103 protein-coding genes and 1 riboswitch (2 of these 104 only partly in view) are annotated in these 115,343 nt (G+C 53.0%); of the genes, 18 read left to right on the forward strand and 85 right to left on the reverse strand.

Translation table 11 applies throughout. The annotated features are described in order from the left end of the window. A protein-coding gene (locus BN3277_RS11670; protein ID WP_059042865.1) for a dihydroorotate dehydrogenase crosses the window boundary here: on the reverse strand, window positions 1-863 show its 5' portion. The gene continues 70 nt to the left of window position 1, outside the view; only the first 863 of its 933 coding nucleotides appear in the window; the start codon lies at window positions 861-863; its stop codon lies off the left edge, out of view. Next, a complete protein-coding gene (locus BN3277_RS11675; protein WP_059042867.1) occupies window positions 860-1,555 on the reverse strand; it encodes a dihydroorotate dehydrogenase electron transfer subunit in 696 nt (231 codons plus the stop codon). The genes BN3277_RS11670 and BN3277_RS11675 overlap by 4 nt, the downstream gene beginning before the upstream one ends. A 203-nt stretch (window positions 1,556-1,758) precedes the next feature. On the opposite strand from BN3277_RS11675, the gene BN3277_RS11680 reads away from it, so the two are divergent. Continuing rightward, window positions 1,759-2,580, forward strand: coding sequence for a polysaccharide deacetylase family protein (locus tag BN3277_RS11680; RefSeq protein WP_059044743.1), 822 nt, complete (start codon window positions 1,759-1,761; stop codon window positions 2,578-2,580). Between the two features lie 40 nt (window positions 2,581-2,620). On the opposite strand, the gene BN3277_RS11685 is transcribed toward BN3277_RS11680, so the two are convergent. The 4 genes from BN3277_RS11685 to BN3277_RS11700 form a co-directional block, all read right to left on the reverse strand. Beyond that, window positions 2,621-3,304 carry a 3D domain-containing protein gene (locus BN3277_RS11685; protein WP_059042868.1) on the reverse strand — a complete coding sequence of 228 codons (684 nt, stop codon included), beginning with the start codon at window positions 3,302-3,304 and terminating at the stop codon, window positions 2,621-2,623. 7 nt (window positions 3,305-3,311) lie between these two features. Further along, window positions 3,312-3,481, reverse strand: a riboswitch (cyclic di-AMP (ydaO/yuaA leader). Between the two features lie 186 nt (window positions 3,482-3,667). Continuing rightward, window positions 3,668-4,390 carry an amino acid ABC transporter ATP-binding protein gene (locus BN3277_RS11690; protein WP_059042873.1) on the reverse strand — a complete coding sequence of 241 codons (723 nt, stop codon included), beginning with the start codon at window positions 4,388-4,390 and terminating at the stop codon, window positions 3,668-3,670. Continuing rightward, entirely contained in the window at window positions 4,377-5,039 is a 663-nt protein-coding gene (locus BN3277_RS11695; protein WP_059042875.1) for an amino acid ABC transporter permease, read from the reverse strand. Before BN3277_RS11695 ends, BN3277_RS11690 begins: the two co-directional genes overlap by 14 nt. A gap of 98 nt (window positions 5,040-5,137) precedes the next feature. Beyond that, window positions 5,138-5,989, reverse strand: a complete 852-nt coding sequence (locus tag BN3277_RS11700; protein WP_059042877.1) for a transporter substrate-binding domain-containing protein — start codon at window positions 5,987-5,989, stop codon at window positions 5,138-5,140. Between the two features lie 264 nt (window positions 5,990-6,253). Here BN3277_RS11700 and BN3277_RS11705 point away from each other — a divergent pair, with 264 nt between their 5' ends. After that, window positions 6,254-8,002: an alpha-glycosidase gene (locus BN3277_RS11705; RefSeq protein WP_059042879.1), complete on the forward strand. Its 1,749-nt coding sequence runs from the start codon at window positions 6,254-6,256 to the stop codon at window positions 8,000-8,002. Between the two features lie 28 nt (window positions 8,003-8,030). Here the strand turns inward: BN3277_RS11705 and glgA are convergent, their stop codons facing one another. Together glgA and glgB are read right to left on the reverse strand one after the other, a co-directional pair. Then, window positions 8,031-9,461, reverse strand: coding sequence for a glycogen synthase GlgA (gene glgA, locus BN3277_RS11710; RefSeq protein WP_059042881.1), 1,431 nt, complete (start codon window positions 9,459-9,461; stop codon window positions 8,031-8,033). Next, complete coding sequence (gene glgB / locus BN3277_RS11715; RefSeq protein WP_059042882.1) at window positions 9,458-11,389, reverse strand: 1,4-alpha-glucan branching protein GlgB; 1,932 nt, start codon at window positions 11,387-11,389, stop codon at window positions 9,458-9,460. Before glgB ends, glgA begins: the two co-directional genes overlap by 4 nt. A gap of 183 nt (window positions 11,390-11,572) precedes the next feature. On the opposite strand from glgB, the gene BN3277_RS11720 reads away from it, so the two are divergent. Beyond that, on the forward strand, window positions 11,573-12,793 hold the full coding sequence (locus tag BN3277_RS11720) for a glucose-1-phosphate adenylyltransferase (RefSeq protein ID WP_059042885.1): 1,221 nt from the start codon (window positions 11,573-11,575) through the stop codon (window positions 12,791-12,793). A gap of 69 nt (window positions 12,794-12,862) precedes the next feature. Here BN3277_RS11720 and BN3277_RS11725 read toward each other — a convergent pair whose 3' ends face one another. The 6 genes from BN3277_RS11725 to BN3277_RS11750 form a co-directional block, all read right to left on the reverse strand. Next, window positions 12,863-13,405, reverse strand: coding sequence for a GNAT family N-acetyltransferase (locus BN3277_RS11725; RefSeq protein WP_059042887.1), 543 nt, complete (start codon window positions 13,403-13,405; stop codon window positions 12,863-12,865). Window positions 13,406-13,449: 44 nt separating this feature from the next. After that, window positions 13,450-14,889 (reverse strand): sensor histidine kinase, encoded by a 1,440-nt coding sequence (locus BN3277_RS11730; protein ID WP_059042889.1) that lies wholly within the window; start codon window positions 14,887-14,889, stop codon window positions 13,450-13,452. Further along, window positions 14,886-15,584: a response regulator transcription factor gene (locus tag BN3277_RS11735; protein WP_059042890.1), complete on the reverse strand. Its 699-nt coding sequence runs from the start codon at window positions 15,582-15,584 to the stop codon at window positions 14,886-14,888. Before BN3277_RS11735 ends, BN3277_RS11730 begins: the two co-directional genes overlap by 4 nt. Before the next feature lie 30 nt (window positions 15,585-15,614). Beyond that, window positions 15,615-16,871, reverse strand: a complete 1,257-nt coding sequence (locus BN3277_RS11740; protein ID WP_232436406.1) for a hypothetical protein — start codon at window positions 16,869-16,871, stop codon at window positions 15,615-15,617. Between the two features lie 14 nt (window positions 16,872-16,885). Further along, a complete protein-coding gene (locus BN3277_RS11745; protein WP_059042894.1) occupies window positions 16,886-17,620 on the reverse strand; it encodes a phosphonate ABC transporter ATP-binding protein in 735 nt (244 codons plus the stop codon). A 116-nt stretch (window positions 17,621-17,736) separates the two neighbouring features. After that, window positions 17,737-18,933 (reverse strand): MFS transporter, encoded by a 1,197-nt coding sequence (locus tag BN3277_RS11750; RefSeq protein ID WP_392396636.1) that lies wholly within the window; start codon window positions 18,931-18,933, stop codon window positions 17,737-17,739. 169 nt (window positions 18,934-19,102) lie between these two features. Between BN3277_RS11750 and BN3277_RS11755 the strand changes: the two genes are divergently transcribed. Together BN3277_RS11755 and BN3277_RS11760 are read left to right on the forward strand one after the other, a co-directional pair. Further along, window positions 19,103-20,020: a winged helix-turn-helix domain-containing protein gene (locus tag BN3277_RS11755; RefSeq protein WP_059042898.1), complete on the forward strand. Its 918-nt coding sequence runs from the start codon at window positions 19,103-19,105 to the stop codon at window positions 20,018-20,020. Between the two features lie 107 nt (window positions 20,021-20,127). Continuing rightward, window positions 20,128-20,895: an HAD family hydrolase gene (locus tag BN3277_RS11760; RefSeq protein WP_059042899.1), complete on the forward strand. Its 768-nt coding sequence runs from the start codon at window positions 20,128-20,130 to the stop codon at window positions 20,893-20,895. Window positions 20,896-20,916: 21 nt separating this feature from the next. On the opposite strand, the gene BN3277_RS11765 is transcribed toward BN3277_RS11760, so the two are convergent. From BN3277_RS11765 to BN3277_RS11785, 5 genes are all read right to left on the reverse strand, one after another. Next, window positions 20,917-23,184 carry a type IA DNA topoisomerase gene (locus BN3277_RS11765; protein WP_059042901.1) on the reverse strand — a complete coding sequence of 756 codons (2,268 nt, stop codon included), beginning with the start codon at window positions 23,182-23,184 and terminating at the stop codon, window positions 20,917-20,919. Between the two features lie 135 nt (window positions 23,185-23,319). Beyond that, window positions 23,320-24,807: a glutamate synthase subunit beta gene (locus tag BN3277_RS11770; RefSeq protein WP_059042903.1), complete on the reverse strand. Its 1,488-nt coding sequence runs from the start codon at window positions 24,805-24,807 to the stop codon at window positions 23,320-23,322. Window positions 24,808-24,979: 172 nt separating this feature from the next. Continuing rightward, window positions 24,980-25,471, reverse strand: coding sequence for a dihydrofolate reductase (locus BN3277_RS11775; protein ID WP_059042905.1), 492 nt, complete (start codon window positions 25,469-25,471; stop codon window positions 24,980-24,982). Between the two features lie 24 nt (window positions 25,472-25,495). Then, on the reverse strand, window positions 25,496-26,290 hold the full coding sequence (thyA, locus tag BN3277_RS11780) for a thymidylate synthase (RefSeq protein ID WP_059042907.1): 795 nt from the start codon (window positions 26,288-26,290) through the stop codon (window positions 25,496-25,498). 82 nt (window positions 26,291-26,372) lie between these two features. After that, on the reverse strand, window positions 26,373-28,016 hold the full coding sequence (locus tag BN3277_RS11785) for an alkaline phosphatase family protein (protein WP_059042909.1): 1,644 nt from the start codon (window positions 28,014-28,016) through the stop codon (window positions 26,373-26,375). A 258-nt stretch (window positions 28,017-28,274) separates the two neighbouring features. Between BN3277_RS11785 and BN3277_RS11790 the strand changes: the two genes are divergently transcribed. Then, window positions 28,275-29,045 carry a hypothetical protein gene (locus BN3277_RS11790; RefSeq protein WP_059042911.1) on the forward strand — a complete coding sequence of 257 codons (771 nt, stop codon included), beginning with the start codon at window positions 28,275-28,277 and terminating at the stop codon, window positions 29,043-29,045. A 144-nt stretch (window positions 29,046-29,189) separates the two neighbouring features. On the opposite strand, the gene BN3277_RS11795 is transcribed toward BN3277_RS11790, so the two are convergent. Next, the gene (locus BN3277_RS11795) at window positions 29,190-30,116 is read right to left on the reverse strand and encodes a hypothetical protein (protein ID WP_059042913.1); all 927 of its coding nucleotides are present in this window, start codon (window positions 30,114-30,116) and stop codon (window positions 29,190-29,192) included. Window positions 30,117-30,254: 138 nt separating this feature from the next. Between BN3277_RS11795 and BN3277_RS11800 the strand changes: the two genes are divergently transcribed. From BN3277_RS11800 to BN3277_RS11815, 4 genes are all read left to right on the forward strand, one after another. Continuing rightward, on the forward strand, window positions 30,255-30,542 hold the full coding sequence (locus tag BN3277_RS11800) for an ArsR/SmtB family transcription factor (protein WP_059042914.1): 288 nt from the start codon (window positions 30,255-30,257) through the stop codon (window positions 30,540-30,542). Window positions 30,543-30,545: 3 nt separating this feature from the next. After that, the gene (locus tag BN3277_RS11805) at window positions 30,546-33,065 is read left to right on the forward strand and encodes an FAD-dependent oxidoreductase (protein ID WP_059042915.1); all 2,520 of its coding nucleotides are present in this window, start codon (window positions 30,546-30,548) and stop codon (window positions 33,063-33,065) included. Between the two features lie 452 nt (window positions 33,066-33,517). Continuing rightward, entirely contained in the window at window positions 33,518-34,930 is a 1,413-nt protein-coding gene (ltrA, locus tag BN3277_RS11810; protein WP_059040563.1) for a group II intron reverse transcriptase/maturase, read from the forward strand. A 154-nt stretch (window positions 34,931-35,084) separates the two neighbouring features. Next, window positions 35,085-35,903, forward strand: coding sequence for a class I SAM-dependent methyltransferase (locus BN3277_RS11815; protein WP_059042916.1), 819 nt, complete (start codon window positions 35,085-35,087; stop codon window positions 35,901-35,903). An 11-nt stretch (window positions 35,904-35,914) separates the two neighbouring features. On the opposite strand, the gene BN3277_RS11820 is transcribed toward BN3277_RS11815, so the two are convergent. From BN3277_RS11820 to pdhA, 5 genes are all read right to left on the reverse strand, one after another. Then, window positions 35,915-36,670, reverse strand: a complete 756-nt coding sequence (locus BN3277_RS11820; protein WP_198342958.1) for a carbonic anhydrase — start codon at window positions 36,668-36,670, stop codon at window positions 35,915-35,917. Window positions 36,671-36,852: 182 nt separating this feature from the next. Beyond that, window positions 36,853-38,268: a dihydrolipoyl dehydrogenase gene (gene lpdA, locus BN3277_RS11825; protein ID WP_059042917.1), complete on the reverse strand. Its 1,416-nt coding sequence runs from the start codon at window positions 38,266-38,268 to the stop codon at window positions 36,853-36,855. Between the two features lie 3 nt (window positions 38,269-38,271). Continuing rightward, complete coding sequence (locus BN3277_RS11830; RefSeq protein WP_059042918.1) at window positions 38,272-39,894, reverse strand: 2-oxo acid dehydrogenase subunit E2; 1,623 nt, start codon at window positions 39,892-39,894, stop codon at window positions 38,272-38,274. Window positions 39,895-39,922: 28 nt separating this feature from the next. Continuing rightward, window positions 39,923-40,903, reverse strand: a complete 981-nt coding sequence (locus BN3277_RS11835) for an alpha-ketoacid dehydrogenase subunit beta (protein ID WP_059042919.1) — start codon at window positions 40,901-40,903, stop codon at window positions 39,923-39,925. 49 nt (window positions 40,904-40,952) lie between these two features. Then, window positions 40,953-42,020 (reverse strand): pyruvate dehydrogenase (acetyl-transferring) E1 component subunit alpha, encoded by a 1,068-nt coding sequence (gene pdhA / locus BN3277_RS11840; RefSeq protein ID WP_059042920.1) that lies wholly within the window; start codon window positions 42,018-42,020, stop codon window positions 40,953-40,955. 253 nt (window positions 42,021-42,273) lie between these two features. Between pdhA and BN3277_RS11845 the strand changes: the two genes are divergently transcribed. Further along, window positions 42,274-43,002 carry an alpha/beta hydrolase gene (locus tag BN3277_RS11845; protein ID WP_059042921.1) on the forward strand — a complete coding sequence of 243 codons (729 nt, stop codon included), beginning with the start codon at window positions 42,274-42,276 and terminating at the stop codon, window positions 43,000-43,002. A gap of 100 nt (window positions 43,003-43,102) precedes the next feature. On the opposite strand, the gene BN3277_RS11850 is transcribed toward BN3277_RS11845, so the two are convergent. Further along, window positions 43,103-43,795: a trimeric intracellular cation channel family protein gene (locus tag BN3277_RS11850; protein WP_059042922.1), complete on the reverse strand. Its 693-nt coding sequence runs from the start codon at window positions 43,793-43,795 to the stop codon at window positions 43,103-43,105. Between the two features lie 144 nt (window positions 43,796-43,939). On the opposite strand from BN3277_RS11850, the gene BN3277_RS11855 reads away from it, so the two are divergent. Both BN3277_RS11855 and BN3277_RS11860 read left to right on the forward strand, forming a co-directional pair. Next, window positions 43,940-44,581, forward strand: a complete 642-nt coding sequence (locus BN3277_RS11855) for a thiamine diphosphokinase (RefSeq protein ID WP_059042923.1) — start codon at window positions 43,940-43,942, stop codon at window positions 44,579-44,581. Window positions 44,582-44,863: 282 nt separating this feature from the next. After that, the gene (locus BN3277_RS11860; RefSeq protein ID WP_059042924.1) at window positions 44,864-45,373 is read left to right on the forward strand and encodes a C40 family peptidase; all 510 of its coding nucleotides are present in this window, start codon (window positions 44,864-44,866) and stop codon (window positions 45,371-45,373) included. 110 nt (window positions 45,374-45,483) lie between these two features. Here the strand turns inward: BN3277_RS11860 and BN3277_RS11865 are convergent, their stop codons facing one another. The 23 genes from BN3277_RS11865 to BN3277_RS11970 form a co-directional block, all read right to left on the reverse strand. Further along, window positions 45,484-46,161 (reverse strand): response regulator transcription factor, encoded by a 678-nt coding sequence (locus tag BN3277_RS11865; RefSeq protein ID WP_059042925.1) that lies wholly within the window; start codon window positions 46,159-46,161, stop codon window positions 45,484-45,486. A gap of 102 nt (window positions 46,162-46,263) precedes the next feature. After that, entirely contained in the window at window positions 46,264-47,328 is a 1,065-nt protein-coding gene (locus BN3277_RS11870; protein ID WP_059042926.1) for a MoeB/ThiF family adenylyltransferase, read from the reverse strand. A 114-nt stretch (window positions 47,329-47,442) separates the two neighbouring features. After that, a complete protein-coding gene (locus BN3277_RS11875) occupies window positions 47,443-48,435 on the reverse strand; it encodes a hypothetical protein (RefSeq protein ID WP_059042927.1) in 993 nt (330 codons plus the stop codon). Beyond that, window positions 48,422-48,964 (reverse strand): hypothetical protein, encoded by a 543-nt coding sequence (locus tag BN3277_RS11880; RefSeq protein ID WP_059042928.1) that lies wholly within the window; start codon window positions 48,962-48,964, stop codon window positions 48,422-48,424. Before BN3277_RS11880 ends, BN3277_RS11875 begins: the two co-directional genes overlap by 14 nt. A 10-nt stretch (window positions 48,965-48,974) precedes the next feature. Further along, a complete protein-coding gene (locus tag BN3277_RS11885; RefSeq protein WP_059042929.1) occupies window positions 48,975-49,439 on the reverse strand; it encodes a hypothetical protein in 465 nt (154 codons plus the stop codon). A 29-nt stretch (window positions 49,440-49,468) separates the two neighbouring features. Further along, complete coding sequence (locus BN3277_RS11890) at window positions 49,469-49,960, reverse strand: hypothetical protein (protein WP_059042930.1); 492 nt, start codon at window positions 49,958-49,960, stop codon at window positions 49,469-49,471. Between the two features lie 22 nt (window positions 49,961-49,982). Continuing rightward, window positions 49,983-52,073, reverse strand: a complete 2,091-nt coding sequence (locus tag BN3277_RS11895; RefSeq protein ID WP_059042932.1) for a hypothetical protein — start codon at window positions 52,071-52,073, stop codon at window positions 49,983-49,985. Then, window positions 52,063-53,955 (reverse strand): P-loop NTPase family protein, encoded by a 1,893-nt coding sequence (locus tag BN3277_RS11900; RefSeq protein ID WP_059042934.1) that lies wholly within the window; start codon window positions 53,953-53,955, stop codon window positions 52,063-52,065. Before BN3277_RS11900 ends, BN3277_RS11895 begins: the two co-directional genes overlap by 11 nt. Before the next feature lie 3 nt (window positions 53,956-53,958). After that, a complete protein-coding gene (locus BN3277_RS11905) occupies window positions 53,959-54,801 on the reverse strand; it encodes a hypothetical protein (RefSeq protein WP_059042936.1) in 843 nt (280 codons plus the stop codon). Then, complete coding sequence (locus tag BN3277_RS11910; RefSeq protein WP_059042938.1) at window positions 54,798-55,511, reverse strand: hypothetical protein; 714 nt, start codon at window positions 55,509-55,511, stop codon at window positions 54,798-54,800. Before BN3277_RS11910 ends, BN3277_RS11905 begins: the two co-directional genes overlap by 4 nt. A gap of 14 nt (window positions 55,512-55,525) precedes the next feature. After that, window positions 55,526-56,482: an SAF domain-containing protein gene (locus BN3277_RS11915; RefSeq protein WP_059042939.1), complete on the reverse strand. Its 957-nt coding sequence runs from the start codon at window positions 56,480-56,482 to the stop codon at window positions 55,526-55,528. Between the two features lie 19 nt (window positions 56,483-56,501). Beyond that, the gene (locus BN3277_RS11920; protein WP_059042941.1) at window positions 56,502-58,034 is read right to left on the reverse strand and encodes a serine/threonine-protein kinase; all 1,533 of its coding nucleotides are present in this window, start codon (window positions 58,032-58,034) and stop codon (window positions 56,502-56,504) included. Between the two features lie 181 nt (window positions 58,035-58,215). After that, window positions 58,216-59,595, reverse strand: a complete 1,380-nt coding sequence (locus tag BN3277_RS11925; RefSeq protein WP_082691437.1) for a cyclic-phosphate processing receiver domain-containing protein — start codon at window positions 59,593-59,595, stop codon at window positions 58,216-58,218. 54 nt (window positions 59,596-59,649) lie between these two features. Continuing rightward, complete coding sequence (locus BN3277_RS11930) at window positions 59,650-60,504, reverse strand: deoxyribonuclease IV (protein ID WP_059042943.1); 855 nt, start codon at window positions 60,502-60,504, stop codon at window positions 59,650-59,652. After that, entirely contained in the window at window positions 60,494-61,312 is an 819-nt protein-coding gene (locus BN3277_RS11935) for an Fpg/Nei family DNA glycosylase (protein WP_059042945.1), read from the reverse strand. Before BN3277_RS11935 ends, BN3277_RS11930 begins: the two co-directional genes overlap by 11 nt. A 59-nt stretch (window positions 61,313-61,371) precedes the next feature. After that, window positions 61,372-62,181, reverse strand: coding sequence for a TIGR01457 family HAD-type hydrolase (locus BN3277_RS11940; RefSeq protein WP_059042947.1), 810 nt, complete (start codon window positions 62,179-62,181; stop codon window positions 61,372-61,374). Window positions 62,182-62,388: 207 nt separating this feature from the next. After that, the gene (gene rnz / locus BN3277_RS11945) at window positions 62,389-63,327 is read right to left on the reverse strand and encodes a ribonuclease Z (protein WP_059042949.1); all 939 of its coding nucleotides are present in this window, start codon (window positions 63,325-63,327) and stop codon (window positions 62,389-62,391) included. A 97-nt stretch (window positions 63,328-63,424) separates the two neighbouring features. Then, window positions 63,425-66,868 carry a methionine synthase gene (gene metH, locus BN3277_RS11950; protein WP_059042951.1) on the reverse strand — a complete coding sequence of 1,148 codons (3,444 nt, stop codon included), beginning with the start codon at window positions 66,866-66,868 and terminating at the stop codon, window positions 63,425-63,427. Between the two features lie 253 nt (window positions 66,869-67,121). Next, the gene (locus BN3277_RS11955; protein WP_059042952.1) at window positions 67,122-67,535 is read right to left on the reverse strand and encodes a FixH family protein; all 414 of its coding nucleotides are present in this window, start codon (window positions 67,533-67,535) and stop codon (window positions 67,122-67,124) included. A gap of 66 nt (window positions 67,536-67,601) precedes the next feature. Further along, window positions 67,602-68,399, reverse strand: a complete 798-nt coding sequence (locus BN3277_RS11960; protein ID WP_082691438.1) for an HAD family hydrolase — start codon at window positions 68,397-68,399, stop codon at window positions 67,602-67,604. A gap of 43 nt (window positions 68,400-68,442) precedes the next feature. Then, window positions 68,443-68,973: a hypothetical protein gene (locus BN3277_RS11965; RefSeq protein ID WP_059042957.1), complete on the reverse strand. Its 531-nt coding sequence runs from the start codon at window positions 68,971-68,973 to the stop codon at window positions 68,443-68,445. 12 nt (window positions 68,974-68,985) lie between these two features. Continuing rightward, window positions 68,986-69,159, reverse strand: a complete 174-nt coding sequence (locus tag BN3277_RS25075) for a DUF896 domain-containing protein (RefSeq protein WP_082691439.1) — start codon at window positions 69,157-69,159, stop codon at window positions 68,986-68,988. A gap of 167 nt (window positions 69,160-69,326) precedes the next feature. Then, the gene (locus tag BN3277_RS11970) at window positions 69,327-69,620 is read right to left on the reverse strand and encodes a LysM peptidoglycan-binding domain-containing protein (protein WP_232436407.1); all 294 of its coding nucleotides are present in this window, start codon (window positions 69,618-69,620) and stop codon (window positions 69,327-69,329) included. A gap of 280 nt (window positions 69,621-69,900) precedes the next feature. Between BN3277_RS11970 and lexA the strand changes: the two genes are divergently transcribed. Then, the gene (gene lexA, locus BN3277_RS11975; protein ID WP_059042961.1) at window positions 69,901-70,527 is read left to right on the forward strand and encodes a transcriptional repressor LexA; all 627 of its coding nucleotides are present in this window, start codon (window positions 69,901-69,903) and stop codon (window positions 70,525-70,527) included. A gap of 109 nt (window positions 70,528-70,636) precedes the next feature. Here the strand turns inward: lexA and BN3277_RS25775 are convergent, their stop codons facing one another. The 22 genes from BN3277_RS25775 to BN3277_RS12080 form a co-directional block, all read right to left on the reverse strand. Then, a complete protein-coding gene (locus BN3277_RS25775; RefSeq protein ID WP_187380071.1) occupies window positions 70,637-70,792 on the reverse strand; it encodes a hypothetical protein in 156 nt (51 codons plus the stop codon). A 166-nt stretch (window positions 70,793-70,958) separates the two neighbouring features. Then, window positions 70,959-71,420 carry a cupin domain-containing protein gene (locus BN3277_RS11980; RefSeq protein ID WP_059042962.1) on the reverse strand — a complete coding sequence of 154 codons (462 nt, stop codon included), beginning with the start codon at window positions 71,418-71,420 and terminating at the stop codon, window positions 70,959-70,961. Window positions 71,421-71,552: 132 nt separating this feature from the next. Continuing rightward, entirely contained in the window at window positions 71,553-72,881 is a 1,329-nt protein-coding gene (gene glnA, locus BN3277_RS11985; protein WP_059042964.1) for a type I glutamate--ammonia ligase, read from the reverse strand. 23 nt (window positions 72,882-72,904) lie between these two features. After that, window positions 72,905-73,315, reverse strand: a complete 411-nt coding sequence (locus BN3277_RS11990) for a MerR family transcriptional regulator (RefSeq protein WP_059042966.1) — start codon at window positions 73,313-73,315, stop codon at window positions 72,905-72,907. An 82-nt stretch (window positions 73,316-73,397) separates the two neighbouring features. Beyond that, window positions 73,398-74,651, reverse strand: a complete 1,254-nt coding sequence (locus BN3277_RS11995) for a methionine gamma-lyase family protein (protein ID WP_059042968.1) — start codon at window positions 74,649-74,651, stop codon at window positions 73,398-73,400. An 18-nt stretch (window positions 74,652-74,669) separates the two neighbouring features. Further along, window positions 74,670-76,001, reverse strand: a complete 1,332-nt coding sequence (gene hflX / locus BN3277_RS12000; protein WP_059042970.1) for a GTPase HflX — start codon at window positions 75,999-76,001, stop codon at window positions 74,670-74,672. A 469-nt stretch (window positions 76,002-76,470) separates the two neighbouring features. After that, on the reverse strand, window positions 76,471-77,454 hold the full coding sequence (locus tag BN3277_RS12005; protein ID WP_059042972.1) for an AAA family ATPase: 984 nt from the start codon (window positions 77,452-77,454) through the stop codon (window positions 76,471-76,473). Window positions 77,455-77,564: 110 nt separating this feature from the next. Beyond that, window positions 77,565-78,251: a YdcF family protein gene (locus tag BN3277_RS12010; RefSeq protein ID WP_059042975.1), complete on the reverse strand. Its 687-nt coding sequence runs from the start codon at window positions 78,249-78,251 to the stop codon at window positions 77,565-77,567. 3 nt (window positions 78,252-78,254) lie between these two features. Continuing rightward, on the reverse strand, window positions 78,255-78,815 hold the full coding sequence (locus tag BN3277_RS12015; protein WP_059042976.1) for a ribonuclease FAU-1 family protein: 561 nt from the start codon (window positions 78,813-78,815) through the stop codon (window positions 78,255-78,257). 157 nt (window positions 78,816-78,972) lie between these two features. Beyond that, complete coding sequence (locus BN3277_RS12020; protein WP_059042978.1) at window positions 78,973-81,570, reverse strand: transglycosylase domain-containing protein; 2,598 nt, start codon at window positions 81,568-81,570, stop codon at window positions 78,973-78,975. A gap of 314 nt (window positions 81,571-81,884) precedes the next feature. Then, entirely contained in the window at window positions 81,885-82,124 is a 240-nt protein-coding gene (gene hfq, locus BN3277_RS12025) for an RNA chaperone Hfq (protein WP_016312028.1), read from the reverse strand. A 24-nt stretch (window positions 82,125-82,148) separates the two neighbouring features. Then, entirely contained in the window at window positions 82,149-83,123 is a 975-nt protein-coding gene (gene miaA / locus BN3277_RS12030; RefSeq protein WP_059042980.1) for a tRNA (adenosine(37)-N6)-dimethylallyltransferase MiaA, read from the reverse strand. After that, a complete protein-coding gene (locus BN3277_RS12035; protein ID WP_059042982.1) occupies window positions 83,107-83,892 on the reverse strand; it encodes a class I SAM-dependent methyltransferase in 786 nt (261 codons plus the stop codon). The genes miaA and BN3277_RS12035 overlap by 17 nt, the downstream gene beginning before the upstream one ends. A 24-nt stretch (window positions 83,893-83,916) precedes the next feature. Then, entirely contained in the window at window positions 83,917-85,743 is a 1,827-nt protein-coding gene (gene mutL / locus BN3277_RS12040; RefSeq protein ID WP_059042984.1) for a DNA mismatch repair endonuclease MutL, read from the reverse strand. A gap of 507 nt (window positions 85,744-86,250) precedes the next feature. Further along, complete coding sequence (gene mutS, locus BN3277_RS12045; protein WP_059042986.1) at window positions 86,251-89,037, reverse strand: DNA mismatch repair protein MutS; 2,787 nt, start codon at window positions 89,035-89,037, stop codon at window positions 86,251-86,253. Between the two features lie 73 nt (window positions 89,038-89,110). Further along, a complete protein-coding gene (locus BN3277_RS12050) occupies window positions 89,111-90,595 on the reverse strand; it encodes a putative amidoligase domain-containing protein (protein WP_232436408.1) in 1,485 nt (494 codons plus the stop codon). Window positions 90,596-90,737: 142 nt separating this feature from the next. Continuing rightward, window positions 90,738-91,283, reverse strand: a complete 546-nt coding sequence (gene cotE / locus BN3277_RS12055; RefSeq protein ID WP_059042990.1) for an outer spore coat protein CotE — start codon at window positions 91,281-91,283, stop codon at window positions 90,738-90,740. A gap of 64 nt (window positions 91,284-91,347) precedes the next feature. Continuing rightward, entirely contained in the window at window positions 91,348-92,343 is a 996-nt protein-coding gene (locus BN3277_RS12060) for an aromatic acid exporter family protein (protein ID WP_059042991.1), read from the reverse strand. A 131-nt stretch (window positions 92,344-92,474) separates the two neighbouring features. Next, window positions 92,475-93,221 (reverse strand): ABC transporter permease, encoded by a 747-nt coding sequence (locus BN3277_RS12065; protein WP_232436449.1) that lies wholly within the window; start codon window positions 93,219-93,221, stop codon window positions 92,475-92,477. Between the two features lie 90 nt (window positions 93,222-93,311). Then, the gene (locus BN3277_RS12070) at window positions 93,312-94,091 is read right to left on the reverse strand and encodes an ABC transporter ATP-binding protein (RefSeq protein ID WP_059042996.1); all 780 of its coding nucleotides are present in this window, start codon (window positions 94,089-94,091) and stop codon (window positions 93,312-93,314) included. Window positions 94,092-94,125: 34 nt separating this feature from the next. Next, on the reverse strand, window positions 94,126-95,127 hold the full coding sequence (locus BN3277_RS12075) for an ABC transporter substrate-binding protein (RefSeq protein ID WP_059042997.1): 1,002 nt from the start codon (window positions 95,125-95,127) through the stop codon (window positions 94,126-94,128). Window positions 95,128-95,359: 232 nt separating this feature from the next. Further along, window positions 95,360-96,877: a carboxypeptidase M32 gene (locus BN3277_RS12080; RefSeq protein WP_059042999.1), complete on the reverse strand. Its 1,518-nt coding sequence runs from the start codon at window positions 96,875-96,877 to the stop codon at window positions 95,360-95,362. Window positions 96,878-97,015: 138 nt separating this feature from the next. Here BN3277_RS12080 and BN3277_RS12085 point away from each other — a divergent pair, with 138 nt between their 5' ends. The 3 genes from BN3277_RS12085 to BN3277_RS12095 are packed head-to-tail and all read left to right on the forward strand — an operon-like array spanning window position 97,016 to window position 99,196. After that, window positions 97,016-97,339 carry an iron-sulfur cluster biosynthesis family protein gene (locus BN3277_RS12085; protein WP_059043001.1) on the forward strand — a complete coding sequence of 108 codons (324 nt, stop codon included), beginning with the start codon at window positions 97,016-97,018 and terminating at the stop codon, window positions 97,337-97,339. A gap of 42 nt (window positions 97,340-97,381) precedes the next feature. Continuing rightward, window positions 97,382-97,951, forward strand: coding sequence for a beta-class carbonic anhydrase (locus BN3277_RS12090; protein WP_059043003.1), 570 nt, complete (start codon window positions 97,382-97,384; stop codon window positions 97,949-97,951). A 60-nt stretch (window positions 97,952-98,011) separates the two neighbouring features. Then, entirely contained in the window at window positions 98,012-99,196 is a 1,185-nt protein-coding gene (locus tag BN3277_RS12095; protein WP_059043005.1) for a MalY/PatB family protein, read from the forward strand. A 68-nt stretch (window positions 99,197-99,264) separates the two neighbouring features. On the opposite strand, the gene BN3277_RS12100 is transcribed toward BN3277_RS12095, so the two are convergent. The 4 genes from BN3277_RS12100 to BN3277_RS12115 all read right to left on the reverse strand — a co-directional run bounded on the left by BN3277_RS12100 (window position 99,265) and on the right by BN3277_RS12115 (window position 102,696). Then, window positions 99,265-100,080: an ABC transporter permease gene (locus BN3277_RS12100; protein ID WP_059043007.1), complete on the reverse strand. Its 816-nt coding sequence runs from the start codon at window positions 100,078-100,080 to the stop codon at window positions 99,265-99,267. Next, entirely contained in the window at window positions 100,077-101,105 is a 1,029-nt protein-coding gene (locus BN3277_RS12105; protein ID WP_059043008.1) for an ATP-binding cassette domain-containing protein, read from the reverse strand. Before BN3277_RS12105 ends, BN3277_RS12100 begins: the two co-directional genes overlap by 4 nt. Window positions 101,106-101,229: 124 nt before the next feature. Continuing rightward, on the reverse strand, window positions 101,230-101,970 hold the full coding sequence (locus BN3277_RS12110) for a class I SAM-dependent methyltransferase (protein ID WP_059043010.1): 741 nt from the start codon (window positions 101,968-101,970) through the stop codon (window positions 101,230-101,232). Between the two features lie 36 nt (window positions 101,971-102,006). After that, on the reverse strand, window positions 102,007-102,696 hold the full coding sequence (locus tag BN3277_RS12115) for a glycosyltransferase (protein WP_059043012.1): 690 nt from the start codon (window positions 102,694-102,696) through the stop codon (window positions 102,007-102,009). 221 nt (window positions 102,697-102,917) lie between these two features. Here BN3277_RS12115 and BN3277_RS12120 point away from each other — a divergent pair, with 221 nt between their 5' ends. After that, window positions 102,918-103,640, forward strand: a complete 723-nt coding sequence (locus tag BN3277_RS12120) for a GT-D fold domain-containing glycosyltransferase (RefSeq protein ID WP_232436409.1) — start codon at window positions 102,918-102,920, stop codon at window positions 103,638-103,640. 38 nt (window positions 103,641-103,678) lie between these two features. Here BN3277_RS12120 and BN3277_RS12125 read toward each other — a convergent pair whose 3' ends face one another. From BN3277_RS12125 to BN3277_RS12170, 10 genes are all read right to left on the reverse strand, one after another. Beyond that, entirely contained in the window at window positions 103,679-105,208 is a 1,530-nt protein-coding gene (locus BN3277_RS12125) for an ABC-F family ATP-binding cassette domain-containing protein (RefSeq protein WP_059043017.1), read from the reverse strand. Between the two features lie 410 nt (window positions 105,209-105,618). Further along, window positions 105,619-107,166 carry a UDP-N-acetylmuramoyl-L-alanyl-D-glutamate--2,6-diaminopimelate ligase gene (locus BN3277_RS12130; RefSeq protein WP_059043019.1) on the reverse strand — a complete coding sequence of 516 codons (1,548 nt, stop codon included), beginning with the start codon at window positions 107,164-107,166 and terminating at the stop codon, window positions 105,619-105,621. A 135-nt stretch (window positions 107,167-107,301) separates the two neighbouring features. Further along, on the reverse strand, window positions 107,302-108,570 hold the full coding sequence (locus tag BN3277_RS12135; RefSeq protein ID WP_059043021.1) for an MFS transporter: 1,269 nt from the start codon (window positions 108,568-108,570) through the stop codon (window positions 107,302-107,304). A gap of 121 nt (window positions 108,571-108,691) precedes the next feature. Beyond that, window positions 108,692-109,531: an ABC transporter permease gene (locus tag BN3277_RS12140; protein ID WP_059043022.1), complete on the reverse strand. Its 840-nt coding sequence runs from the start codon at window positions 109,529-109,531 to the stop codon at window positions 108,692-108,694. Continuing rightward, window positions 109,528-110,712 (reverse strand): extracellular solute-binding protein, encoded by a 1,185-nt coding sequence (locus BN3277_RS12145; RefSeq protein WP_059043024.1) that lies wholly within the window; start codon window positions 110,710-110,712, stop codon window positions 109,528-109,530. Before BN3277_RS12145 ends, BN3277_RS12140 begins: the two co-directional genes overlap by 4 nt. Window positions 110,713-110,728: 16 nt before the next feature. Continuing rightward, window positions 110,729-111,769 (reverse strand): ABC transporter ATP-binding protein, encoded by a 1,041-nt coding sequence (locus BN3277_RS12150; protein ID WP_059043026.1) that lies wholly within the window; start codon window positions 111,767-111,769, stop codon window positions 110,729-110,731. A 28-nt stretch (window positions 111,770-111,797) separates the two neighbouring features. After that, window positions 111,798-112,622 (reverse strand): ABC transporter permease, encoded by an 825-nt coding sequence (locus BN3277_RS12155; protein ID WP_059043027.1) that lies wholly within the window; start codon window positions 112,620-112,622, stop codon window positions 111,798-111,800. Between the two features lie 5 nt (window positions 112,623-112,627). Next, the gene (locus tag BN3277_RS12160) at window positions 112,628-113,662 is read right to left on the reverse strand and encodes a LacI family DNA-binding transcriptional regulator (RefSeq protein ID WP_059043029.1); all 1,035 of its coding nucleotides are present in this window, start codon (window positions 113,660-113,662) and stop codon (window positions 112,628-112,630) included. Beyond that, entirely contained in the window at window positions 113,659-114,402 is a 744-nt protein-coding gene (locus BN3277_RS12165) for a glycerophosphodiester phosphodiesterase (protein ID WP_059043032.1), read from the reverse strand. Before BN3277_RS12165 ends, BN3277_RS12160 begins: the two co-directional genes overlap by 4 nt. Before the next feature lie 16 nt (window positions 114,403-114,418). Continuing rightward, window positions 114,419-115,343, reverse strand: the 3' portion of a protein-coding gene (locus BN3277_RS12170; protein ID WP_059043033.1) for a CehA/McbA family metallohydrolase. The gene runs 104 nt beyond the window's last position; the window shows 925 of its 1,029 coding nt (coding positions 105-1,029); the start codon falls outside the window, past its right edge; its stop codon occupies window positions 114,419-114,421.

A 115,343-nucleotide genomic window follows, 5' to 3' on the forward strand; every position in this document is an offset into this window, starting at 1 on the left:
ACTAGCTGCTCTCCTGCCCGGAGGTGGACGAAGTTATAGGTTCCCACTTGAACAACGGCAGCCCCTGCCATAATAAACTCGACGATGTCCTCGGCGCTGCTGATCCCGCCCATCCCCATTACCGGAATGGTGACGGCTTGACAGACTTGATGCACCATCCGCAAGGCGATCGGCTTGATCGCCGGACCGGAGAGGCCTGCGTACATATTGTCAAAGACGCTCCGTCGCTTGGTAATATCGATTTTCATCGCCGAGAACGTGTTGATCAACGAGACGCCTTCCGCTTGTTCTTCCTGGCACATCACGGCCATCCCGACGATATCTTCGGCGTTAGGCGACAGCTTCACCACCAGCGGCAGCGAGGTTGCCGCGCGAACCTCGCGAACGACCTGCCGGGCAATATCCGTCTTGATCCCGTACGCCACCCCCCCTGCCTTCACGTTCGGGCAGGAGATATTCAGCTCGATCATGTCGACGGCGGTTCGGCCTTCCCGCTTCCGCCAGGCTGCATCCTCGTCAATCAACCTTGCGCCTTCCACATATTCATCGATCGTATTCCCGCCCAAATTCACGATTCGCGCCAAATGAAGCGTCTCCCATCGCGGACACTCCTCACGCAGGAAAGCCGCTATGCCCGGATTTTCTAATCCAACGCTGTTTAACATGCCGGAAGCCGTTTCCGCAACCCGAATCCCATCGTTCCCCGCCTTCGGATGAAGCGTCAACCCTTTGCCGGATAGGCCGCCAAGCTTGTTGATATCGTAAAGAGCACCGTACTCCTTGCCGAAGCCAAACGTCCCGGAGGCCATGACGATGGGATTCTTCAAAGAAACCCCTGCGAAGCTGCACGAGATATCCGTCATTCAAACACCACCTCCTCCGCCAAAAACACCGGCCCGTCGGCGCAGGCTTTCTTCCGGCCGTCTTTGCATTTCACACTGCATACAAGGCAGGCGCCAATTCCGCAGGCCATGCGATTCTCCAGGGAGACGTATACTTTGGCTCTTCCGTTGCTTTGCCCCTGCTTGCGTTGAACGGCATGCAGCATCGGATGCGGCCCGCAGGCGATCACCGTATCATAAGCGTTAAAATCCACTTTGTCCAAAATCACTCCGCCCACATCCACCGTCACGTTTCCCCGGGATGCAGAACGGAACTTCTCCACCATGTAAGCCTCCCGGCTATATCCGAGATAGACGTCGGCCTCCGGGACTTGTCTCAGTGCGTAATAGAACGGGGCGATCCCGATGCCGCCGCCCACAAACGCCGTCTTTCCTATCTGCTGCGGGAACCCGTTGCCAAATGGCCCGTCCAGCGTCAGCGTATCGCCTGTCTTTAGTCCCGCTAACAACGCGGTTCCTTCCCCTGCAACCAGGACAAGGAAATCGATTTGATTCTCGGTGATATCGAAAATACTGATCGGCCGAGACAATAGCGGGTAGCGATCCCCGGCGCGCAGCATGTAGAATTGCCCCATTTTTCCCGTAAACCGTCCTTGCACCGTAAGCTTAAACACCCCTTGTGCGACTTCTTGGTTGGCCACTACCGTTGCCATGAATCCACCTCATCCCTTCGTTTCTGCTTCATCAAAGGATGCAATTTTTCGCCGGGATCGTCTGTGATAATCCTCACAACATTAGACGTTAGGTAAAACGAAGGTCTTATTTCTCGTTTTCAATCATTTTCTGCAAAAGATTAGGGAATACTTAAACACAGCAGCTACTGTATTCGGATTAAGGAGGTCTTACATTGCTTTTCATGGTTAAGAAAGCAGGGGTTTTGTTTATGGCCGCATCGTTGTTGATGTGCAGCGCCAGCTTCGGAGCTTCCCACGTTGATGCCTCCACCGCCGATCACGAAACCCAGAGCGCGGGTTCTCAGGGAGACCTGAAGCAGCACCAAGCGGCACCCGTTGGCGCCAAACCTGTAGATCTGGGGGAACTGCGGCGCAAATATTCGGAGACCTTCAAATTCCGAGGACCGGAGGTGAAGCAGATTGCATTGACCTTCGATGATGGACCCGATCCGCGATTTACACCGCAAATTCTGGATGTGCTTCATCGTAAAGGGGTCAAAGCGACCTTCTTTGTGATGGGAGTTAGAGCAAAGAAATTCCCCTCCCTGATGAAACGGATTCATCATGAAGGTCATCTGATCGGAAATCACTCCTTTAGTCATCCGAATTTCCATAAACGCTCGGTCAAACAGTTCCAAAACGAAATTCTGCGTACGGAGAAAATCATTCAAAACACGGTGGGCTACCGTCCCAAGCTGATCCGTCCGCCCTATGGGGAGATTACGGAAGCCCAGGTGCAGTGGGCCAAGAAAAACGGGTATACCCTGGTGAACTGGAATGTGGACTCCCAGGATTGGAAAGGCTTAGGCAAGGATAAAATCAAAGCGAATGTCATCGGTACAGCGGGACCGGGCTCCATCATCCTTCAGCATTCGGGCGGCGGTGTCGGCTCCAACTTAGAGGGTACTATTCAAGCCTTGCCCGAGATTATTGACACCCTGCAGGCGCAAGGGTATCATTTTGTCGATCTGGCCGAGATGCTGCAAACCACCAAATACCGCTAATGAAAAAGAGCTCCCTCAACGAGGGAGCTCTGCTTGTGCCCTATTTCAATACGTATAGGGTCACGTCTTGATAACCAAAGGTTTTGGCAGCAGCCGCGCTGCCGGGAATAAAGATGTCAATACGGTTGCCTTTGATCGCACCGCCCTGATCCGTGGCCGTCGCCACAAAAGCTTGATCCGGCAATCCGTCATGGCTGTGCCCGGTCACCAGCACTTTCGTGCCCATCGGAATCACCTTCGGATCCACGGCGATGGTGCCCAGCTTCAGCGGGTTGCCGAAGTAGTCCACCGCGCCCCATTTCCCGTTTTCGCTGGCCGATGCGGTATAGGCAGATGCCTTAACATCGATGGTTTGCGAGTAAGTAAAGGTTTTGCCCCAAGCCTCAACGACATTATCGCTGGACATCACCTTCAGCTTGGAAGCGGTAGCCGTTGTTGTCGGGGTTGCGACCGGCTCGGCCGAAGCCATTGCCATGGCGCGGGTTTCAGCTCCCGGAATGGTAATTTTCAGGCCTTCATATATATTTTGTGGATTTACGGATGGGTTAGCGGCCATAAGCTTCTTCAAATCCACGCCATATTGCTTAGAGAGGAGATAGAATGTGTCCCCCTCCGCGGCTTTATGTACCGCGTCTGCATGGACGGCAGCCGTCTGCAGGGAAATCGTTAAACTTGCGGCGATCAACACCGATGCTGCAATTTTAGACCAAATGCGACTTTTCAATGAATTGCCCTCCTTTTTGCTGCGCCTGCGGAGTTAGTTGTCGGATTCGGGAAAAAGGAACGTTCCCGGCGCATCCTTTGATGCGCTTCACCCCAAGAATACGAATTACGTTTAACACGGTTCGTTTTCAACTTTCGTCCCCCGCACCTCAAGATCAGGTTTCGGCCTATTGAATATATCACAATTTTGTAACCAGTTGTTCAGGTAATTCCCACCAAGTAGCGAAAAACCTTGATGGGACGGGTTACATTTTTGTGTTCAATCGTAAAGAGAAGGTTAAAATCGATCATTTGTTCGGTCGCGAAATGAGCATGAAAAAACCGTCCAAAACGAAAATTCCGGACGGTCTAACAGGTCTATGAATTATAATACCTTGCTCAAAAAATCTTGTGTCCGCTGATGCTTCGGCGCGCCAAACACCTCTTGCGGCGTGCCCTGCTCCAGGATGACGCCTTGATCCATAAACAGAATACGATCACCTACTTCACGGGCAAACCCCATCTCATGCGTTACGATGACCATCGTCATCCCCCGCTCCGCCAAGCTCTTCATCACATCCAGCACTTCCCCAACCATCTCCGGGTCAAGCGCAGACGTGGGTTCATCGAACAGCATGACATGCGGCTCCATGGCCAGTGCGCGGGCAATGGCGATCCGCTGCTTCTGTCCGCCGGAGAGCTGGGCCGGATAGGCATCCCGCTTATCTTCCAGTCCGACCGTGTGAAGCAGGTCCATCGCAATCGCTTCCGCTTTGCTTTTGTCGAGCTTTCTAACTCGAATCGGCGCGAGCGTAATGTTGTCGATCACCGTCTTGTGCGGGAACAGGTTGAAGTGCTGGAACACCATCCCCATTTTCTCGCGGGTTTTATTGATGTCATGTCCCTTGCCGGTAATTGAAGCCCCTTCAAACGTAATCTCGCCATCGGTCGGGACCTCCAACAGGTTCAGGCAGCGGAGAAACGTACTTTTCCCCGATCCACTTGGCCCGATGACAACAACGACTTCGCCTTTTTGGATTTCCAGGTCGATGCCGCGCAGAATATGAAGTTGGCCGAATTTTTTATGCAAACCTTTAACGGTGATCACTGGTCTTCAACTTCCTTTCGAACACGCCCAAAATGCGGGACAGCGTGAATGTCAGAATAAAGTACATGATTGCGATGATCAAGTATGGCGTCATTCCGTCGTATGTGATCGTTACAACCGATTGCGCTTGATAGATCAGCTCGGCCGTACCGATGATCGAGACGATTGAGGATTCTTTGATGATGGTGATAAACTCGTTGCCGATGGCGGGAAGTACTGACTTGATCGCTTGCGGGATGATGATATGGCGCATGGTCATCCCTTTCGTCATCCCCAAGGAACGGGCCGCTTCTCCCTGTCCTCGATCCACGCCTTGAATACCGGCACGAAATATTTCCGCTAAATAAGCGGAGCTGTTGATCGACAACGTAATTGCCCCCGATTGAATCGGCGAGAAGTTAATGTCAAACATAAACGCAAACCCGTAGTGAATAATCAACAATTGGACCATCATTGGCGTGCCGCGCAGAAATTCCACCCAAGCATGGCCGAGAAAACGCAGAATCCCCCAAGGCGACATGCGCACCAACGCGATCAACAACCCCAGGACAAAGCCGCAGAACACACTGATTGCCGCCAAGAGCAGCGTATACTGTACACCGGCCAAGAAGTAACTGCGGTATTCCATAAACATTGAAATTAAGTCCATAACGTCCTTCCTTCCTCCTCCTTTACCTCAAACCCTTACGCAAAAAAACAGAAAATAGCGAAATGGGCTTCGCTATTTTCTGTGAATGGATACCGTGATTATTTCTCGGCCAGCTCGCTAGCTTCGGCAACGAATTGATCGATGCTGCCCGCGCTAATCAGGCGATCGAGCGTTTGATTCACTTGATCCAGCAGCTCTTGGTTGCCCTTCTTAATACCAATCACGTAACCTTCATCCTCGGTCACCGGTTTGGCATCGGTGATGACCAAGCCTTTTACGTTCTTGACGAACGATTCTGCGACCGGACCTTCCAAAATAGCTGCATCTACGCGGTTCGTGTTTAATTGCATAATGATATCGTTGATTTTGCCCAGCGAAGTTAATTGGGCATTCGGGATTTCCTTCGCCATATCTTCTTGAATGGAACCTTGCTGAACGCCGATTTTTGCCCCTTCCAGCGATTCCATTGTGCTGAATTTGTCTTTGTCTGCCTCGCGCGTCACGACGGCTTGCTCGGCTTTGTAGTAAATTTGCGACATATCGATTTGTTCGGCACGTTCCGGCGTTGGGCTCAGTCCAGAGATGACGAGATCAACGCGTCCGCTCGACAGCTCGTTCAGCAGCGTATCGAATTTCAAGTCCTTAATCTCCAGCTCAGCGCCCATATCCTTGGCGATCTCTTTGGCGATCTCCACATCGAAACCAACGATTTCGTCTTCGCCTTTGTCGTTTTTGATGTGGAACTCATACGGCGGGAAGTCCGCGCTCATGCCAACGATCAGTTTTTGGGCCGGTTTGGTTTGTTCTCCGCCCGCTTGGGTTTCGTTTTGATTCGCGGCTTGCCCGGCGTTGTTCGCTGCATTACCGCTGTTATTTTTTTCCTGGCCGCAGGCAGCCAGCACCAACGTGACCATCATGACCGTTATGAATAACATACCCCATTTTTTCATGGATCTCTCTCCTGTTCTGCTTTGCTTATTTTCATTCTAAGATGATTACTGGGCTAATTATAAATCAGAATGCATATATATGCAAAACAATTTTCATAGCATTCCTGATATTTTCACAGTTCAGACTTGAACCTGCCCCGCGAATCCGCCTTTATCATACTTTGGTCAATTCAATGAATAATTATGTTCATTATTCGGTTCATGCTCTGCCCTGTCTTGGGGAATAATGAGCACAATCATCTCAGCGAGAGGAGGCGCCAATCGGTGCTGCTTGAAGCGCTCTACCATGTGCCCCGGGACAAATGGGCTTATGCATACGATCCAACCACGATCCACCTCCGCATCCGAACCAAGCGGGACGATGTGGAACAGGTCTACGCGATGACCGGGGACAAATACGACTGGGCGGGGACCTACCAGGAGCTCCCGATGGAAAAAGCGGCCCATGACCGCATGTTCGACTATTGGGAGGTAGCCGTGCGTCCCAAGTTCAAGCGCCTCTCCTATGCGTTTAAACTCACCGCGGGAACGGAATCGGTCTACCTGCTGGATACAGGCACGCAGTCGGAGGCCCCTCACCCCCCCGGCGAATGCTTCGAATTTCCGTACATTCACGAAATCGAGGTGGTCCGAGTACCGGAATGGGCTAAGCAAGCCGTATTTTATCAGATTATGCCGGAGCGATTCGCTAACGGGGACCCTTCCAATGACCCGAAACCGGTGGAGCCTTGGGGCGGCAAGCCAACGCGTGAGAACTACTTTGGCGGCGATTTGCAAGGGATCATCAATCATTTGGACGACTTGACCGATTTAGGGATCACCGCGCTTTATCTGACACCTTTATTTACGGCTCCGTCCAACCATAAATACGATATCGTGGATTACAAGCGGGTAGATCCTCAATTCGGCGATAACGAGCTGCTGAAAACCTTGGTTGAACGCTGCCATGAGCGAGGAATCCGGGTTGTGCTGGATGCCGTTTTTAACCACTGCGGCGAGCACTTCCCCCCGTTCCAGGACGTGTTGAAAAATGGAGAAGCCTCCCCCTACGCCGGCTGGTTTCACGTAAACTCCTTTCCCGCGAAAGTGGAAAACGGGGTTCCTACTTATGATACGTTTGGTTTTTTTCCAAATATGCCTAAATTTAATACGGCCAACCTGGATCTGCGTAATTATTTGCTGGGCGTGGCCGAATATTGGATTAAAGAAATCAAATTGGACGGCTGGCGGCTGGATGTAGCCAATGAGATCGATCATCCGTTTTGGCGCGAATTTCGGCAGGTTGTGAAGCAGGCTAATCCGGAAGCTTATTTGATCGGGGAAGTATGGAGCGATTCGCTAAACTGGCTGCTGGGAGATCAATTTGACTCGGTCATGAATTATCCGTTTGCCGATAAAGTGCTGGAATTCTTCACCGGTGGCGTGGACGGAGCGGCCTTCTCCGACGAAATGGGTTCGCTGATCATGCGATATCCACATCAAACGAATGAAGTGGTCTTTAACATGTTGGGCAGCCACGACACCCCGCGCCTGTTGACCCGTGTCGGCGGTGATAAACGGAAGCTCAAGCTATGCGTCGTTTTTCTGTTCACCTATATTGGGACGCCTTGTGTGTTCTACGGTGATGAAGTTGGACTGACCGGGGACGGCGACCCGGACTGCCGCAAATGCATGGAGTGGGACCGCAGCAAACAGGATCGGGAGCTTTACGACTTCTATAAGCTGATGATCGCGCTGCGCAAGAAACATCCGGCGCTCCGGCACGGGCGCTTCCGCTTTTTGCATGCTGAACCGGGCGATCCGTGTATCGTCTATGAACGAATGGACGAGCAAATGCATTTTACCGTATGGATGAACAACACTCCTAAGGCTGTAACATTAACGCATCCGATGCAAACCAGCGATTGGCGGGATGCCTTGACGGAAGAAGCGGTCGCCCCGGCGAACGGGATTATGAGCATCTCCCTCGAAGCCTATGGTTTTCGGATTTTGTACCGGCACATTCAAAATTAACAAAGGAAAAGCGGACGACCGGCGTCCGCTATTTCTTTAGGCTTTCGTAGATCTCGATGTATTGCCTTGCCGAAGCCTCCCATCCGTAATCGCCGGCGAAGGCACTTGCCGTTATCCGGCTCCAATGCTCAGGCTGACGGTAATAGGACACCGCCCGGCGCAGCGTATGCAGCATATCATGAGCATTGTAGTTGCGAAAGGAAAAGCCGTTACCTTCCCCCGTAAACTCGTTATAGGAACGCACCGTGTCGTTTAAACCCCCGGTTTCCCGCACGACAGGGATCGTGCCGTATCGCAGAGCCAGAAGTTGGCTGATGCCACATGGCTCAAACCGCGAAGGCATCAGGAAGATGTCGCTGCCGGCGTAGATTCGCCGGGACAAGGCGTCGCTGAATCTGATTTGGACCGACAATTTTCTCGGATGGCGTGATGCCGCTTCCCGGAACCAGTTTTCATAAGCCGTGTCCCCTGTCCCCAACAGTACGAATTGCACCTCGTCTTCTCCAAGCCATTCATCCAGCACCCGAGTCACCAGATCCAGCCCCTTTGGTTCGGCCAAACGGGTTACCATCGAGACAAGCGGCGTATCCGGCGCCTCCGGCAAACCGAGCTCCCGCTGAAGCACCGGTTTATTGGCGCGTTTTTGCTCCAAGCTACGGCCGTATCGGGCAAACAGCTCCAGGTCGGTCTCCGGGTCGTAGGCCCGGGTATCGATTCCGTTGACGATTCCTGACAACCGCCCGCCCAGCGAACGAAGCAAGCCGTCCAACCCGTAACCGTAATGCTCCGTTTTGATCTCCTCGGCATAAGTTGGGCTAACGGTTGTCACACGATCGGAGTAAACCAAGCCGGCTTTCATAAAGCTAACATTGCCGTAATACTCCACACCCTCCGGCGTGAAGTAATCCCAAGGCAGACCCAACAAATCGCCTAGCACCTCCTCCGGAAAAATCCCCTGATACAACAGATTATGGATCGTATAAACGGTTCGTATATTCCGGTAGTCCGGCCGATCGCGGTAATGCTCCTGAAGCAGCAGCGGTATCATCGCGGTATGCCAATCATGGCAATGGATAATGTCCGGCACGAACCCGGTAAGGGGCAGCAATTCAAGCACAGCTCGGTCCAAAAAGGCAAATCGCTCGCCATCATCCCAATGCCCGTAAACCCCGGATCTGCCAAAATAGTCCTCGTTATCGATCATATACACGGGAAGGCCTTCCCAGTTTAGCATGGAGATCCCGCCGTACTTGGTCCGCCATCCAACCGGCACATTGGCGGTGCCCAGATGCTCCAGACGATCCCGATACACGGACGGCAGTTCTCGGTATCTCGGCATTACGATCCTCACGTCATGGCCGGCTTCGATCAACGCCTTAGGCAGCGCACCGATCACATCGGCCAGCCCTCCGGTTTTCATAAACGGCGCGACTTCCGCCGCGGCAAATAAAATATTCATCCTTTCGCCCTCCTTCTTGGCGCTTGACGCTTCCATACCGTCATGCTCAGCGGAGGAAGCGTAACGATGAGGCTTTGAGTTTGCCCGTTCCAGCCTGCTTTTTCACTTGGAAGCACCTTGGACTGCGGGGTCCCTAAGCCGCCGAAACGAACGTCATCACTGGTAAACACGAGTTCATACCGCCCAGGCAATGGAACCCCAACGCGATAATCACTTCTCTCTTCAGGCAGAAAATTCAACATGACTAGCAAAAGCTCCTCCGGCTGCTTTCCTTTTCGCACATACGCAATAACGCTTTGCTTGTCATCATCCGGGATCATCCATTGGTAACCCTCGGACACATGGTCTTGCTCCCACAATGCCGGCTCTTGGAGGTAAAAGCGGTTGAGCGCCTGGCAGTAGCCGTGAATTTGCCGATGCGACTCATATTCCAGCAGAAACCAATCCAGCTCGCCCTGATCCCGCCATTCGATAAACTGGCCGAATTCCCCGCCCATAAATATCAGTTTTTTCCCGGGAGTCGTCAACTGATACCCCAGCAGCAGGCGAAGTCCGGCGAATTTTTGTTCGTACGTGCCCGGCATTTTGTCCAGCAGCGATTTTTTACCGTGCACCACCTCGTCATGGGAAAGCGGGAGCGTAAAATTCTCCGAATAGGCGTACCAGATCGGAAAGGTTAGCAAGTGATGGCGCTGAGGGCGTTCCCCGAACGGAGTCTCAAAATAATCTAACGTATCGTTCATCCAGCCCATGTTCCACTTGTAATTAAAGCCAAGCCCGCCATGATGCGCGGGAGCGGTAACCATCGGCCATGCACTGGACTCTTCCGCCATCATCAACGCGTGCGGGAAGTAGCGAAACACCGCCGTATTTAACTGCCGCAGGAAATCAATGGCTTCCAAATTTTCGCTGCCGCCTTGTTCATTGCGGGCCGCCGCCCAGGAAGGTTTCTCGAAATCGTATCGTATCATGCTGGTGACCGCGTCCACTCGCAGGCCGTCAAAATGATACTGTTCAAGCCAATATATCGCACTGGAGATCAAAAAAGAACGAACCTCGGGTTTGCTGAAATCAAAGCTGAGCGTCCCCCAACCGGGTTTCTCCGCTTTAGCTGGATCGGCGTATTCGTATTGGGGTGTCCCGTCAAATAGGCGTAATCCGTGATCATCTTTCGTAAAATGGCCCGGCACCCAGTCCAGTAAGACGCCGATTCCGGCCTGATGACAGCAATCCACAAAGTACATCAAGTCCTGCGGCTCCCCGTAACGGCTGGTCGGCGCAAAATAACCGGTCGCCTGATATCCCCAGGATAAATCATACGGGTGCTCGCATAACGGCAGAATCTCGATATGGGTATAACCCATCTCTTTGATGTAAGGGACAACTAAATCCGCCATCTCCCGGTAGGTGTAAAACGTTCCGTCGGGTCGCTGCCGCCAGGTACCAAAATGCAGCTCATAGATATTCACCGGCTGTTCGTACGGAGCGCTGCGCCCCTGAATCCACTCCTCGTCACGCCAGACGTAATCGTCCAGCTTAGCGACAATCGAAGCTGTTTTGGGCCTCACCTCCGCGTAAAAGGCATACGGATCCGCTTTAAACCGCGTTTCCCCATCCGATCCCGTCAGGGCATACTTGTAAAAACTTCCAACCTGAACATCCGGAAAAAAACGAGTCCAAATTCCCGAATCGGGTATCTTATATAGTACATCACGCGTCCCCTTCCAACCGTTCCAATCGGCGACAACGGCGACTTGGCATGCTTTCGGGGCCCATACGGTAAAGCGGACACCGCTTTTTCCCCCTTCGGTTACGGGATGAGCGCCAAACGTGCGGTAGCTTTGGTACAACGTCCCTTCGCGGAACAGGTAGAGATCCGCCGGGGATACGGAGGAACCCCAAGAGGATTCGGAGCTGGAATCGAACAATTAGGCCACCACCCTTACATGATCTGAAATGAAATTCAAGAAAATTTAGCATAAATAAAAAAATTTCAGCATTTACAATAAAATGATGTAATATTTTCGTTTGATTTCCATAATTTATTCCAACTACATTATATCCTTTAATGTATGTGCTACACAGACAAAAACATACGGGAGGGAAATGAAATGAGGAAAAAGGACTGTATTGCGATGCTTCTTGCCGGCGGGGAAGGTCGAAGATTATCTCCGCTGACGACCAAGCAGGCGAAACCGGCCGTGCATTTTGGCGGACAATACCGGATCATCGATTTTCCTCTCAGCAACTGCGTCAATTCCGGGATCGACACGATTGGCGTACTTACGCAATACGAAGCGGCTTCGCTCCATGAGCATATCGGCGAAGGCGATCCCTGGAAGCTGACGCACTCGGAGGACGGCGGGATCACGCTGTTGCCCGCGTTCCGGGAAGGCGTTGAGGAATATGCGGGAACGGCAGACGCCATCTACAAAAATATGGCCTTCGTCGACGCCCATTCGCCCAAATACGTCCTTATCCTTTCGGGAGACCATATTTACCATATGGACTACCGTCACATGCTGGATTTCCACCTCAGTCACCAAGCCAAGGCGACGATTTCGGTGATGCCGGTACCCTGGGAGGAAGCACATCGATTTGGAGTCATGTCCAGGGACGAACAGAACCGCATTACCGAGTTCGCGGAGAAGCCGCCGCAGCCCGCCAGCAATCTCGCTTCGATGGGCATTTATTTGTTCGAGTGGGAGTTCCTGAAGCGGCAGCTGGAGGAGGATGCGGTGAACCCTAACTCCAGCCATGACTTCGGCAAGGATCTGATTCCGAAGATGCTAGCTGGAAGCGAACCGTTACACGCCTATGAGTTCAAGGGCTATTGGCGGGATGTGGGAACAGTGCAAAGTCTGTGGGAAGCGCATATGGATTTGCTCGCCGAATCCTCCGAATGGAAGTTGCATCGCGAAGATTGGCCGATGTTTACCCGGGAACGTCCAATCCTCCAAGGATGGGTCAAAAAACGGAACCTGCACGCCCCATCCTCCCTCGTCCATGATTATTGCGCGCTTGAAGGATTTGCTGAACGATCTGTAATTTTTAGCGGCACGGAAATCGGCCGGTATTCTCGAATCAAGGACAGTGTGATCATGCCGGGCGCTAAAATCGGCCGCAACGTCCACATTGAACGGGCCATTATCGGCGAAGGCGCCGTAATCAAGGACGGGGCTGTCATCAAAGCGGGGCCTGCAGACATCCACGTCGTTGCTCCCTACGAAACCGTGTTTGCCAAACCGTTGAACCGACCGCAGCCCGCTCGTCTGCTTCAAGAGGTTTACGACAACGCTCCCCGGCTGCGCGCCGAAGGTTTGCTCTCGTAACAGAGCAAAAGGGGCCGCTTCGAAAGAATCCATGGATGATCTTTCGAGACGGCCCCTTTTGGGTTTTGATTAGCTCTGATGATACAATTGAGGGTCCAGCTGATATAGATTAAATTCACGGCCGTTTAAGCGGCCCGTGCCTTGAAGCTGAAACCCTAAGCTCTGATACAACCGATTTAGCTTCAGGTTCTGATTCCAGCAATCCAGCCGCAAGCCAGTACGCTGAAGCGCCCGGGATCGTTTGGCCGCATAGCGTAAAATCTCAGCACTCAGCCCGCGGCCGCGATAAGGCAAGCGAATCGTCAAACGATGCAGATAACTGTAGCCGGCGATATTCCGTTCCCCCCAGTAATCCGGGTCAGAATCCTGCAGCGTAAACATTGCCGCCGTTTCACCGGAGAACCTCAGCAAATAGATTTCCCGTTCCTCGTAATACGCCCGGACCAAATCTGACGTGAATTGCTGCGGGTTCCACTGCTTCACACCGTTCTCCTGCATCCAGCTTGCGGCTTCAATCAATAGTTGCCGCACCTCATCTAAATCGTTCTCGCCCGCTAGTGAAACGGTAAATGTCCCTTGTTCCGTTTCCAGTGTATCCGTCAGCTGTTTCATCCCCAGCTCCCTCCTTCCTTGACTTTCTTCTCTCTACGTTACAGTTAAGGTTGTGACTCGTCCGTGCCGCTTGCATCTTGGGTCTCACGAAGCAGCGGCAGCGTCACGGAAACGGTCGTCCCAACGCCAAGCTCGCTTTGAATGTCCATTTCACCGCGATGCAGTTCAACCAGTTGCTGGCTGATTGCCAGGCCCAATCCGGTTCCGCCGCCCTGGTGATTTACCTGGAAGAAACGATCCTTGACTTTGTTCAAATACTCCTCGCTGATGCCGATCCCGGTATCGATGACTTCAACCCGAACCCGCTCCTTCTCTAAAGGGTTGATCACCAGATGAATCCAGCTTTGTTCATGGGAGAACTTGATCGCATTATCCACCACATTCAGGAACACCTGCTTGAGGCGATTACCGTCCCCGCTGACGATGGCAGACCCTTCGGTCTTGTCTTCCAGCTTCAGTTGAATTTGCTTCTGTTCCGCCTTGGCCCAGACGTTTAACATCGTCTCCTGAAGCAGCTCTTTAAGGTTCACCTGGCCGATCACCAGCTTCATTTCGTTGGATTGCAGCTTCGAGAAATCCAGGATCTCCTCGACGAGACCGATCAAACGATCGGTTTCCTTCGCGATGATCCCCATCCCGATCTTCGTCTCCTCAGGATCAAAGCCGCCGGAAGTTAACGTCTCGCTCCAGCCCTTGATTCCGGTCAGCGGTGTGCGCAGCTCGTGCGAAATCGAGGAGATGAAATCATCCTTGATTTGGTTGCTTCGGACGATCTCCTCGGCCATATAATTCAAGGTTGAAGCCAGCTCGCCGAGCTCGTATCGGTAGTTCCCTTTGATTCGTGCATCAAATTTCCCGCGGGCCATTTGCGCCGATACGGCGCGAATATTATTAATGGGCTTAACGATCGAATTCGCTAAGCCAATACTAAACAACGTAACCAGCGCCAAGACGGCCACCGAGACGGCGATCGACATAAATGTCAGGTTTAACAGCTTGGAGTTCACCGACTCCATCGAGGTGACGTAACGGACGATATATTGCGTCTGGCCTTGGATCTGCAGCGGCCTGGATACGGACATGACCAGCTCACCGGTCGCCGGCTGCCGTCCGATCCATTTGCCTACACTGCCGGCTAACGCTTGCGGTACATCGCTGGTTTGAATCGCTTTGTCCGCCTGGAAGGCGTTTGTACTCGCTTTAACCTCGCCGCTGCGGTCCAGGATCATCAACTCCGTGTTATCTAGCTCAAAGGTGCGAAGCATCTCCGTAAAATAGTCCGGATCCCCTTCCGCATTCAACCGGACGAACTTCTGGAAATAATCCGAAGCCCACATGGAGTGATTGGACATATGGTTATAGATCGTATCGTAGTAATACATGCGAATGGCCAACGTAAAAATGACCTCGACCATAAACAAAGTTACGAATACAACGATGAAATAGTGTAAGACGATTTGCCGTCCAATCCCTTTCTTGATCATTGTCCCTCGCCTTTCCACTTATAACCGTGCCCCCACACGGTTTGCAGGAAAGCCGGTTCGGACGGATTGGTTTCGATTTTCTGCCGCAAACGGCGAATGTTCACATCCACAATCTTCGGATCGCCCATATATTCCTTGCCCCAAACATGATCTAGGAGTAAATCGCGGCTCAGCGGCGTGTTCTCCTTCTCCAAGAAGAACTGGATCAATGAAAACTCCGTAGGGGTCAGCTCGATTAGCTGCCCGTTCTTCTTGAACTGCTTGGAGATCAAATCCAGGGTAAAGGGTCCGGACGTAAACGTCACTTTCGCGCTGCTCTCACGGTAAACGTTCACCCGGCGCAGCAGCGACTGGATCCGAGCGATCAGCTCGGTTGGGCTAAACGGCTTGCTGACGTGATCGTCTGCCCCAACAGACAAGGCGTATACCTTATCTTGCTCCTGAACCTTAGCAGTAAGGAAAATAATCCCGATCCGTTCGTTCGTTTCGCGGATGCGTCGGCACACTTCAAAACCGTCGATGCCCGGAACCATCACATCGAGGAGCGCAATGTCGATGTCCGGAACGCTCTGCAGCTTACTTAACGCTTCGTTGCCGTCCGCAGCTTCGAGGACATCGAAGCCGTTACGTTTCAAGTTAATAACGATAAAACTGCGGATGGACTCTTCGTCCTCCAAAATCAGCACTTTACTCAATTTGGTTGCCCCCTCTTCAAAGAAAACGACTTAACGCTTGATTTCCGTCTCGCCTTTGTTCACCTTCAGATCCGTATGGCTAAGGAACCCGATCACCTTATCCGCATCCCGTGCGAGCAAATCCCAATCCGATTTGTTCCGTTCCCATTCCGACAGCGTAAAGAATCGGATCTCGGCCACCGGTTCATTCGTATCGATCTTAACGAAAATCAGGTGCTCGTTCTTATCCGATTTCGTATCGATCGTCACATTTCCTTGCCATTCCTTCGGAAAGTTGAAGTAGAAACGTCCGGCCATATCCATGTACTGCTGCATCACGAATTTGAGCCCTTCCTTCTCATCCCACTGATAATACGAAAACAACCACGGGATTTCATCGAATGAAATATATTCCCAGCCCTTCGGCTTCTCCAACATGCCGATTTCAAGCAAGCCGTCGTTATTCACATCGCCGCTGAGGATCGGATAACCTTTTAATGTCATATCCTGCGAAGGCAGCAGGTTGACGAGTTCCCCGTCTTTCATCACGACCACGGTCGAAAACGCTGAGTGGGTTCCTACCGTTGCGTCGAGAATAATGCCCTTGAGATTCGGCGTAATGTTACCGCTGACCGCATTATAATACTCGCTGATCGGGTCGTCGAGTTCCAGATGGCTTAATTCTTTAAAAGATCCGTCATATTGGTACGTTGTAACCGTCGCATGTTGCTCACGCTTCAAGTTCACAACCGTAATGTCCGGAATATCGTCCTTGTTCAGATCGTCCACCATAAAATAATGATAAGGCAACGCGATCGCCTTCTCGACCTCTTTGCCATCGTAAGTATATACGGTTAACCCTTTTTGAAGTTCATCGGATCCGCTGGAGAAGCCGGCGATAATCTCCAAATTCCCGTCACCGTTCAAATCCAGAAGGTCGAACGTCTCGAGCACCTGGCCTTCGCCGTCAAAACGGACCTTCAGTACCCAGGAGTTCCCCTGACGCTCCAAAATCATCCCGTGGATCCGCACCGCTTCATCCGGCGTCTCATAGAACACTACGGCTTCCTTGATTCCGTCGTTGTTTAGATCGGGCGTGCGGATCGAGCTGATATTTCGGACGTCCCGCGGCGAGACGATTTCCCCGCCCTTCAGCTCGGCCTTGATCACGCTGATCAGCGAGGCGCGATCGGTGGAGAGCTGTGGCGTTTGCATCAAGGACTTTGGATCGCTGATAAAACTGCAGCCGCTCAAGATCAGGAGCAAGCAAGCTCCGGCCCAAGCGGTCAACCTCCTTTTGGTAAACATCCTCATCACTCGTTTCATACCAGATCAATCAGGCGTTTATCTTCCATCGTTAAACGTCGTCCAGACACATCAAGCTTAAGCTCGCCTTCATGGAGCCCCCAAATCCGCGTGCAGTACCGCTCCGCTAATTCCAGCGGCAGCGCCGCAATCACGATCTTATTCTGCTGCGTGCAGAGCTCTTTCAGCGTTTCCAATACGCGTTCTGCGGATTTCGGATCCAGACCGATCACCGGTTCGTCTGCGGCCAGGAAGTTCGCTCCGTGCACCAACGCCCGGCAGATCGCCACGCGCTGGCGCTCACCGCCGCTCAGTTTGCCCGCGTTGACATGGGCTTTTTCAAGCAGGCCGTATTTCTCCAGCTCGTCCATCGCTCCCATATAATCGTCCGAGCGGACCATCCCGGTTAGACGGCGCAGCAGCGGCGTTTGTCCGGCTTGTCCGATCAGGACGTTTTTCAGCGCGGTTTTTTCGGGATACATGGACGGGTTCTGTTCCAGATAAGCGCATTGGGAGCGGTATTTCTGCGAACCGCGTCCTCCGCCCTCGATCACTTTATCCCCATTCCACGTATAGTCTCCCCGGTTCCAGCGCTCGCGCAGCGCCAGGCAGCGCAGCAACATGCTTTTTCCGCTGCCGCTGGCCCCAACGACGCCGATCATTTCCCCGGCTCCAAACTGTACGGTCACGTCGCGGAGGACCTTCTTCTTATTCCCCTCCACGGATTTCTGCAAGTGACTGACTCTGATCATGTCCGATTTCTCCTTTACCTATTAAGAGGTTGCTCACCTAGCTGAGGGAGCAAACACTTGATTCACATCCCAAATCCTTTATCTTTTAGTGTATTGGAAAAGCCGGCGAAAATCCATTACAGCCTGTTCATATTTACGCTTTTTTTGCTGGATTGCGCTCGGAAGGCTAGCCCCGACGCGGAAAACAGCAGATACGCCGAGCCCAGGAGAATGAACAACAACGGCGCAGCTCCCAGCTGCATTGCGGCTCCGCCAAGATTTGGACCAACGATACTCCCGAAATTAAAATGGAAGGAAGCGATCACGTTAGCCACCGGCAGCAAATGGCGCGGAAGCAAGTCCGCAGCATAGGCCAGGCCTAACGAGAAGAACGAACCGACCAGCCCGCCTGCGCCCATAAACAAGAGCAACAACGCTATAAAATGATTGCCGGCCAGCGGCACGGCCAAAAATAGGAGACCGCCGGACAAGCCTGCGGCCATCAGCACCTTTTTGCGGCCATACCGATCGCTGAGCATGCCAAGTGGAAGCTGAAGTATCAGGCCGCCGATACCGAAGAACGGCAGCAATGCTGCGATATCCGCAGCGCTGAGGCCCGACCGTAAGCCGTAAATGGGGAAGTTGCTGTTCATAGAGGATTCCATATAGCCGTAAAGCAGCGATGGCAGCAACGCAAACCAGGCCAGCCGGTAGATCTGTGGGACTTTCCGCGGTTCACCGGCTTCCTCTTGGCGAACCGGTTCCGGCGCGCGATCCGGCAAATACAAAGCCGCTAGGATCACGATGGTTAGAAACAAGATCGCCAGCAGGACGAACGGAATCGCCTGCCCGTATTCTAGTAACCGGATGCCCAGGGGCCCGATGCTGAAGCCTAGCCCGTAGGACATCCCGTATAACGAGATGTTTCGGCCTCTTTTTTCCGGAGGAGACACTAAAATGATCCAGAGTTGCGAAGTAAAATGAATCGCGCTATCCCCGATACCAACCAGCAGCCGCAGGATAAACCACAATTTTAAATCCGATACCAGCGGAAAGACCGGTAAGGCCAGCATGACCAGCACGACGCCGCCTAACAGCAGGCGCTTAAACCCGGTGCGGCTCAGCAGCTTCTCGGCAACCAGCGACATGGCAAACGAGCCGACGTATAACGCAGCGGCATGCAACCCGTTAACGGAGGAGGAAATCCCCCTTTCTTCCATAAATATAGACAGCACCGGAAGCAGCAGTCCTTGGCTGAGTCCGGCGATGATGATCACGGCGATCAGAATGAAGGTTGGCGAAAATAGACGTTGGGTTCTTGATGTTGATTGAATCAAATAAAGCACTCCTTTATAAAAAAACAAAGAAAAATCGTCAAAAATTCGACGACTTTTCCCCAAAAGATCTTTTCCGAATAATCCTTAAACATTATAGTAGACAATCCCCTCCCTAACAAGCCATAATGAATCTGAATGCTAAGTTCTTTGGGAGGTTTGTTCTGTCATGGCCTATGATGTGAAAGTGGACCATTCCCTGGTCTACGAACTGATCAGCAGCTTTATGATATATACGTCGCAAAAATGGGTGAACAATCTGGATGTGGGTGCCGATTGGATCGCCGAAATCGATGCCCGCCTGACGCCGGAAGAGCGGCGCCAATTTACCGAAGCAGCTCGGTTTCCGTTTACGGATTACGATGTGCTGTACGTTTGGGCTTTGGAGCGAAACGGCGCTGACGAGGTCGTCCGTTTTTTGAACGAGTTGGCGGAAACTTCTGTCGACACCCTTTACCAACGCACTAAATCCTACATTCCCACTGTGAATAATGAGGCTATTGAACGGATTCGCAGCAGCTACATCTCTTTGCTTAAATGCTGGCAGCGATTGTATTTCGGCCCGATTGAAAACCAATTTCTCCCGCTGCTGGAGGAAGATGCTGCCGAGAAGCACACCTTACTGCAAAAGATGGACACCGATGCCTTGATCGAATACGCCTCCGGCGGTTTGGTGCTTGAACCTCTGAAGCCGATCACGCAGGTTGTGTTGACCCCTTCGATCCATTTTCGTCCGATAAATACTTATGTCTTCTATGAAAATGTACTGTTTATTCAATACCCGCTGGATATTCCGGAGCTTGACGAGGATGAGCCGCCGATGGTGCTCAAACGACTGACCCGGGCTCTGGCCGAGCCGCAGCGGTTACGCCTCCTTCGCTATGTCGCCGATGAGCCGAAATCGATGCAGGAGATGCTGAAGGATCTGGGCGAACCCAAGGAGCAGCTGATGCACGACTTGATGCGGCTGCGGGTCGCTGGCTTGCTGCGCATCCATCTGCTGGCCCAAGATACGGAGAAGTTCAGCATCCGACCGGACGGCGCGGCGGAGTTGCAGATGTTCCTGGAATCCTACATCCGATTGTAGCTTTGCCCGCGAAGGGCGGGTTGCTTTTTGGCGGGACCCTCCCTCCTGTGTTAGGATAGAGATATACGTAGAGACAAGCGTTTCTTGGATAAAGGAGTGACCCTTCAATGAATAGCACCTTGCGTCAACAAATCCTGTTTGATTTGGACGATACGCTGGTCCATTGCAATAAATATTTCGATTTGATTCTTGATCAGTTTGCCGACCTGCTGACCGACTGGTTCAAACCCTACGGCATCGCTACGGAAGAAATCCGCGAGAAGCAAACGGAAATCGATGTGGCCGGTGTTCATCAAATCGGTTTTGCCAGCTCGCATTTTCCCGAATCGCTGGTCGACACCTACCGTTATTATGCCCGGTTGACGGGGCGGAAACTGCTTTCCGAAGAGGAAGACCGGCTGATGAAGCTGGGGCTCAGCGTGTATGAGCAGCCCATAGAGCCGTATCCCGGGATGGTCGAAACGTTAAATCTGTTACGCAACCAAGGCCATGAGCTCCATTTGTACACCGGCGGTGAAACCGGAATTCAACAGCGCAAGATCGAGCAGATGCGGTTGGCCGATTATTTTGAGGATCGGATCTACATTCGTCAGCACAAAAATATCGAAGCATTGGAAGACATTTTACAATCGCGGCGGTTTGATCGTTCCCGCAGCTGGATGATCGGCAACAGCTTGCGTACCGATGTGATGCCGGCCCTATCCGCTGGAATCAAAGCGATCTATATCAAAATTCCTAATGAATGGCTGTACAATATCATGGAGCTCCGGCATGACGGGGATGCGGAAATGCACACGGTCACTTCGCTCGAAGAAGTACCTAGAGTGATCTTTAATCATCTCCATCAAGCGGAACGACAAAAACGGACCTTATAAAGGTCCGTTTTGTTTGTTCACTTATGATGTTCGGGAAGGCTCCGACTCCAGCAGTTCCAGCTTACCGGTCGTATGGTCAGCCAGGGAAATGCGGGCTTTCACCTCGCCCTGTTCACCTTTGAATGATAACAGCTGCGTTTGGCCTTTGGTCAACAGCGCGTTGAGCATGGCCTGAGAAATCTTCTTGCCGCCAAACTCCTTCCAAATGACGAAACCGCAGCCCTGCTTGTAATGCGTGCAGCCATACCCTTTGCGGCCTTCAATCAGCTGGCCGCCGCAGCCTTCGCGCGGGCAAGGCGCGAGCGGCTGCAGGCTGGCTGCAGGTTTCTCTTTAGCCGTCGCCGTGGCAGAACGACGCTCGCCTGTCCCGGAGCGGGCGGTTTTGCCGCTGCCGTTGCGCCCTCCGCTGCGTCGGCCGCCTTTGTCCGCCTCCTCCGTCCCAAACATGGAGGCGTCCGCTTTTTGCTGCGTGCGCACCTTATCGATGATCGAGATCGTAAATCGGCGCACGTTCTCCATAAACTTTTCCCGGGCGGCTTCACCCTTGGAAATCTGATACAGCCGCCGCTCCCATTGTCCTGTCATCTCCGGCGAGGTCAGCAACTCGACGCCGGCCCGACGGATCAGTTCCACCGCCGTCCGGCCTTTTTGCGTCACGGTGATTTTCTTGCCCTGCATCGTTATATAACCTACGTTCTTCAGCCGCTCGATCGTCGCCGCCCTTGTAGCCGGGGTCCCCAGCCCGGCATCCTTCATCGCCTCGCGCAGCTCCTCGTTCTCCAGTTGCTTCCCGGCACTTTCCATCGCTTTCAGCAAGGTACCTTCCGTATAATGCTTTGGCGGCTGCGTCGCCTTCTCCTTCGCTTCCGCGCTGAGGCATTGCACCGGACGGTCCTTGTCAATCTGGAACGGTTCGCTGACCAGATCCTCCGGCTCTTCTTCCTCGTCCTTCTTCTTTCCCCGCCCGCTTCCGGATTTCGTCCCATCATCGCCTGGCAGACATACCTTCCACCCGAGGGATAACAACTCTTTCACATTCGTTTTAAACGTTTCGCCTTCCACCTCGGTCAACACTGTATGCTGCTTATATTCCGCCGCCGGATAGAAATGCGACAGGAAGCGCCGAATCACAAGATCGTAAACGTTTTGTTCTTCCTTGCTTAACGTGCCTGGACGCCGCAGCGTTGGCAGGATCGCATGGTGATCCTCAACCCGCGTTGGGTTGCACACCGCTTTATTGCCAACATGCACTAAAGCCGGCCGACCGCCTTCCGCCAGCTCTTTGTAGCTCGACGACTTCAGCATGTGATGTACTTTGTGCATACCTTCGATATTTTGCTCGGTCACATAGTTGGAGCTCGTCCGCGGATAGGAGATCACCTTATGGCGTTCATAAAGCGCTTGAGCGATGTCCAGCGTTTTTTTGGCGGAATAACCAAACTTCGCATTAGCTTCCCGCTGCAACAAGGTCAGATCGTACAGCTTGTACGGATATTCCTTCGTCTCCTTGACCTCGTATTCGGTAATTCGCCCTTCCTTACCGCGTACCTTCTCGGCAATGGCTACCGCTTTCTCCCCGTCTGTCAGCCGATCGCCCTGCCAACTGCCCGTATACTTGCGGGCGTCTTGCTCGAATTCCGCTTTGATCTCGTAGTAGGTCAGCGAATCGAAGTTCTCGATTTCCTTCTGTCGGTCATAGATTAGCGCCAGCACCGGGGTTTGCACCCGGCCCACCGACAGCAGTTCCCGGTGTTTCGTCGTAAATGCTCGCGTGGCGTTCATCCCGATCAGCCAATCCGCTTCGCTACGCGCCCGGGCGGCCATCGTCAGGTTCTCGAACTCCGTTGCATCATGCAATTCGGCAAAGCCTTTGGCGATGCTCTCGCTGGTCAAGTCGGAAATCCACAGCCGTTTGACAGGCTGGGTTAACTTTAACTGCTGCTGGATCAGCGCAAAAATATACTGTCCTTCGCGCGCGGCGTCGCAGGCATTTACGATCGCGTCACAGCGTTTGGCCAGCTCACCGATTGTTTTCAACTGATCCTTTGTGCGCGGGTTCGGAACAATCTTGAATTGATCCGGCAAAATCGGCAGGTCGCCGAAATTCCAGCGTTTGTACTTTTCGTCATACGCATCCGGCTCAGCCAAACCTAGTAAATGACCTATCGCCCAAGTAATGATGTAGCGCTCTCCCTCCAGATAGGACCGGTTGTTCTTCGCTTTGGGTTCAATCACCGCGGCGATCGTCCGTCCCATATCCGGTTTTTCGGCAATTACGAGCGTTTTCATGCTTAAGCGCCCCTCTTCCTCTGTCTCTCGAATCTAAAAAAGAGCCGCGCTTCGCGCAGCTCTAGTAAGCTATTACCTATTATAGCATATTGACTTTCGATCGTCCTGCAAAAAATCCCGCGTCCCCACGAAACGTTACACCAGCACCGTTGAACCCATCAGGTATTTATCCACTTCACGGGCCGCCTCGCGGCCTTCGTTGATGGCCCAGACGACCAGGCTTTGACCGCGGCGCATGTCGCCGGCAGCAAACACTTTATCGACATTCGTTTTGAATTGGCCGTATTTCGCCTTCACATTGGTGCGGCGGTCTCTTTCCAAGCCCAATTCGTCCGCCAGCGTCGATTCCGGTCCGTCGAAGCCGATGGCGATCAACGCCATTTGTGCCGGGAAGACGCGCTCTGTTCCCGGAATCGGCTGATAGATTTTGCGCCCGGTCTCATCGACGATCCGTTGGATTTGCACCGTGTGCAGCTCCTTCAGGTTGCCGTTCTCATCACCGACGAACCGCGTTGTCATAATCGAGAATTCACGCGGATCGCTGCCGAACAACGCTTTGGCTTCTTCTTGTGCATAGTCGAGCGTGTAAACGTTCGGGAACTGCGGCCAAGGGTTGTTGATCGAATCGCGTTCGAGCGGCGCTTTGGCATGGGTGCCAAATTGCGTAATGCTGCGGCATCCGTGGCGCAACGCCGTGGCTACGCAGTCGGAGCCCGTGTCACCGCCGCCGATGACGATGACATCCTTCCCTTCCGCGGACAAATATTGCCCGTCGGTTAAGCCGGAGTCCAGGTAGCTCTTTATCGTCCCGTTCAAGAACGGCATCGCATAATGCACTCCGTTCAGGTCGCTGCCTTCGATACGAAATTCGCGAGGTTTCGTAGCCCCGCCGCACAGCACCACCGCGTCGAATTCATCGACGAGTTGCTGCGCTTGGATATCCTTGCCGATCTCCGTATTGGTGACGAATTTGACGCCTTCCGCAGCCAAGAGGTCAACGCGGCGCTGTACCACCGATTTGTCCAGCTTCATCGTTGGGATGCCGTACATCAGGAGGCCGCCGATTCGGTCGGCACGCTCATAGACAGTCACCTCATGGCCCGCCTTGTTTAATTGGGCTGCACATGCCAGACCGGCGGGTCCGGAGCCAACGACCGCAACTTTACGGCCTGTCCGCTTCTCCGGAGGTTCGGGTACAACCCAGCCTTCTTCAAAACCTTTATCGATAATCGCCTGCTCTATCGTCTTAATCGTTACCGGCTGCCCGATCAACCCTACCGTGCAAGAGCCTTCGCAAGGCGCTGGGCATACCCGGCCCGTAAATTCCGGGAAATTGTTCGTTTTGTGCAAGCGATCAAGCGCTTCTTTCCACAAATCGCGGTAAACCAGGTTGTTCCACTCTGGAATCAGGTTGTGCACGGGGCATCCCGCTGTCCCGCCGACCATATCGATACCCGTATGGCAATACGGTGTGCCGCAATCCATGCAGCGCGCGCCCTGGGTGCGCAGTTCCTCGTCGGACATGTGCTTATGAAATTCTTCCCAGTCCTTCACCCGTTCGGACGGGCTACGGTCTCCGGGAAGCTCGCGTTTGAACTCCATAAATCCTGTTGGTGTAGACATCAAAAAGTTCCCCCATCCGTTTAGCTTATCAAACGAAACCAAAGTCAACGCTCATCCAATTCGGAAGAAAATGTGACTTTTTTTACGCCGTCATCAATGTATCTTGATGTTAGCATTCGGAGGAAATGTTATTAATGGATTAATGATATGATAATTTGTACTTATTATCACATCATTTACGGCGTTCATAAGTCAGAAAACGGTAATTATAGGGATTCTTCTCGTCACGTACCCCCTGTTCTTCATGGACTAATTCAAAATCTTCCCATCGGAAGTGAGGGAAAAATACGTCCCCTTCGATGTCTTCTTCGATCCGGGTCACCAACAGCCGATCGGCCAGAGGCAGAAAGTGCTGGAACACGCCTGCGCCGCCGATGACCATCAGTTCCCCGCGCTCCGCATAGGCCAGCGCCTCATCGACCGAATGAACGAGTTCCGCTCCTTCCGCTTGGTAAGAGGCATCGGCCGTAATCACGACGCTATGCCGGTTCGGCAGCGGTTTGCTGCCCATCGATTCCCAGGTTTTGCGGCCCATTACGATGGTTTTCCCCGTTGTATTCGCCTTAAAAAACATCAAATCCGCCGGCAGCCGCCAGGGCAGCTGATTGTTCCGGCCAATCGCTCCATTTCGGGACATCGCCCAGATCAGCGTAATTCTCGCCATACCATACCGCCCCTCTCATTTATTTTATACAGCAACCGTCGCTTTGATTGTCGGATGAAACTGATAATCTACAAACTCGAAATCCTCGTAGACATAATCGAAAATCGAGTCCGGTTTACGTTTGATGACCAGCTTCGGCAGCGGATAAGGCTCGCGTTCCAGCTGCGTTTGCACTTGCTCGACATGGTTGTTATAAATATGCACATCACCGCCGGACCAGATAAACTCGCCGACCTCCAAATCGCACTGCTGCGCGATCATATGCGTCAACAGCGCATAACTTGCAATATTAAACGGCAGGCCAAGGAAAGTGTCTACCGAACGCATCGTCAACATACAGGACAGCTTGCCGTTGGCTACATAAAATTGGAAAACAAAATGGCATGGCGGCAGCTTCATTTGATCTACCTCGGCCACATTCCAAGCGCTGACCAGATGGCGCCGCGAGTCCGGGTTCTTCTTGATCGCTTCCACAACAGCGGAGATTTGATCGATTTTCCGTCCGTCCGGGGCTTCCCAGGAACGCCATTGCGAGCCGTACACCGGCCCCAGATCGCCGTTTTCATCCGCCCATTCGTCCCAGATGCGAACGCCATGCTCCTTGAGATAAGCTATATTCGTATCGCCGCGCAAAAACCACAGCAATTCATGAATCACCGATTTCAAATGAATCCGTTTGGTTGTCACCAGCGGGAAACCTTCGTTTAAGTCAAACCGCAGTTGCCGGCCGAAGACAGAGCGTGTCCCGACACCGGTCCGATCCTCTTTGGGTGTCCCGTTCTTCAGAACATCCTCCAGTAAATCCAAGTAATTTCTCATCGTTCTAACACCCCGTCACATTGGTCTTTTCATCCATCCTATTATAGCAGATGTTGACCAAGCGATGTCGCACCCCTTAGATTTATTTCCGGCCTTCCGTCTGCAGCAGCTCTATGAAGTAAGGCTTCAAATCGACGATACGCAAAAAATCCGGTTTCTTATCCGTACCGTAGATGATCAGAGGCACCAATGATGTCGACGCATCCAGTCCCCCATGGGCCCCTCCTCCGGGGTGTGTGGGCGACCCGGCTTCCGCAAGCTCATACCCCGGTTTCGCGGTGACGATGAGATATCGCCCTTCGTGGGATTGCAACGCGCCTTGAAGTCGACGTAGCGGATCAGGATATTTCCCGTAGGTGATCCGGAGTCCCCCCGTTTTCTCAGCATGGCTCTCCCGCCTCAAATCGAGAATCTTCTCCGCCCCGTGCACGGTCCAGGATTGCTTGTAAGGATCCTTTAAATCCCCGCCTGGTTTGAATTTCATCGAGGCTGAATCCCTCGCTTTGATGCAATGGATCCATCCCTCATCTAGCCACGAAATGATGTCGAGTCGCGGGTCGCTCCTTAGCGCCTCGGCGATCTCCTTCAGCGACACCTCTGGTTTCAAACTGTAGACGTAGGCCATCGTATCGTTTACAGCAAGCGCTATTTCCGTAGAATTGTCGATGGTTTCGCCCGTCGGCAGCACGTGATACCGCTGTAACAGCTTGGGTAGATCAATCACCGGCTGTTGATCCTTGGGCAACACTTGGCTCATTCCACTATCCCCCGCAACGATCAAAATCGTATCGTGTAACGTGCGCGCTCGAGCTTCGTAAGCCTCCAGCAGTTCCTTTAGCCGACGATCCGTCTCTTGGATGCCTTCACGATCTGCGAGGCCGTGTTTGTGCACTTTTCCATCCAAGTCAGGTAAATAGATCAGCAGAAAATCCGGCAGTTCACCGGTTCGGATCAAGTATTTTGCAACCCCAACCGCATATCGATCATTAAAGCCCAGCCGATCCACAGGCCCGTCAGGCAAATCCGTTACCTCGTCAAGTGGGTTCGATAATGCCCCAAAAGCCAGAAAATCCGGCCCTTTCACTTGGAATGGCAAGGCCAGCGGCACAAGCTCGCGCAGCGGTTGCGGCAAGTTGATGAGATGCTTCGTCATCCCACGGTAAACCAATCCGTTCACCGACCCGGAGGTGAAGCCCAAACGCTTCAAATCCTCATATATCGTTGGTAGATGGGGGTTCAAATGTTTTCCGTTCAAATCTTTTAACGCATGGGTCAAAACCGGCTTCGTCCCGCGGCGCAAAATTTCAAGGGGACCCGAGCCATAACCGATGACTCGCTTTCCATGATGCGGATACCAGGTTAAGCCGGGCACATGATGAGCATCCGGATAACGTCCGGTAAGCAGCGTGCTGTCGATCGATATCGACATGGTCGGAAAAGAGCTAATCATATCGGGATAATATTGGCCATGTTGAAGGAGATATTGAAAGGTGGGTAACTCCTTGTGCTTGATTCCACGTTGAATCGCTGCGTCCATAAGGGAGTCGACCAGGACGAAAATGACCTTTTTCTTTCCAACAGAGGTATCGTTAATCGATTGGATATGTAGAAGATCTTGTTCTTTAGGTATGGGGGTTGGACGACGACATCCGCTCAACAGCAGGCATAAAACCATAAACAATAGCCAGAAATCAAGTCGCCCGCCCCGGAAGAATTTCCATAACATGTTGCCACCAGCCTTAAAGTTTAAACATAGTATGTCAAATCTTCTTGTGCAAATACCCCAATTCAGGCTACTTAGAACATGAGTTCGCATAAATGATTGACTTTTGAGATCTGGTAGTTTATAGTTAAATATGCCAATATCATATAAAATCAAGCGAGTGAAGCACCTCGTAAGTCAGGCGAATATCGCCTTTCTTGCGGGTGCTTTTTTTCGTTCCTATGAGGATGGCAAATTCGTAGAGGTGGGAGTTGACGGTTTATGAAATGGAGAATGTCGATTAAACTGCTGTTGCTGGCGGTCATCACGTGTTCGTTGATGCTGGGCGGAAACCGGCCGATGTATGCTGCAAGCGCTTGGGATGCCGCCCTGGACGGAATCGACGCGATGTATGATGGGTTAACCGCTGTACAAACGCTGGTGAAACAGGAAAGCCTCGAAATTTCAGCGCTGCGCAAGAAAAACAACGACGCTTTGGCAGCCATCCATGCGAAGCTCAAAACGATCGATCAAGCCACAATCACTCGCCTGACTCAAGAATCCGAGTCCTTGCAGCGGAAGCATGCTTCCCTATTGGAAGAGTACAAATCATTAGGCAAGCAAGCTGCAGCAGCCAAGAAACGTAAGGATAAGAAATCGGCGGAACTGCTGGAGCTTAGACGCAATCAAATCAAGCCTTCGGCAACGGCTGCCGCGGCAGAAATCAAAGCGAAGAAGGATTTGCTGGCCGCAGCAAAGAAAGCCAAAACCGCCAAAGCGAAAGTGGTCAAGGACGCGTTGGTCCCAGTTCAGACGTTAAAAAAGCAGATTACCGCCGAAAACAAATCCGTCGCCGCCGCGCGAAAACACCTTTCGGCGGCGGATAAGCGGTATAAGGCCAGCGTAAAGCGAGGTGATGCCATTGGAGCTGCACTCGAGTTAAAGACAGTTTACGACCAAACCAAAGCCATCCATACTTCATTAACGAAAGTGTACGATTGGGAAAAACAAATTGCTCGGTTGATCACCGTTGCCTCAGCGAAGTTGCCTTAGTAGAGGCACGAAATTCGAGCGAGTCTGGGCAATCCTCCAAATTTTCGTTATTTCTCCTGTCGGTTCTATTGACGACGCAGTAAGCCAATTGGTTGCCGACGGGAGAAGACGGAGGAACTAGAGTCTGGAATCCTTCCATCAGTGCTACAACGGAGCCGTATATCTTCCGTATCGGGTCTCGAGTTCGATGAAACGATCTTCCGAACTTCGGAGGAACAACACGTTGATCCCCTCTGCCCCATACCACTCCATGGCGATGAATATCCCCTGCCCGGTAGTTCTAGCTGCAAACAGAAAGGAGAACATCTCCGGGATCACTTCCCCTTGGTCATCTACCCGCCAGACACTGTTCGTATCCTCTACAGTTGCGGGATAATCCAGGACGACCTCACTTTGATTCCGTACCAGAACGAAACTAAACAAATGTTCCTTCCCGTCAGGATGGAATAACGCCAAATATAGCTCGGCATCCGTACCGATTTCCGCAAGCCGCCAGAGTTGACGAATGTCTCGGTCCTTTGCCGATTCGAGCCGCTCCCGCAGATTTTCGTCCACGACGGGTTGGCCATCGAGAGCAACTTCCAATAAGGAGTTTAGCGGAATCTCCTGCGGTTGAAAGAGATAATACGTAGCATTGGGTTCGGCTATACCTTCGGTTACGGTAAAGAGATCTCCGGATAAATGCGCAAAATTGTAGGACGTGTCCCGCCCCGAACCAGCGTCATCTCCTTCTTGCCACATCTCGTGGGTTACAGATAGAATAACTCCGTTCTCGCCGACCGCATGAGTGTTTTGATCCAGATTCTCCCGTTGCCCTTCTACCTCTCCAGTCACGATCAACCGGCTCCCAGTTTCGTCGGCAAACCCAAACACCCCCTGCAGCTTACCTGGATCCACTTCTTCAGGAAGCGCTTTGGTAAGCGGCGGAGCCCCTTCCGCATTGTTTTCTTGTTCCGTTCTAGAGGGTTGCTCTGCCCCCACGCCTTCGTGAGCAGCTGGCTCCTGCCCTTGATCACAACCGGCCAAGGCCAATATCATCAACAACCATAAAATCCTTTTTGCTATGCGCATTCTACATGGCACCTCCGGGATATAACGCGATCACACATTACTTTATATAACGTAGTTCGTTCACTGAAGTTGCTAAATGAATTTATATATTGTAATATTACGGTATAACGATTATTTGGAGCACGAGGTGAAGCTACAATGGATAACAATTTCAAAGCCTATCAAGAAACGGCTGAAATGCTCAAAGCCTTGGCGCATCCGGTCCGGTTATGTATCGTGCGCGGCTTGCTGGAGAAGAAGCAATGCAACGTCACGTACATGCAGGAATGTCTGGAGCTGCCGCAATCCACCGTATCCCAACACCTGCAGAAGCTGCGCAGCTTAGGGATCGTCGAAGCCGAACGCAGCGGATTGGAAGTTAATTATCAGTTGGCGAATGAGCGAGTTATTAAGCTGGTTCGCCAGCTGTTTGAGGAGGAACAATAAACGATGAGCCAAAAAGTATTGATCGTCGGAGGCGTAGCCGGCGGAGCCTCCGCGGCTGCAAGACTTCGCCGTCTAGATGAAGAAGCCCATATCGTCATGTTTGAACGAGACCCTTACATTTCTTTTGCCAACTGCGGTCTCCCCTACTACATTGGCGATTCGATCAAGGATCGCTCGAAGCTGCTGGTGCAAACGCCGGAAGCGATGCATCGCCGATTTAACATCGATGTCCGCACAGAAAGCGAAGTGATCGGGATCGATCCGGCCTCCAAGACCGTGCGGGTCCGCAGCAAAGAACGCGGCGAATACCAGGAAAATTACGATGCCTTGATTTTATCGCCCGGCGCTAAACCGATTCGTCCGAATCTTCCCGGCATCCACAGCAGCCGGATTCATACGCTGCGGAATATTCCGGATACCGACCGCATTAAGCAACGGGTTGTGGAAGAGCGCGCCGCTTCGGCCATTGTGATCGGCGGCGGATTTATCGGTGTGGAAATGGCCGAAAACTTAAGGGAGATCGGGCTTGAGGTGACATTAATTGAAGGCGGTCCGCAAATCTTAGCGCCGTTTGATCCCGAAATGGCGGGTGTTCTGGCTAAGGAGTTAGAGGATCATGGCGTTAAGCTGCGGATGTCGCAGACCGTTACTTCGTTTACGGAGCAAGGGAACCAGATTAAAGTGCATACGTCAGACGAGCTTGAAATAGCTGCCGATATCGTCATCTTAGCGATTGGTGTAACCCCGGATACCGCTTTTTTAAAGGACACCGGTATGGAGCTCGGACCGCGAGGCCATATTCTTGTGAGCGATAAAATGGAAACCAGTCTTCCCGACATTTTTGCCGTAGGAGACGCGGTTGAAGTGGTTGATTTCGTCAATGGCTCCAAAACGGCGATTCCTCTCGCCGGACCGGCCAACAAGCAAGGACGGATCGCCGCGGACAACGTTTGCGGCCTTGGAACCACTTATAAAGGCTCGCAAGGCACGTCCATCATCAAGGTGTTTGGATTTACCGGAGCGGCCACCGGGAACAACGAGAAAACGCTCCAACGGTTGGGCATCCCCTACCAAGTTACCGTGGTCCACCCCAACTCCCATGCTTCCTATTATCCAGGTGCAACCCCACTCTCGATCAAGCTGTTGTTTAAGCCGGACGGGACGGTGCTCGGTGCACAAGCTGTTGGATATGACGGAGTGGATAAACGGATCGACGATATCGCCACGGTGATTCGTTTTCGCGGGACGGTGACGGACCTGTCCGAGCTGGAGTTGGCTTATGCTCCTCCCTACTCTTCAGCCAAGGATCCGGTGAATATGGCGGCATACACCGCAGAGAACGTATTAAACGGGAGAGTTCACGTGTTTGTCCCTCAGGAATTAGAGACCCGTGATGAACAAACCACTTTGCTAGTTGATGTACGTTCGGAGCTGGAGCACGCCAACGGGCATATCCCCGGCTCCCTGCTGATTCCGGTCGACGATTTACGTGATCGCCTGAATGAGCTGGACCGGGACAAGGAGATTTGGGTCTACTGCCAAGTGGGTCTGCGCGGATATACCGCATCTCGGATCCTGCAGCAAAAAGGTTATAAAGTCCGCAACTTAACCGGCGGTTATAAGCTGTATCAAATGGCCAATTACCAGCCTGGCCGCAGCACCCAGTTGCCGGAGCATCCTGCAAGCCATGGGGCAAAAATGGAAATCGCCGCTGCCACATCGGTCCCGGTGTCACCCCAAGGCGCAACGCCTTTCGCGACTAGTGCAGCCCCGGCCAAGCTGCATGCCGACGCGGAGCTTGATGCTTGCGGATTGTGCTGTCCTGGCCCGTTGATTCAAGTCAAACAAGCAATGGACCGTTTGGAAGCCGGTCAAATCTTGCACGTGACGGCCTCCGATCCTGGATTCTATGAGGATGTACAGGCATGGGCAGCCATGTCTAAACACCGCATGATCCAAGTTGCCAAAAACACGAATGGGATGATCGAAGCTTACCTAGGTAAAGAACACCCGGTTCAGGCTGACGCCTCTGCGGCACAACCTTTGGCCACGCCGGAAGGCTCCACGATGATCGTGTTCAGCGGAGACCTGGATAAAGCGATCGCCTCGTTTATCATCGCCAATGGCGCAGCAGCCAGCGGCAAAAAAGTCACGTTGTTCTTCACCTTCTGGGGGTTGAACATTTTACGCAAATCGGAGAAGGTCCCCGTCGCCAAAACCTTCATCGGCCGCATGTTTGGTATGATGATGCCGCGGGGCAGCCGCAAGTTGTCTCTCTCCCGCATGAATATGATGGGAATGGGGGCAAAAATGATTCGCGGCGTAATGAAAAACAACAACGTCTCCTCTTTGGAAGAATTGATGGCCAGCGCCATCAACCAAGGCGTAGAAATCGTGGCCTGCCAAATGTCCATGGATCTGATGGGCATTCGCCAGGAAGAGCTGATCGACGGAGTCAAAATCGGCGGGGTTGGCTACTATTTAGGGAAAGCGGATCAATCCGGAATTAATTTATTTATTTAATCTTTCAACATAAAGGGCTCTTGGTCGCATGACCAAGAGCCCTTTTTAGTGCGCCACGCATGGCGCGTAGCTAGGCGGTGAAAGTCCGCTATGGGGGCTGGCAGTTGCCAACCATTAGCCAAGAGTAAGGGTGTCCATCGTGAGGTGGAATCTGAAGGAAGCTGGAGGCAAAGTCCCGGCCTGAGGAACACGAATCGCATCAGGCATCCAAAGTGGGATGAGTCTGCTAAACAAGACGAAATCCAATAAACTGCACGGACACGCGGATGTAAATGCGGCGGGTATACGGGATGAAAGTTACGCGTCTTACCGTGGGAGGTCTCATGGACGTGAGGAGATGAATTTCAAATCATGGTTGAAACAAGATTTATCATGAGAAGTCAGCAGACGCCATAGTACCTCGGTTAGTCGACAACTTGAGGGAAGGGCTGAACCTAAGGAGGTGTGGGTTAATGAATGGTACCGAAACAGGAGTCAAGTGCAGCCAACTTCGAAGAGAAGGCTCGACGCAAAACGTACATGCGGAACATGGAGAATATGCGGGAGCGCACAGTCCTGAGCGGATACCTGAAACCGACAGCACCGACGCAACCGAGTCGAAGGACGAGTTGCTTGAGAAAATCGTTAGCAGAGACAACATGAACGAAGCGTTCAAGCGGGTCAAAACTAACAAAGGATCTCACGGAATCGACGGGATGGGAGTAGATGAACTTCTACAATATCTCCGAGAGAACGGAGAAACCATCAAGGAATCCATTCTGGACGGAACCTACCGTCCGAATCCTGTTCGAAGGGTAGAAATCCCGAAAGAGAACGGAAAGAAGAGAAACCTGGGAATTCCTACGGTTGTTGACCGAGTTATCCAACAGGCGATCGCTCAAGTGCTTACCCCGATCTACGAAAAACAGTTTTCGGAGAACAGTTTCGGATTCCGACCCAAGAGAAGCGCACATAACGCTATTCAGAGAAGCCAATCAAACATCGAAGAAGGGTACAAATACGTGGTCGATATGGACTTGGAGAAATTCTTTGACACCGTTAACCAAAGCAAATTGGTGGAAGTCTTATCCCGAACCATTAAAGACGGGCGGGTCATCTCGCTCATCCACAAGTACCTGAAAGCCGGCGTTGTCGTGAAGCACCGCTTCGAGGATACGGAAATCGGCGTACCGCAAGGGGGCAATCTGAGTCCAATTCTCAGCAACATTATGCTGAACGAACTGGACAAGGAACTGGAAAGCCGCGGGCACCGCTTCGTGCGCTATGCGGACGATCTCCTGATCTTCAGCAAAAGCAAAAGGAGCGCGGAACGGACACTGGAGAACATTCTTCCCTTCATTGAAAAGAAGTTGTTTCTCAAAGTGAACCGGGAAAAGACAGTGGTGGACGAGGCGTGGAAGGTTAAATTTCTTGGGTTCTCCTTCTACAAAAGGAAAGGAGAGACACGAGTCCGCATTCATCCGAAATCCGCTGCCAAGATGAAAGCCAAAGTAAAGGAGCTCACGTCCAGAAGCAACGGGATGGGAAATGAAGAACGAGCCGAAAAGCTTAGACGCTACATCATGGGGTGGATCAACTACTACAAAATAGCGGATATGAAAAGTATGCTCCAATCCACGGATGAATGGATGAGAAGGCGGATTCGCATGATCTTCTGGAAGCAGTGGAAACGAGTGAGGACGAAATTCGAGAAACTGCAATCGCTCGGAATCCAAGGACAAAAAGCATGGGAATACGCAAACACGAGAAAGGGCTACTGGAGAATCTCCAATAGCCCCGTCCTCTCGAAGTCCCTCGGAAATAACACCCTCAAGGGCTTAGGATTTCTCTTCTTCTCGGATTATTATCGACAAGTAACTGCGTAAACTTAGGAACCGCCGTATACCGAACGGTACGTACGGTGGTGTGGGAGGTCGGCTACTCAATTAATGGGTAGCCTCCTACCCGATTAGTTCAAGCCCATTTTCCTGTATAATCGGTTATAACATTTATCTTTCATATGACAAGGAGAGCGATCCAATGAGCGAACAAGTCCGCCAAAACAACGTTGACCGATTTAGCGGGTTCGGTAATCTGTATGACCAGAGCCGTCCCAAGGCCCCGGTCGATCTCATCAACATCCTCGCGATGTATTTGGGCCGCCCCCTGGAGGTCATCGCGGATGTCGGCTGCGGTACCGGTCTCTCCTCTTTTATCTGGCTTGATCATGCGAAGCAAATCATCGGGATTGAGCCGAACGACGATATGCGCGCCGTCGCGATAACTCGTTGGGAGGAAAACGGTCGTCCGGGGCAGCTTCATTTTATCAAAGGCTTGTCCTATGAACTGCCTCTGGAGGCGGCTTCCGTTGATCTAGTCACTTGTTCTCAATCCTTCCACTGGATGGACCCGCAACCAACACTGCAAGAAATCGCACGGGTCTTGCGTCCTGGGGGTGTCTTTGCCGCCTACGATTGCGATTGGCCGCCGTCTGCCTCAACCGAGCTCGAGCAAGCATATGAAGCGCTCATCCAGGTCGCCGAGAAACGAGCCAGCGATCTGAGCGAATCCGGTAAGGAAGCCTATAAGTGGCCCAAAGACCAGCATTTACAGCAAATCCGAAAAAGCGGCTTGTTCCGATATTCCCGAGAGATCGTTTTTCACCATTGGGAAAGCTGTGATGCGGATCGTTATGCGAATTTGGCCCTCAGCCAAGGGGGACTGCAAACAGCCCTGAAATTGGGGGCGGGCGAAATCGCTACCGCTGCCGAGCAATTCCGCGTTCTAGTGAAGCGGGAATTTGGCGACGAGATCCGCCCGATCCTGTTTGGTTATCGGATGCGCATCGGCGTGAAATAAGGCTCTTTAAGTTATTCCCACTTAAATACCTTCCGGTCATTGAGTGCCTGAATGTGGCGGTTATTCTGATTGTAGTATTTATGGAACTCCTTGAGTTGTTCGCGGGAGATTTGGACGCTGTGCGTCAAGATATACCACTCTACGTTTTCGGTTAGAGGGGGTGTCGTCAGAGAACCCAGATAATGATAATAGCTGAATGGATGCGGGAGTAAACGAGTAAGCTTCAGATGATCGATCTTCACCCCGCCCTGCTCTTTCGGGAGCAATTTTGCCGCATCTAAAATTTGCTGAAAAGCGTCATTGTGACTTCCAACTGTAAACATCACGCCAATGACCGCAATCCGGCCATTCTGAGCGAGATGCACGAAATGACCCTCAAGCGGGAAATGCTTGCCGTCCAAAGTATGTTCACTTGGCGAATGAAAATGGACCTGGGAGACGCTAAACTCCCTGTCATCAATCTCAGCCGTCCCTCGCAGCCCCACCTGGATGCTGTGTCCGTTGTTTTCGACGTAGGTCCCGATCTGCTCATAGTTCAGCTCCAAGCCGGAACCAAGATAATCCACGACCTTCGAGGTATCGATATCGATCGGAGATTGCAGCTTCCCGGACACAAACTCCCACTCCTCCTGATGGTCGTAAGAGAAGTGAATCTTCTCCGGTTGGACGATTTCACCTCTCGCACTTGGAGCAACGGCTTGGATGGACGAAGCTCCCGTTAACAGGATCAAAGACATGATTCCCAGCATGATCCATCTTCTTTTCATTTAAATCCCCACTCTTTCTCCTTAAGGTTTATTAACTCCGTTTTCCTATTTACCAGTATATACCATATGCTGTCAAGGAAAACCAGCACAAAAAAAGGGCAAGACCGTAAAATCGGTCTTGCCCAATAGATTAGGAGATTTCATCCACTCTTAGGAGGAGTGGGATAAACGATCGTTACAAATTAACGAGCAATGATGTGGATCGGATGACCTTCAACCAGCTCTGCGGTTTCCATCACGATTTCGCCCAGGGTTGGGTGAGCGTGAATGGTCAACGAGATATCTTCGAGCGTAGCGCCCATTTCAACCGCCAAGCCCAGCTCCGCGATCAGGTTGGATGCTTCGATCCCGACGATTTGCGCGCCGAGCACCACGTTATTTTCTGCGTTTGCCACGATTTTTATGAAGCCTTCAGGCTGATTCAAGGAAGTGGCGCGGCCATTGCCCGCGAACGGGAACTTGCCGGCTTTCACCTTCATCCCTTTTTCTTTCGCTTCCGACTCCGTCAAACCTACGCTGGAGCATTCTGGATCGGTAAAGACAACCGCTGGGATCGCTTTGTAATCCACGACGGAAGGAAGTCCCGCAATCGCTTCTGCCGCGACTTTCCCTTCGTAGGAAGCTTTATGCGCAAGCGCAGGGCCAGCTACGATATCGCCGATTGCGAAGATTTTCGGGTTGCTGGTGCGGCCTTGATGGTCCACTTTAACCAAACCGCGGTCCGTCAACTCAACACCGGCCAGGTCCAGACCCAGATCGCCATCCGTATTCGGACGACGGCCAACCGTTACCAGCAGGTAATCGGCGGTAACTTCTTTGCTTTCGCCGTTTACGGAATATTTCACCGTAACGTTCTTATCCGTTTGTTCTGCACTTTCGGCTTTGGCATTGGTTACGATTTCGATGCCGGTTTTCGCCATGTTCTTAGCAACCAAGCGAGTCATATCTTTGTCGAAGCCAGGCAATACGGTATCCATGCCCTCGATGATCGTCACTTTCGTGCCGAATTTGGAGAACATTTGGCCAAGTTCGGCACCGATATAGCCGCCGCCGATGACAACGAGGCTGCTTGGAATTTCTTGCAGCTCCAGCGCTTCCGTGGAAGACAGAATACGTCCGCCAAATGGGAAAGGCTTCAGCTCGATTGGACGGGAACCGGTCGCCAAAATGCAATGCTTGAAGCGATAACGCGGCGATTCATGATCGTTAAAGCAACGGGCTTCATTTTCGTTGATGAACATCACTTCACCGCTGAAAACTTCCACTTTGTTGCCTTTGAGCAAACCGCTAACGCCTTGGGTCATCTTTTTGACAACCCCGCTTTTGAATTCTTGCGTTTTCTTGAAGTCCACTTTCACGTTCTCTGCCGTAATCCCAAACGCATCGGCATGTTGAGCGGACTCATATTGGTGTGCTGCCGAGATCAGCGCTTTAGATGGAATACATCCGCGGTTCAAGCAGACACCGCCAAGCTCCGATTTGTCGACGATCAGCACTTTTTGCCCAAGCTGGGCGGCGCGAATGGCCGCCACATAACCGCCGGGACCTGCACCGACAACTAATGTATCAATATCAATAGAAGCATCTCCTACTACCATCGATTACACCTCCATAACGAGCAGCTCAGGGTTCGCGAGCAGCTGTTTGATATAGTTCATAAAGTTCTGTGCGGTTGCGCCGTCAATCAGACGGTGGTCAAAGCTGAGCGACAAGGCCATTACCGGTGCGGCAACGATTTCGCCGTTTTTGACAACCGGTTTCTCGCTGATGCGGCCGGTGCCAAGGATCGCAACTTCAGGATAGTTGATGATTGGCGTAAAGAACATCCCGCCGGCAGAGCCGATGTTTGTGATCGAAATCGTGCTGCCTTTCATCTCGTTAGGTGCCAGCTTGCCTTCACGGCCACGAGCTGCCAAGTCTTTAATCGCTTCGGCGATCATCCAAATGCTCTTCCGATCCGCATCCTTGATGACCGGTACGATCAGACCGTTATCCGTGTCCGTTGCGATCCCGATGTTATAGAATTTCTTATAAACGATCTCATTGTTCACTTCGTCGATCGAAGCGTTCAGAGCCGGGAATTGACGAGAAGCGGCAACCAACGCTTTAACGATGAATGGAAGATAAGTGACTTTAATGCCTTTCTTCTCGGCGATTGGCTTCATCCGAGTGCGGAAAGCAACCAGTTCTGTCACATCCACTTCATCCATAATAGTCACGTGTGGAGCGGTGTAAGCCGATTTCACCATGGCGTTGGAAATCGCTTTGCGGATGCCCTTGAACGGAACGCGCTCTTCTTCGCCATCCGTAGAAATCGCCGTTGGTGCAGCGGCAGCTGGTGCTTTGGCAGCTGCCGCTGGAGCGGCGGCTTGTGCAGATGCTGCGGCTGGAGCCGGAGCAGCGGCGGCAGCTCCGCCTTTTTTGAAGTTGTCAACGTCTTCTCTCGTGATTTTACCGGCTTTCCCTGTCCCTGGTACCAGCGACAAGTCTACGCCTTGCTCACGAGCGTATTTGCGTACGCTTGGCGTAGCGAGAATTTCGCGATTTGGAGCGACCGGAGCGGCAGCCGCTGCCGGTGCACTTGCTGCAGCAGCAGGCGCGTCATGCGATGGCGCCGGAGCTCCTTCTTGTTCCGGCACGTCGCCTTCGGCATCAATCACGGCTACGACATCACCTACGCGGAACACCGCACCGTCTTTGCCGAACACTTCAAGAACCGTACCGTTTACCGGGCAAGGAACCTCCACGACGGCTTTGTCGTTTTGCACTTCCATAATGATGTCTTCGTCCGTTACCTTGTCACCCGGTTTAATGTGCATTTTGATGATTTCACCTTCATGCAAGCCTTCGCCAAGCTCAGGGAACCGGTATTCGAATTTGGAAGAGGAAGCTGCCGCTTGAGGAGCCGGAGCTGCTGCCGGAGCTACCGGAGCGCTTGCTTCTGCAGCAGGAGCCGGAGCCCCTTCTTGTTCAGGAAGATCGCCTTCGGCTTCGATCACAGCTACCACATCACCTACGCGGAAGACCGCGCCGTCTTTACCAAACACTTCTTGTACTACACCATTCACAGGACAAGGTACTTCTACGACGGCTTTGTCGTTCTGTACCTCCATGATGATATCTTCATCCGTCACTTTGTCCCCTGGCTTCACATGCATTTTGATGATTTCACCTTCATGCAAGCCTTCGCCCAGTTCAGGGAACCGATATTCAAACTTAGCCACAGGAAAGACCTCCTATTTGTTCTTCGATTTAGAATTCAAGCACTTTGTTAACGCCCTCGATCACGCGAGCCGGGGACGGCAGCCATTGGTCTTCGATTTGCGCGAACGGATACACGGTATCCGGAGGTGCGATACGAAGTACAGGAGCTTCAAGGTGCAGAATCGCCTTCTCGTTGATTTGCGCGATGACTTCAGCTGCGATACCAGCCGATTTTTGCGCTTCTTGAACGATAATGGCCCGATTCGTTTTCTTCACCGAAGCGATAATCGTATCGATGTCCAGCGGCACGAGGGTGCGAAGGTCGATCACTTCGGCCTTGATGCCTTTGGTTTTCTCCAATTCTTCCGCAGCCTTAACCGCAGTATGAACCATCAAGCCATAAGCAAGAATCGTGACATCGGAGCCTTCGCGAACGATATTCGCTTTGCCCAGCTCAACCGTATATTCCCCTTCCGGCACTTCATCGCGGAAAGCATGATACAGGTTCAAGTGCTCCATAAAGAAGACAGGATCGTTATCACGGATCGCCGAGATCAACAGACCTTTGGCGTCGTAAGGGTTCGAAGGAACCACCAGCTTGATCCCCGGAGTTTGGGCGATTAAGCCTTCCAAGGCGTCGGTATGCAGCTCAGCCGCTTTAACGCCGCCGCCAAACGGAGTGCGGAACACGATCGGGGAATGATAGCGTCCGCCGGAACGGTAACGCATCCGGGCCGCTTGTACGAGGATTTGGTCCAATGCTTCAAAAATAAAGCCAACAAACTGGATTTCCGCGATTGGACGGAAGCCTTGAATCCCCAAGCCTACCGCCATCCCGCCGATCGCCGATTCCGCCAGCGGGGTATCCATGACGCGCTCTTCCCCAAATTCTTTTTGCAGACCTTCTGTTACGCGGAATACCCCGCCGACATTACCTACGTCTTCGCCGAAAATCAGAACGTTTGGATCGCGTTGCAGTTCGACGCGCATGGCGTCGCGAATCGCTTCTTTCATATTCATTTGTGCCATTGCTTGTATCCTCCTCTATAGAACGATCAGACTAGTTTACATGTACGTATTATTGAAAATCGGCCTTTTGCTCTTCCAGATGCTTCGGCGTTGTTTCGAACATGCTGTCGATCAGACCTGGAATCGTCATTTTTTCCGTTTGTTCTGCTTTCTTGATTTGCTCGTTTACTTTTGCTTTCGCCTCTTCTTTCACACGAGCGGTATCTTCCTCGGTCCAAAGACCTTTCTTCTCCAAGTATTTCGCCAGGCGAGCGATCGGGTCCTTCTCGCTCCATTGCCCTTCTTCTTCCTTCGTCCGGTACTTCGAAGTATCGTCAGACAGGGAATGCGGACGGAAACGATAGGTAACTGCTTCGATCAAAGTAGCCCCTTCGCCATTGCGTGCGCGTTCAGCAGCTTCTTGTACAGCGCTGATTACAGCGAATACGTCCATGCCGTCAATTTTTACGCCGCGAATCCCGGCAGCGACCGCTTTATGCGCGATCGACAAAGCTGCGGTTTGTTTGGCGAACGGAGTCGTAATCGCATAGCCGTTATTTTGTACAAAGAAGATCACCGGCAGTTTAAATACCCCGGCATAGTTCAGCGCTTCGTAGAAATCGCCTTCCGAAGAGCCGCCGTCACCGGTATAAGTAATGGCCACTTGTTTTTGCTTCTTGAGCTTATAGCCCATCGCAATCCCCATTGCGTGCAGCACTTGTGCGCCGATAATAATTTGAGGCATAAGTACGTTGACGCCTTCCGGAATTTGACCGCCATGTTGATGACCGCGGGAATACAGGAAAGCTTGGTACAGCGGAAGACCGTGCCATACGAGCTGAGGCATATCACGGTAACCTGGGCAAACGAAGTCATTTTTGTCCAAGGCGAACTCGCTGCCTACCATCGTTGCTTCTTGCCCGGATACCGGAGCATAGAAACCGAGGCGGCCTTGGCGGCCCAAGTTGATCGCACGTTCGTCCCAAGTACGCGTAAATACCATGCGATACATCAGTTCTTTCAATTGATCGTCGGACAGCGCCGGCACTTTATCTTTGTTAACGATTTCACCGTCTGGCGAGAGCACGGTCAAAGCTTCAACTTCTTCCGTGTATACTTCATAAGGAATCTTGCTCATTTTTTTCACCTCGACTGAAAATTTGATTAACTTGTTCCTCTGTTATAGAATTATTATACTCCTGTTTCATTCTAGAAGTCAAAGGAATTAAGGTTTATTGTGTTATATATTTATTTTTGTGTATGTAACAGATTTTCAAAAATAGTATAACACAAACCCATATTGTGGTAAGCTATCGTTATCTCAATTTCACGGTACATGTTACTTGATTCAAAGGGCAAAAGCAAAACTAACTGGGAGTGTGTGTAGAACCATGACGGATTCGAATTATTTGAAACGAACCATCATTAAAGAGGAAATTCAAAGCCAGTTCTTGGGGGAAAAAAGATACCTGCGCGTTTACCTTCCTCCCGGGTACAACGAAATTCTTAGTTACCCCGTCATTTACTGCCAGGACGGTGAGGAGTTCTTTAACTTCGGCCGTATCGCGACGCACGCCAATCGTCTGATCCTGGACGAAGGCCTCGAACCGTTTATCATCGTGGGCGTGGAGGTGAACACCGCGGTTCGCACCGAGGAATATGCCCCGTTCGGAACCCGCTTTGACGCCTATACGCGCTGTTTTACGGAAGAAATTATTCCCTTTATCGAACGCAATTATCCCGTTCGCCGCGAACCTGCGGAAAGGGTGTTAGCCGGAGATTCGTTAGGGGCAACCGTCTCCCTTCATCTCGCTATGAAAAACCCGGAACTGTTTTCCAAAATCATCAGCTTGTCCGGCGCTTACTACGAACCCTCCCTGGAGATCCTGGCGCAGGAAACCGATCTTTCCTATTTGTCGCTCTTTATGATCGTTGGTTTGCAGGAGGATCATTACACCACCGATACGGGCACCTATAACTTTGTCGAACTAAACCGTAGAGCAAAGGCCATGCTTGAGGAACGTGGAGCTCAAGTGGTCTATTTCGAGAAGGACGGCAAACATCTCTGGGGATTTTGGCAGCAAGAACTACCCGATGCGATGGTGCATTTCCTAAAATAGCGCTTTCATGATGTCGAAAATCAGAGGCTGTCCCTTGTAGATCCTTCATCTACTTCGGACAGCCTCTCTTGATGTCTGTTCAATTTCGTCTGACTGTGCGTTAAGGAGTCTGGTCCTGCACGATGGCCCGTTCAGGTTTAGGGTTAGAATCGGAGGCGTTTGTTGGTTCCGTCCCAATATATATATGCCCCGTTGCCAACGATCGTCTCGGCAGCTTCCATTTATAATGGAACGATAACATCCGGAAGAAGACCACGGCTACAAACAGCAAAATCAATTCCACCGTTGACACGAACCAGCCCATGCCAACCGCTAAACCCGCCAGCATCGCCCAGACCGCATAAATCTCGTCCCGCAGAACCAGCGGTTTGCGCCCGGCAAGCAGATCGCGAATGATCCCGCCCCCGATCCCGGTCAGCACGGCTGCGACCAGCACCGCGCTCATTGGATGCTTCATCTCCGTCGCGTACAACGCCCCTTGGATTGCAAAAGCCGACAAACCGATGGCATCAAACAAAACCTCCGTCCGTTTCCAGCGGCGAACCCACGGCATCGGCAGCACGAAGGCGACAAACACGAATAACATGGCCAGCAAAATCAAATCCCCTTGCGCCCATAACGTCGTAACCGGGACGCCGATCAATACATTGCGGATGATCCCGCCGCCAAACGCCGTCACTAAGCCCAGCACCAGCACGCCAAGGATGTCGTATTCCTCTTCCATAGCGACAAACGCACCGGACATGGCGAAGGCCACTGTCCCGATGATGCTTAGAATATCAAAGATGTGCATCTCTTCCGTCCTTCTCTGCCTTTCTCTGTCAGCTTTATTTCATCAATCCCCATTGTAGGCCCTCAAGGTGAAATTGTGCAACCCTAAAATCTGAATTATACTTACTGAAGCAAAGGATTATTTGCGCGAAAGGAAGAAGAAGAAATGACCGTAAACCGGGTGCTTATTTTTGCCGGCGGGCGTTTAGATCCGGAAATGCTTCGGGAGATTCGTCCGGACGATGTGTTGATCGGGGCTGACCGCGGAGCCTTATTTCTAGTAGAGCATGGAATTAAGCCGGATATGGCGGTTGGCGATTTCGATTCCGTAAGCGAAGAAGAGCTGGCTCTCATACGTAACTCTAGTAAAGAACTTCTGGCCTGCGATCCGATCGATAAAGACTTGACGGATACGGAATTGGCTTTTGATTTGGCCGTTCGTAGAAACCCGGCGGAAATCGTGTTAACCGGCGTGATCGGTACTCGACTGGATCATACGCTGGCCAATCTCCATATGCTGCTGCGTGCGGCGGAACAAGGGATCACGTGCGCCATTTGGGACGAGTTTAATTACGTCACCTTATGCGGATCGGTCTGCCGGGTTGAGGAACGAGGATATACCTATGTCTCCCTGCTCCCGCTCACCCCCGTCGTAACCGGCATTACACTGGAAGGCTTCATGTACCCCTTACATAACGCAACGCTTCGAATCGGACAATCCCTGGCCGTAAGCAATCAGTTGGCTTCTCCTATCGGTACGGTGCATGTCGGCGAAGGTTGGTTGCTCGTGATTCAGAGCCGGGATTAGTTCCGAACATATTTCAATTTTGTAACCTTTATTGTTTCTATTATAAATCTGCATATGAATGCAAAAACCCTTGAGTTTTCAAGGGTTTTTTTCATTTCAAATTTTGAAGAAAAATCTCGATATCTTAAAAAAATGTAAACTTTAATGTTATTTTAATAATCCCCTTCAAACCGTTGAGACATAAGGTTTTTAGGAGACTCTACCAGGTTTTAGGAGATTACAGATCTGTTATACTTCATTTACGAACCGGTCAAAACACAATATCTTTGGAGGTACTACAACATGAATAAACGCACTATTTTCCAAAAAGTATTGACGGTCGGACTAGTGTCCGCCATCGGTTTCAGTACGCTGCTTGCTAGCGGGGCTGAACCTGTACAAGCCCAATCGGCAACAAGCACCGCTGTTTCCAAAGGAACGCAGGTTGTAAACTACGGGAAGAAATTTATTGGCACCCCTTACAAATTCGGAGCATCCACATCTACGACCAAAGTCTTCGACTGCTCCTCGTTTACGAAATATGTATTCAAAAAGTACGGCGTCACTTTGCCGCGGACTTCATCCGCCCAAGCTAAAGCAGGTTATGCCGTATCGAAATCGAATCTGAAAGCCGGCGACCTGGTCTTCTTCTCCAGCGGCAGCCGAGCAAACGGGAAGAACGTAACCCACGTGGCCATCTACATGGGCAGCGGAAAAATTCTGCACACCTACGGGAAGCCAGGGGTTACAATCTCCAATCTGAATTCCGGCAACTGGAAGAGAACCTATCTGAAGGCTCGCCGCGTCCTCTAGTCGGACTAGCCCATCTTCATTTCATCAAGAAGTCGTTGCATTGATCACCGATCGCAGCGGCTTTTTGCCCCTTAGGATAACCTGGTAGGACATACCGGGTTATTTGTCATTTAACCCAACATATATCCGCTGCCGCGGACAGTATGGAGCAGCTTTCTTGGATGTCCGCTGTCGATCTTTTTGCGCAAATGCCGAATATAGACATCCACCACATTTGTTCCCGTCGCGAAGTCATATCCCCAGACTTGCTGCAGGATCATCTCTCGCCCACAGACTTTCCCCGCCCGTTTCATCAAAAAAAGCAGCAAATCGAATTCCTTAGGCGTCAATTTAATGGGCTCCTCGTCTCTCCACGCCTTGCGGCTTCGCAGCTCCATCCGTAAATCCTCAAAGGACAGCTCCGTTAATGAGCCATCCCCCAACCGCTTAAACAATGAAATCAAGTGGCCGATCCGGGCATACAGTTCAGCCATGGGAATCGTAACCTGAACTACGTCGTTGGCTCCCCGGGCAAAACCGGCGACAACCGCCTCCGTGCTCCACTCCTTTAACAGCAGGATAATCGGAAACGGAGCGAATCGTCCGATTTCCTCCTGTAGGACCGGTGCCGCTTCATCCGGCAAATCCGTCCCCAGCAGCAATAGATCCGGAAGCTCTTCCTCCAGCAAGCGAAGCACACCTGCACCGATTTGCTTCCAGCCTACCCGATAGCCTGCTTCCTCCAGCCCGGTTTTCAGTCGCTCTCCCTCTCCTGCATCGTCCAAAACCAGTATGATGTACCTTTTCATCGCGCGCGACCACCTTACCTGCATTTACCAATCCATTAATAAGATGGTCATTCTTTCGGCAAACCATTCGGTCGTTTCCGATTCAGCGCGTCTTCACCTTAGTTAACCTAAATAGCGATCATATATGGTTCTAGCTTCAACCGGATCTTGCGTACCGTGGATGAGCGCTCGCCCATCCGTGAACAATACCAACCGGCGTTCACCGATCTTAAAGGAAAGCAAAAACGGATTCACATCAACCGTCCCCTCCTCCAAGCGGCCCAGCTTCTCCGCCATTTCTTGCAGCTCGATCTTCCGCTTGGCTGCAGGTCGGATCTGCACGGTATCTCTACCGCAGAGCACCTCCGTTTTTCGATGGCTGGATGCAGACAAATACGGATAAGTCGCCCCGCTTCCGCAGGAAAGGCAATCATCCCGTTTGGCTGATCCCACTTTGATCGAGGCTTGTTCGTTCCGCCACAGGTCAAATGTTAACAGCGTGCCGCGTAACGCTTCGGGATGCCCGGTTAATAACTTCAATGCTTCCGTTGTTTGATGGGCCACGACCATCTGTACCGCCGGAGGAATTACACCTACCGTGTCGCAGGTGTCTCCGCCCAGCGGTACGGTACCCAGCATGCAATTTAAGCAAGGCGTAACGCCGGGTAAAATCGTATAGGTAATCCCGTAACTGCCAACGCATCCGCCATAGATCCAGGGAATGCGGTATTTTTGCGAGATATCATTGATCATTAATCTCGTATCGAAATTATCCGTGGCATCCAGGATCAGATCCACCCCGGAGACCAAGCCCTCCAATTCTTCCGGGTCGACATCCATCACATAGGCATCGATGTTGACTTGGCTGTTAATTGCGGTTAAGCGCTGCTTGGCAGCGATCGCCTTGGGTACTCGTCCCGCCGCATCCGCTTCGGAAAACAGTTGCTGACGCTGCAAATTACTCCATTCCACATAGTCCCGATCAGCGATAACGAGATGGCCAACGCCCGCCCGCACCAGTGTCTCGGAGATGCCGGTGCCAAGGGCTCCCGCTCCGACGATCAGGACCTTCGCTTGGCCAAGCTTGTCTTGTCCGCCATGACCTATAGGAGCAAACAACCTTTGCCGTGAATAACGGTCTGGTTGCTGGTTTTGATGCTGAAGTTGTTCCGGTTGATTTCTCTCCATTCCTGTCCTCCCGCCCCCACTACTTGGACTTCAATTGAATCCGGCTAATCCACCGATTCGTTGGTTCAAGCATAGTACAGATAGGAACAGAATTCAAAGGTGTTTCCCTCCGGATTAAGGTTGGATTGCTCTACAATCCAGCGGAAAATACCCGCTTTCGGCCGCATCGCGTTCGCCTGCAAATATTTCTTCAACGCGATAACCTAGCCTGTGCGCCGCGGTGCAAGATTCCCGATAAGCATATTTCAATCCCGTCCGCGGATCCACCGCTCCCAGAAGCGTTGGCTTTTGATCCAATCTGCCCCCGCCTAAAGCATAGTTATTATAATCGTGATCCCCCACTGGAATGCCTTGTAAAAACACCAGAATCCCAACGTCGTCCAGCGTGTTGTTCCACTCCTCCTGCGGGATGGTCGGCAACGTGAACGTATAGTTCACGCCTTGGTGCTTTATCAACAGGTTATGTAAATGAATCGTCCGGGCTAGATCCTCTTCGATCCGTCGAACGATCGTTGCACGCCGAACCGCATCAAATTGCGCCTCGCTCTGCAGCAGCGGAATCGAGGTCTCTGCCTTCACTTCGGCTTGCGGTCCACTAACCCAACGTTCGGTGGCCGCATCATAGGCCGTCACTTGGCTGTCCAGCGTAAAAGCGATGCTATTCCCGTTCGCATCCACATAGGTATAAGGCCTCTTGTCCCGCCAGTAGTAAGCGGACGTATCGCTGCTGGGATCCACGTCTGCCGCATACAGGTAGTAACCGTCGTAATCTATGATAATAACCGCCGGGATATAACCCATGAGCGTCTGCTGTCCGACCGGATCGTCGGCGACGCCAAAGTTTAGATACAAACTCCGGAGCAACGTATCCAGCGCTTGCTCTTTATCGACACGCATCCATTTCGCCGAACCATACCCGCTTTCGAATTGCTGCAGCTCATTCCGGTTTAACACGGCAGCTGCATCTTGAACAGCTGTGCGCATTGCGGCATTATACCGGGTTTCGAGGCGGTTCACTTCCCGTAACTGCTCCGTCCGCAAGCCGCTGAGCCAAAGGATAGGGGCAACGATGATCACAAAGAGGGCGGCCCAGTCAGTAATCTTCATTTAACACCATGCCCCCATACGTGAGCAGGGTGGGATGCGTTCCACCTGCACCTGGATATAGAAACTCCGTTAGTATCTCATACGGGCTGCGGGAACGATCCAACGCCGTAACGGCGAAGAAATCCCCTTCCTGCAGTTCGTAGGCCCCGCCCTTTTGTCCGTTTTCGGCTGGAAACATCACCTGAAGAATCTCCGAGGTATCATACGCGTCATAGACGACGGTAAAATCATTCAAAAAAGTAGCGGGATCAGCCGGATCACCGTATTCCGGATGATACGTTTTATGCCGATGCTCCAATTCTACGTCATATCCTCCCCCGGGTGTCTCCAATTCCCGGACAAAATCCTCGTACATCGCTGGCGTCACAACCCCTTTGTTCCGAACGGCGTCGGTAAACTGGACTAAGGTTCGATATGCTGCCAAATACCGGATATCCGCCTGTCGCTGCGCCGCCTGCCATGCTGGAAACAGGAACAGAAGCAACACGGCAAGCAGTGCGGCCGTGATTTTGGACAAAGCATTCCCCATCCGCTGCCACCTACTTTCTGCTAAAAATAATCCGAATTTCTTTTCCCTTGGAATCGTAAACGTGTTGAGTTTGATAATCGATTCTTAGATTCAGCACTTGCAATGCGCGTTTACGGCTTTGCTCCAGTACATCCTGCAGCGGGCTCGTCGGGGTGTCGTTCAATATCTCCCCGTCCACCACGACAATCACGCCGAGATCAATCCAATCCGGAAGACGATGCAAGATCTCATTCCCGCTGAACGTTTCGCTCGCGAGCTCCAGCAGGTTGTCATCCCTGATGCCTGCCGCTGTATCCCGAGCAAGCATCCCTCCTTCATGAGCATAGACGCTTCGCCTAACACCGTGGAGTTGTTCAGCAACCGCGTCATAAGCAACGTTTTGCTCCACTCCGATATCCAAGGTAAACAGGGTGGCTGCGAGAAAAGAACTCACGGAGAAGAGCAGCCATACCAAACTTTTCACATGATTAAACATCTTCGCCTGCGCCCCCCCACCTGCGATCCTTATGGAATCAGCGTCGTTTGTGTAAAGATCAGGCCGCGCACCACGTTAGAACTGTCTTTAACGACCATTGCCTTAAATTTGCCGCTTGGATTAACGTACTCATTTAATCGCTCATCCCAGGCATTACTGATCGGTGCAAGGCTTTGTCCGTATACCGAACCATACCGTTCCGAGGAAACGGGTTCATTGATGAGGAGCACATCCCCATACCATTCCCCGCCGGTGTTTTTACCGGTTTTGACCAAGATCCCAAATTGATCGCGATCTTTAAATTTACGCAGGGCATTGGTCACCTGCGAGCCGCTGACCGTCGTATCATCATAAACGGTAAATGAAGCCTGGGATAATTCAGTTTGGATGTCCGAGAAGCTGTTCTGAGCCGTTTTCGTGGCTTCCTGGGCGGATACGAACAAAATGACAACAATCGTGATCAAAGCGATCGTCAAGAAGATACCAGCTGCGACCTTCAAAGCGGATGAAGCGTTATTCATCGAGAAAAACCTCCTTTAATCTTCATAATTTTTGAAGTTGTTCAAAATATAAGCCCATTTGTTCGAAGCTCATCCAGATCAGCGGAACGACTAAATAGGCGAACACCAGCGCATACATCGGGGTAAACCCGATGATCTGACCCCAGCCGGCCTTAACCTCCAGCGATTTCTCGTAATCCAGCCGCCGGCGTTCGAACTGATAGGACATATCGCTATCGAGGTCATCGAAGGCGTCGGCTACCGTAAGCTTCTCCGAAGCCAGCAACAGCTTGTCCGCCAAACGCTGAAATTCCTCCAGCACCACTTCTCTCTTCAGCTCAATCAGCGCTTCCTCTGGACTACAGGCGTAATTCAGCAAACATTTTTGCATCGGCATTCGAAAAATCACGGCGTAAGACGCCAGCCACTCCAGTATTTCCTCCACGGATATCCGCTCCAACTCCCGCAAGATGGCGATCATCGTCAGGAACTGGTACACCTCATGTCGCATGTCCATCCGCCGCATCCAGCGTTGGAATTTCAGCATCCAAAGCGGCAGTTGGTAACCAACCATCCCTGATAAGAGAGCGAAGCCTACCTCCCACCACTTAAGATTTTCTCGGTTCCAACGCTGCAACTTATCCCTAATTCGGCGGGCGGCCTCAGATAACTCTTCATGGGATATTCCGTTTCCAGCATTCGCCAGCACCGCGGAAACGGAGCGGGCAATCTCGTCATAGCCGGCTCTAGCCGACATATTCAGTTCCCGCATCACTGCCGCATCTCTTTCAGCCACCAGGCGTCCAGACTCCATCACATCCGTGGGTAAAGCGCCAAAAAACGAAGCCACAGCGGGTGGTTCTGTCATAATACGCTGCTGGGCAAGCTGATGGAACACAAGGAATGCGCCAAGAGTTAAGGCTAGGCTTGCACCAAAGGCGCTGATCCGCCTGACCTGAAACCATTCGACCCGCAGCCGATGATTCGTCTCCTTCAGCAATTGGGATAACTGATGATAGGCAAGGGATTCGACTGAAGGGACAAACCGGCGGCACACGTGATGAAGCACCTCATGGGCATACACCCTTGCCTCCCAGGGCCTGCTGGACGATTTGACCCGATAAGCCGATTCGTCTTCGCTCTTAAGCTTTTGCAGCAGCACATAACTCAATAGAATGGCCAGAAAGAGCGCCGCCTTGATCAACATCCCTGCTTTGCTTAAGTAAAACGAGTCCATCAGAGGGAAGTGACCTCGGGCCCATCCCTCGATCGGCTTCGTAAAAAAGACCGGAAGCAAGGCGATGATATGCAACCCTTTTAACAGATAATCCAGCCGTTTTTTACGGATGAGCTCCAATTGGACTTCGCCGGTCAAGCGGCTGATACCGCGCAGATATAATGAACCTTCCGCACGCTTCCGGTCGCCGTATTCCGCCACCAGGCGGGAAATGCCGGCGAACGCCTTTAGAAAACGGCTAGGCGCGGTTTCATAATACTTCTCCAGAGCTTCGTTGGGGGCAGCGTCTTCCATCGCTTCACAAATCCGATGGGCATGCACTCCGATCTCACCGCCTATCGTCTCCCCGGCTTCCTCGATTGCGTCCGTCACCATGCCGTGCCGTTGATACGCGTGCCGAACGGCACCATAGAAATCCAGTAACCGTTCCAGTAGCTTCGTTTCCAATCGGTTTACGTAACCGTCGAGCACCAGACCTTGAAGAACGGCAGACGCTATCAACAGCGACAGGAAGAAAAACAAGTCAGGATTCATCGCAGTTAATGTCGCAATCGCAACTGCAAACGTCCCCATCATTCCATAAGCAAACTTCATCGTTTGGTGCCGCAGCTCCAGCTCGTCATACGGATGAATGACGGCAAAACGTATCCGGATCTTTCCGGCATAGTGCCGAAGCGGGGGAACCTTCATCCACACGGGATACGATGTAAGCAAGAACGCGGATATCCGTTGATTGAGCCAGCGCAGCGATAGATTGGAAGCCGGATCGCTCGTTCCCCAAGCATCCGCCCATAAGGGATTTTCCTTTCTTCCCAGCCACTGCCCCGCAGCATATAGCCCGACGCAGCCGAGCAAAGATAGACCAAACACCCACAACAGGATCGTCCTAAGCTCCAACCGTCTCCCCCCAATACGAGCCGATAAACCGCTTAAATTCCGCGGCGTCTTCCGGTAGCATCTCCCGGGTCATAGCCTCGCGGGATTTCAGCGTAATCGGCTGAACGGCAACATAACGCCCGTCTCGATACTCCAGGATCACCCGCTCCTCATAACCGCTCGAATGAACTGCATCCAAATGGCGCGGCGCGGTGGGCATCCGCTCCCGATCATCCTGGGGCGGGTCATCCTTTGCCCCCCGCCGGCAGCATTCCGTAATCCGTTCGATATAACGGCGGCCTGTGATATCTCGGCGCAGATGGATGTCGAAGTCGATGACGGAAGCGACCTGCAGCTCGGCGATTCGCTCGTCGCGAAACACGCCGGTTTTCAGCAGAGAGTTACGCAGCGACTCGATCAAATCGCGAAACGTTTTGGCGTGATGGGTAAACAAAGTGAACAGGCTGGCAACCTGAGCCATCTGCACCATCCAAGCGGCAACTTCGTCGGTCGCCACCTCTCCTAGGATGTGGACGGTACCGTCCGTCTTTTTCTGCAGATCCAACGCGGCTTGTCCGCTTACGTAATCGGTTTCCCGGAAGCTTAAAATATTGCGCCCGCTGTACAACCGCCGCAGATGCAGTTCAAAAGACATTTCCTGCACGCGCAGGGTATACGAAGCGTAAATATGTTTGACCATCGCCATCAGCAGCGTTGTCTTGCCCGAGCCTTGCGACCCGGTGATCGAGGTGATCCGGCTGCCCTTCATGAAATACTTCAGCAACCCCAGCGGTAGCTCGGCCTGATCGCCTTGAATCAATTGCTCCAACGAAGCGCTAAACGGATCGAATTTCCGCACGAAAAAAGCCCATGTCTCTGCAAACGGCGGCCGTACGACCACAATCCGCGAACCGTCTTTCATTTCGTTCACTTTATACCCGTTGACCTCCGACAATTGACCGGGCAGGTTAAACTTGTAGATGTTTTGGCACACCCGTTTCAATTCCGCTTCGCTGCCAAACGACAAGAAGGCAAGGCGTATACTCTTCCCTTTGTAGAAAATCCAGACGCTGTCCCATGCGCGCGTAATTGGCTCGCCATCCTCGTCAACGCCGGGCTGGGTCCTGTCGCTCCATTCATAACCCAAACCGGCGGCATGCGCGGCGGGCTCGATTCCCGCGTAACCGCCCGGAATTCCGCTGACGCCCCCGCTCAGCCCGTCGATCCGCATTTCCCGAAGCTCGTCCACCACCGAAAAGCCTTTGTACATTTGATAAACACGTTGGACCACAAGATCCAGCTTCTCCTGAAATGTGAGCGCCCGATATTCCAGGAAAAAGACGCGGTCTATATCCTCATCAGTCACTTCATAGACGGGGGAACCGTCGGTTGTTTTTGGCGGTTTTGGCTCATCCAGCGAATAGTCCTCCATCATCTGTGTGAACCCGTTGACACCATAACGTTGTTTATAGAGATAGAGCACGATGTCGAAGCGGTCTTGGGACGTCAATAATTCCCGTTGCTGAAACGGCAGGATCCGGTCGATATTTTGTTCGGTGATCCCATAACCCCCTGCCAACATGTCTCGGATAAATGCTTTAACATACTGTTTATCCTGGACATCCCCGTACGAGCAGCCTCGTAGTGCCTGACGGAGTTCTGCCCGTGCTTTAGCCTTGCGGTTCCACGCCTCTTCGCTGATCCCCCACTCATTGCCGGAGGATCGGCTAAGCTCATGCAGCTTGTCCTTGATGTAGAACACCATTACCGAAAGCTCGTACCGATCTTGATCCTTTGGGTGATCCTTTTCTCTGGTTCCCGCCGTCCGAACCTTCCGCCAAATCCCAAGCAGTGCTGCCAGGACCAAGATCGTAATCAACCATCCGTTCATCCATCCACTCATTCCCTACGCCCCCTTCTCCTTCGGAGTAACGGCTGCGACTTCTTTCCCCGCCATTTCCATCAGCTTATCTCCCAAGTCCCGATACCCTTTGAGCAAAAGTTCGCGAGCTCCATTCCGTTTCGGCCAGAGCGAGGATTTACGAAAATAGCCCAAAATGTCCCGATCGTTCCAAGCATCGGAGAACTCGGTATGATGAGGGATGCCAACCATCGACAAGGAAACCGGGTAACGACGTTTAAGATTGTTTATTCCCCAACGAGACCAGGGATCAAAGGGCGATAGGACGAAGATAAGTTTCGACTTGGGGTCACTGAAGAAAGGAGTCATATCTTCAACCCTCTCGTCTAATACACCAAGCCGGTGGGGTTGCACCACCACAAGTACGTCACCTTCCCTTTGATTCTGCAGCAACTCGCTTAACCGCCGTCCTTGCGCCAGTAAAATGACCCCGTCGTACGATTGCTCCGCGATGACCAGCATATCGGCGATCGCCTGCTTCTCCGCATCCTTCCAAGCCACACCGCCAACCCGTGACCCGCACACCAGGTCAAGGCGGCCGCGCAGCAGTGGAACGGTATAATCGGCAATATTGCTTCCCGAAAGACGTCCGCTCGCCTGTAAACGGAGCAGCGCATCAAGGCCGTGCTCCGGAATCGCATCTTCCCTGTAAATATCGCTGTGAAAACGTACGGTTTGTCTGATCCCTTCCTCCAAGCCAAAACCGGCAGGCCCTTCATTCACCAGAAGCAGCCGCTGTGGAAGCCGCAATCCTAACGTAATCGCTGCAGCCACGGCAGCTTCTGCGGCTCCGCCGAGGCCGCCGTCCCAGAAAATCAAGCGGCTCATGCCTGTTTCCTTTCCGCCTGGCGAACCGCTCGCTTGGCGCTGGCAGGGTCCCAGCCCGCCAGCTCATGCAGCAGTAGGCGTAAAGCTCTTTTATAAGAACGAGAGAAGCTTCTGAGACGCAGCCGCCTGCTATGCTCGTTCTCCAGTTGGACCGCCAGATTGGACTCGTTCCAGGGGATACGCACTTCTGAAGCGCGCCACTCCAGGGGAAGGTCGTCCAGCAAACCCAAGATCAAGCGGCTGTTCACGCCGCTGTCGACGGTTCGGATAAAGACCGGCCGAACAGCTAACCCCCGCAGCTGAGGCCAGAGATGAAATAAGCTGCGGAACCATTCCGCGCTGGCCTCGACCTCGTAACGGTCGAACGTCGTAACCCATACGATGTCATCCGCGGAGGCGAACAGCTCCGGAGTCAGGCCCTGAAGCGTATCGATATCCTGCAATTCGTAATCGTAAGCAGAGACTTTCCCTTTACCGTCGCCCATATTGGCTATCGGGATGGAGGAACCCGTTCTCCCCGCCGCAACATCAAAGCCGTAAAATTCCGTTATGGGGAGGGCCGAATCTCCACCGCCAATCGAATACCGATATTTGCCGCTTTCCGTATTGTCGCGGAGCAGCACGCTGTACCCGGCAGCAGCCAACACGCTGCACAAATACAATATAACGTCGCGCTTATCGCTTTTCCCTACAAACAACCATCGCTTCACTGGTTTCTCTCCTTTCATTTCGCCGGGTCAAGCACAAATCGGTCGGATTCCGCGGACGTACCGTCCGAAACGAGTTGCTCGGGAGGCAGACTTCCAGCTTGAGCCCCAGAGGTTGATCGCTGAATCTGCGCTTGACTGCTCGCGAATTCGGAAGCTCTTTGCGGCGACATCGATAATAAATCCTTTTCCAGACCGGAGCGCGCGGCATTGCTGAGACGAAGCGACTGCTCCGCTTTCTGTACGATATTCGGGTCTTTGCGGATCAGCTCCATGACGCCTTCATTAACCGGGTAGGTCGGAACCGGCTTGCTTTGCAGATTTGGCTCAACATAAGCAAGCGCATAGATCGAGGCTTTATGTAAATAAGCGTCCACAATCGCGCTCGACAGCGAGAGAATTTCCGCTTCGCCAAGCGTCACCGTCAACGTTTCAGAGCTCAGCTTCTCCACCTTCTTTTTCGATAGCAAAATATAATCCTGACCGGTCGGGAATTGGATGCGAATGTCGATAACGTCCAATTCCTTCAACAGCTTCGGCAGTTGGACGAAAGCCATTTCCCGCCAGCGTAAATCATCGGGAACCGGCTCCGCTTCATAAAGCAGTGTTTGCGTTAGAGGCGTCAAAGAGCGGAGTGCAATTTTGGCGTACTTCCCCGCAATCTCCTCCTGAGATTTCAACAGATCCATCGGCACGCTATCGGCGGGCAGCTCCACCTGCTTCAAGTCGCCTGCTCCGATTCGGTTACCGGCCGAAATATCCCGCGTGGGTACCCAGCCCCGGATCGTCCGCTGCTGTGCCTGATGGCGTAAAGTGGCAAGCTGTTCTTCATACGCCTGAACCATCCCGTTTCTCGCGGCATGGAATTGCCTTTCCCGCATGACGCCAACTCCCGTGAACACCACCCCCGCCGCAAATGCTCCAATGCATCCGGAGAGCAGCAGTTGTTTCGTTTTTTGCCTTAATCTTGGCATAAGTTGATTCACATCCTTTCTAGGTTTTGGCTTTGGATTTAGTCAGGAATCTGAAGCTCGTTGATTTGGATTTGGCCAACAGGTTCCCGCACACCTCATGCAGCGCTTCAGTTAACAGCGGCCCAGGGTCAAACGGATTCGGATCGGCGGGAAGTCCGTACACGCACTTGGTACGCAGGGTTTTGCGAATTCGCCGCAAGCCGCTGTTTGAAGCGAACGGTATGCACAACCTCCAAGCGGTGGGTACCGCCCCTCCTCCGCACAAGGCGTGAATGAGGCGCTCCAACTCCTCGGCTTTCCACTCCGCCCCCGAACCTACGATGACAGAGAGATCTGCGCGACGAAACTCCTCCTGTAGCTCTTTGTTTTGACCGATGCCCAAATCACAAACAACGCATTCGAAACCTTCTGACAATAAGGTGATAAAATCCGAACGTGACGTCGGTTTGGCATAAGCCACATGGCCGATGCTGAAGCGCCTCGCTTGGTTTCCGTTTGCAGCGTAAACCTTCTCATCCAGCATCCGAGCTAATTGAAGAAAAGCCGTAGCCTTGGGTTCCATCTCCACAACCGCGACCTTCTTGTAACTGCGGGCCAGCAGATGAGCGAGGGCGATGGCCGTATGGGTCGTACCCGACCCTACGGAAGCGCCCACTACGCTGATTAAAGCCGGTCGTCCGCTGTACGCAAAATGGTCCATCCTCTCCACCGACATCTCTGGACTTGCGGACCTCGGCGTGTCTGACTGCCGCAGCAATGCGATTAAGGCTTCGCTCACCTCTTCGGCAGAAGCAAATCGGTCTTCCGGTCGGACCTGTAACAACTGGGTTACGATCGGTCGAAGCCGTTCGCAGCCGTGTTCCCGTAATGCTGACGCTGCTTCGGAGGTCCAGACCGGATAACGTCCTCCCGTTCCCATATAGAGAAGGACCGCACCTAAGGAATACAGATCCGTACGTGCATCGCTTTGGCGATCGCTGCCATATTGCTCCGGTGCAGCAAATCCAACCGTCCCTAGCTGCACCGTATCCTCTGTTTTCCCGTCCGAAAATGTACGCGCGATACCAAAATCAACGAATCGCAGCTCGCCTTTGTCGTCAACCAATAAATTGGCCGGCTTCACATCCCGATGGATAACCGGCGGTTCATGCCGGTGCAAATACCGCAAGCCCTCGGCGATTTGCAAACCGAATCGGATCAGCAGATCCAACGGCAGCCGCCCTTCCCTGGCGCGTATAAATTGATCTAACGGTACGCCCTGGATATAATCCATCACGATATAGGAATAACCGTCTCGGTCCGAATCGATAAAGTCAACGATCCGCGGCAGCCGATCGTGATTTAGTGTGATCAGCAGCTTAACCTCCTTCGCGACGGATGCCAGTTCGCCGGGCGCGCTTAGGCATTCCTTTACGGCCCATGATTTCCCCGGCAACTTCCGATCTTCGGCCAAATAGACCCGGCTCATGCCGCCTTGACCGATCACTCGAATGATCCGGTATCGTCCCGCCAACAAGTCGCCTGGAGCGAGCTTGGGAACAAACCTCGCCATAACCCCTCCTTTCCTGAACGCAAAAAAAAGGGAAAGCTCCCCGTCATTTCTCGGCCAATCGGCCAAGTGCTAATGACTGGGGATGCTTTCCCTTTTGCGGTCATTGTATAATTTTGGAATCAGTATAGGACGGGTAGCGCCAAATGTAAAGTACTTTTTTCTCTGGATTTAATTCACGCCATTAATACTTAATCATGTAGAGCGTGATTTCATCTCGGTTATGAAACAGCTGTTTTGCCCGCTGTACTTGAAGCCGGGCCTCCTGAAACATGTCGGTCACCTCTTGAATCAACGCCATCGGTTTCTTGGTCAGCAGCTTCACCGTCACGATGGCTGTTCCTCCCGGTGCCAATGCGTACAGCAATTCCGTCACAAGCCTTGCCGTCAATTTGGGGCTCCAGCTCATGTCGCATACCAGGAGATCAAATTGATTCTCTTTAAATTTAACTCGATTCGCATTGCGCTGCAAAAACGTCAGCTTGGGCGAAGACAACAACGAAGGGTGCATTTTCGCCGTATCCACCGCGGTTACGCTTAGCCCGCGTTCCAGCAGGAACGAAGTCCAGCCCCCGGGTGCCGCGCCGATATCCAGCGCTTCGCGGAACGATTCGAACGGGATTCCGAATGCCGTTTCGGCTTCCAGCAGCTTGAATTTCGCCCGGGAGATTTGCCCCTCCTCCTTGCGAAACCGAATCGCCCCGCCGTTCCAATCGGACAGGTTATCCTGCGGATGTGCCACTCCGGCATAAATCCGGTCCTGGCCGGCAAACACGGAAATGATCCAATCGGCGTCCCGAACTACGAACTCCCCGACGGCAACCTCCTGAAGTTCTTCCTGCAATCGATCCTTCAGCTCCGGCGCCGTTCCGTTCCAGAGCCCGTCATCCGACTTCCGCGCTTGCACGGCGATTTTGGCTCCTGGGAGGCGGAAATCGGCCATCAAATACTTCCGCAGCGGTTCCAGCCAATCCTCCGGCTTCCCCTCTGCCGTTTCTCCCGGACACCATTCCCAATCCACCAAGAAGGTATGCCGAAGAAAAATCGGCGGAGCCTGACGCAGCCGTTGCTGTACATCTTCCGGCATCGCCTGCAGCGAAGCCGCAAACACCTCGCCTGGAACAAGCATCGTACTCTTTACGCTGCCGAACATGCGGCGCAGCTCCTCCTGGGCATAGGGGGCAAAGCCGTGATTCGCCGTGCAAATCCATTTTGAATGGGGCGGCACCTTACAGTTTCGAGCGATTTCCTCCAGCCGTTCGAACGGGATCGGTCCATTATGCAGCTTCACCTGCTCTGGCAAGCCTTGGTAGAGGATTTCGTACATGCTTTTTTTCCCGGAGATACTGGAGGTGTGAAGATAAATTTCCTGCGGAAAAAGCCCTTCCCGAACCATAGCGGCCGCCATTTCCGTACCGGTAGGTTCATCCGGCCCCATATCGTAATCCAGCGATAAAATGTCTACTTCCGTCAACCGAAGCAGCTCCAGACACTCCTCGACGGTGCGCGCTAATGTAAATCCCTGCGGACATCGGCGAAAATCGTCCATATATACATGAATCAATAGTGTTCTTCCTTTCCCGCGGTATTTCACTCCAAACGGAGCCTGGTTCCCTATCTAGGCCTCCGCCCACCGTTTCACTCGCTCCATATCCTCTTTGTAGGTCCCATCTTCCCCGGTTTCGCTCTCAAAAATAAGCGGGGATCTCCGAATCGCGTCGATCTGCAGCAGCCAGCGAAAACCGGCTTCGCCGATATGGCCTTGGCCAACTCGGGCGTGGCGGTCCTTGCGCGATAATACCGGGTATTTTGAATCATTCAGGTGGACGGCACATAAACCGTCCCAGAACTTAAGCTCCTCGGCCTTAGCCGCAAAGCTCTCGTCACCTTCGCCTCGCCACATCCCCGCCCCAAAAGCATGGCAGGTATCGAGGCAAAAGCCGATGCGCTCCGTATTCCGGCACAGGTTCCGGATCTGGACCAACTCCTCGATCGTCATTCCCATGTCGCCGTGATCGCCGGCTTGGTTCTCGATCAGCAGCTTTGCCGAGCCCTTCCAGCCGGAGAGCACATCATTAATACATTGTATAATATTTTGATATCCTTGTAAGGGGTTTCCTGACTTAAATGTGCCAAAATGGACTACGATCCCGATGGATCCACACGCTTCGGCGATTTCCAGATCATTTTGCAGCGAATCCACCACACGTCGGTAGCCGTCCTCGTCCGCATCCTTGTCAACGGCTAGATTGCTCGGATACGGCGTATGCGCGATCGAGACCAAACCGTGTTCTTGGCACAGCGTACGGCACTGCTCCGCATCCCGTTTATCAAAGCGTTTAACCGTAAGACTCCGCGGGTTTTTGGGAAAATACTGAAAAGCGCCGGCTCCAAGTTGCAACGCAGCCCTGGCCGCGCCAAAGTAGCCGCCCCTTATGCTTAAATGTCCCCCAACCTTCACCTTAACGGTCATGCTGGCAGCCGGGGCTGTAGAACACTTTGCGCCCGTTCATTTCCGCTTTCACGATCAGGTCACCGCAGCGTGGACAGGTCTCTCCCTCCCGGTCGTACACCCTGCAGGTATCGTTTGCTCCTCCGGTCAACTTGTCGTCCCGGGTCAGCGGCATCTCCATGTACCCGCCGGCTTCCGTCGCTTCGATCAGCACGTCCCGCACGGCTTGGTACAAACGGGAAAAGTCTTCGTCGCTCAAGTTTTGCAGCTTGGCCATCGGCAGAAGCTCGGCGGCAAACGCAATTTCGTCCGCATAGCAGTTGCCGATGCCGGCAATGACGTCCTGATTGACGAGCGTCGTCTTCAGACTCCCCCGACGCTTGCGCAGCAGCATGGCAAACCGCTCTTCGTTCATCCGCCGATCCAGGAGCTCTGGACCGAGGTGCGAGAGCAGCTCCTCTGCCTCCTTGGCGCTGTGCAAATGCAGATGACCGAGGCGCAGCCCGATGAAATACAACACCAGATCTTCACCAAAGGTGATTTCAACCTGCGTGCTGCGATCCGGACGGTCCTCTTTGGAGCCAAGGTAAAGCAATCCTCCCAGCATCAAGTGAAGCAGCAGTCTTCGTCCATTATCCAGATGGAACAACAGGTGTTTGCCCCGGCGCTCAATGAAGATGACCTGTCTTCCCATCAGTTCCTGAGCAAACGCCTCCGCCGGTAAATTCACCGATTTCTCCCGGCCTACAGCGACCTCGGTAATCGGGAGATCCAAAATATGCTGCGACAGCTGTATTCGATAATTTTCCATCTCCGGCAATTCCGGCATGGTACATCTTTCCCTTCATCCTTATAAGTTCGTTCATCCCATGAATTGTGGATGATTTATCATTGATTGGTACCGCAAATCCGCTCGCGGACCTCTTTCAGATCCCGGCATACCATGTTCGCCTCTACGCCGGAGGACTTTACGTATTCCGGCAGATTGTCTACGGTGGTGACGCCGGTAAGCGCTAAGATCGTACCGCAGCCCGCGTTCACCCCGGCTGCGATGTCTGTATGGAGGTTATCCCCGATCACCGCAACCTCCGAAGCCGCTAAACCCAGCCGCGCGATGGCAAAATCCATCAGGGGTGCAGCCGGTTTGCCGATCACCTTGGGCTTAACGCCCGATGCGGCTTGGATGGCGGCGGACAAGGTTCCCGCTCCCGGCATCAGTCCCTCCTGGGAGGGGAGCAGCAGGTCGGGATTGGTTAACACATACCGTGCTCCGCCTCGTATCCAGCGGGCAGCTCGGGTTAGCGTATCATATGTAAATTGGCGGTCAATCCCTTGCACCACCACATCCGGTTGTTCCTGGACCAACTGTAATCCGGCTTCGTTCAACGCTTTTATGAGCCCGGCTTCACCGATGGCCGCAACTTTGCAGCCCGGTTGATCCTCGGCAATATACCTGGCTGCGGCAACGGCCGACGTACAGACCTCCTCCGCCCTTGCCGAAATGCCCATCGTCTCCAAATGCACGGCCACCTCCTCAGGCGTCCGAGAGGAATTGTTGGTAACGAACAGGAAGGGAATCCGTTTTGCTCGCAAGGTAGAGATCAGCTCGTCCGCACCCGGAATCATTTGAGGCCCATGATATAACGTGCCGTCCAAATCAATGAGATAGGCCTTCCAACCCTCTGGCAAAATCCTCATCCTTTCCACTCAACCTGTATCCCTTTTTATTGTACCTAGGATACCCGGGTTCAGGCAAATTTTTCCGTTCCCGGCCGGGGGGATGTCAAAATCAGGCTCCCTTCCGCCGCTTGGCGTCGAACCAACACGAACCGTGAAAAACAGGACCTTTTCCCCTTGCCAAACTTTGAAACGCCCTGTCATTTCCTGCGCTTTCCCGGAAAATAATTAATTCCGCCCGCAGCGACGTGCCACCGGATAAAGCACATGCTCCCTTGCCAGTTGCGTGTTTGGAAATACCGCCCTGGCTTCTTCCTGTAACCGCAGGAGCTGATCCTCCGATTTGTAACGTGAGCTGAAGTGGGTCAGCAGAAGCTGCTGCACCCCCGCTTCCATGGCGGCTTCCGCCGCTTGCCGGGACGTGCTGTGATGATAATCGCGCGCGGTTTTCGCCAGCTCGTGCAGGAAGGTGGCCTCATGCACAAGCATATCGGCATTCTGAGCCAAGGTGATCGCCGTCTGGCATGGGCGCGTATCGCCGAGGATCGTCACGATTCTTCCGGCTTTGGGCACGCCCAGTACATCCTTGGCATGCAGCGTCTCGCCGTTTGGCGCAACTACACTTTCGCCCCGCTTGAGCTTGCCGTACAGCGGCCCTGGACGAATGCCGCAGCGCTCCAGCACGGAAGCGTCCAGCTTCCCCGGCAAATCCTTTTCGATCACGCGGTAGCCGTAGCTGTCGATCCGGTGCTCCAGCAGCGCTGCCTCAACTCGAAACGTATCATCCTCAAATAAAACACCGCCCTGATGCTCAATGATCTCCAGCTTATAGCTAATCCGCGATTCACTAAGCGATAACGACGTCTCTATGAATTTCTTTAAGCCCTTTGGACCGTAAATGGTCAAAGGGGTATCTCCGCCCTGATACGCACGGCTCGAAATTAGCCCGGGTAGGCCAAACAGATGATCTCCATGCAGATGGGTGATAAATATAGATTCCAATTTGCTTAATTTCAGCGGCGAACGCAGGATTTGATGCTGGGTGCCCTCGCCGCAATCAAACAGCCAGAGCGAACGACGCTCCTCCAGCAGACGTAATGCCACCGAGGTCACGTTCCGTTCCAGGGAAGGAACCCCCGCATTCGTCCCTAAAAAGTATAATTCCATGCCTTTTCGTCCTTTACCTAAAATTGTTCGTATTTCGAACAGATTGCCAAAACCCTCCGATGTTCGGAGGGTTTCGCAAAGAGCTTCTGATCGGGATTTAGTTCCCGGCTTTGTCCACGTTGAAATATTGCGCTTCAGGGTGAGCAAATACCATCGCCGAGACCGAAGCTTCCGGCTCCATCATGAAGCCTTCCGTTAAGGTGATGCCGATGTCTTCCGGCTGCATCAAGTCAAACAGCAGCTGCTGGTCCTCGAGATCCGGGCATGCCGGATAGCCAAACGACACGCGAATCCCTTGATAACGCGCTCCGTGACGCTGTTTCATCGTCATATTCGCTGGATCCGGGAACCCCCAGGTATCCCGCATAATATGGTGAACCCGTTCCGCCAGCGCTTCCGCCAGCTCCAGCGCGACCGCCTGCAACACATGGGAACGCAAATAGTCGCCTTGCTCCTTCCACTTCTCGGACAAATCACGGACGCCTTGACCTGCCGTAACGACCAGGAAGCCAACGTAGTCCATTTGCCCGCTGTCCACGGATTTCAAGAAATCCGCCAAGCACAGATAAGGCTCGACCTTTTGCCGCGGGAAGCTGAAACGCTTCAGCACTTTGCCGGGCTCCGCCGGATCGTAAACCAGGATATCGTTGCCGTCCGATTGCGCCGGGAAGAACCGATACATCGCTTGCGTACGAATGATGCCGTCCGTGACCGCTTCGAGCAGGATTTGGTCCACCGTCTCTTTTAATTGCACCGCCTTCGCCTCGCCCGCCGCCAGCTGCTGCTCAACCGAACCGCGAAGGCCAAGATGATGGCCTAACAGCATCTGCATGTTGATATACGGCGTGATATGCCCGATCGGGTAATCGCGGAGTACATGGCGCTCCAAATCCGGCGGAAGATAGACCGGCGCATCCGCTGAAATTTTCGAACGCTCCACACGGGTTAATTCCGGCAACGGCTCCGCAACGGCAACAGCCCGATCGGTTTCCTTTTCCGCTTCCATTTCAAGGCGCATTTGCTCCCGGACCGTCGGATCCATCAGCTTGTTCGCCAAGTCGAGGCCGTCCATCGCATCTTTGGCGTAGACGACCATTCCGTCGTACTCCGGCCGGATCCGCGTTTTGGTGAACTTGCGGGTTAATGCCGCTCCGCCCACGAGGATCGGGACGTCGATGCCGGCATTGCGCAGGTCCTGTGCCGTCGTCACCATTTGCTGCGCCGATTTAACCAGCAGGCCAGAAAGCCCAATCGCATCCGCTTTCTCCTCCCGATACGCCTCAATAATGCGTTCCGGTGGTACTTTTATACCCAAATTGACGATCTGGTAACCGTTGTTGGACAGAATGATCTCAACCAGATTTTTGCCGATATCATGCACGTCGCCCTTTACGGTAGCCAGCAGGATTTTCCCTTTGACGCTGGTTTCGTTCTTCTCCATAAACGGTTCAAGGTAGGCCACCGACGCCTTCATCACCTCGGCGCTTTGCAGCACCTCGGCAACGATCAGCTCGTTGTTATTAAACAACCGGCCAACCTCCTCCATCCCTGCCATCAGCGGCCCGTTAATGACCTCGAGTGCGGTATATTTCTTCAGCGCTTGCTCGAGATCAGGGATAAGCCCTTCCTTCGTACCTTCCACGACATAAGAGGCCAACCGCTCCTCAAGGGTAAGCTGGGTCGATTTCTGAACCTTCTCTACCTTCTTGTTACGGAAAGCGGCCACAAAGGCAGCTAACGTCTCGTCGTTGGTATTATAGATCAGTTCTTCGGCCAGACGGCGCTCCTCATCCGGAATTTTGGCATAACGCTCCAGCTTCTCCGTATTCACGATCGCGTAATCCAATCCCGCCTTGGTACATTCATAGAGGAAAACGGAGTTAAGCACCTCCCGTCCGGCTTCCGGCAAACCAAACGACACGTTGCTGATCCCCAGGACGGTATGAACCTCTGGAAGCGCCTCTTTGATCAGGCGGATCCCTTCGATCGTTTCCTTGGCCGAGCCAATATATTGCTCATCCCCCGTACCTACCGGAAATACGAGCGGATCGAAAATTAAATCTTCCGATTTCAACCCATATTTGTGAACGAGCAAGTCATGCGAACGCTTAGCGACCTCCAGTTTGTCTTCGCGCGTGATCGCTTGTCCGCGTTCGTCGATGGTTCCGACCACCACTGCCGCACCGTATTTATGGATCAGCGGGGTTACCCGTTCAAACTTCTCCTCGCCGTCCTCTAAGTTAATGGAGTTAATGATGGATTTGCCCTGGCAGTATTGCAGCGCCAAATCCAGCACTTTCGGGTCAGTCGTATCAATCATCAGCGGAACCTTGACTTTCTTCACAACCAGCTCGAGGAACTTCTCGATGTCCTCCGCCTCATCGCGATCCGGGTCCTGCACGCACACATCCACGACTTGGGCCCCGTTTTTCACTTGAGCTCGGGCAATTTCCGAAGCTTCTTCATATTTGCCTTCCACGATCAAGCGTTTAAACTTGCGCGATCCCAGAACATTCGTTCTCTCTCCGACCAGATAAGGCCGGTTAGCCGATTCGATGTAGACCGGCTCGATGCCGGAAAGCGCCGGCAAATGACTGCCGGAAAGCTCGCGCGGTTGGTAGTTCTTTAACGTGCTCGCTAATGCAGCGATATGAGCAGGCGTTGTGCCGCAGCAGCCGCCGGCGATATTCAACCAGCCCTGCTCGGCAAAAGCGGACATTTTCTGAGCGAGTGAATCCGGAGATTCGTGATAAGTGCCGTTCTCGTCCGGCAGACCGGCGTTGGGGTGACAGCTGACCGCCGCCTGCGCTAGCCCTGACAAGGTACGGATATGATCGCGCATGAACTCCGGTCCGGTGGCACAGTTCAGGCCGATAGAAATCGGATTTAAATGCTCCAAGGAAATGTAAAAGGCCTCGATGTTTTGACCTGCCAGCGTCGTGCCCATCGGCTCGATCGTACCGGAGATCATGAGAGGCAAAGTGATTCCGGTATCGGCAAACGCCCGTTTGATCCCGATGCTTCCCGCCTTCACGTTTAAAGTATCCTGCGAGGTCTCCAGCATCAACGCATCGACGCCTGCCTCAATCAATGCGGCAGCTTGCTCCGCATAGCTGGCTGTCAATTCGTCAAACGTCACGCCGCCGGTAACGGACAACGTCTTTGTTGTGGGTCCCAGGATGCCCACCACGTAGCGGGGATGTTCCGGGGTACTGTATTTTTCCGCCGCTTCGATCGCCAGTTTGGCCGCAGCCAAATTGATTTCACGCGCCTTTTGCGGAATATCGTATTCAGCCAGCACGACGGAAGTCGCGCCAAACGTATTCGTTTCGATCAGATCGGCACCTGCCGCGAGATACTTCTCATGGATGCCGCGAATCACATCCGGACGGGTGAGCACGAGCATTTCATTGCAGCCGTCCAGCTCATCGCCGCCGAAGTCGGCCGGAGTCAGGTCCTCCTGCTGAATCATGGTGCCCATGGCGCCATCGAGGATCAATATTCGTTCTTTCATTCTTTCGAGCAGGCTTGGTTTACTCATGATCATGTCCCTCCCGTAAAACGTTACGTTTTAGTTTAACAGAATAAAGCATTGAAGAAAAGAGAGGTTTGCGAATTCGATCCACTGTAACCCTTATCATAAGGAATTGTTATCCCATCGATCAACTCAGAATTAAAATCCGAACAAACTTTGAAACAATCTTCTAAAAAATTCGGAAATTTCATATAACGAAAAAAGCCGCTGCCTCCCCGATCAGGAAGACTGCAGCTTAATTTAGGCAGGTTGGCGAGCACTACTCTACCATGAACTGTTTCGACGGCATGGAATGCTGATCGCGCGCAGTCACATGGGAAATCACTTCATAGGCCCCGGGTTCTTGAAACGTATGCTCCAGTACATATGTACCGTTTCCGGCCCCCTTGACCTTCACCTGGTTATGTTTCGCGTTATCGTCGGCCGTGTTCCAAAATTCAAACATGACCTCTTTCGCATCGTCCACCCTTTCACCGTGATGGGTCACTGTTGCGGTAAACGTTACTGGTTCTCCGGTTTTGGCAGCAGATGGCGTCACCTCGAGTTCAACTTGAATCGGCTCTAACATCGCATCCGCCTCAGCGGCCGTTGAGCCACCCTTGCTGCATCCGGCGATGACAACCAGCGTCAACATGATCACGGCAATCAACCCCGTCTTCCCGTTCATTCGCATATCGATTTCCCTCCTTCCGCGCGATATTCGCCTCACATCGTACTAAATACTTATCGAAATACAGCCTTAAGCAAGCTTATCCAAGAGGTCATGCAATTCGGACAAATGTTTGATTTCATAATCCGGTACGATTTCGCCGGTAAGCGATTTGCCATCTCGATTAACCCAAACCGCCGTCATGCCAACACTGAGCGAACCTTTGATATCCGTCGTCAGCTTATCCCCAACCATGATTCCCTCGCTTGGTTCGATGGCCAACCGTTCCAGCGCATGCCGGAAAATGGATGGATCCGGTTTCCCCTTCCCGAAGCTACCGGAGATGATAATCTCATCAAAATAGGGCGCCAGCTCCGGCACCCCGTCCAGCTTCTCCTGCTGCAGCGCCGGACAACCGTTCGTCAGGAGCAGCAGCTTCACTTTGCCCTTCAATTCCTTCAGAACTTGGAACGTTTCCTCATAAACGTGAGGACGGGTGCGGCGTTCACGTCCAAATTGCTCTGCTAACTCGGCCGCCAGCTCATCGTTTTCGATCCCTAGCGCGAGCAGTCCACGACGCCAGGATTCCTTGCGATAGATCGGAGCCAGCTGCTCCAATTGGCGAAATTCCGGTTGTTCCCCAGCGGTGAACGTCGCCCATAACCCTTCGAACGGATTGATCCCAATCATCTTCGTGAATGGATACGTCTCGTAGGATTCATACAAGCTCCGAGCTTCCCGCCGTACCGCTTCTTCCAACTGTTCGGGGTTCAAGCTTCCCGTCTTGGCTGCCGCGCTTCCACAAGTCGCCGCAAAAGCTTCTCTTACGCTCCGCTCATCCCAGAGCAGCGTGTCATCCAGGTCAAAACATACCGCTTTGATCGTCATTTGTCCCAGCCCTCTCCGTTCTATGCTTATTTCTGTATAAAGATTATTCCTTCTCGAATTTCACATGATGGGTATTGGCATACAGCTCCAGCCGCGCTGCCATAGCTTCCGTATCGAAACGGTTGCGCGTGCGGTAAAACACCCATTTCGGTTCCCGGGTTTTGGGTTCAATCACAATCTTGTTCCGGCTCACCTTAATCTTGCTGATATTGCCGGCATCCAGCATCCGGTCACGGTTAAATTTCGAGGTGTACAGCCAGCTTTTGTTGATTCGCAAATAAGGCTTGCGAAGGAAGATGGCCAGTGCCAGCACGATATACAAGAAGATCGTCGCCCAGTACAATACCGAATTCACTTCCGCGGTATTGCCGATAATTCCTACACTGCCATACAAAAGTGCCAACAGAAACAAGGCGGAGGGTAAAATAAAGTTGCGCCCTTTAAATACTTCCCCTTCCCCGTTAGCTCCCAGTGATGACCGCGAGTTTCGGGTCCCTTGCCCGACGTTTGGTCCTTTGCCTTTCTTACTCATTCTTAATTGATTGCGTTCTACTTTACGGTCAAACGAACCCATACCTGTTCCTCCCTATTTATCTACAATCTCGATCGATTCGAGCTGTTGCCGAAAATTTCTGCGAACGTTTTGCAGATACGTTTCCCGAAGCTGGGCTCGTTCCAATAGCTCGTCCTGTGTTAATCCTTCCTGCTTTGCTTTACGGGCCAGCTCGTTAATCCGCTGAACCAACGCATCGATGTCCATAAGTTCCTCCCGCTTCTTTATATACTATGCATCCTATGGTCACACACAGGGCATTAATTCTTACTTTGACATGAGAAAAAGAGCTTGTCAAGGCAACGGCAACCCCGTTCATAGCCTTGAAACAAGCTCCTATTTTCCCTATGAAAATTCATGTCTGACGAACATGATTATTTGCCGGGCAACATCAACGTATCCCCGGCTTGAATCGAGCTGGTTCTCATCTCGTTGGTTCGCATCAGCTTCTGGATGTAGACTCTCGTATCTTGACCTTGCGGCTTATGGGCCACAGCGATTTCCCACAACGTGTCTCCTGGCATCACGACGACATATTCTGCCGGAACAACGGTCTCAGGACCATCGGCGGATGCTGCAAAAGCTTGAACCATCCCGGTGCACGTAATGCTAAGGATGAGTAACAACACAGCGATTTTGGACAATCTGCTCTTCAGGAATGCACTCATATGTAATCTTCTCTCCACGGGACGACGAAAAGAAGGTTGTTCGTAGATGCTTTGATAAGAACTATACTTCAACATTTAACCATCACTCCAAACAAGTGTTCTGATTTCTGATATTCAATATAACACGAACATTTGTTTGTTTCAAGCGTTTTTTCGAACGGTTGTTCCTATTTTTTTGAATTTTGTACTCCTACTATATCTTTTTAGAACTAATGTTTGTACGAACGGAAGTTCTGTGTTATAATTTTTCCAAACGTTACTAAATGGGGTTGATCCGTACATGTCAAAAGTATCGAGCCGACAGCAGGCCATTCTTGAATTTATTCGCAACGAAGTACGCGCCAAGGGATATCCGCCTTCTGTGCGGGAGATCGGCGAAGCCGTTGGACTTGCGTCCAGCTCCACCGTACACGGCCATCTGGACCGCCTGGAGAAGAAGGGCTTCATCCGCCGCGACCCAACGAAGCCGCGTGCCATCGAATTGCTTGGCCAAGAGGACTCGGAGAATTACAATGTGTTTGCACATAGCATTGCCCGCGTTCCCGTTGTTGGGAAAGTGACCGCAGGCATGCCGATCACGGCGACGGAGAACATTGAAGATTATTTTCCGCTGCCCGAGCACTACGCCGCTGACGGAGATGTTTTCATGCTTTCCGTGGTTGGCGATAGCATGATCGAAGCCGGTATACATAGTGGGGATTATGTGATCGTCCGCCAACAACAGACGGCCAACAACGGCGAGATTGTGGTGGCCATGACAGAGGAAGATGAAGCGACGGTCAAGACGTTTTACAAAGAGAAGGACCATATCCGACTGCAGCCGGAGAATTCGACGATGGAGCCGCTTCGTTTGAAGCATGTGACCATCCTTGGCAAAGTCATCGGACTGTTCCGCGACTTGCACTAATTTCGAATCACTCCCTTCATGCGCAGCAACGAACACCAAACAGGACGAAGCTACGGTTTTACATCGGCTTCGTCCTGTTTGTTTTTTGCTGTCTTGCGCCTCCTTCCGCCTATTCCCATTCGAGATCCGAAAAGTTCATCGGATGGTACCCGGTTTTTTCGCGGCGGCCGCGTGTGCCCCAACCAAGTCCGGCCCGCTCCGAGATCCACCATTGCTTCAGCCGATACCGACGTCGTTGGTATCTTTTTAATTCGGTCACGATCATCTTGACTCAGCCTCCTTATTCTTAGATATAAGGTGTCCCAATCCCGGTAAAATCATGGCATTTTTTCGAAATCCAAAAAGTGTCATTCAAGCCATCACAAAAAAACCAACTGCACCGACAGGAAGCCGGGCAATTGGCTGCTTGATTTCAAAGATATGCGGCGAACCTATCCAAGTTTAATCCCAATAGCGGCATTGTCCTCAGGAGATCCGAGCCAGAAGCCGTATTGTGCGGCAACGGTCCTGAAATTTTGCAGATCCGCAGGCTCCGGCGGGCCCGGTTTTACCGACTGGGCAGGGCGGCCGACCTTCTTGAAAAATTCACCCATCCGAACCGTCGAGACTGCGATGACGAAAGTCGATTCGTTGGAACCATTTTTTATGGAATGCTTGGTGTTGGCTGGGACATCGAAGATTTCACCGGCCCGTATCGAGGTCCAACTCCCATCCGACCAAGCTTCAAGCTCCCCGGAAAGAACATAGAAGGTTTCTCGATCTTCATGACTATGAAGAGGCACAAAAACACCCGGCCCAAACTCGGCTCGCATCAGGCAGTAGCCTTCATCTTCCATTAATGTCGTTAGATGCTGTATACGTGGTCCTCCCAGTACAGCCAAAATGTTCTCCATGCCCTTTCCTCCTATGAAAATATTTATTTTTTTTACATCGTTACTATAACATGTCTCAAAATGAGAATTAAATATGAGGCAGTTTCCATAAAAAATAACCCCTGATGGATTCAGGGGTTATCACTTATAAACTTAGTACAGCGTCATATATTGATCGCGTTCCCATGGATGAACTTGCGTTCTAAAGATATCCCATTCAATCTCTTTGAGCTCGTAGAAATGGGTCAACGCATGATCGCCCAGCGCTTCGCAGATAATTTCGCTGCGCAGCAACTCGCCCAGCGCTTCCTTCAGATCGGACGGCAAGCTTGGGATACCCTCCTCAACCCGCTCTTCCTCGGACATCACATAAATGTTGCGGTCAACCGGTTCGACGAGCGGCAGCTCGTTTTTGATCCCGTCCAGACCGGCTTTCAGCATGACGGCTAATGCCAGGTATGGATTAGCAGCCGGGTCCGGGTTACGCACTTCAACCCGCGTGCTGAGACCACGAGAAGCCGGGATCCGGATCATCGGGCTGCGGTTACTCGAAGACCATGCCACGTAACAAGGCGCTTCATACCCTGGTACAAGACGTTTGTAGGAGTTGACTGTCGGGTTCGTAATGGCCGCAAATGCGCGCGCGTGCTTCAGAATCCCTGCCATATAGTGGCGAGCTTCATCGCTCAGTCCCAATTCATCGGATTCATCATAGAATGCGTTCACGTTGCCTTTAAACAGCGATTGGTGACAGTGCATCCCCGAACCGTTAACGCCGAACAACGGCTTTGGCATAAACGTTGCATGCAAGCCATGCTGGCGAGCGATCGTTTTGACAACCAATTTAAAGGTTTGGATTTGATCGGCAGCTTTGATAGCATCAGCATATTTAAAGTCGATTTCATGTTGACCTGGTGCTACCTCGTGGTGAGAAGCTTCAATTTCAAAGCCCATTTCCTCCAGGGTCAATACGATTTCGCGACGGCAATTTTCGCCAAGGTCCGTCGGAGCCAAATCAAAGTATCCGCCTTGGTCATTCAGCTCAGTGGTAGGGTTGCCCTTCTCGTCGGTTTTGAACAGGAAAAACTCCGGCTCTGGTCCAACGTTCATAGCGGTGTAACCCATTTCCTCAGCTTCCTTAAGTGCACGTTTCAAAATAGCACGTGGATCACCGGCAAACGGAGTGCCATCAGGCATGTAAATATCGCAAATCAAACGCGCTACACGATCCTCGGTTACCCAAGGGAAAATAACCCAAGTGTCCAGATCCGGGAAAAGATACATATCGGATTCCTCGATCCGAACATACCCTTCGATAGAAGAACCGTCAAACATCATCTTGTTATCCAGCGCTTTTTCCAATTGGCTGACCGGAATTTCCACGTTTTTAATCGTTCCCAGCAAATCTGTGAACTGCAAACGGATAAAACGAACATTCTCTTCCTTGGCGATGCGCAAAATATCTTCTTTGGTGTAACTCACCCTAACCTCTCCCCACGTTTAGATTATTTTTTGAAAAATCGGGACAGTTCGCCTTGGATCAAAGAAACTTGCCCCGGCTTGCTCCCTTGCACAAGCTGCTGCTTCAACATCCGGTAGATTTGGGAATCCGTCATTTCCTTCCGCTTCTCTTCGGTATCTTTCGTGATGACCGTCGCTTCCTGGGATTCCCGGGACATCGGATTCATCACTTGCTTGATCCCCGCGATATTTACGCCTTTATCGATGAGACCTTTGATTTCTAGCAACCGCTCGACATCATTCAGGGAGAACATCCGCTGATTTCCCGAGGTACGAGCGGGTACTATCAATTCATGTTGCTCGTAATATCGTATTTGTCTTGCCGTTAAATCCGTAAGTTTCATGACGATACCAATAGGAAACAAGGCCATATTTCTGCGAATTTCCTCACTCATCGCTCTCAACCTTCCAGTTAGATTATCATGACCTTATCATATGTTAGTTATCCTAACATGTCAATAGATATGTTAGGATAACTTACAACAAGTTGCGGTCCTTCATCGTCTGAAGTGCGGTGAGGAGGCCAAATTTAACATGAGAATACGTCAACCCGCCTTGCATATACGCGATATACGGCGCTCGTATCGGGGCATCGGCAGACAACTCCAAGCTCCCGCCTTGAATAAACGTCCCTGCCGCCATAATCACCGGATGTTCGTAGCCCGGCATGTCCCAAGCCTCGGGTACGACGTGGCCGTCTACGGCCGCAGCCCGTTGAATACCTTGTACAAACGCGATCAGCTGCTCCGGTGCGCTAAAGGCAATCGCCTGAATGAGATCCGTGCGCGGATCCTGCCAGCCCGGACGGCTTTGAAACCCCGCCCGTTCAAACAAGGCCGCAGCCAAAACGCTGCCTTTAACGGCCTGTCCCACAATCGTAGGCGCTAAAAACAAGCCTTGATAGATTCCACGGGTTGTCCCTAGCATCGCCCCTACCTCGCCGCCGATGCCCGGTGCGGTCAAACGGTAGGAAGCTAGCTTCACCAGCTCTTCCCGACCGCAGATATAACCCCCGGTTTCCGCTAAGCCGCCGCCCGGATTCTTGATCAATGAGCCGGCGATCAAGTCAGCCCCAACCTCCGTTGGTTCCTGTTTCTCGGTAAATTCGCCATAGCAATTGTCCACAAAGACGATCAGGTCCGACTTGATCTCTTTCACCTGACGAACCATCTCGGCAATTTGGGCTACCGTAAAGGAATCTCTCCAATCGTAACCGCGGGAGCGTTGGATCCCGACGACTTTGGTCCTATCGGTTATCTTTGCTCTCACCGCCTCCCAGTCAATCGTTCCGTCGGCCAGCAATGCCGCTTCCTTATACGTGATGCCGAAATCCTGCAGCGATCCACTGCCGTCTCCCGGGGTACCTATTACCTTATGTAGTGTATCATATGGACGTCCGGTCATGTAGAGCAGTTCGTCCCCGGGCCGCAAGACCCCAAACAACGCCGTGGCGATCGTATGCGTACCGGAAGCGAAATGCGGCCGTACCAGCGCGGCTTCCGCGCCGAATACGTCCGCATACACCAGATCCAATACCTCGCGCCCTCGATCATTGTAGGCATACCCCGTAGATCCTGCAAAATGATAATCGCTGACCTGGTGACGCTGAAAAGCTTCAATCACCTTCCATTGGTTGTGATCGACGATCCGGTCGATCTCCCGAAAGCGGCTTTCCGCCTGCGCTTCGGCGGCTTCCAGCCAGTGTACGATTTCCTCCGAAAATACTGCCATCGTTACGTTATCTCTCCCTTAATCCATTCCATCATTTGTCGTGTTTTCCGCTTTGGGCTCTTGCTTTGGAATCGCAAAAGGAGCTAAACGATAGCCATACTTGTTGAAATCCGCTTGGTTTACATCGATTTCATAAATCATGACATCCTCGTCCATTTGCTTGTCCACGACTTCTCCAACCCGGTATAACACAGGGGTGAGGTCGCCTCTTTCCGCAGGAATCCGAAAAGTTTTGGTACCGCCGGACAGTTTCCGCTGCACGGCTTCACGAATCTCCGCCAAATCCCTTTCATCAAACGCGGAAATCTTTAAATACCCCTCGCCCGTCGGCAGCATTTGCAGCTGTTCCGGAGGGCAGATGTCCTTCTTGTTATACAATACGATCTGCGGTTTCCCCCCGGCCCCCAAATCGTTGAGAATCCGATCCACCACTTCAACTTGTTCCTCACGCATCAGCGATGAGGCGTCTACGACATGCAAAATCAAGTCCGCCTCGTTGACCTCCTCCAGCGTGGCGCGAAAAGCGGCGACCAAGTCGTGCGGCAGATTTTGAATGAACCCTACCGTATCGGTCAGCACCACTTCCTTACCGCCAGGGAGCGGGAGCAGCCGGGTCGTTGGATCCAGCGTAGCGAACAGCTGGTTCTCCACAAAGACGTCAGCCGAGGTCAACGCTTTTAGCAGTGTTGATTTACCGGCGTTGGTGTAACCGACCAGAGCGATTTGAACTACGCCATTTTCCTTCCGGCGCGCCCGGTGCAGCTGCCGGTGCCGCGTGACCTCTTCCAACTGACGCTTCAACTCGCCGATCCGCCGGCGAATATGACGGCGATCCGTTTCCAGCTGACTTTCCCCCGGTCCCCGTGTGCCGATCCCCCCGCCAAGGCGGGACAGGTTCTTGCCATGCCCGGACAACCGCGGGAGCAGGTAAGTCAGCTGCGCCAACTCTACCTGAATGATGCCTTCCCGCGTTTTTGCCCGTTGCGCGAAAATATCCAGGATCAGCTGGGTACGGTCAATAATTTTGACATCCAGCATCTCTTCTAAGTTACGTACCTGGGCCCCGGACAGCTCCTGATCGAAAATCGCGGTATTCGCCTCCCGCTGTTCAATCACCTCGCGAAGCTCTAGCACTTTCCCTTTGCCGATAAACCAACGTGAGTCGGGCTTATCGCGATTTTGCACGATCGATTCAGCGACTTCAACCCCGGCTGTCTCGGCTAATTGCACCAGCTCGGCCAGGGAATATTCGGGGTCGATGCCGCTTTGCTTCGTTTCCGGCGTAACCAAGCTGACTAATACAGCTACGTCGGGGCGGTGGGTGGTAGTCTCATGCAACCTCGACATCATCACTACTCCTTTAAAGGGGATCAAAAAAATGGCGGCCCATCACGTGGCTGGTTCACGGAAGCTTATTCGACATCGAATCTTGAATTCAGCCGGGACCTCCGTTGCTCTCGTAGGTTTCCCTACGCTCCGCTACTCGTTCCCTAGCTTCATCCAACCTTCTCGGTGCTGTACCCCCATTTTTTTGCTTTTTATCTTACTGGGATCAAAAAAATGGACGCCCATCACGTGGCTGGTTCACGGAAGCTTATTCGACATCGAATCTTGAATTCAGCCGGGACCTCCGTTGCTCACGTAGGTTTCCCTACGCTCCGCTACTCGTTCCCTAGCTTCATCCAACCTTCTCGGTGCTGTACCCCCATTTTTTTGCTTTTTATCTTACTGGGATCAAAAAAATGGACGCCCATCACGTGGCTGGTTCACGGAAGCTTATTCGACATCGAATCTTGAATTCAGCCGGGACCTCCGTTGCTCACGTTTTTTTAACGTCCAGCTTCAGATCCTCGGTTCGAATGGTCATCAGTTCTAGCTTGCCCGGCGAGCCGCCCCCGTATTGATTCAGCAGCCGCACGGCCTGTTGACGAACGGACCGCTCGATCACGTTGCGGACATAACGGGCATTGCTGAACACCTGCTCGCTTTCGCATTTCTCACGGAGCAGATGCTGCTTTAATTTGAGTATCGCCTGCGGCATCAAGATATAATCGCGCTCTTTCGCCATCCCTTCGGCAATTTGAATCAGCTGGTCGATCGAGTAATCCGGAAAATCCATCTGAATCGGGAACCGGGAAGGAAGACCCGGGTTCGTAGACAGGAAAAAATCCATTTCATCCGAGTACCCAGCCAAAATAAGAATAAATTGATTTTTATGATCCTCCATCGCTTTGACCAGCGTATCGATCGCTTCCTTGCCGAAGTCCTTCTCGCCGCCGCGCGCCAAGCTGTAGGCCTCATCGATAAACAAAATGCCGCCGAGCGCTTTTTTGACCAAGTCCCGCGTTTTCTGCGCCGTATGACCGATGTATTCGCCGACCAGATCGGCGCGTTCGACCTCAATCAAATGCCCTTTGCTGAGCACTCCCATCCGTTGGAACATTTTCGCGACGATTCTTGCCACCGTGGTTTTGCCGGTGCCCGGATTGCCTTTAAACACCATGTGGTAGACCTGAGCCCCGGACAGCAAGCCTGCTTCCGAACGCATCGAGGCAATTTGCAGAAGCGCATATATCTCGTACATTAACTCTTTAATATGATCCAAGCCGATCAGATGATCCAATTCCTTTTGGATTTCGGCAAAAAGCCCCTGCTGCGGCAATCCTTTCGCCGACGCCTGAGGCTCGCTCTCGGCAATCGCCTGCGAAACGACAGGCGGTTCGGTGCTGCGGAGGATCACGTTGATCTGACGCGACGGTCTCTCATCAGAAGAGCCGTTTCTGGCCATGACACGCCCAGACATAGGAAATCACCTCTTTATAAAGGTAGGGCTGAGAGGAAGCTCCAAAAAGCCAACTTGTTGAACACACCTCTAAATGTATTCTCTCTCCCTGTCCGTTATTAGAAGTTTTGTTATCCTATTATGCCGAGGGCCAGTCCCAATTGATCGAGCTTCCACTTCGAATAGGCCAAGATTTCACGGAACGTATTCGGAATCGGCTTCAGCACCTTCGATTCGGTTAACGAAAGCTTAGGCTCCTTGTAGTCTAGAGCTCTGGCGATTTCCAGCGCGCGGTTTCCGTGATAAGTGTGCGTGATGATCAAAGCTGATGCAAAGCCCCGCTCCATCATCATCTCCTGACTGAATTTCAGGTTCTCGTAGGTGCTGGTCGCTTTGTTTTCCAGGAGCATTTTATCTCGCGGAACCCCGTGCTGCTCCAAATAGTTAGCCATGCCCTCCGCTTCGGTATAATTGGAAGTCGGCGTATCCAATCCTCCGGTTAACAGAAACCACTTGAATTTTCCCGCTTCAAAATCCTTAAGGCTTTGCTCTAGGCGCTCGCGAAGCCCCGGACTGGGCTCGTCCCCCCACATGGCCGCGCCAAGAACGATCCCGACCTCAGCCGGCTCGCTTAAGTCGGTATTGGCTGCCGGATTCCGTTCCACACTGCCGATTTGGGCTAACACAAACAACGACCAACCCACCCCGAGCAAAATCAATACAAGTCCCCATCGAAAAATCCGCTTTCTCACACGGCCTTTCCGTTGACTTCCATTTGTACCCCCACGAACGCTTACGTTTGGTTTGGCGTAACGCATCGTTTATCCCCCTGGTTGATTCGGCTCCGAAGTCATAAACCCGCTTTGGTAGTGGTCCAGGGACAGGCGGAAATAAGGGAAACGCCGTTCCTTAATGTCATGAAGTAATTGCTGGGCCGTCTCCGTTGCCAGATCATAATCTTTTACCGATATAAGGCCTTTCGTTAATGCTTCATCAAGTTCGTCTTCATCCAATAGAAAGACTTCACGATTCTTCAGCACAACGATGTCCAGATACAAATCGTCAAACCAAGGCACCCCTTGGTCGGTGACGCCTTGCGTCTTGCAAACATCGATGTACCATTCCACAATCTCGCCATGATCATCAAACATAGCCGTAACGACGTAATGAGCTCCTTTGGGGTAATATTGCAGCCACGTATAACCTTTGTCGGCAATCCGGAAAGTGTGGCCCCCGTAGGTCTTCCATAACGGATCACGCAAGGCAAAAATGCTGTACAACGTGACATATCCCGTAAACTCGTCGCTCTCCACATACTTGGATTTGAATTGACGATGGGTTACACGGCGCCAATTCGCGCGGTCTCCGAATTTTCGCTTCATAAATTAGTTCCCTTTCAACACAATGTAATATCAGCTTACCATATTTGAAAGAGAGTCACAAAAACGATTTTCACTCGAAAAAAACAACCCCCAGCCACGCATTTGCGCTGGGCTGAGGGTTGGCTTTTCAGGAATACCGCGCATCCGAACCAACGTCTTATCCGCCGACTCCCGTGGTTCCATCCGTCGTTCCCGCTGGGATCTCGGGACCGCCGGTTCCGTCACCGCCGTTGTCCGGCGGAACGATGACACCTCCGTCATCCTCATCCATAGGGGGCAGCTCCGTATCGTTTCCGCTGTCTGCCCCATTACCTTGGCCATTACCATTGCCGTTGCCGTTGCCGTTTCCATTCCCGTTGCCGCCACCATGGTTTGAGCCGTTCCCGTTTCCTTGGCCGTTGCCTGGCGGAACACCTTGATTACCGTTCCCACCTCCTGGAAGGGTAGGATCAACTGGAATTCCTGGATCTGTGTCCGAATTGCCCTCGCCTTGAGGCGGCTCTACATGTTCAATCAACACTTGGGCATTGTTGGACGGCTCGCTTTCCACAGCATTCACCGGATCATAAGCTGTTACGTAGTAAACGTATCCCGTTCCCGGCGTAACACCGATATCCTCCGCCTCTGTGGTGACGGAATCCATGATGTGTGTGAATTCCGATTCGGACGCCTCTCTGCGGTAAATGTGATATACCGCATCGGCGGTTTCAACGCCGGTCCATTGGAGCGATACCGCTCCGGTGTCCGCATTGTACGCGGCGGTTAAGCCCGTTGGTGCGGCTGTTTCCGTCTGATCCTCGGGTTCTTCCGGCTTCAAGTTATCCGGAACCGGGAACGACTTCACCGGCTCGCCTTTTAAAGCTTCCTTCATAACGGCGGCGAACAAAGCCGCCGTTTGCCCACTGCTGCCGTTCAGCAGATGGTTCTTGTCAGGGTTATCGTAGCCCATCCAGACGGCACCGGTCCATTCCGGTGTATAACCCACAAACCAAACGTCGCGGTTTTTACTGCTTTTCAGCCCCGGGATCCCGTGCTGCGTTGTCCCCGTTTTACCGGCGACGGGTCGATCCAGCTTCGCCCGTTTCCCGGTACCGTCGTTCACGACGTTTTGCAGCATCGTCGTCATGTAATAAGCGGTTTGTTCACTGATAACCCGTTTGGCCTTCGGCGCATTGTACTTGTATTTTTCCGTGCCATTGTGGTCAACGATCGATTTGATCGAGTATGGCGGGTTATACGAACCGCCGTTGGCGAAAACGCTAAACGCTCCGGCCATTTCCAGCGTGTTTGTGCCATAGGTCAGACCGCCCAGCGCAATGGCCAGGTTGCGGTCATCTTTGTCCATTTTAATCCCCATCGCTTCGGCATATTTAACCCCGGTTCCCACGCCAACCTCATTCAACAGCCAGACGGCCGGAATATTTTCCGATTTCGTCAATGCGTCGGTCAGGTTAATCGTCTTGGAGTACCCGTGCAGGTTCGTTGGACAATAGTTGCCGAAACACTGCTTCTCGTTACTGATCTGTGAATTTGGCGAAAACTTGCCGGATTCAAGAGCCGGCGCATACGAGACGATCGGCTTAAACGCCGAACCCGGTTGGCGGCGGCTGTTCAGCCGGCTGAAGCCTTTGCGCTCGTAGTCCCGGCCGCCGAGCAAGGCAATCAGGCTGCCGTTTTGGTGGTTCATGATCACCATAGATGCCTGCACCTGCTGGTCATCCTTGCTCTTTTCGAAGTAATCATCGTTTTCGAATGCTTTCTCCAGCGCTTTCTGCGCTTTTGCGTCCATGGTCGTATAAATTTTGTAGCCGCCGCGGTTCAATTCGTCTTCGGTTAACCCGAATTTCTCCTCAGCTTCCTCCACGACATAGTCTTTGAAAGCAAGATAGCTTTGATTTTTCGTCGGCGGCTCGTAATCGTAATCTACCGCCTTCGCTTCGTCCCTCTGTTCCGCCGTGATATACCCTTCCTGATACATGAGCTCAAGCACCACCGCGCGCCGTTCTTTGGACAGCTCAGGGTTCTTCAGCGGGTTATACCGGGACGGCGCCTTTGGCATGGCCGCCAGCGTCGCGACCTCCCAGACGTCGAGTTTATTCAAATCACTTTTTCCAAAATAACGGATTGATGCCGCCTTAATGCCATAAACGGTGCCGCCAAAAGGAATCCGATTCAGGTACAACGTCAGGATTTCATCCTTCGTTTTGTGGCGTTCCAGCGCCATGGCGATCGACATTTCCGTTGCTTTACGGAAGAACGTTTTGTCCGCGCTCAGGAAAATGTTCTTCGCGAGCTGTTGCGTAATCGTACTGCCGCCTTCAACTAGGGAGCGGGCCACGATATCCTTCACCGCCGCCCGGCCGATGGACCACAAATCCACCCCGTTATGCTCAAAAAACCGTTTATCTTCCGTTGCCACAAAAGCTTTCTTCAGCAAATCCGGAATCTGGTCCGATTCAACGGGTTCGCTTTTATCGATGGACAGTTCGCCCATCAACACCCCGGTCCGGTCATACACCTTCGTCGTTTCATAAACCATCAGCTTGTCCTCATTCTCCACGAGGATTTTCTCGCCGCTGACCGTAATGTACATATACCCTGCAATCGCGCAAAACACCGCAAAGGCAATCGTAAAAAATGAAGTCCACAATATGCGCTTGGCCGTCAGCTTTCTCTTTTTGTGCGCTTTCGGCGCTTTTTCTTTTTTGTCCGGCTTGCCGCTTCTCTGCAGCCTTGATGGGCTTTTGCTAGACATGGTTTGATCTGACTCCCTTCCTGCCAGTCTGCTTTGCAAGGATGTTCAAAAAATACTACTGATAGAGGTTAATTCGGCTTCGAATCTTGAATTCAGCCGCTTAAACACATCATATCACCGCATGAGCGCGGGTTCGATGACGGATTCGATGACGAAAGAGTGATTTTTTGAACATATCCTTGCTGCATAAATTCATCTGCTTAAGTTTCTGGCCTAAAAAGTCCCCGGAAAGAAAAGAACAACCTTGGTTCAGGTTGCTCTGTTCTCATCCTATACTCTTAACGTATTGAAATTCAAAAAGTTTCAGCCTGAGTTTAATCCTCGTTTTGCGATTCCTGCATGAGCGATACATTCCGCTGCGGCTGGAACGTGGAGATCGCGTGCTTGTACACCATTTGCTGGCGGCCGTCGCTGTCAATGACGATCGTAAAGTTGTCGAATGCTTTAATCGTCCCTCTGATCTGGAAACCGTTCGTCAAAAATACGGTGACGGGAATGCTTTCTTTCCGCAATTGGTTCAAAAATGTATCCTGGATGTTAATGGTCTTATTCATAGCCGTACCCCCAATAGGAATCAATTAGTGTTTAGAATTATATTCAAGATCAGCGGGAAACTTTCCTGCTATTATAGCATGGGCCTCCGCCAAAATCCCGGAAAAATTTTCTCCGTCGCCCACATCGATCCAGGCGATATCCTTCATGTGACGGAACCAGGAAAGCTGTCTCTTGGCAAAGCGGCGTGTATCCCTTTTCAACTTCTCTACCGCGACATCCAGCGGGACCCCGTCTATCAGGTGCTCAACGATTTCTTTATAACCCAGCCCTTGCATGGAAATTGCATCGCGTCTGTATCCTTTGCGGAGAAGCCCGCGAACTTCCTCGACCAGGCCAAGCCGCAGCATTTCGTCAATTCGCCTTTCAATACGGTTATAAAGCATTTGACGGTCCATTGTCAAACCGATTAAGCAAAGCTCATAAGGCGATTGCTTCTGTTGCCTCTCGAGCTGCGACGATAACGTCTCCCCGGTGAGATGAACAATCTCCAGCGCCCGGATCACCCGGCGTACGTCGTTGGGATGGAGTCGGGCCGCCGATTTGGGGTCCAGCTCCGCCAATTTAGCGTATAGCGCCTCGGCACCATGGGTATCCGCAAACATCTGCTCCCGAGCTCGGAATTCTTCGTCCGCTCCCGCTTCCGTAAACTGGAACTCGTAGCAAACGGATTCGATGTACAACCCCGTCCCGCCTACAATAAACGGCAAGTGCCCGCGATCGGTAATTTCCGGGATCAGGTTGCGGCACCATCCCTGGAACAAGGCGACGGAAAAAGGCTGATCCGGATCCAGCACGTCGATCAAGTGATGCGGTACGCCGCCCATCTCGTCCTCAGTGATTTTGGCAGTTCCGATGTCCATCTCCCGGTACACCTGCATGGAGTCGCCGGAGATGATTTCGCAGGACAACGCGCGAGCCAATTCGATGCTGAGCTTTGTTTTGCCCACTGCTGTTGGGCCAAGCAGCACGAGCAGTTTGGGTTTATCGTTTCGGGTCAAGCGAAATCACTCCATAGGCAATTTTGGTATGGGAGCGGTTGGTCGCGGTAAACCCCAGACGATCAAATTCACCGCTTCCCCGCTGCTCCTTCAGGACGACCGATTTCCGGGCAACGCGGCAGGCCTCCTTCACCGCCTCCGGGTCGAGGCGATTCGGATTGGCGAACGTCCGCAGCGGCGATATCGAGGACGATTCCGCGATGGGATCGCGGAACATCGGGTCGAAATAAACAACATCCGCGCTTTTGTCGGCCATCGCCCGCAGTGCATCCAAATGGTTCGTATGTATCGGTTCGATCCGCCGCAGTGCTTCATCAAAGGCCGGTAAGCCGGAGACGTAGTACTTTAGGCCTTCGGTAAGCAAAGCCCATAACGGCAGTGAATCCTCTAACGCCAACACTTTCCCCTCCGCCCCGGCAGCAATCGAAAAGACCATCGCATCGGAACCTAGTCCTGCCGTCCCGTCAATAATGATGTCGCCGGGAACGACCCCGGCGGCGTCCAACATCGCGTCGTTTTCTCCTTTAAAAAGCCGCTTCGCTCGAACAAACGCCATGCTGGGGTGAAACGTCATCGGTTCCCGGCCGGTTCGATGCAGCCGAGCCCCTTGCTCCAAGACCACCAGGATGTCGTTGTCGCTATGACGTTCGGCCAAACGGGCAAGCGAAGTCCGGCTGCGCGGGACGTAAGGAACACCGGCCATGCCGGCTAGTTCCTTCGCCCGCTGGACGGCGGTGGACGTTTCGTGATCTCCCGTAGTAATTAACATGATGAATTCCTCCGTTTGCTGACGTTACATGACCCGCTTGAACAGCTTCTCCAGATCATAGGTGGAAAAGGAGACGATGATCGGACGCCCGTGTGGGCAGGTATACGGCTGTTTACAGGCACCTAGCCGCCGGATTAGTGTGTTCGCTTCCTCCGGTGTCAGCTTTTGGTTCGCTTTGATGGATGCTTTGCATGACACCATCGTGGATGATGCCTCGCGCAGCTTCGCCAGGTCGATCGCCCGTTCGCTCAGCACCCATTCGGCCATCTCCTCGATGATGCTTGCCTCTTCCCCTTGCGGGAACCAATACGGATGAGCGACCACGCGGAAAGTGTTGCCGCCGAAAGGTTCCAGCACGACCCCCACCTGTTCGAACCAATGCAGCCGGTCCTGCAGCTTGGCACTGTCTGACGGCGTAAATTCCAGCGTGATCGGAATCAACAGCTCCTGGGAAGCATCGGCCGGTCGGCCAAACTTTTCATAGTAATACTCGTAATTCACGCGCTCGTGCGCGGCGTGTTGGTCGATTAAATACAACCCCTGATCGTTCTGGGCGATCAGGTAGGTGCCGTGATGCTGTCCGATCAAGGACAGCTCGGGGAACGCCGGAAGCTCCGGCGCCGCCTCCGGCGAGCCGTACAACGCTTCCGGCATCTCTTGCAGCCGCGTAGGTGGCAGCGGCTGCCGTTCGCCGCCGCCTCCGTAGGCGGCGTTGGTTTGGCCAAGCCCGCTCTGCGGCTTGGCCGGGGTTGGCGGGCCCCGCTCCGCGCCTAGAGGCGGCGCGGGGAAGTGGAACTGCTCCTGGATTACGGAGCGGTTCGGGCCTTTCCCGATCGTCTGACGCACGACTTGCGGGATCAGGACCTGGCCGTTTAACACGGCGCGTACGCTGTTCTCCACAAAGCCGTTCAGCTCCGGCTCCTTGCTGAAGCGCACCTCCAGCTTGGCAGGGTGTACGTTCACATCGACCAGGGAAGGATGCATGTCCAGCATGAGCACCACCAGCGGATAGCGGTTAATCGGCAGCAACGTGTGATATGCGCGCAAAATGGCCTGATGCAGCCCCGGATTGCGAATGTATCGCCCGTTCACGATCGTCGACATTCCGCTGCGATTCGACCGCGCCAGATCGGGGCGACCAATAAACCCGGTTATCCGGTAGTCGAGGTCCTCCGCTTCAATCGCAACCATTCCTTTGGAGGCGTTCACGCCGTAAATCGACGCGATCACCTGCAACAAGTCGCCGCCTCCCGGGCTTTGCAGCAGCGTATTGCCGTTATGCCGCAGCGTAAAGGCGATTTCGGGGTGCGCCAATGCCTGCCGATACATCACATCGGAGATATGTCCCAGTTCCGTCTGGATCGTCTTCATATACTTCAGCCTTGCCGGGGTATTGTAAAATAATTCCTTCACCGAAATATCCGTTCCTTGCGGAGCAGCGATATCCTCGTTTAGCTTCAGCGAGCCGCCTTCGATTTCAATCACGCGTCCAAGCCCCGTGTCGTTGCTGGAAGACACAAGCCGGACCTTGGCGACGGCGGCGATACTCGGCAAGGCTTCACCGCGAAATCCGAGGCTGCGGATCTGGAACAGATCGCGGCCGGAGGTAATTTTGCTGGTCGCATGGCGATAAAAAGCCGTCTCGCAGTCCTCCGGTTCGATGCCGGAGCCGTTATCGGTGACGCGGATCAGCTGAAGACCACCTTCTTCGACGGCAACTTCGATTTTCGTTGACCCTGCATCGATCGCGTTCTCCACCAATTCTTTAACCACCGACGCCGGGCGCTCCACCACTTCCCCGGCCGCAATCTGGTTGGCGATATGCTCGTCCAAAATTGCGATTTTTGCCATTGCTATTCCCTCCCGTACTCCGTACTCTCCCGTTCTCCCGTAGCTAAACCCCTACGTTTGATAAATCCTTACCTGCACCGCTTGCCTGTAACTCTAACGCTGATGAGCAACGCTATTTAGGCAAAATCCGGCGTGTAACATTTCTAACGACGCTGAGCAACGCTATTTCCACCAAGATCCCTGATTTCACCCCTAAAACGGGCAAATAAGCACTGTGGCAAGCGTTAAAATGACAATAAGACGTTTTAGGCCGACTTAAGACTTCTCACAAGCGTTAGCGGTCTAGGAAGGCCCGGGAAGGTAAATGTTGAAGGTTAGTCCGACCTTACCTTGAACTTACCTTGACCATACCTTGTTACTTTGACCATACCTGGTTACCTCGACCATACCTTGAACTTACCTTGAACTTACCTTGACCTTACCTTGTTACCCCGACCTTACCTAGTCCATTCCTAACCTTATCTTGCCCGTGTCCTAATCTTGCCCTGCCCCAGCCAACTTACCTTCCTACAAATCCTTCGCCTTCATCTTCAATTCGTTCACCAATTGCATCGCTTGCAGCGGTGTCATGTTCATCAAATCGGCGTTTTTGATTAGGTTGATGATCGTTCGTGTACCCGGATCTTCCGGTGCTTGGACGGTCGTCTTCGCTGGAACCGGTGGCTCTTCATCGCCAAAAATCGAAAGCTGCACTACCGGCCCGCCTTCAGCAGCAAGCGGCTCCGCCACGGCTTCCGCCGAAACCGCAGCTTCCTCCGCCGCGATCGCCTCAGTTGCCGCCTCTGTCACTGCGGTCTCCCGCACAACCTGAGCAGCTTGAGCAGCCTCCTCCTTCGCTTGCGGGCGGACCAGCAGCGAAGAAGCCGCAGCACCAACCGCAACCCTCCCGCCATCAAGCAGCGGGCTTTGCTCCTCCAGCCCCTTCAGCAGCCCGTAGGCCCGGCCGATGATCTCCTCCGGCAAGCCGGCCAGTCGCGCACAGTAGATACCGTAGCTGGTGTCGGCCGCACCGGGGATCAGCTTGCGCAGGAAATGCACTTTGTCGCCGCTCTCCTGCACCGCCATGCTGTAGTTGTTTAGCCCGCGGAGGCTGTGCTCCAGGTGAGCAAGCTCGTGAAAATGCGTCGAGACCAGCGCCTTACAGCCGATCCGGTCATGCACATATTCGATCACGGCTTGCGCGATCGCCATCCCTTCGCTGGTCGACGTCCCGCGGCCCAGCTCGTCGATGATGATCAAGCTGCGCGGGGTCGCCTTCTCCGTCATAATTTGAATGTCGGCCATCTCCACCATAAAGGTGCTTTGCCCGCCGATCAGATCGTCCGCCGCCCCAATCCGCGTGAAGATACGGTCCACTAACGGAATCTCCGCTTTGGCCGCCGGAACAAAGCTGCCGATTTGCGCCAGGATCGAAATAAGCGCGACCTGCCGCATGTACGTGCTTTTCCCAGCCATGTTCGGTCCCGTGATCAGCAGGATGCTGGCATCGTCCTTGCGAAGCGATGTACCGTTGGCGATAAACGCCGAATCCTTCATCACGGATTCAACCACCGGATGCCGTCCTTGCTCCACGACGAGGTCGTAGCCGTCGGTCAGCTGTGGTTTGACAAATCTGTTGTCCGAAGCCACCTGCGACAACGAACGCAACACGTCGATTTCGGCGATTTGCTCGGCAAGCTTCTGTAAGCGCGGAATGTCCTGAGCGATCCGTTCGCGCAGTTCGTTAAACAACGCGTACTCCAGATCGACCATCTTCTCCTCGGCTTCGAGAATCAGCGCTTCCTTCTCCTTCAACTCCGGCGTGACGAAACGCTCGGCATTCGCCAGCGTCTGCTTCCGTTCATACCGGCCTTCCGGCAGCGCGGCCAGGTTCGCCCGCGTCACTTCAATATAGTATCCGAACACTTTGTTGTAGCCGATCTTCAGCGATTTAATCCCGGTCGCTTGCCGTTCGGCCGCTTCCAGCTCGGCGATCCAGCGTTTGCCGTTCACTCCGGCTTCTCGCAGCTCGTCCAACCGCTCATGGAACCCGGCTTTGATGATGCCTCCATCTCGTACCGAAACCGGCGGATCGTCAGCGATGGCCCCATCGATCATCCCGGCCAAATCTGCGCACTCGTCCATACTCAAGGCGATCCGCTGCAGCGTCGATGAGGCCGACCCCGCGCACAGCTCCTTGATCGCCGGCACTTGAAGCAGCGACGTCTTCAAGGCAACCAGATCCCGCCCGTTGGCGTTGCCGAAGGCGACGCGGCCCACCAACCGCTCCAAGTCGTAAATGTCTTGCAGCGCACCCCGCAGATCCTCGCGCAGGATAAAAGCGCCGTGCAGATGCTCCACCGCCTCCAAACGCTCCTCGATCCGCGATTTCTGCAGCAGCGGCTTATCGATCCAGCGACGCAGCAGCCTGGAACCCATCGACGTTTCCGTTCGGTCGAGCAGCCATAGGAGCGATCCCTTCTTCGAGCGCTCACGGACCGTTTCGACCAGTTCCAGATTCCGCCGCGTAAACGGGTCCAAAATCATAAAATGCTCCGGCTCGTAAGCCGATATTTTCGTCAATTGGCCAAGCGAGCGTTTCTGTGTTTCGCTTAAATAGCCGACAAGGATTGCAATATTATCGCGACGTTCCGGCTCTAAGCGGATCCACTCCGCTTCGCCGAACAGCGAACGCCCCGTCTCTTCTTTCGTTTTAACCCATGGCGTATACACCACCGGCTTGCCGATCGCTGCAGCTTGTCCGGCAATCCAATCCAGCAACTCTGCATCCCCGATAATCTCCGCCGGATCGTACAATCCGATTTCGTCACGCAGCCACTCTCGGTTCGACGGTGCGGACGTCGCGTACAACTCCCCGGTGGAAAGGTCGCAGGCCGCCAAGGCCATCAGGCCCTGCCGTTCAGTGACCGAGACGATGTAGTTGTTCGTCCGTTCGCCGATCGTTTTCCCTTCCATAATCGTCCCCGGAGTGATGACCCGGACGATTTCGCGCCGGACCATCCCTTTCGTCTGCGACGGGTCTTCCATCTGCTCGCAGATCGCCACTTTGTACCCTTTTTCAATCAGTCGGTGAATATAATTGTCGGCCGAATGGTAGGGAACGCCGCACATCGGAATTTTCTCCTCGGCGCCCCCGTCCCGTCCGGTCAGCGTAATTTCCAGCTCTTTGGCGGCCAGCACCGCATCCTCGAAGAACATTTCATAGAAATCGCCCAGCCGGAAAAACAGAAACGCGTCCTGCGCTTCCGCCTTTATCCGTAGATACTGCTCAATCATCGGCGTGTAGGTAGCCATGATTCCCCTCCATTTACCCCTGCGCTATCAGGTCTTTCATAGAATCCTATTATACCAGAAAAGGGCAGCGCGGTTATGAAGGATTTTGCAGCTTCCAAGCGGGGCGAATATCCACGCTTTCGTCCCAAGCGCGACCGGACTGAATGGCTTCAAGCAGCGGAGCGACATACCCTCGGTAACGGGAATAATCGGGAACGCCTTGGATATCGGCCAGCAATCGGGGGACCTCCTCGCGGAGCGGCTGTTTGCGGCCAGTGTAAAACGCCGTCCAAACTACGTCCCTCTCCAGCGGCCTCGCATGGAGACGGTCCACGTTCTCAATGATTAAACACGCTAACGCTACAACCCCCTTGGTGACAAGCGGGGAGATCAGGAAGCTGGGCAAGGTGCGATACTCAAAGCCGCCATACTCCTTGATGCGGAAATCGCCAAGGAACCCGTATTTCGGCCGGCGAGGCGCGCTTCGCGGATCCTCCAGCACCGCCAGCAGCAGCGCCAAGTAGTTGTCGAGCGTTCGTAGCAGCTCGGGGGTTAAAGCGATTCCGCTAAAATGCAGGTGTCCGCCCAGCGGAAAACCGCGCTGCGGCATCGCTCCCGCCTGCCAGATCAGCCCGCGATCTTCGATGGAGGCGCGGGCTTCGCGGAACGCGTGCAGCAGATGGACGATCACATCGCGCGGCTCCTTGCCAGGCCTTGGCCGGAGCTCGGCCAGCGGAAACAAGCGCTGCCCGCGATAACGCAGCACGTCGCAGCCCGCTTCGCCGTGAAACTGGAGGTAACGTGAGGCAGGGACCACCTTGCCGTGGGTTGAATCAAACAGCAAAAACTCGGGGTCCATCCCGATCAGCCGCTCCGCTGCCGACTCCCGCAGCTTCTCTTGCTCCTCCAAGGTTTCCCGCATGGCACGGGCGAACCCGGGCACCGCTGCGCTGCCGAAGTCCGAGGCGGGGGTGACGGCATCTACCGTAAACCGCCCTTCCTCTCCGGCCGAAATCACCACCTCGCCAAAATCAAGCCCAACGGCGTATAAGGCCCGAATAGCCGTACTTGTCAGACGTTTATGTAGCGGCGAGTCCGGGGACAGCGGTTCGCTCCGGAGCGGGAGCGTCTGCCCGGCTTGACTAAGCGGCCGAATCTCCCACGCCCGCAAGTGGAACACGGTAACGGCAAAGCGACGCGTGTAGGACGGGACAGCAGTTCGGACCGCATCGGCGCTCCGTTCCAGGGTCGTCGGCTTAAGTCCGGCCGCTTCGAGACGCCGACGCCAATTTTCCAGCGATCCCTTGGGCCGCCCCAGCACGATCTCCTGCACCGGGCCGCCCCAATCGGCTTCCTCGGGGCCATAGCGGATCCATTCCGCAGCTTCCGAAGCAGGTTGGGCAAACCGTCTTCCAGAATAGGCCCCTCCAGATGGCGACCTGCCGGACGATGCCGGTCCTTTCAACACCCGATAGGGTCCTCCCAAACGCTCCAACGCCTGCAGCAGGCGGCTTTTAAACGCACCGGAGCCCAGACGGATTTTCAGTACAAGGTGCTCCTCCTTCACCACCGAGTTCATCCCCTGTCATCGTTAGTGGTTTTTCGAAAAATAAATAAAAAGAGGGCAGCCGCCCTCTTCGACGACGCCCCTGCCGCATATGCTACACTGTAGACTGAAACCTGTGGTACTCACCCATCTGCCCGTTTGCTTCCAACACGAATCACAGTTCGTCGTCGAGGAGATCCGGATCCAAATCTTCATAATCGCCGAGCTCGGAGCCAAAATCGTAATCCTTGTCTTCGATGCCGCTGCTCGGCACCACAAGGACGTTTAACTTTGTTTCGGCAACCAGTTCCACCGCGAACTCGCGTTCCACCCGAATGGATACGCGGCCGTCCCCCGAGACCGTAGCTTCGACGGTGCTGGGTTCCTGCGTGGCTTCAGCGGCCACTTCCACCGTCGACGAACGGTGTCTGGAATCCAGATAGCTCAGCGGAACATTCTCGACGTAAGATACCGTTTCCTTGGCGACCTCGGTCTGCGAGTTCTTGTCGTACGAATACCAGATGTTAATATCGTAAGTACCAATAACTTCAATTCCGTCTCCCGCAGCGACCGCTTCGTACTGGTGGTTGATGATCCAGGCCCCCAGGATGCTCGACGGTTTATGAGGGGGAGTCACGGTATGTGTTACGGTAGAGAACTTACGACCTTTTCCGCAGATCGCTTTCGTGATGATCTCTCTACTTTGATATTTCAATGACATGTTAGAACCTCCTCCATACATCATTCAATAAAAGTGTATGCAGGACATTCGTCTAGGGTGACAACTATTTTATCGGCGCCTGATTTCGTTTGCGCACCCGATTTGCCGCCATTCGAGGAATGGGGGCTTTATTTTTTTTGGAAACGGCTAAATATAAGGAAAGTTCCCGGCACAGCTGCAAGATGGCTGAACGCATTTCAAATTCCTCCCGAGTGGAGGGCATCTCCATTTTCTTGAACTCCTCCTCCAGCTCCGCTAACATCTGCTCCGTAATCCCCGTATACTCCTCTTGATTCACATCCACGCTAAGCCGGTCAAACAACACCGCTACAAATTCGCCTTGCGGTATGCGCTGATACACTTGAGAAATCAGCTCCAGCATCCCTTCGATCCGGCTTAACTGCTCCTTGCGCATGATGAAATAAGCCGTCCATGCCTCGTTGGGTGAGATCATCTGATTTTCAGCCGCCCGCTTAGCGAGCACGTAACCCTCGTCGATCATACGGGCCACATCGGTGAGCTCTTTCCCGTCCCACAGGCGATACGGATCGCGCAGCGAAGCGGCGATTTCCTGAAAAATCCGCGAAAACAAAGCGTCTACATCCCGCCGAGTGTCCAGCAGCTTGTCTTCCGTCTTGGGCATGTACAGAAAATTAACGACCATCGCCGAACCCAGCCCGATGATCAATAACTCCACCTGGGTCAGCAGCACGTGCCAGGAGATTTCCGCACCGCCAAACACGCGAAACACGACGACGGAGCTGGTAACGATACCTTCCTTAAATCCCGCTCGAGCGATCAACGGGAACGCGATGAGTATGTAAAAAGCCAGGACCCAAATATGAAACCCGAGGAAGTAGAACACTCCAAAAGCCAACAACAGTCCCAATATCGAAGCGAAAAACCGTGCCGAGATCGAAGCCAGGCTGCGCTTGCGCGTGACGTCCACCCCGAGAATCGCAAGCAATCCCGCGGAGTTGGCGCCAGCCACCCCGGCAAAATCCGCAATAAATATGGCCATTAACGTAGCGACGGCTGTTTTGATGACTCGAAATCCCATGAAAACCCACCCTTTTTGTCGAAACCGATCTATGAAAATATCCTACTTGATTTCATGCTTCCATACAATGCCATTCTTCCTTGCGCAAGCACCTCACCAACCCATCGCCAGGTCACGCAAAAAAGGGAGCGTTATCGCTCCCTCACCAGCTTCCGTTCGAGATAGACGACCATCTGGTACATCGCCGTCGCCACAATCGCAATGATGACGAGGCTCGACAACACCAGCGTAAAGTTAAACACCTGAAACCCGTAGACGATCAAGTATCCGAGGCCGATCTTGGCGACGAGGAATTCCCCAACGATCACGCCAACCCAGGCCATGCCCACGTTCACCTTCAACGTAGAGACGATGGTGGGGAACGAAGCCGGAAGGATCGCCTTCACAAACACGTCACGCCGAGATCCGCCAAACGTGCGAATCACCTTAACCAGGTTGGCGTCTACTTCATTAAAGCTGTTGAACACAACCAACGTGGTGACAATCACGGTAATCGACAGCGTTGTAACGACAATGGCTGTGAAGCCGGCGCCAAACAGCACGATAAAGATTGGACCCAACGCCACCTTTGGCATGCTGTTGAATACGACCATGTAGGGGTCCAGCACGCGGGACAGAAACGGCGACCACCAGATCAGGACGGCTAATAAGGTCCCGATCAGCGTGCCGAGCAGAAAACCCACCGCCGTTTCCCCTACTGTCATCGCCAGATGCGGCCACAGTTCCCCGCTGACCGCATCCTTGACGATTTGCCGTCCCACCTTCGACGGGTAACTGAAGATCAGCACATCAATCCATCGCAGTTGGCCCGCGAGCTCCCAGCATCCGATGAATAACACGAGGATCAACGCCTGAACGCTCACCACATAGTTGCTCATGCGTCGTTTGCGTTTACGGTACAAGCGCCATTTCTCTTGCAGCCAGGCTTCCTGGTTGTCGGCCGGTTTGGTTACCGATTGCGCCAAGGGCTATCCCTCCTCCCTTTCCGACGTTTCCAAGTCCCGCCAGATTTCATGGAACAGCTCGTTAAAGCCCTCGGCTTCCCGGGCGTAGAACGGCTGCGCCTTCCGAATATTCTCCGGAATTTCATACATGCTGCGAATCCGGCCGGGTCTGGGAGCCAGCACGATAACCCGGTCGCTGACCGCGATCGCTTCGGACAGATCATGGGTCACCAGGACGCCGGTTTTCTCCCGTTGCTTCAAGGTTCCCCATACCAGATCCTCCAGTTGCAGCTTCGTTTGGTAATCGAGCGCCGAGAATGGCTCATCCAGGAGGAGCAGCTCTGGATCGGTCGCCAGGGTACGCACAAGGGCGACCCGTTGACGCATCCCGCCCGACAGCTGATGCGGATACAGATTCTCCGTATCGCCCAGGCCCATTTCTGCGAGCAGCGCCCGGGCATTTTCCGTGCTTTCCGGCGTTAACCTCCCCGTCAGCTCCAGCCCTAGCACACTATTGCTCAGAATCGTCCGCCACGGGAACAAATAATCCTGCTGCAGCATATAACCAACCTGCGGGGTTGGCCCTGTCACCGGTTTGCCGTGCAGCAGCACCTCCCCCCGGGAAGGAGAGAGCAAACCTGCCATGACGGAGAGAAGCGTGGTCTTTCCGCAACCGCTGGGACCAACGAGACTGATGAATTCGCCCGGCTCCACCGTCAAATTCATCCCTTGCAAAGCGAGGACGGCCTCTCGGTCCGTCACGTAGACCAGATCCAGGTTTTTCAGTTCCACGACAGAAGGCAAAAGCGCTCACGCTCCTTTTCCGTTGTTTCTTGTATTACTTCACCGTGTTCACGGCTTTTTCTGCGAAACTATTGTCAACCACCTTCTCAGGGGCAACCCGCTCGTTTAATTCCCCTGCGCTTTCCATCACGTCAAGCAGGTTGTTCCAAGCATCCTCCGCCAATGCCGGGGTTTCGGCATAGCTCCCCTGTTCCTGATAACGCTTGATCGAGCTGACCAAGATGTCCATGTCCGTGTCTTTAAAATAGGGAGCAACCGCCTCGGCGATCTCTTCCGGCGTATGCGATTGGACCCAAAGTTGGGCTTTATGCACCGCGTTCGTAAACTTCTGAACCACTTCCGGGCGATCCTTCATGTAGCTCTGCTTGGTCATAAATACCGTGTAAGGCAGCCTTCCGCTCTCCGTCCCAAAGGAAGCGACGACGTGGCCCTTCCCTTCCTTCTCAACAATAGAAGCCTGCGGTTCGAACAACTGGACAAACTGTCCTGTTCCCGATACAAATGCCGCTGTGATATTCGCGAAATCCACATTCTGGATCAGTTCCAGATCTTGTTGAGGATCGATCCCGTGCTTACGCAGGGTGAACTCTCCGGCCATTTGCGGCATACCGCCTTTCCGCTGACCAAGAAATACGCTGCCCTTCAGCTTCTCCCAATCGAAATCTCCGGAATCCCGGGCAACCAGGAAGGTACCATCGGTTTGCGTCAACTGAGCAAAATTAATTACCGGGTCTTCCGCCCCTTGTTGAAACACGTAAATCGACGTTTCCGCGCCCACCAGCGCCACATCGATCGCCCCCGACAGCAGTGCGGTCATCGTTTTATCGCCGCCGGCTGTCGTTTGCAGCTCGACGTCCAGTCCTTCCTCTTTAAAGAAGCCTTTCTCTAAAGCTACATATTGAGGGGCATAAAAAACGGAACGGGTAACTTCCCCGATTTTCACCTTTGGTGTTTGGCCGCTTCCTCCGCAACCGCTCAGGGCTGCCGTCAGGAGAACGATGAGCGCGAGCCATAACCCCTTTCTAGCGTTGTTCATGCCGTTCACCTCTCCTTCTACATGGAGTTTCATAGCCAATCGTCTGCGAGCGGTTGGCCAGAACATACTAAATACTATGCGATGGCCCAGCAAAAGGTTAAGCGTTGACGAACGATGATAGGGTCCCTGGGGATACGTAAGACAAGAGCTTGGGGAAAGGAACGAAATAAACGCAAAAAGGCCGCCCTGAGCGGATGAATCCGCCCCAGGACAGCCTTGAATGGGTGGCCGGTTAAATGCCGTAAATGCTCTTGAATTTTTGCTCCAGGTAGTCTGCAAGATAATCCGGATTCAGCTCTTCCCCGGTAACCGCGAGGATGATTTCGGACGGCTTGCGGCTTTTGCCGTATTTGTAGATTTTGTCGGTCAGCCATTCCTTGATCGGTTGGAAGTTCCCGTCCGCAACAAAACCTTCGAACTGCGGCAGCTCCTTCTGCAGCGTATTGGCGATCTGCGCGGCATACATGTTGCCTAGTGCATAAGATGGGAAATATCCAAACAGCCCACCCGACCAGTGAACGTCCTGCAGGACGCCAAGCCCGTCATTCGGCGGCGTCAAGCCAAGATAGTCGCGGTATTTCTCGTTCCACACTTTAGGCAGCTCGCTTACCGGCAACGCTTCATTAAACAGCATCTTTTCGATCTCGTAACGGATGATGATATGCAAATTGTAAGTCAATTCATCCGCTTCGATCCGGATTAACGAGTTCTCCACGCGATTGATGCCGCGGAAGAACGCTTCCGGCGTGGCGTCCTTGAGCTGTTCCGGGAAGTGCTGCTGGAGTTCGCCGAAATACCGCTGCCAGAACGGCAGGCTGCGCCCCACGAAGTTCTCCCAGAAGCGAGACTGGGATTCATGAATCCCCATAGACGTCCCTTGGGCTAGCGGCGATCCGGCCAGCTCCGGAGAAACGTTCTGCTCGTAGAGGGCATGGCCGCCTTCATGCAAAGAGCTGAAGATCGCGCTGGCGACATCATCCTGCTTATAGTTGGTCGTGATTCGCACATCGCCATGATTCAGCGTCGTTTGGAACGGGTGGACCGTTTCGTCGATCCGTCCGGCTTCGAAGTCGTAGCCGATTTGCTCGAGGAGGAACCGGCTGAACTTCGCCTGCTGTTCCGTATCGAACAACTGATCCAGGAATGGCGCTTCCGGCTTGTTCTTCGCCGTTGCGACCGCTTCGACCAGCGGCACCAGTCGGTCGCGTAGCTGCCCGAATACCTGATCGAGCTTCTCGACCGTTAGATCCGGTTCATACATATGTAGCAACGTATCATAACGAGTGGCCTTCGGACCCCAATAGTCGATAAACTCCTGGTTTTTTTCCACGATTTGCGTCAAATAAGGTTCAAAACCGGCGAAATCGCTGTTTTCCTTGAAGTCCTCCCACATCGTTTCGGAATGAGCCGTAAGCTCGGTATATTCGCGGAATTTTTGCGGTGGAATCTTCACGCTCCGGTCGTACTCCTCCTGTACATCAAGCACCATCCGGCGTTTAACATCGTCCAGTTCATCCAAGACGGAAGGCTGATTCAAATACCCCAGATATTCACCCATTTCCGCCGAGGTTTGCAGCTTAAAAGCTTCCGTGGACAATAAGCCGATGGTGGCTGCGCGCGTCTCCGCTCCTTTTCGCGGCGCTCCGGTACGCAAATCCCAATTCATCAGTGCGACGGCTTCCCCATAGCTGTGAATCTTTTGCAGAAGCTCTCGAAAGAGCTCCCATTTTTCAACCGTTTCCTGCTTCATGACAACTCCCGCCTTTACTGGTGAAATTTACTGCTACTCTTGATGATACTTTTAACAAACCGTATAATCAAATTTTAAGCGGACGAAATCACTTTTTTGAAATATTTTATTTCCAGGTAAAGGAGCTGTCTACATCCTATGAAAATATCTTTGAACCCGACGGCCGAAAAGCTGATTGCCGACAAACTGGGCGCTAAGCCAGGCCTTCTCCGTCTCGTGTACGATACGGAAAACTGCGGTTGTGGCATGAGCGGCGTTCCGGTACTTCACCTTGCGACCGAGCCCGGCGCTTATGACATCCCAATGGAGAACGAGGTGTATCCGTTTTGGATCGATAAAATGCAGGCGGTGTTTTTCGAAGAAGAACTTACCCTAAAAGGGGAAGAAACCACCGGCACGTTCCGTTTGGATGGGCCTTCTCAATTTTACAAGTCCAATATTCCATTGGTGGACCGCCGATAATTACGCCGAAGTTTTTTACCCAACCCTAAGGAGGCAGGAACCATGAACAAGCTGCAAACGATTCTGGAGTATAACCGCAAATTTGTGGAAGACAAGGAATACGAGAAGTATGTGACGGATAAATTTCCCGAGAAGAAGATCGCTGTCGTCACCTGTATGGATACCCGGCTCGTGGAACTGCTGCCTAAAGCGATGAACCTGCGCAACGGCGATGTGAAGCTGATCAAAAATGCCGGTGCGATTATCTCCCAACCTTTCGGTAGCGTTATGCGCAGTCTGCTGGTGGCGATTTACGAGCTCCACGCGCAAGAGGTGTTTATTGTTGGCCATACCGGCTGCGGGATGGCGGCGTTGAATTCGGACCGGATGATCGGCTCCATGCGGGAGCGAGGCATCAGCGAAGATACGTTAAGTACGTTGGAGAACTCCGGCATCAAGCTGAATAAATGGCTGCGCGGCTTCGAAAACGAGAAGGAAGGCGTTATCCAGACGGTAAATATCGTCAAGAGACACCCTCTGCTCCCCGCCGATATTCCCGTTCACGGGATGCTGATTGATTCCACGACAGGCGAATTGGAGCTTGTCATTGACGGATATCAGCCGCTTCATTAGTAATATCAACAACCAGAACTGAGAGAATTCGCCTGCATGGGGAAAGGATGTAGCAACGAGATGACGTATGATTTCGACGAACGTTTGCCGCGGAAAGGAACCTTCTCAGAGAAATGGGATACGGGCCAGGAGCTGTTCGGTGATCCGGATGTCTTGCCCTTGTGGGTCGCCGACATGGATTTCCGCTGCGCACCGGCCATTGTCGAAGCCGTTACGGAACGGGCTAAGCTGGGAATTTACGGCTACACGACCCGGCCCAAAGAATACCTGGAGGCCATCACCGGCTGGCTGGACCGCCGGCACGGTTGGAGCGTTGACGCGTCTTGGTTGACCGATACCCCGGGCGTCGTGCCTGCGCTAGGCGTAGCCGTCCAGGTATTAACCGAGCCGGGAGACCGGGTGATCCTGCAGTCCCCGGTATATAATCCGTTCTACGATGTGATCCGCAATAACGGCCGCGAAGTCGCCGAAAATCCGCTGATTCTTGAAAACGGGCGTTACCGTATGGATTACGGCCAGTTGGAGTCGCTGATGCAGGACGGCGCCAAGCTGATGCTGCTGTGCAGCCCCCATAATCCCGGCGGGCGGGTTTGGGCCCGGGACGAGCTGGTACGTCTCGGCGAACTCTGCTTGAAATACGGAGTAAAAGTCGTCTCGGACGAAATTCATAGTGACCTGGTGTTCAAAGAAAATCGACATTTGCCGTTTGCTTCGCTCTCGGAAGCCCTTGCTGGCATCACGATTACCTGTGCGGCACCTTCCAAGACGTTTAATATCCCGGGGCTCGCTACGGCGTATACGATCATTCCGAACGCGGCGATCCGCAAACGATTTGCAGAACGGATCAAAGCGTTAGCCATCGGTTCGTTGAACTATTTCGGCCCCTCTGCGACCATCGCCGCGTATAACCAAAGCGAAGATTGGCTTGACGCCGTCTTGGATTATATCCGCGCCAACCGCGACTTCGCGGTTGCTGCTCTAGCGGAACGGCTGCCTGAGGTTACCCCTGTCCTCTCCGAAGGCACCTACTTGTTATGGGTGGACGGCCGGGCGCTGGGCTGGAGCAAAGCTCAGATGAAGCAAGTGATGTACAAGGAAGCCCGCATCGCATTTACCGAAGGCTCCATTTATGGTCAGAACGGCGAAGGGTTCCTGCGCATTAACCTGGCTTGTCCGCGCTCGTTATTGCAAGAGGCGCTGGAGCGTTTTTGTACAGCGGTTACCGCACGCAACGCGAAAGATTAATGCCCCTCTCTTGAAAAAACAACAAAGCCGGATAGACGCCTTGTCTTCCGGCTTTGTTGTATTTAGATTTAGGTACGGCGCATATAGGCACGAACCGTTATCGGGGCAAATACCGCCACGATGACGGCAGCTCCTACGAGGGATGTCACCAAATCCCCGCCGACTACTCCGTTGTTCACTAACTCCCGAACCGCGGTAACCAAATGCGAGATCGGGTTGATATTCACGAACCATTGCAGCCATTTCGGCATCGTATCGACCGGAACAAACGCATTGGACAGGAACGTCAGCGGGAACAACACGATCATCGAAATCCCCTGGACGCTGGATGCCGTTCGCGCAATGACGCCAAAGAAAGCGAAGATCCAGCTGATCGCCCAAGAACAGGCAATCACAAGCAGCGCTGCAAGGGCGACGGAGCCGAGGCCCCCTGCAGGCCGGAAGCCCATGAAATAACCCATGACAAAGGTCAAGACCGTAGCGATCGTATAGCGCACCGTGTCCGCCAGTAAGGCACCGGCCAATGGAGCGATTCGCGCGATCGGCAGCGACTTGAAGCGGTCGAAGACCCCCTTCTCCATATCCTCTCGCAGCTGGACCCCGGTGACGACGGACGTCGAAATGACGGTTTGCACCAAAATCCCCGGGATAATGACCGGCAAATAGCTCATCACATCACCCGATATTGCCCCGCCGAAAATATAAGTGAACATCAGCGTAAAAATGATCGGTTGAATCGTCACGTCAAACAATTGCTCCGGCGTTCGCTTTATTTTTACTAAACCTCGGTACGCCATAGTGAAAGAATGACGGAGCGATTGACGGAGACTCGTGTGATTCCTCAGCGGTCGTGCGGCCTTGGTGTTGACTGCCGGGCTGTTCATGCCATTACCCCCTTCTGCTTGAGTTCGTAGGCGTCCGTTTCGGCGGTATCCCCTTCGACGCCACGCCCGGTCAACGTTAAGAAGACTTCGTCCAGCGTTGGCTTCTGAACGCTTAATTCCAATAAATCCACCCCTGCTTCACGCAAAGCGATCAACAGGTCCGTCACTCGATCCGCCTCCGCCATCGGCGCGGTAATCTTCCCGGCCTCCGCCGAGATGTTTGAAGGCACCTTCAGTACCTGCTCCACAACTCTTCGAGCCTCTGCCAGATCCAACGAATTGCGGATTCTTAACTGCAACAACGAGGCGCCAACCGAGGTTTTTAAATCGTCGACCGTCCCTTCCGCAATCACCTGTCCGCGATCGATAACGGCAATCCGGTCCGCCAGCTGGTCCGCTTCATCCAAGTATTGCGTCGTTAACAGCACGGTCGAACCCGAAGTAACCAGACGGCGGATCGTGTCCCACATCTGCGTCCGCGTCCGCGGATCCAGCCCCGTCGTTGGTTCATCGAGGAAGATCAGCGGCGGCTGAGCGATCAAGCTGGCCGCTAAATCCAGGCGCCGCCGCATCCCGCCCGAGAAATGCTTCAGCGGGCGCTTGGCCGCCTCCGACAAGCCAAACTCCTCCAGCAGGTCCTCCGCCTTACGACGAGCTTCACCGCGACTCAAGCTTAACAATCTGGAGAAGATGATGAGGTTTTCCGTCGCGCTTAGCGTTTCATCTACCGAGGCATACTGCCCGGTCACGCCGATTAACTGACGTACGATATGCTGCTCCTTTACAACGTCATGTCCAAAAATGCGGGCCGAACCTGCATCCGGACGCAGCAAGGTGGCCAACATGCGGATCGTCGTTGTCTTCCCAGCCCCGTTAGGCCCCAGGACGCCGTATATCATGCCGCTCCCCACCTGCAGGTTCACCCCGTCTACCGCGCGGTTCGTTCCGAATATCTTAACGAGACCCTCGGCTTCGATCGCCGGTTGGGTTGCGCCTCCCGTCATGGCTAATGTTTTTGTGTTCATCCGTTTTCTTCCTCCTATCCTACACCCAATGGGATCTACAGTTAGGAGGTTAACCGAGTTAGTTAAACTGAATTTAAACCCTATTCACAATTAAAAAACACACCCAAGACTGGGTGTGTTCGTGTTACTTCGGCTTCGTTTTACGCAGTTCTTTCAGCTGTTCATAAGCTTGCTCTAATGCTTTTTTTCGCTGCTCCATGGATTGAAGGTGCTGGCGTTCGATCTCGACAAACCGCTCGCTGTCAAACTCGATCCATTGCTTCATCAGGGAGGCGTTCGGAAGGGCATTCGCCCGAACTTCTTTTCGTTTTACGGCAACACAACACAAATAGTTATGCTGCAATTCCATTTGCAAGATCTCAAACCAAGGATCCAGGCAATTGCCAAAGTTCCCCGCATAGAAGGTTTGCTTATGATCGTGGAAGGGATGAAATCCATAGGGGACCGTCACGACGAGGGTACCGCCGTCTGCCAGTAATCGATAAGCGTGGGTGAGCAGTAGCGCGGGATTGGCAAAATGCTCCAGAATTTGTCCTAATATCACCGTATCAAACCGCTGTTGACCCGGGAGCTCCGTGACATCGGCCACCTTGAATTGAACCTTGGACCGGACGGGTCCGGATTCCCGGGACAACTCCTTTTGCGCATATTGAATAGCCTCCTCTTCCACATCCACCCCAACCACCCTCCGTCCTTCCCGGCCCAGAAGGATCGAAGTGATCCCTTGGCTGCACCCAACGTCAAGCATCCGATGCCCGGACACGTGCCGGCAAATCCAATGGATTCTGGCACGTGTGGCTTCGTGGGATTTAACCGTATTCACCAACCCGTAGTAACGTTCGTTCACTCGATCATTATTTACCATATACATTCACCTCCTTCAATCGAGGGGAAGCTGCAACTAACCCATGAAATCTTTTAATACCTTACGGATTTCTGCGGGGCTTAATCGATCGCGAGGCGGCACTTTTTTCGCTGAGGTATTGTCTTGATGGATCACGTTGACATAGTTGCGGGGTGCAAGCAGTTCATGCGGTAAATCAATGACGTTGCCGTGCGTCCCCCGCCCTGGAAGCTTCACGCGGTACCCGGACAGATACTCTGCCGTCTTGTATAGGTAAACGTAGAACTGCGGAGAGCGATGGAAGGTGGGAGCCATTTCACCGTGAACGCTATCCCATAAATAGCCGTTCTGATTAATCAAAGCGATCGTTCCAGGCTTCGGCCGGTAATTATGGAGCTGCTGCACATAAGTTTTATGATACAGGTCATCGGAATCCAAACGCGCAACATATAAATCAACGGCATTACCGGCAAAAGCTTTGATTTTCCCAATGCTGTCGCGGTTCGTCCCAAACCAGATATTGCTCGGAAGCGGCGGTTGTTTAGACAAAATATCCGCTACGATCGCTTCGGTTCCTTCGGCAATCTTCAATACCGCCAGAAAGTTCTGATTAGTTTGGGCTTTTAATGATTTCAAGGTAAAGTTGCGAAAGATCGCGATCCGGTTCTCCAGCCACGGCCGTGTAAACCGCTCCGGGTTAAAACCAAACGTATTGAAATTGCTCTCAATCACCACTTTTTTGGACATGCACTTCCCTCCTTGTCATATAGCCCCTGCTTGCTTTGACTTGCGCGAACGGAGCTACCGATCTTTCACTATATGCTAGACAATAGGAGAAGGACAGGGACGCATTCCATAACGCACGATGAAAATAGTCAACCATACTGCCAACTTTACTCCGCGGTACAAGCACACAATTCAAAAAGTCATCGCGAACATAGACTGAAATGATTAAGCATGCGAAAGGAATGAAACGTCCAATGCAACAAATCTACTTAGAGACTCGAGACTTGCTCAAGCAAATCGAAGACGCGGTCGAGAACCGAAAGCAATTCTCGTTGGTACGGATCGGCGATGGAGAGAACTTGGTGATGTCGCAGCACCACGTCTGGCCCATTTCCAAAGTGCTGCAGGAACGGTGGGCGATGAAAGCAAACCGCGGAGAAAAGGGCCTCACCCTTCCCAATTTACCGCTGCGCAACGCCGTAGTTTCTTCGGTAAAGAAGGCGACCGTCGTAGGGATTCTGCCCGCTGGAGACAACACGATCAATGCGCCGGATTATTTAAAAAGACCCTTGACGGATAAAGTATTTGCCCATTACCAAGTTAAACCGGCCGTGATTTGCCATGCCGGTGTGAACCGGGAGTTAGCCCGGATGAAGGAATTTTGGTCGCTGCTCTCCGGGCGGAGGATTCTCGTTATCACACGGGAAGCCGAAAAAATCAAGGAGCGGCTTGAAAAAGAACCGTATCTTCAAAACATCGTGTACGCCCTGCCCTTTGACCAATGGTCGGAGTACCGTAAAACGATCAAATGGGTCATCGCTCATAAAAACCACTTTGACGTCGCCTTGATTTCGTGCGGGGTCAGCGCAGTGGTACTGGCCGAGCAAATTGCCTCACTGACAGGTAAAGTGGCGCTCGATTTCGGCAAGGCGAACAATATCATCTTAAAAGGGCGCCCCAATTAAACTTAGGGCGCCCTTGGTTTGGCTACGATGTAGCCGGTTTATGTTCCTATATGCAGCACGCGATCTACCCAATTTTGATAGAATGCACGCTCATGGGAAACCAGCAGCACGCTGCCGCGAAATTCGATTAATGCCTGACGCAGCGCCGCTTTGGCCTCCTGATCCAGGTGATGGGTGGGTTCGTCCAGGATCAGAAAATTGCAGGGCTTCAGCAGCAGCCGGCCTAATTTCACCTTCGATTGTTCCCCGCCGCTTAGCGTGCCAATCGCCCGGGCCGCCAACGTCTGATTTAACCCGCAGCGGGCTAAATGACGACGGATGTCCTTGCCGTTCAGGTCGGGACGAAGCTCGGCGATCACCTGAATCGGGGTCATCGCGGGTTCCTCCCAAACCAGCTCCTGCTCGAAATAACCAACCTGCACCCGGTCTGCAAAGCGATAATCGCCGGATAAGGCCGGAAGCTGCCGAACCAGCGTTTTCAATAAAGTCGACTTGCCGATACCGTTGAATCCGGAGATCACCAGCTTCTCACCGCCTGTCACCTGGAAATTGAGCGGCGGTAACAGCGGCTGACCATACCCGACTACGAGCCGGCGTGTTTCCAGCGCCACCCGCCCGGGCGGTGCCAGCTCCTGAAACCGGAACGCCGGAGGATGCGTCTGGATTGGCGGACCTAACCGTTCCATTCGTTCCAGCTGTTTACGTCGCCCTTGTGCGATTTTACTGTTCACGCCCGCGATGTTTTTGCGGATATAACTCTCGGTGGCTTCGATTTTCTTCTTCTGCGCTTCGTAACGACGTTCGTAATCCCTATGCAGATGGTCCTTTTGCCGCAAAAAGTCGTTATAGCTGCCCGGGTATTTCCGGATCAAACCAAATTCGATATCACAGATACAGGTCGTCACTTTCTGAAGGAATGTGGCATCATGCGAGACAACGATCAATGCGCCGCGAAATGACGCTAACGCACCAGACAGCCATTCCACATGCTCTCGATCAAGGAAGTTGGTCGGCTCATCGAGCAGCAGCACATCGGGCTGTTCGAGCAGCAGCTTAGCCAGGATAACCCGGGCTCTTTGTCCCCCGCTTAACTCCGACATTGGACGCTCCATCCCCATCGCTTGAATCCCTAGGCCCGTAGAGGTCTGATCGATCCGGCTATCGATGCTGTAGAAATCACCGGCCTCCAGCTTCTCCTGGTATTGCGCCGCCAATTTTAATCGGCTCTCATCTCCCGTGAGCGCCACCTCCCGGTAGATCTCGGTCATTTTTCGTTCTAGTGCATACAGATCCTCATAAGCGGTTCTCATATAATTCCGGATCGATAGGTCTCCCGAGATCCGGGCATGTTGATCCAGGTGTCCCAACCGCAGACGCGGCTGCCACTTGATCCTCCCTTGGTCAGGAATCATTTCGCCGGTCAGCATACGGATAAGCGTACTTTTACCCGCCCCATTTTGCCCGACGAGTCCCATATGCTCCCCCGCGTGTAATTCCATCGAAGCCCCTCGGTACAATTCCTTATCCCCGAAACGGTGCGTCACGTCGCTCATTTCTAATAAACTCATGTCCAACTCCTCTTTTCTTCTGAAAAATAAAAAAGCAGAGAAACAAGCGCCTATCGGCGCCGGTCCTCTGCTTGGGAAAACCCCGTTTAAAAACACAAAGGACCAAGGACAAAACATTGTCCTTGGCCCTTTAATCCATGCATTTACCGGTTCAATGCCACACTCGAATAAGCCTAGGGGTCCTATGCTTTCCGGGTCAAGCGATCAACCGATGAATGCAGGAAGCTAAGCTTCCCGATTAAGCTCCGCACAATGCTTCATCCTGAACATGTGTACGGAGCGAAGTTCCCTAACGAGTTTTCCATTTTGAAGATAAATCATGGCTTGCACCTTCCTATTCCATAAATCCCCTCTATCTTAACATAAAGGGGCACGATTTTCACTTAAATCCTGGACCTGCTAAACCACGCTTACATAGTGGCCTCCGGAGCGCTTGCTATCGCCGGGTCGGTTACCCATATTTCCGGGGGATTGATTGCCTTGGCCGCAAGTGCTTCCTCAATGACCGCGCGATCGTCAAAAGGAATCCGCTGATCCTTCACGATCAAATGAGTCTCGTGACCTCTGCCAGCGACCACAATACAATCCCCGGGACGAGCTCGTTCAATAGCTAATGCGATCGCCTTCCGGCGGTCCGCAATTGCAACATAGCCCTCCTTAGGAATAGGGTTGTCCTTTACCCCGTTTAGCATCTCATTTAATATCGCATCCGGATCCTCTGACCGCGTATTATCCGAGGTAAAGATCGCCAAATCAGCGTACGACGCAGCCACATGGGCCATAATGGGCCGTTTCATCCGGTCCTTATCCCCTTCGCAGCCGCAGACGCAGTACAGCTTGCCTGGGGTTAGCGTTTTGGCCGTTTGCAGCACACTCTCCAAACCATCCGGATTATGGGCGTAGTCCAAAATCACGGTAAAATCCTGTCCGGCATAAATCGGCTCGAATCGTCCCGTCACCCCTCTAAACGACTCCAGACTGTATTTCATGGACTGAAGCGGAAGGCCTTCCGACATCCCCACCGCAATCGCCGCCAGAACGTTGTAGACATTAAAGAAGCCCAACAGCTTTAGATCCAGATGGATCGGCCCCTGGAAGGTGTCCACTCGAAGAGAGGTTCCGTTCGGCTTCATTTGGATTTGGCTAGCGGAGATGTCAGCTTCCCGCTTCACGCCATACGTGATCACTTGAGCGGCAGTTTTACGGGCAAAACCGGCGGCAACGGGATCGTCCGCATTCAGGATGGCATACTTCGGCTCATCGCCGTAGGCGCTGCCAAGCTGCGAGAACAGCAGCGATTTCGTCTCGCTGTACCGTTCCATCGATTCATGATAATCCAAATGGTCATGGGTGACATTCGTCAACACCGCCGTTCGGAACTGGCATCCCCTGACCCTGCCCATGTCAAGGGCATGCGACGAAACTTCAACAACGGCGTACTCCGCGCCATGTTCCAGCATGGTTCGAAAACTTTGCTGCAGCACAAGGGATTCAGGTGTGGTATTCACTGTTTGCTCGCGGTAGTTCCCAATACGCATGTACAGCGTACCAATGAGACCGGTTCGTTTTCCATTGCTATTGAATAAATGCTCAACTAAATGCGTAGTTGTCGTTTTTCCGTTTGTGCCTGTGATTCCGATCAGCTTCAGCCGGTTTGACGGCTGTCCATAGAAGATATCCGCCAGCACAGCCAGCGCGCGACGAGTATCTGGGACCCGCACGATCGTGATGTGGGAAGGGATATTCGGCAGCTCCTTCTCCGTCATCAGGGCAATCGCGCCGGACCTGACGGCTTGGGCTGCATACCGGTGTCCGTCATGTAGAGTGCCCGGCAGGCAGACGAACAGACACCCCGGCATCACTTGCCGTGAATCGATTTCGATTCCGTTGATGTCCAGCTCGACATTGCCTTGCACCTGTTTGATCAACAGCGGATCCAACAGAAGGTTCAGCTTCACATATTCCCCTTCTTTCCAAGGCCTTGTATGCCTTTGTGGTTTCATGGTGCCCGCCGAAAATCCGGTTTATTCCCCATATATTGACTTCTGTCCAAACGAAAAAGACAGATCCCTTGAGATCTGCCTTTTTGTTGATTAGACGGTGCCTTCCTGCACTGCCGGTTTACCGGCTTCCAACAACGCTTGATTCCGTCCGAGAAAGATCGAGAGGAACAAGATCAGGAGTCCGGTCGCAATCAGCAGCCATTCGATCGCGATCGCATCGGCCATCGGCCCGAAGATCAACATCCCGATCGGCATCATCGACGTGGAAATCATGCTGAACACGCCGAAAATTCTCCCCATATAGCCCTCATCGACTTTTTCCTGGATCATCGTCATCGTTGGCGTATTAAAGGCCGGCATGGCCACCCCAAACAAGGCCATAAACGCCAGATAGATCCAAAAGACGGGGACGACGCCAAGTAAAAAAGTACAAGCCCCCATCAGCACGGTAGCCAGTGTCATGGTATGTACTTTATTCTTAAAACCGCCCCATGCAGCAATCAATCCCCCTCCCGCCATCATGCCGACGGAAAAGGCAATTTCGATTGCGGTAAGCCGCCAGACCTCTTCGCCATAGCTGCGGGTGACCTGAAGCGGCGTTAAAAAAGCTGCTGGGGCCATCAGAATAAAAAAGACCGCCATGAAAGCAAAAAAGGATTTTAAATACGCTTGTCGACGAATATAGGCCAGTCCCTCCTTAAGGTCGCCGAAATAACTGGACGACGGCTGGTCGGAGGCTCTTTGATGCGTCGGGATCCGAAAGTAAAGCAGCAGCGTTAATATCGCGATCGCCGCCGTGACCACATCGACAAAAAAGATCGTTTCGATTGTCGCCACGGTGAGCAGTGCAGCGCTGACGATGGGGGATACGAACATAATCACCGCTTGAATGCTTCCGTTGATCCCGTTCACCTTGGTTAATCGGTCGGCCGGTACGATCTGCGGCAGAATTGCCCCAACTGCCGGCGTTTGCACGCCCGAGCCAAGCGCCCGTATCGCAGCCATGACGAACAGCAGTGAAGCTTCCTTATAGCCCATCAGGAATAGGATCGCCAAGATTAGCGTAGCGAATGCGATCATGCCATCCGCCAGCATAATCAGCCATTTTCGGTTGTAGCGGTCCGCCCAGACGCCCGCCACCGGGGATAACAGGAATGTCGGGATAAACCCGCAGATGATGTACAACGTCATCATAATTCCCGATTTCGTATTTAGCGTGATGTACCACATGATCGCGTATTGCACCAGCGAAGAGCCAAACAGCGAAATGGTCTGACTGCTCAGGAAAAGAATGATGTTTCTTCTCCACTGCTCCTTTGGCGCCGCTTGAATTGACCTGTCTGCGTTATTCACGGACATCCCCTCTCGATTTGGAAAAATTTAAATATAATTATACTGTAATCGAACCTAAACCACCAATACAATGGAAGGGATGATTATAAACAAAGAACCCCGTTTCTCGGGGTTCCTTCAAGCATGATTAGATTTTGGCGCCCTCTTCTTTCGCCATGGAGCGAATATAAAACGCCCCCAGCACGGAACACAACAAGAACGAGAAAAAGGCCATCGCCGCCGCCTGCTCGCGCTCCTGAAAGACGCTGAACACCTGCTGCATCGAAACGCCCAGCATTTGCGGAGAGTTCGCACCCAGCAGGAACGGGGCCGTAAAGGAGCCGATAACGCCCATAAACACGAAGGTTAACGCAACAAGGAACGTCTTGTACGAGAGCGGAAAAATAAACCTCGCAAACAATCTCAGCTTCCCTGTGCCCACATCCTTGGCGCTTTCGATGACCGATGCAGGAATCCCGGCCAGCGCGGAGCTAAGCAGCATGGTCGTAAACGGAATATTAAACCAGAGATTTGCCAGGATGATCCCCTTCTCATCGAAGATGATCCGCGGCAGGTTGACGCCGATTTGCGCCAACAAACGCGCCAACCAGCCGTGGTTCCCGAGCAGATTGATCAGCCCATATGTTGCGATGACCCCCGGAATGAACAACGGGATCATATAGGTTTTGCGAATCAGCTCGACGATGGGCCCCTGATTAAAGCGCATGTAGATCGCCAGCGTGTAGCTGATCAGCAGCACCAAAGCGCAGGTAATCAGGGTGATCCGCAAAGTGAACAAGAGGTTCGCTCGCATCCCTTTATCTGCAAAAAGATAATGGTATCGGCTCAAATCGTATCCCCCAACCTCGTTCGTGAGACTTAACAGCAAGGATTGGATGATAGGGATGATCACGACGACCAACAAAATGGCGAAGGAGGGGAGGACCATCGCCAACCCCGCCATCGCTTGTTTCCATTCCTTTCTCATTGCGCAGCAACTTCGCTCTGCCAGCGTTTGTTGATCTCCGTGCCAAGATCCCCAATGTTGAAGGTCCGGAAGCCTTCAGCGACTCCGTTGAACTTATCCTGCGTGGCCTGCGGCATGTTAGACAATTCGATACCCGGGAACCCGTTCATTTTCTCGACGATCACGCCTTGGGCTTCAGGGGACAGGACGAAATCAAGGAACTGATAAATCGCTTCTTTTTTATCGGACTCCCCATTGACCATCAGATAAGTTGGACCGCCGTTAAAGCCAGGCGTGATTTGCTGCATTTTGACCGTATCGGGAAGCAGTCCTTCGTTCACTTGTTGCAGCACCATATCCGACCATGCCGGGATCAGCGATACCTCGCCGTTCATCAGGAGATCCAGCGTGCCCTGATTCTTCTTGGGGTATATGCCGTCTCCGTAGACGTATTGCCCAAGCTCTTTTAGCGTTTGGAATCCGGTATCCCATTTGGTCATCACGGACGGATCGGAGTTGTGGATATCCTCCTCCGGAAGATCCTTGTAAAGCACCGTTTGAACAAAGGAACTGCCGGCACCGCCGGTGGACGGATCATTATAAGCAAATTGCCCCGGGTTTGCTTTAATCCAGGATAACAGCTCGTCCAGCGTTTTTGGCGGGTTCGAGATCTTCGTGCTGTCATAAGCCAGGACAACGGCGGAAGAACGGTATGGAATCGCATAGTTATCCACGTCTTTCATCGTATCGGGATTGACATTGGTTAGATTTGGGATCGCATTGGGGTCTAACTGCTGCCATACCCCGTCTTTCGTGCCTTGGGCCACAACGCCGATTCCATCTTCATACAGATCGATATCTCCCGAGCCTTTGCCGGCTTGCTTGGCGGCCAGAATTCGATCATAGGTCGGCTCCGCGCCGGTCCCAGACGGAATATACACCGGGTTCACATCCACTTGGCTGTTTTGTTTCTCGAACATCGGAATCAAGGTGTCCCATAAATCCTTGACGTTTTGCGAACCCGTAAAATAAAAGTTAAACTTCACCGGCGCGTTCGCCGTTGCCGGAGTTGTCGTGGATTCGCCTTGCGCACCTGAATTTGACGCCGCTCCATTGGTGCCAGTGCCCCCGCATCCGGCAAGCAAGGTCATTGACAATAACGCAGTAGACAACAGAGTTAACCATGGTTTCTTGGATCGCATGTTCGTTTATCCTCCCTTAGTTGGGTTCGCCTGACGGAAACCCGATCAATTTAACGATATTGACGCCAACATCCTTCCCGATGGACAAATGCTGTGTCGCTTCCTTCGATTGGAACGTACGCAGTATCCCCCATCCAGGCAGCTCAACGGTCACTTCGGCATAATGCCCCAGGACCATCACTTGCTTGATTCTCCCATCCAACTTCTCGCTATTTACCGCCGGTTCAGTTAAGATGATGTCCTCCGGCCGGATCGCTGCGGTGATCTTCCCGCAGAGCCGCTTCTCGTTCGGAAAACGAAGCTCACCGATCCGGAGGTTTTCTTCATCCGCCACCCCCTCCAAAAAGTTCATTTTGCCGATAAAGCTGGCAACATATAAAGACTCGGGCGTATCGTAAATTTGCTGCGGTCCCGCGATTTGCTCGATTCGCCCGTGATTCATCACCACGATCCGGTCGGAAAGCGATAGCGCCTCCTCTTGATCATGCGTCACAAAAACCATCGTAAGTCCGGTCTGCATTTGGATGTCCCGAAGTTCCTCACGCATCTCGTGACGCAGCTTCGCGTCCAGCGCCGAGAACGGCTCGTCCAACAGCAGCACGGACGGCTTGAGCAGCAAGGAGCGGGCCAACGCGACCCGTTGCTGCTGCCCACCCGACAATTCGGCGGGATGCTTCTTCTCGTAGCCTGATAACCGGACCAGCTTCAGCGCATCGGCCACTGCGGCCCGGATTTCCGACTTGGGCATCTTACGAATCTTCAGCCCGAAGGCCAAGTTCTCATAAACCGACATATGTGACCATAAATTATAGCTCTGAAAGACCATGGACGTGGGGCGCTTCTCGGGCGGCAGCCCAACAACGCTACGCCCTTCGATCAGGATTTCGCCCGCATCGGGCTCAAGAAAGCCGCCGATACTGCGTAACACCGTTGTCTTCCCGCAACCCGAGGGACCTAGCAGCGTGACAAGCTCGCCCTGCTCCACCGTTAAGTTGATGTCGCTGACTCCATCCCCCGTCTTGTAGCGTTTCGTCAAATTTCGTACCGCCAATTGCATGCGATTACCCCTTTCTTCCTTGGTCGACTTATTTCGTTTGGAATCCGCTGGCCAACACGTCGGCGCTGACGAGCCGTTGGGCCGCAAGCAGCAAGATGATGGTTGGCAAGGTCAGAATGATCGAGAACACCGCGCCGGCGCTGCTCGGAAAATCCGAGATAATGGAATACATGACGATCGGCATCGTCTTGAAATCCGGAATGCCGACGAGAAACGTCCCTTGCGCTTCGTCCAGCGAATTAAGAAATGTAAAGACCGAAGCGACCATAATGCCGGGCATCGCCATCGGCAGCGTGATGCTCCGAAACACCCGAAACGGGGTTGCTCCAACATCCCGCGCCGATTCCTCCTGTGCCTGATGCACGTTGCGGAAAGCTGCCGTAGGGATCCAGGTCATAAACATCAGCACGTTGATCATATGGATCAAGACGACGCCCAACAGGGTGTTCATGAGACCGATCCGGTAGAACAACACGGCGATCGAGACATACAGCCCCATCTTCGGGAACGCATGTGTCAACAGGAATGAGAACAAGAACATCCGCTTCAGCGGAAACTGAATTCTGGCGAACGCATAAGCTGCCGGAATGCAGATGAGGATCGATAACGCCGTTACGATCGCCGCGATCAAAAATGACAAGGAGATCGAGGAGACGATATCCTCCTTGGCCAATACGAAGTTCCACCATTTGAACCCCCAAGTGGCCGGCAGGACGTCCGGATAGTTCCACTTCTCGCTAAACGCCAGCACAAGCAAATTCAAAAGCGGGCCGGCAAAAAAGATCGCAAACACGGTGAGCAGCACAAACTCGATGATTCTTCTCGCCCCTACCTTTTTCCAATACCATCCCATTCGGGTCACTCCCTTCCTTCCGTAGATTGGCGGATGACGACTTGACTCTCGTATTCCACCAGCTTAGGCAAATCCGCCTCGCCGCGGATCAGCTTGTCCAGCAGCTCCACCGCGTCCCGGCCGATGCCGGTTGCATCCACGCTAACCGTGGACAGCGACGGCGAGTACATACGGCCCAGCTCGATGTCGTCGTACCCCATGACCGCAACCTCCTGGGGAATCCGTACGCCGCGTTGAAGCAGCAGCTTCATCGCACCCAGCGCCAACATGTCGTTTGTCGTAAATAGCGCGGTGCAGCCTTGATCGCGAAATCCCGGGAAGTGCTCCTCCATCAGTTGGAACCCATATGCAAAGCTGGATTCCGGAGATGGAATCTTCCGCACGTCACCGGATTGCTCTGTGAGGCCGAGTTGTTCCAAGCGGCGGAGGAACCCCGTCAAACGGAGCGAGTGGCTGCGATGCTCAACCGGACCGGCAATCACGAAAAACTGGCGATGTCCCAACCCGTACAGATACTCGGCCGCTCGGGTGCCGCCGGTCTCATCGTTGCTAACGAGATGGATTACGTCGGGATCGTCGGTTGAACCGTTAACCATGAGATAAGGCAGATGAAATTTTTTGACGTAATCAATCACGTTCTTCTGCAGCCGGCTGACCAGGATCAGTCCGTCTACGCGCTGTTCCAACAAATAATCGGTGGAGCGCAAGCTCATCTCCCGGTCCGTCTTCAAGAAGACGGAGTATCCGCGGGCTTCCGAAGCGAACAGAATTTCGTCAATGATTTTGCCGTATAACGGATGGGAAACGATCGGCGGCTTCTCACGAAATACGATGACACCGAGATTATTTGTTCGTTTAGTGACCATGGCCCGGGCAACGGCATTCGGCTTGTAACGGAGGGTTTCCGCTGCTTGCAGCACCCGTTCCTTTACCTCAGGGCTGGCATATCCGTTGCCGGAAATGACCCGGGAGGCCGTGGACTTGGATACCCCCGCCAATCGGGCGATTTCCCGCAGGCCATGGTTCGGTTTGTTCGTCAACTTCCGCTCTCTCCTTCAGGGTTGATCATGTTGGCTTTCACCGCCAGAAGCGCAGCTACATTCCGGGTCGTGATCGAATCGACGCCCATGCCAGCCATTCGCCGCATGTCATCCGGCTCCGAGACAGTCCACACATAAACCGCCAACCCGACATGTCTCGCCGCAGCGATGAGCTCCGGCCGAACCAACGGATACGGAACGTTTAGCCCGAAACATCGCGCCGCGCGGCCTTCATTACAGGCTTGGGCAACGGCCTCAGCATACGAACCGTTCCGAAAGCTGTCGATGTTTACGTTCAGCAGCTTGCGTATGGATGGAGTGACGCGATCGGCTTCCAAGGCGACCGAGTATTCACATCCGCTGAAGAACGCTTGATCCGTCATGTCCATTGTCAGCAACATCGCCGCCGCCGGTTCCAGGCAAGCCGCCGATTTGAGATCGAGGTTCATCGTTCTGCCCGTCTTTTTGATCCAGCGAAGAACGGATTCCAGCGGCAGACGCTCCTCCTGCGAAAATTCCTCCAGCTCCTCCAACGCCATGTCCGACAAGCGGGTTTGTCGACCGTCCGCAAGCACCACTTCGTCATCGTGAGCCAATACCAGCTTGCCGTCCCGCGTAATCCGAATATCGTCTTCATAAACGTCGACTCCAAGCGCCAAAGCAGCGTTTAGCGAGGCCAGGGAATGATCCGGATGCCCCATACATCCGGTGTGGGCGGTGATCAAAGGAAATTGCTTCATGCCATGAACTACCTCCTTAGTCGAAATAAATCGGATTGGTAAAGGCGATTAATGTGTTCACTTTACGCACCGTTCCCCATAACTCGGCTCGCAGCCATTTTCGGGGCTCGGACGAGAGCGGCAATCCGGATAAGCGGAGCCATTTGTCGTCAGAGCGTTCCCCGTTCCACACGACCTCCGCGTCCAGCTCTTGGCCCCGGTCGGAGCAGAGAATAAGCTTGAATTTCTGTTCAGGTAAGGACCACAACCCTGGCCGAACCGAGAAATCAATCGTGATATCGGCTTGCAGCTCTCCTTGATCTTTCGTTTGTGCTTGCGGCGAAGACTGGATCATGGATCCCAGACCATAACTTTGACCGTCCAAGCTAACCGTCAACAACAGCAGCGGGCCCATCGTCACCGAGGCTCTCCCTTCCCGCAGTGCGTTAACGAGCTGTTCTTCCGTCGTCAACTCGCCTTCCGGGATGCCGAGATACGTGACCGACAGCGGATCCCCCGTCTCCTTCTGCGCATGCCAGTCCCGGCCCGATGTCGCAGAGATTCGCAAGCCTTCGTTTAGCCTATCGGTCCATAGGGCATACGCTCGACGGTTATTGGTCCGGATGGAAGCAAAAGTCTCGGACCAAACCTCGATATAGTCAACCACGGACCAATCCTGAATCTCATATTCCCAGAAGCATCCGGTACAGGCCGGGCTGCCGATTCGGAACGGATGAGCCAATCCGGCAAGCCCGCCGAGGCGATGCACTTCCTGAATGCCTTCATCGATCTGGCTGCGATCCGCGCTTCGCCAATCCACATATTCACTTAATCCTATCGTCACCATATGGCCATGGAACGTGGTCCACTCCATCCCGGGAAGGATCAGCAGCCCGAATTGGCTGGCGATGACATCCTTCCCGGCAAGGCCGGACATCGTGTTATGGTCCGTCAGAGCCATC

The organism is Paenibacillus rubinfantis (assembly GCF_001486505.1).
GTDB lineage: Bacteria > Bacillota > Bacilli > Paenibacillales > Paenibacillaceae > Fontibacillus > Fontibacillus rubinfantis.

Excerpts from the sequence above, each read along its gene's own strand:
- BN3277_RS11675 (WP_059042867.1), bottom strand. The coding sequence starts at position 1,555 with ATGGCAACGGTAGTGGCCAACCAAGAAGTCGCACAAGGGGTGTTTAAG.
- BN3277_RS11680 (WP_059044743.1), top strand. The coding sequence starts at position 1,759 with ATGGTTAAGAAAGCAGGGGTTTTGTTTATGGCCGCATCGTTGTTGATG.
- BN3277_RS11695 (WP_059042875.1), bottom strand. The coding sequence starts at position 5,039 with ATGGACTTAATTTCAATGTTTATGGAATACCGCAGTTACTTCTTGGCC.
- BN3277_RS11700 (WP_059042877.1), bottom strand. The coding sequence starts at position 5,989 with ATGAAAAAATGGGGTATGTTATTCATAACGGTCATGATGGTCACGTTG.
- glgA (WP_059042881.1), bottom strand. The coding sequence starts at position 9,461 with ATGAATATTTTATTTGCCGCGGCGGAAGTCGCGCCGTTTATGAAAACC.
- BN3277_RS11720 (WP_059042885.1), top strand. The coding sequence starts at position 11,573 with ATGAGGAAAAAGGACTGTATTGCGATGCTTCTTGCCGGCGGGGAAGGT.
- BN3277_RS11725 (WP_059042887.1), bottom strand. The coding sequence starts at position 13,405 with ATGAAACAGCTGACGGATACACTGGAAACGGAACAAGGGACATTTACC.
- BN3277_RS11730 (WP_059042889.1), bottom strand. The coding sequence starts at position 14,889 with ATGATCAAGAAAGGGATTGGACGGCAAATCGTCTTACACTATTTCATC.
- BN3277_RS11740 (WP_232436406.1), bottom strand. The coding sequence starts at position 16,871 with ATGTTTACCAAAAGGAGGTTGACCGCTTGGGCCGGAGCTTGCTTGCTC.
- BN3277_RS11745 (WP_059042894.1), bottom strand. The coding sequence starts at position 17,620 with ATGATCAGAGTCAGTCACTTGCAGAAATCCGTGGAGGGGAATAAGAAG.
- BN3277_RS11755 (WP_059042898.1), top strand. The coding sequence starts at position 19,103 with ATGGCCTATGATGTGAAAGTGGACCATTCCCTGGTCTACGAACTGATC.
- BN3277_RS11760 (WP_059042899.1), top strand. The coding sequence starts at position 20,128 with ATGAATAGCACCTTGCGTCAACAAATCCTGTTTGATTTGGACGATACG.
- BN3277_RS11765 (WP_059042901.1), bottom strand. The coding sequence starts at position 23,184 with ATGAAAACGCTCGTAATTGCCGAAAAACCGGATATGGGACGGACGATC.
- BN3277_RS11770 (WP_059042903.1), bottom strand. The coding sequence starts at position 24,807 with ATGTCTACACCAACAGGATTTATGGAGTTCAAACGCGAGCTTCCCGGA.
- BN3277_RS11775 (WP_059042905.1), bottom strand. The coding sequence starts at position 25,471 with ATGGCGAGAATTACGCTGATCTGGGCGATGTCCCGAAATGGAGCGATT.
- thyA (WP_059042907.1), bottom strand. The coding sequence starts at position 26,290 with ATGAGAAATTACTTGGATTTACTGGAGGATGTTCTGAAGAACGGGACA.
- BN3277_RS11785 (WP_059042909.1), bottom strand. The coding sequence starts at position 28,016 with ATGTTATGGAAATTCTTCCGGGGCGGGCGACTTGATTTCTGGCTATTG.
- BN3277_RS11790 (WP_059042911.1), top strand. The coding sequence starts at position 28,275 with ATGAAATGGAGAATGTCGATTAAACTGCTGTTGCTGGCGGTCATCACG.
- BN3277_RS11795 (WP_059042913.1), bottom strand. The coding sequence starts at position 30,116 with ATGCGCATAGCAAAAAGGATTTTATGGTTGTTGATGATATTGGCCTTG.
- BN3277_RS11800 (WP_059042914.1), top strand. The coding sequence starts at position 30,255 with ATGGATAACAATTTCAAAGCCTATCAAGAAACGGCTGAAATGCTCAAA.
- BN3277_RS11805 (WP_059042915.1), top strand. The coding sequence starts at position 30,546 with ATGAGCCAAAAAGTATTGATCGTCGGAGGCGTAGCCGGCGGAGCCTCC.
- ltrA (WP_059040563.1), top strand. The coding sequence starts at position 33,518 with ATGAATGGTACCGAAACAGGAGTCAAGTGCAGCCAACTTCGAAGAGAA.
- BN3277_RS11815 (WP_059042916.1), top strand. The coding sequence starts at position 35,085 with ATGAGCGAACAAGTCCGCCAAAACAACGTTGACCGATTTAGCGGGTTC.
- BN3277_RS11820 (WP_198342958.1), bottom strand. The coding sequence starts at position 36,670 with ATGAAAAGAAGATGGATCATGCTGGGAATCATGTCTTTGATCCTGTTA.
- lpdA (WP_059042917.1), bottom strand. The coding sequence starts at position 38,268 with ATGGTAGTAGGAGATGCTTCTATTGATATTGATACATTAGTTGTCGGT.
- BN3277_RS11835 (WP_059042919.1), bottom strand. The coding sequence starts at position 40,903 with ATGGCACAAATGAATATGAAAGAAGCGATTCGCGACGCCATGCGCGTC.
- pdhA (WP_059042920.1), bottom strand. The coding sequence starts at position 42,020 with ATGAGCAAGATTCCTTATGAAGTATACACGGAAGAAGTTGAAGCTTTG.
- BN3277_RS11845 (WP_059042921.1), top strand. The coding sequence starts at position 42,274 with ATGACGGATTCGAATTATTTGAAACGAACCATCATTAAAGAGGAAATT.
- BN3277_RS11850 (WP_059042922.1), bottom strand. The coding sequence starts at position 43,795 with ATGCACATCTTTGATATTCTAAGCATCATCGGGACAGTGGCCTTCGCC.
- BN3277_RS11855 (WP_059042923.1), top strand. The coding sequence starts at position 43,940 with ATGACCGTAAACCGGGTGCTTATTTTTGCCGGCGGGCGTTTAGATCCG.
- BN3277_RS11860 (WP_059042924.1), top strand. The coding sequence starts at position 44,864 with ATGAATAAACGCACTATTTTCCAAAAAGTATTGACGGTCGGACTAGTG.
- BN3277_RS11865 (WP_059042925.1), bottom strand. The coding sequence starts at position 46,161 with ATGAAAAGGTACATCATACTGGTTTTGGACGATGCAGGAGAGGGAGAG.
- BN3277_RS11870 (WP_059042926.1), bottom strand. The coding sequence starts at position 47,328 with ATGGAGAGAAATCAACCGGAACAACTTCAGCATCAAAACCAGCAACCA.
- BN3277_RS11875 (WP_059042927.1), bottom strand. The coding sequence starts at position 48,435 with ATGAAGATTACTGACTGGGCCGCCCTCTTTGTGATCATCGTTGCCCCT.
- BN3277_RS11880 (WP_059042928.1), bottom strand. The coding sequence starts at position 48,964 with ATGGGGAATGCTTTGTCCAAAATCACGGCCGCACTGCTTGCCGTGTTG.
- BN3277_RS11885 (WP_059042929.1), bottom strand. The coding sequence starts at position 49,439 with ATGTTTAATCATGTGAAAAGTTTGGTATGGCTGCTCTTCTCCGTGAGT.
- BN3277_RS11890 (WP_059042930.1), bottom strand. The coding sequence starts at position 49,960 with ATGAATAACGCTTCATCCGCTTTGAAGGTCGCAGCTGGTATCTTCTTG.
- BN3277_RS11900 (WP_059042934.1), bottom strand. The coding sequence starts at position 53,955 with ATGAGTGGATGGATGAACGGATGGTTGATTACGATCTTGGTCCTGGCA.
- BN3277_RS11905 (WP_059042936.1), bottom strand. The coding sequence starts at position 54,801 with ATGAGCCGCTTGATTTTCTGGGACGGCGGCCTCGGCGGAGCCGCAGAA.
- BN3277_RS11915 (WP_059042939.1), bottom strand. The coding sequence starts at position 56,482 with ATGCCAAGATTAAGGCAAAAAACGAAACAACTGCTGCTCTCCGGATGC.
- BN3277_RS11920 (WP_059042941.1), bottom strand. The coding sequence starts at position 58,034 with ATGGCGAGGTTTGTTCCCAAGCTCGCTCCAGGCGACTTGTTGGCGGGA.
- BN3277_RS11930 (WP_059042943.1), bottom strand. The coding sequence starts at position 60,504 with ATGACCGTTAAGGTGAAGGTTGGGGGACATTTAAGCATAAGGGGCGGC.
- BN3277_RS11935 (WP_059042945.1), bottom strand. The coding sequence starts at position 61,312 with ATGCCGGAATTGCCGGAGATGGAAAATTATCGAATACAGCTGTCGCAG.
- BN3277_RS11940 (WP_059042947.1), bottom strand. The coding sequence starts at position 62,181 with ATGAGGATTTTGCCAGAGGGTTGGAAGGCCTATCTCATTGATTTGGAC.
- rnz (WP_059042949.1), bottom strand. The coding sequence starts at position 63,327 with ATGGAATTATACTTTTTAGGGACGAATGCGGGGGTTCCTTCCCTGGAA.
- metH (WP_059042951.1), bottom strand. The coding sequence starts at position 66,868 with ATGAGTAAACCAAGCCTGCTCGAAAGAATGAAAGAACGAATATTGATC.
- BN3277_RS11955 (WP_059042952.1), bottom strand. The coding sequence starts at position 67,535 with ATGCGAATGAACGGGAAGACGGGGTTGATTGCCGTGATCATGTTGACG.
- BN3277_RS11960 (WP_082691438.1), bottom strand. The coding sequence starts at position 68,399 with ATGACGATCAAAGCGGTATGTTTTGACCTGGATGACACGCTGCTCTGG.
- BN3277_RS11965 (WP_059042957.1), bottom strand. The coding sequence starts at position 68,973 with ATGGGTTCGTTTGACCGTAAAGTAGAACGCAATCAATTAAGAATGAGT.
- BN3277_RS25075 (WP_082691439.1), bottom strand. The coding sequence starts at position 69,159 with ATGGACATCGATGCGTTGGTTCAGCGGATTAACGAGCTGGCCCGTAAA.
- BN3277_RS11970 (WP_232436407.1), bottom strand. The coding sequence starts at position 69,620 with ATGAGTGCATTCCTGAAGAGCAGATTGTCCAAAATCGCTGTGTTGTTA.
- lexA (WP_059042961.1), top strand. The coding sequence starts at position 69,901 with ATGTCAAAAGTATCGAGCCGACAGCAGGCCATTCTTGAATTTATTCGC.
- BN3277_RS25775 (WP_187380071.1), bottom strand. The coding sequence starts at position 70,792 with ATGATCGTGACCGAATTAAAAAGATACCAACGACGTCGGTATCGGCTG.
- BN3277_RS11980 (WP_059042962.1), bottom strand. The coding sequence starts at position 71,420 with ATGGAGAACATTTTGGCTGTACTGGGAGGACCACGTATACAGCATCTA.
- BN3277_RS11990 (WP_059042966.1), bottom strand. The coding sequence starts at position 73,315 with ATGAGTGAGGAAATTCGCAGAAATATGGCCTTGTTTCCTATTGGTATC.
- BN3277_RS11995 (WP_059042968.1), bottom strand. The coding sequence starts at position 74,651 with ATGGCAGTATTTTCGGAGGAAATCGTACACTGGCTGGAAGCCGCCGAA.
- hflX (WP_059042970.1), bottom strand. The coding sequence starts at position 76,001 with ATGATGTCGAGGTTGCATGAGACTACCACCCACCGCCCCGACGTAGCT.
- BN3277_RS12005 (WP_059042972.1), bottom strand. The coding sequence starts at position 77,454 with ATGTCTGGGCGTGTCATGGCCAGAAACGGCTCTTCTGATGAGAGACCG.
- BN3277_RS12010 (WP_059042975.1), bottom strand. The coding sequence starts at position 78,251 with ATGCGTTACGCCAAACCAAACGTAAGCGTTCGTGGGGGTACAAATGGA.
- BN3277_RS12015 (WP_059042976.1), bottom strand. The coding sequence starts at position 78,815 with ATGAAGCGAAAATTCGGAGACCGCGCGAATTGGCGCCGTGTAACCCAT.
- BN3277_RS12020 (WP_059042978.1), bottom strand. The coding sequence starts at position 81,570 with ATGTCTAGCAAAAGCCCATCAAGGCTGCAGAGAAGCGGCAAGCCGGAC.
- hfq (WP_016312028.1), bottom strand. The coding sequence starts at position 82,124 with ATGAATAAGACCATTAACATCCAGGATACATTTTTGAACCAATTGCGG.
- BN3277_RS12035 (WP_059042982.1), bottom strand. The coding sequence starts at position 83,892 with ATGTTAATTACTACGGGAGATCACGAAACGTCCACCGCCGTCCAGCGG.
- mutL (WP_059042984.1), bottom strand. The coding sequence starts at position 85,743 with ATGGCAAAAATCGCAATTTTGGACGAGCATATCGCCAACCAGATTGCG.
- mutS (WP_059042986.1), bottom strand. The coding sequence starts at position 89,037 with ATGGCTACCTACACGCCGATGATTGAGCAGTATCTACGGATAAAGGCG.
- BN3277_RS12050 (WP_232436408.1), bottom strand. The coding sequence starts at position 90,595 with ATGAACTCGGTGGTGAAGGAGGAGCACCTTGTACTGAAAATCCGTCTG.
- cotE (WP_059042990.1), bottom strand. The coding sequence starts at position 91,283 with ATGTCATTGAAATATCAAAGTAGAGAGATCATCACGAAAGCGATCTGC.
- BN3277_RS12060 (WP_059042991.1), bottom strand. The coding sequence starts at position 92,343 with ATGGGATTTCGAGTCATCAAAACAGCCGTCGCTACGTTAATGGCCATA.
- BN3277_RS12065 (WP_232436449.1), bottom strand. The coding sequence starts at position 93,221 with ATGAGCAACTATGTGGTGAGCGTTCAGGCGTTGATCCTCGTGTTATTC.
- BN3277_RS12075 (WP_059042997.1), bottom strand. The coding sequence starts at position 95,127 with ATGAACAACGCTAGAAAGGGGTTATGGCTCGCGCTCATCGTTCTCCTG.
- BN3277_RS12080 (WP_059042999.1), bottom strand. The coding sequence starts at position 96,877 with ATGAAGCAGGAAACGGTTGAAAAATGGGAGCTCTTTCGAGAGCTTCTG.
- BN3277_RS12085 (WP_059043001.1), top strand. The coding sequence starts at position 97,016 with ATGAAAATATCTTTGAACCCGACGGCCGAAAAGCTGATTGCCGACAAA.
- BN3277_RS12090 (WP_059043003.1), top strand. The coding sequence starts at position 97,382 with ATGAACAAGCTGCAAACGATTCTGGAGTATAACCGCAAATTTGTGGAA.
- BN3277_RS12095 (WP_059043005.1), top strand. The coding sequence starts at position 98,012 with ATGACGTATGATTTCGACGAACGTTTGCCGCGGAAAGGAACCTTCTCA.
- BN3277_RS12100 (WP_059043007.1), bottom strand. The coding sequence starts at position 100,080 with ATGAACAGCCCGGCAGTCAACACCAAGGCCGCACGACCGCTGAGGAAT.
- BN3277_RS12105 (WP_059043008.1), bottom strand. The coding sequence starts at position 101,105 with ATGAACACAAAAACATTAGCCATGACGGGAGGCGCAACCCAACCGGCG.
- BN3277_RS12110 (WP_059043010.1), bottom strand. The coding sequence starts at position 101,970 with ATGGTAAATAATGATCGAGTGAACGAACGTTACTACGGGTTGGTGAAT.
- BN3277_RS12115 (WP_059043012.1), bottom strand. The coding sequence starts at position 102,696 with ATGTCCAAAAAAGTGGTGATTGAGAGCAATTTCAATACGTTTGGTTTT.
- BN3277_RS12120 (WP_232436409.1), top strand. The coding sequence starts at position 102,918 with ATGAAACGTCCAATGCAACAAATCTACTTAGAGACTCGAGACTTGCTC.
- BN3277_RS12125 (WP_059043017.1), bottom strand. The coding sequence starts at position 105,208 with ATGAGTTTATTAGAAATGAGCGACGTGACGCACCGTTTCGGGGATAAG.
- BN3277_RS12135 (WP_059043021.1), bottom strand. The coding sequence starts at position 108,570 with ATGTCCGTGAATAACGCAGACAGGTCAATTCAAGCGGCGCCAAAGGAG.
- BN3277_RS12140 (WP_059043022.1), bottom strand. The coding sequence starts at position 109,531 with ATGAGAAAGGAATGGAAACAAGCGATGGCGGGGTTGGCGATGGTCCTC.
- BN3277_RS12145 (WP_059043024.1), bottom strand. The coding sequence starts at position 110,712 with ATGCGATCCAAGAAACCATGGTTAACTCTGTTGTCTACTGCGTTATTG.
- BN3277_RS12150 (WP_059043026.1), bottom strand. The coding sequence starts at position 111,769 with ATGCAATTGGCGGTACGAAATTTGACGAAACGCTACAAGACGGGGGAT.
- BN3277_RS12155 (WP_059043027.1), bottom strand. The coding sequence starts at position 112,622 with ATGGGATGGTATTGGAAAAAGGTAGGGGCGAGAAGAATCATCGAGTTT.
- BN3277_RS12165 (WP_059043032.1), bottom strand. The coding sequence starts at position 114,402 with ATGAAGCAATTTCCTTTGATCACCGCCCACACCGGATGTATGGGGCAT.